General features: G+C 60.2%; 108 protein-coding genes, 1 tRNA gene and 1 pseudogene (1 of these 110 running past the window's edge). 49 read left to right on the plus strand and 61 right to left on the minus strand.

Features of this window, described 5'->3' with window-relative positions; genetic code table 11:
* Nucleotides 1-434 precede the first annotated feature (434 nt).
* Together CMG77_RS12345 and CMG77_RS12350 are read left to right on the plus strand one after the other, a co-directional pair.
* Nucleotides 435-2,090 carry a hypothetical protein gene (locus tag CMG77_RS12345; RefSeq protein ID WP_502691903.1) on the plus strand — a complete coding sequence of 552 codons (1,656 nt, stop codon included), beginning with the start codon at nucleotides 435-437 and terminating at the stop codon, nucleotides 2,088-2,090.
* Nucleotides 2,091-2,212: 122 nt separating this feature from the next.
* Entirely contained in the window at nucleotides 2,213-3,055 is an 843-nt protein-coding gene (locus tag CMG77_RS12350; RefSeq protein WP_286904767.1) for a 6-carboxytetrahydropterin synthase, read from the plus strand.
* A gap of 3 nt (nucleotides 3,056-3,058) precedes the next feature.
* Here the strand turns inward: CMG77_RS12350 and lpxL are convergent, their stop codons facing one another.
* The 3 genes from lpxL to fabV all read right to left on the minus strand — a co-directional run bounded on the left by lpxL (nucleotide 3,059) and on the right by fabV (nucleotide 6,206).
* Nucleotides 3,059-3,976, minus strand: a complete 918-nt coding sequence (gene lpxL / locus CMG77_RS12355) for an LpxL/LpxP family Kdo(2)-lipid IV(A) lauroyl/palmitoleoyl acyltransferase (protein WP_286904672.1) — start codon at nucleotides 3,974-3,976, stop codon at nucleotides 3,059-3,061.
* 17 nt (nucleotides 3,977-3,993) lie between these two features.
* Complete coding sequence (gene yihG, locus CMG77_RS12360) at nucleotides 3,994-4,905, minus strand: 1-acylglycerol-3-phosphate O-acyltransferase, YihG family (RefSeq protein WP_286904674.1); 912 nt, start codon at nucleotides 4,903-4,905, stop codon at nucleotides 3,994-3,996.
* Nucleotides 4,906-5,021: 116 nt separating this feature from the next.
* Entirely contained in the window at nucleotides 5,022-6,206 is a 1,185-nt protein-coding gene (fabV, locus tag CMG77_RS12365; RefSeq protein ID WP_286904676.1) for an enoyl-ACP reductase FabV, read from the minus strand.
* A gap of 380 nt (nucleotides 6,207-6,586) precedes the next feature.
* On the opposite strand from fabV, the gene CMG77_RS12370 reads away from it, so the two are divergent.
* The 8 genes from CMG77_RS12370 to CMG77_RS12405 all read left to right on the plus strand — a co-directional run bounded on the left by CMG77_RS12370 (nucleotide 6,587) and on the right by CMG77_RS12405 (nucleotide 19,191).
* Nucleotides 6,587-6,994, plus strand: a complete 408-nt coding sequence (locus CMG77_RS12370; RefSeq protein ID WP_286805127.1) for an MAPEG family protein — start codon at nucleotides 6,587-6,589, stop codon at nucleotides 6,992-6,994.
* A 454-nt stretch (nucleotides 6,995-7,448) separates the two neighbouring features.
* Nucleotides 7,449-10,496, plus strand: coding sequence for a D-2-hydroxyglutarate dehydrogenase YdiJ (gene ydiJ, locus CMG77_RS12375; protein WP_286805125.1), 3,048 nt, complete (start codon nucleotides 7,449-7,451; stop codon nucleotides 10,494-10,496).
* 355 nt (nucleotides 10,497-10,851) lie between these two features.
* On the plus strand, nucleotides 10,852-11,850 hold the full coding sequence (locus CMG77_RS12380) for an LLM class flavin-dependent oxidoreductase (RefSeq protein WP_286904678.1): 999 nt from the start codon (nucleotides 10,852-10,854) through the stop codon (nucleotides 11,848-11,850).
* A gap of 238 nt (nucleotides 11,851-12,088) precedes the next feature.
* Nucleotides 12,089-13,195 carry a phosphoribosylaminoimidazolesuccinocarboxamide synthase gene (locus CMG77_RS12385; protein WP_286904680.1) on the plus strand — a complete coding sequence of 369 codons (1,107 nt, stop codon included), beginning with the start codon at nucleotides 12,089-12,091 and terminating at the stop codon, nucleotides 13,193-13,195.
* A 1,544-nt stretch (nucleotides 13,196-14,739) separates the two neighbouring features.
* Complete coding sequence (locus CMG77_RS16230; RefSeq protein ID WP_502691904.1) at nucleotides 14,740-16,029, plus strand: DUF349 domain-containing protein; 1,290 nt, start codon at nucleotides 14,740-14,742, stop codon at nucleotides 16,027-16,029.
* A gap of 41 nt (nucleotides 16,030-16,070) precedes the next feature.
* Nucleotides 16,071-17,135, plus strand: a complete 1,065-nt coding sequence (locus CMG77_RS12395) for a DUF5924 family protein (RefSeq protein ID WP_123636924.1) — start codon at nucleotides 16,071-16,073, stop codon at nucleotides 17,133-17,135.
* A 64-nt stretch (nucleotides 17,136-17,199) separates the two neighbouring features.
* Nucleotides 17,200-17,472, plus strand: coding sequence for a DUF4212 domain-containing protein (locus CMG77_RS12400; RefSeq protein WP_024459621.1), 273 nt, complete (start codon nucleotides 17,200-17,202; stop codon nucleotides 17,470-17,472).
* Between the two features lie 3 nt (nucleotides 17,473-17,475).
* Nucleotides 17,476-19,191, plus strand: a complete 1,716-nt coding sequence (locus CMG77_RS12405) for a sodium:solute symporter family protein (RefSeq protein ID WP_286904683.1) — start codon at nucleotides 17,476-17,478, stop codon at nucleotides 19,189-19,191.
* A gap of 70 nt (nucleotides 19,192-19,261) precedes the next feature.
* Here CMG77_RS12405 and CMG77_RS12410 read toward each other — a convergent pair whose 3' ends face one another.
* The 5 genes from CMG77_RS12410 to CMG77_RS12430 all read right to left on the minus strand — a co-directional run bounded on the left by CMG77_RS12410 (nucleotide 19,262) and on the right by CMG77_RS12430 (nucleotide 22,563).
* Nucleotides 19,262-19,663 (minus strand): SMI1/KNR4 family protein, encoded by a 402-nt coding sequence (locus tag CMG77_RS12410; protein ID WP_286875900.1) that lies wholly within the window; start codon nucleotides 19,661-19,663, stop codon nucleotides 19,262-19,264.
* Between the two features lie 75 nt (nucleotides 19,664-19,738).
* The gene (locus tag CMG77_RS12415) at nucleotides 19,739-20,188 is read right to left on the minus strand and encodes a c-type cytochrome (RefSeq protein WP_286807551.1); all 450 of its coding nucleotides are present in this window, start codon (nucleotides 20,186-20,188) and stop codon (nucleotides 19,739-19,741) included.
* Nucleotides 20,189-20,363: 175 nt separating this feature from the next.
* A complete protein-coding gene (locus CMG77_RS12420; protein ID WP_414673723.1) occupies nucleotides 20,364-21,437 on the minus strand; it encodes a DUF2333 family protein in 1,074 nt (357 codons plus the stop codon).
* A gap of 26 nt (nucleotides 21,438-21,463) precedes the next feature.
* Nucleotides 21,464-21,910 carry a copper chaperone PCu(A)C gene (locus tag CMG77_RS12425; protein WP_286807552.1) on the minus strand — a complete coding sequence of 149 codons (447 nt, stop codon included), beginning with the start codon at nucleotides 21,908-21,910 and terminating at the stop codon, nucleotides 21,464-21,466.
* 44 nt (nucleotides 21,911-21,954) lie between these two features.
* Nucleotides 21,955-22,563 (minus strand): hypothetical protein, encoded by a 609-nt coding sequence (locus tag CMG77_RS12430; protein WP_286807553.1) that lies wholly within the window; start codon nucleotides 22,561-22,563, stop codon nucleotides 21,955-21,957.
* Nucleotides 22,564-22,911: 348 nt separating this feature from the next.
* Between CMG77_RS12430 and CMG77_RS12435 the strand changes: the two genes are divergently transcribed.
* From CMG77_RS12435 to purD, 10 genes are all read left to right on the plus strand, one after another.
* Nucleotides 22,912-24,717 (plus strand): protein-disulfide reductase DsbD family protein, encoded by a 1,806-nt coding sequence (locus CMG77_RS12435; RefSeq protein WP_286807554.1) that lies wholly within the window; start codon nucleotides 22,912-22,914, stop codon nucleotides 24,715-24,717.
* A gap of 307 nt (nucleotides 24,718-25,024) precedes the next feature.
* Nucleotides 25,025-25,498 (plus strand): type II 3-dehydroquinate dehydratase, encoded by a 474-nt coding sequence (gene aroQ / locus CMG77_RS12440; protein WP_123636914.1) that lies wholly within the window; start codon nucleotides 25,025-25,027, stop codon nucleotides 25,496-25,498.
* Nucleotides 25,499-25,577: 79 nt separating this feature from the next.
* Nucleotides 25,578-26,042, plus strand: coding sequence for an acetyl-CoA carboxylase biotin carboxyl carrier protein (gene accB, locus CMG77_RS12445; protein WP_286807556.1), 465 nt, complete (start codon nucleotides 25,578-25,580; stop codon nucleotides 26,040-26,042).
* Nucleotides 26,043-26,065: 23 nt separating this feature from the next.
* A complete protein-coding gene (gene accC / locus CMG77_RS12450) occupies nucleotides 26,066-27,409 on the plus strand; it encodes an acetyl-CoA carboxylase biotin carboxylase subunit (protein ID WP_024459610.1) in 1,344 nt (447 codons plus the stop codon).
* 6 nt (nucleotides 27,410-27,415) lie between these two features.
* The gene (prmA, locus tag CMG77_RS12455; RefSeq protein WP_286805633.1) at nucleotides 27,416-28,300 is read left to right on the plus strand and encodes a 50S ribosomal protein L11 methyltransferase; all 885 of its coding nucleotides are present in this window, start codon (nucleotides 27,416-27,418) and stop codon (nucleotides 28,298-28,300) included.
* A gap of 51 nt (nucleotides 28,301-28,351) precedes the next feature.
* Nucleotides 28,352-29,635 (plus strand): DUF3426 domain-containing protein, encoded by a 1,284-nt coding sequence (locus tag CMG77_RS12460; RefSeq protein ID WP_502691905.1) that lies wholly within the window; start codon nucleotides 28,352-28,354, stop codon nucleotides 29,633-29,635.
* Between the two features lie 166 nt (nucleotides 29,636-29,801).
* The gene (gene dusB, locus CMG77_RS12465) at nucleotides 29,802-30,791 is read left to right on the plus strand and encodes a tRNA dihydrouridine synthase DusB (RefSeq protein ID WP_286904688.1); all 990 of its coding nucleotides are present in this window, start codon (nucleotides 29,802-29,804) and stop codon (nucleotides 30,789-30,791) included.
* Nucleotides 30,788-31,081 (plus strand): DNA-binding transcriptional regulator Fis, encoded by a 294-nt coding sequence (fis, locus tag CMG77_RS12470; protein WP_286904690.1) that lies wholly within the window; start codon nucleotides 30,788-30,790, stop codon nucleotides 31,079-31,081. Before dusB ends, fis begins: the two co-directional genes overlap by 4 nt.
* 99 nt (nucleotides 31,082-31,180) lie before the next feature.
* A complete protein-coding gene (gene purH, locus CMG77_RS12475) occupies nucleotides 31,181-32,755 on the plus strand; it encodes a bifunctional phosphoribosylaminoimidazolecarboxamide formyltransferase/IMP cyclohydrolase (protein WP_286805641.1) in 1,575 nt (524 codons plus the stop codon).
* A 136-nt stretch (nucleotides 32,756-32,891) separates the two neighbouring features.
* Entirely contained in the window at nucleotides 32,892-34,184 is a 1,293-nt protein-coding gene (gene purD / locus CMG77_RS12480) for a phosphoribosylamine--glycine ligase (RefSeq protein ID WP_286805643.1), read from the plus strand.
* 42 nt (nucleotides 34,185-34,226) lie between these two features.
* Here the strand turns inward: purD and CMG77_RS12485 are convergent, their stop codons facing one another.
* The 4 genes from CMG77_RS12485 to CMG77_RS12500 form a co-directional block, all read right to left on the minus strand.
* Nucleotides 34,227-35,033 carry a hypothetical protein gene (locus tag CMG77_RS12485; RefSeq protein WP_286805645.1) on the minus strand — a complete coding sequence of 269 codons (807 nt, stop codon included), beginning with the start codon at nucleotides 35,031-35,033 and terminating at the stop codon, nucleotides 34,227-34,229.
* 15 nt (nucleotides 35,034-35,048) lie between these two features.
* Nucleotides 35,049-35,630 (minus strand): hypothetical protein, encoded by a 582-nt coding sequence (locus CMG77_RS12490; protein WP_286805647.1) that lies wholly within the window; start codon nucleotides 35,628-35,630, stop codon nucleotides 35,049-35,051.
* Between the two features lie 158 nt (nucleotides 35,631-35,788).
* Complete coding sequence (locus CMG77_RS12495) at nucleotides 35,789-37,351, minus strand: cellulase family glycosylhydrolase (RefSeq protein WP_286904693.1); 1,563 nt, start codon at nucleotides 37,349-37,351, stop codon at nucleotides 35,789-35,791.
* Between the two features lie 484 nt (nucleotides 37,352-37,835).
* Complete coding sequence (locus tag CMG77_RS12500) at nucleotides 37,836-38,393, minus strand: thioredoxin family protein (RefSeq protein ID WP_286904695.1); 558 nt, start codon at nucleotides 38,391-38,393, stop codon at nucleotides 37,836-37,838.
* Between the two features lie 533 nt (nucleotides 38,394-38,926).
* Here CMG77_RS12500 and uxaC point away from each other — a divergent pair.
* Both uxaC and CMG77_RS12510 read left to right on the plus strand, forming a co-directional pair.
* Entirely contained in the window at nucleotides 38,927-40,342 is a 1,416-nt protein-coding gene (gene uxaC / locus CMG77_RS12505) for a glucuronate isomerase (RefSeq protein ID WP_286904697.1), read from the plus strand.
* Between the two features lie 148 nt (nucleotides 40,343-40,490).
* The gene (locus CMG77_RS12510; RefSeq protein WP_502691906.1) at nucleotides 40,491-41,378 is read left to right on the plus strand and encodes an AEC family transporter; all 888 of its coding nucleotides are present in this window, start codon (nucleotides 40,491-40,493) and stop codon (nucleotides 41,376-41,378) included.
* 3 nt (nucleotides 41,379-41,381) lie between these two features.
* Here CMG77_RS12510 and phoU read toward each other — a convergent pair whose 3' ends face one another.
* From phoU to CMG77_RS12580, 14 genes are all read right to left on the minus strand, one after another.
* Entirely contained in the window at nucleotides 41,382-42,110 is a 729-nt protein-coding gene (phoU, locus tag CMG77_RS12515; RefSeq protein ID WP_502691895.1) for a phosphate signaling complex protein PhoU, read from the minus strand.
* A 14-nt stretch (nucleotides 42,111-42,124) separates the two neighbouring features.
* A complete protein-coding gene (gene pstB, locus CMG77_RS12520) occupies nucleotides 42,125-42,895 on the minus strand; it encodes a phosphate ABC transporter ATP-binding protein PstB (protein WP_286904702.1) in 771 nt (256 codons plus the stop codon).
* 111 nt (nucleotides 42,896-43,006) lie between these two features.
* Nucleotides 43,007-44,671, minus strand: coding sequence for a phosphate ABC transporter permease PstA (gene pstA, locus CMG77_RS12525; protein ID WP_286904704.1), 1,665 nt, complete (start codon nucleotides 44,669-44,671; stop codon nucleotides 43,007-43,009).
* Nucleotides 44,672-44,689: 18 nt separating this feature from the next.
* Nucleotides 44,690-46,975 carry an ABC transporter permease subunit gene (locus tag CMG77_RS16235; RefSeq protein ID WP_502691896.1) on the minus strand — a complete coding sequence of 762 codons (2,286 nt, stop codon included), beginning with the start codon at nucleotides 46,973-46,975 and terminating at the stop codon, nucleotides 44,690-44,692.
* 240 nt (nucleotides 46,976-47,215) lie between these two features.
* Nucleotides 47,216-48,247 carry a PstS family phosphate ABC transporter substrate-binding protein gene (locus tag CMG77_RS12535; protein ID WP_502691898.1) on the minus strand — a complete coding sequence of 344 codons (1,032 nt, stop codon included), beginning with the start codon at nucleotides 48,245-48,247 and terminating at the stop codon, nucleotides 47,216-47,218.
* A gap of 142 nt (nucleotides 48,248-48,389) precedes the next feature.
* A complete protein-coding gene (locus CMG77_RS12540) occupies nucleotides 48,390-49,007 on the minus strand; it encodes a Yip1 family protein (protein ID WP_286904710.1) in 618 nt (205 codons plus the stop codon).
* 137 nt (nucleotides 49,008-49,144) lie between these two features.
* Nucleotides 49,145-49,540 (minus strand): ClpXP protease specificity-enhancing factor, encoded by a 396-nt coding sequence (locus tag CMG77_RS12545; protein ID WP_024459587.1) that lies wholly within the window; start codon nucleotides 49,538-49,540, stop codon nucleotides 49,145-49,147.
* A gap of 71 nt (nucleotides 49,541-49,611) precedes the next feature.
* The gene (locus CMG77_RS12550) at nucleotides 49,612-50,247 is read right to left on the minus strand and encodes a glutathione S-transferase N-terminal domain-containing protein (RefSeq protein WP_286805665.1); all 636 of its coding nucleotides are present in this window, start codon (nucleotides 50,245-50,247) and stop codon (nucleotides 49,612-49,614) included.
* A 68-nt stretch (nucleotides 50,248-50,315) separates the two neighbouring features.
* A complete protein-coding gene (locus CMG77_RS12555) occupies nucleotides 50,316-52,553 on the minus strand; it encodes a ubiquinol-cytochrome c reductase (RefSeq protein WP_286805667.1) in 2,238 nt (745 codons plus the stop codon).
* A 2-nt stretch (nucleotides 52,554-52,555) separates the two neighbouring features.
* The gene (gene petA, locus CMG77_RS12560) at nucleotides 52,556-53,149 is read right to left on the minus strand and encodes a ubiquinol-cytochrome c reductase iron-sulfur subunit (RefSeq protein WP_024459584.1); all 594 of its coding nucleotides are present in this window, start codon (nucleotides 53,147-53,149) and stop codon (nucleotides 52,556-52,558) included.
* 257 nt (nucleotides 53,150-53,406) lie between these two features.
* Nucleotides 53,407-53,799, minus strand: coding sequence for a 30S ribosomal protein S9 (rpsI, locus tag CMG77_RS12565; protein ID WP_024459583.1), 393 nt, complete (start codon nucleotides 53,797-53,799; stop codon nucleotides 53,407-53,409).
* A gap of 14 nt (nucleotides 53,800-53,813) precedes the next feature.
* Nucleotides 53,814-54,242 (minus strand): 50S ribosomal protein L13, encoded by a 429-nt coding sequence (rplM, locus tag CMG77_RS12570; protein WP_024459582.1) that lies wholly within the window; start codon nucleotides 54,240-54,242, stop codon nucleotides 53,814-53,816.
* Between the two features lie 112 nt (nucleotides 54,243-54,354).
* Nucleotides 54,355-55,491 carry a cell division protein ZapE gene (gene zapE, locus CMG77_RS12575; protein ID WP_286805670.1) on the minus strand — a complete coding sequence of 379 codons (1,137 nt, stop codon included), beginning with the start codon at nucleotides 55,489-55,491 and terminating at the stop codon, nucleotides 54,355-54,357.
* Entirely contained in the window at nucleotides 55,488-56,003 is a 516-nt protein-coding gene (locus CMG77_RS12580; RefSeq protein WP_502691907.1) for an alpha/beta hydrolase, read from the minus strand. Before CMG77_RS12580 ends, zapE begins: the two co-directional genes overlap by 4 nt.
* A 317-nt stretch (nucleotides 56,004-56,320) precedes the next feature.
* Here CMG77_RS12580 and CMG77_RS12585 point away from each other — a divergent pair, with 317 nt between their 5' ends.
* A complete protein-coding gene (locus tag CMG77_RS12585) occupies nucleotides 56,321-56,854 on the plus strand; it encodes a Z-ring associated ZapG family protein (protein WP_286904713.1) in 534 nt (177 codons plus the stop codon).
* A gap of 82 nt (nucleotides 56,855-56,936) precedes the next feature.
* Nucleotides 56,937-58,055, plus strand: a complete 1,119-nt coding sequence (locus CMG77_RS12590) for a trypsin-like peptidase domain-containing protein (protein WP_286904715.1) — start codon at nucleotides 56,937-56,939, stop codon at nucleotides 58,053-58,055.
* Between the two features lie 87 nt (nucleotides 58,056-58,142).
* On the opposite strand, the gene hisD is transcribed toward CMG77_RS12590, so the two are convergent.
* The 5 genes from hisD to CMG77_RS12615 form a co-directional block, all read right to left on the minus strand.
* Nucleotides 58,143-59,456, minus strand: coding sequence for a histidinol dehydrogenase (gene hisD / locus CMG77_RS12595; RefSeq protein WP_286904716.1), 1,314 nt, complete (start codon nucleotides 59,454-59,456; stop codon nucleotides 58,143-58,145).
* Between the two features lie 39 nt (nucleotides 59,457-59,495).
* The gene (gene hisG, locus CMG77_RS12600; RefSeq protein ID WP_286904718.1) at nucleotides 59,496-60,140 is read right to left on the minus strand and encodes an ATP phosphoribosyltransferase; all 645 of its coding nucleotides are present in this window, start codon (nucleotides 60,138-60,140) and stop codon (nucleotides 59,496-59,498) included.
* A 77-nt stretch (nucleotides 60,141-60,217) separates the two neighbouring features.
* Nucleotides 60,218-61,480 carry a UDP-N-acetylglucosamine 1-carboxyvinyltransferase gene (murA, locus tag CMG77_RS12605; protein WP_286904720.1) on the minus strand — a complete coding sequence of 421 codons (1,263 nt, stop codon included), beginning with the start codon at nucleotides 61,478-61,480 and terminating at the stop codon, nucleotides 60,218-60,220.
* Between the two features lie 39 nt (nucleotides 61,481-61,519).
* A complete protein-coding gene (locus CMG77_RS12610) occupies nucleotides 61,520-61,759 on the minus strand; it encodes a BolA family protein (protein WP_286904722.1) in 240 nt (79 codons plus the stop codon).
* A 224-nt stretch (nucleotides 61,760-61,983) separates the two neighbouring features.
* Nucleotides 61,984-62,625 (minus strand): MlaC/ttg2D family ABC transporter substrate-binding protein, encoded by a 642-nt coding sequence (locus CMG77_RS12615; protein ID WP_286904724.1) that lies wholly within the window; start codon nucleotides 62,623-62,625, stop codon nucleotides 61,984-61,986.
* A 210-nt stretch (nucleotides 62,626-62,835) separates the two neighbouring features.
* On the opposite strand from CMG77_RS12615, the gene CMG77_RS12620 reads away from it, so the two are divergent.
* The 13 genes from CMG77_RS12620 to yjgA all read left to right on the plus strand — a co-directional run bounded on the left by CMG77_RS12620 (nucleotide 62,836) and on the right by yjgA (nucleotide 73,115).
* A complete protein-coding gene (locus CMG77_RS12620) occupies nucleotides 62,836-63,798 on the plus strand; it encodes a calcium/sodium antiporter (RefSeq protein ID WP_502691908.1) in 963 nt (320 codons plus the stop codon).
* Nucleotides 63,799-63,870: 72 nt separating this feature from the next.
* Nucleotides 63,871-64,842 carry a KpsF/GutQ family sugar-phosphate isomerase gene (locus CMG77_RS12625; RefSeq protein WP_286904728.1) on the plus strand — a complete coding sequence of 324 codons (972 nt, stop codon included), beginning with the start codon at nucleotides 63,871-63,873 and terminating at the stop codon, nucleotides 64,840-64,842.
* 40 nt (nucleotides 64,843-64,882) lie between these two features.
* Complete coding sequence (locus CMG77_RS12630; protein ID WP_286904730.1) at nucleotides 64,883-65,446, plus strand: KdsC family phosphatase; 564 nt, start codon at nucleotides 64,883-64,885, stop codon at nucleotides 65,444-65,446.
* Between the two features lies 1 nt (nucleotide 65,447).
* The gene (gene lptC / locus CMG77_RS12635; protein ID WP_286904732.1) at nucleotides 65,448-66,032 is read left to right on the plus strand and encodes an LPS export ABC transporter periplasmic protein LptC; all 585 of its coding nucleotides are present in this window, start codon (nucleotides 65,448-65,450) and stop codon (nucleotides 66,030-66,032) included.
* Nucleotides 66,010-66,558, plus strand: coding sequence for a lipopolysaccharide transport periplasmic protein LptA (gene lptA, locus CMG77_RS12640; protein ID WP_286904733.1), 549 nt, complete (start codon nucleotides 66,010-66,012; stop codon nucleotides 66,556-66,558). Before lptC ends, lptA begins: the two co-directional genes overlap by 23 nt.
* A 3-nt stretch (nucleotides 66,559-66,561) precedes the next feature.
* Nucleotides 66,562-67,287 (plus strand): LPS export ABC transporter ATP-binding protein, encoded by a 726-nt coding sequence (lptB, locus tag CMG77_RS12645; RefSeq protein WP_286904734.1) that lies wholly within the window; start codon nucleotides 66,562-66,564, stop codon nucleotides 67,285-67,287.
* Between the two features lie 198 nt (nucleotides 67,288-67,485).
* Complete coding sequence (locus tag CMG77_RS12650) at nucleotides 67,486-69,000, plus strand: RNA polymerase factor sigma-54 (RefSeq protein ID WP_286904735.1); 1,515 nt, start codon at nucleotides 67,486-67,488, stop codon at nucleotides 68,998-69,000.
* Nucleotides 69,001-69,166: 166 nt separating this feature from the next.
* Nucleotides 69,167-69,457 carry a ribosome hibernation-promoting factor, HPF/YfiA family gene (gene hpf, locus CMG77_RS12655; RefSeq protein WP_024459565.1) on the plus strand — a complete coding sequence of 97 codons (291 nt, stop codon included), beginning with the start codon at nucleotides 69,167-69,169 and terminating at the stop codon, nucleotides 69,455-69,457.
* A gap of 4 nt (nucleotides 69,458-69,461) precedes the next feature.
* On the plus strand, nucleotides 69,462-69,923 hold the full coding sequence (gene ptsN, locus CMG77_RS12660; RefSeq protein ID WP_123636881.1) for a PTS IIA-like nitrogen regulatory protein PtsN: 462 nt from the start codon (nucleotides 69,462-69,464) through the stop codon (nucleotides 69,921-69,923).
* Nucleotides 69,924-69,979: 56 nt separating this feature from the next.
* The gene (gene rapZ, locus CMG77_RS12665) at nucleotides 69,980-70,852 is read left to right on the plus strand and encodes an RNase adapter RapZ (RefSeq protein ID WP_123636880.1); all 873 of its coding nucleotides are present in this window, start codon (nucleotides 69,980-69,982) and stop codon (nucleotides 70,850-70,852) included.
* 4 nt (nucleotides 70,853-70,856) lie between these two features.
* Nucleotides 70,857-71,132 carry an HPr family phosphocarrier protein gene (locus CMG77_RS12670; RefSeq protein WP_286875915.1) on the plus strand — a complete coding sequence of 92 codons (276 nt, stop codon included), beginning with the start codon at nucleotides 70,857-70,859 and terminating at the stop codon, nucleotides 71,130-71,132.
* A 45-nt stretch (nucleotides 71,133-71,177) separates the two neighbouring features.
* Complete coding sequence (locus CMG77_RS12675; RefSeq protein ID WP_286875916.1) at nucleotides 71,178-72,551, plus strand: hypothetical protein; 1,374 nt, start codon at nucleotides 71,178-71,180, stop codon at nucleotides 72,549-72,551.
* 30 nt (nucleotides 72,552-72,581) lie between these two features.
* A complete protein-coding gene (yjgA, locus tag CMG77_RS12680) occupies nucleotides 72,582-73,115 on the plus strand; it encodes a ribosome biogenesis factor YjgA (protein WP_024459560.1) in 534 nt (177 codons plus the stop codon).
* Between the two features lie 22 nt (nucleotides 73,116-73,137).
* Here the strand turns inward: yjgA and CMG77_RS12685 are convergent, their stop codons facing one another.
* From CMG77_RS12685 to corA, 3 genes are all read right to left on the minus strand, one after another.
* The gene (locus CMG77_RS12685; RefSeq protein WP_286805690.1) at nucleotides 73,138-73,671 is read right to left on the minus strand and encodes a Rossmann-fold NAD(P)-binding domain-containing protein; all 534 of its coding nucleotides are present in this window, start codon (nucleotides 73,669-73,671) and stop codon (nucleotides 73,138-73,140) included.
* Between the two features lie 52 nt (nucleotides 73,672-73,723).
* Nucleotides 73,724-74,374, minus strand: a complete 651-nt coding sequence (locus CMG77_RS12690; RefSeq protein ID WP_286805691.1) for an HAD family hydrolase — start codon at nucleotides 74,372-74,374, stop codon at nucleotides 73,724-73,726.
* 338 nt (nucleotides 74,375-74,712) lie between these two features.
* A complete protein-coding gene (corA, locus tag CMG77_RS12695) occupies nucleotides 74,713-75,666 on the minus strand; it encodes a magnesium/cobalt transporter CorA (RefSeq protein ID WP_024459557.1) in 954 nt (317 codons plus the stop codon).
* 168 nt (nucleotides 75,667-75,834) lie between these two features.
* Between corA and CMG77_RS12700 the strand changes: the two genes are divergently transcribed.
* Entirely contained in the window at nucleotides 75,835-76,161 is a 327-nt protein-coding gene (locus tag CMG77_RS12700) for a hypothetical protein (RefSeq protein ID WP_286875922.1), read from the plus strand.
* Between the two features lie 69 nt (nucleotides 76,162-76,230).
* On the opposite strand, the gene grxD is transcribed toward CMG77_RS12700, so the two are convergent.
* From grxD to CMG77_RS12715, 3 genes are all read right to left on the minus strand, one after another.
* Nucleotides 76,231-76,554, minus strand: a complete 324-nt coding sequence (gene grxD, locus CMG77_RS12705) for a Grx4 family monothiol glutaredoxin (RefSeq protein WP_286804286.1) — start codon at nucleotides 76,552-76,554, stop codon at nucleotides 76,231-76,233.
* Nucleotides 76,555-76,678: 124 nt separating this feature from the next.
* A complete protein-coding gene (gene hrpB, locus CMG77_RS12710) occupies nucleotides 76,679-79,111 on the minus strand; it encodes an ATP-dependent helicase HrpB (RefSeq protein ID WP_286804285.1) in 2,433 nt (810 codons plus the stop codon).
* 262 nt (nucleotides 79,112-79,373) lie between these two features.
* The gene (locus CMG77_RS12715; RefSeq protein WP_286804284.1) at nucleotides 79,374-81,461 is read right to left on the minus strand and encodes a TonB-dependent receptor family protein; all 2,088 of its coding nucleotides are present in this window, start codon (nucleotides 81,459-81,461) and stop codon (nucleotides 79,374-79,376) included.
* Between the two features lie 375 nt (nucleotides 81,462-81,836).
* Here CMG77_RS12715 and CMG77_RS12720 point away from each other — a divergent pair, with 375 nt between their 5' ends.
* Genes CMG77_RS12720 through CMG77_RS12730 form a run of 3 tightly spaced genes read left to right on the plus strand, consistent with a single transcriptional unit; the run spans nucleotide 81,837 to nucleotide 85,059 of the window.
* Complete coding sequence (locus tag CMG77_RS12720; RefSeq protein ID WP_286875926.1) at nucleotides 81,837-83,000, plus strand: aspartate aminotransferase family protein; 1,164 nt, start codon at nucleotides 81,837-81,839, stop codon at nucleotides 82,998-83,000.
* 46 nt (nucleotides 83,001-83,046) lie between these two features.
* Complete coding sequence (argF, locus tag CMG77_RS12725; RefSeq protein ID WP_024459551.1) at nucleotides 83,047-83,961, plus strand: ornithine carbamoyltransferase; 915 nt, start codon at nucleotides 83,047-83,049, stop codon at nucleotides 83,959-83,961.
* A gap of 3 nt (nucleotides 83,962-83,964) precedes the next feature.
* A complete protein-coding gene (locus tag CMG77_RS12730; protein ID WP_286804281.1) occupies nucleotides 83,965-85,059 on the plus strand; it encodes an ABC transporter ATP-binding protein in 1,095 nt (364 codons plus the stop codon).
* Nucleotides 85,060-85,158: 99 nt separating this feature from the next.
* Here CMG77_RS12730 and CMG77_RS12735 read toward each other — a convergent pair whose 3' ends face one another.
* A complete protein-coding gene (locus tag CMG77_RS12735) occupies nucleotides 85,159-85,938 on the minus strand; it encodes a PhzF family phenazine biosynthesis protein (protein ID WP_286804280.1) in 780 nt (259 codons plus the stop codon).
* 157 nt (nucleotides 85,939-86,095) lie between these two features.
* Complete coding sequence (locus CMG77_RS12740) at nucleotides 86,096-87,616, minus strand: fumarate hydratase (protein ID WP_286904739.1); 1,521 nt, start codon at nucleotides 87,614-87,616, stop codon at nucleotides 86,096-86,098.
* 331 nt (nucleotides 87,617-87,947) lie between these two features.
* On the opposite strand from CMG77_RS12740, the gene CMG77_RS15985 reads away from it, so the two are divergent.
* On the plus strand, nucleotides 87,948-88,205 hold the full coding sequence (locus CMG77_RS15985) for a Lar family restriction alleviation protein (protein WP_353743494.1): 258 nt from the start codon (nucleotides 87,948-87,950) through the stop codon (nucleotides 88,203-88,205).
* A gap of 967 nt (nucleotides 88,206-89,172) precedes the next feature.
* Here CMG77_RS15985 and CMG77_RS12745 read toward each other — a convergent pair.
* The 9 genes from CMG77_RS12745 to CMG77_RS12785 form a co-directional block, all read right to left on the minus strand.
* Nucleotides 89,173-89,757, minus strand: a complete 585-nt coding sequence (locus CMG77_RS12745; protein WP_286904740.1) for a superoxide dismutase — start codon at nucleotides 89,755-89,757, stop codon at nucleotides 89,173-89,175.
* 229 nt (nucleotides 89,758-89,986) lie between these two features.
* A complete protein-coding gene (gene groL / locus CMG77_RS12750; RefSeq protein WP_286904742.1) occupies nucleotides 89,987-91,636 on the minus strand; it encodes a chaperonin GroEL in 1,650 nt (549 codons plus the stop codon).
* Between the two features lie 59 nt (nucleotides 91,637-91,695).
* Nucleotides 91,696-91,986 (minus strand): co-chaperone GroES, encoded by a 291-nt coding sequence (groES, locus tag CMG77_RS12755; protein WP_286904744.1) that lies wholly within the window; start codon nucleotides 91,984-91,986, stop codon nucleotides 91,696-91,698.
* 202 nt (nucleotides 91,987-92,188) lie between these two features.
* Complete coding sequence (locus CMG77_RS12760; RefSeq protein ID WP_286904745.1) at nucleotides 92,189-93,238, minus strand: DUF481 domain-containing protein; 1,050 nt, start codon at nucleotides 93,236-93,238, stop codon at nucleotides 92,189-92,191.
* Nucleotides 93,239-93,294: 56 nt separating this feature from the next.
* Entirely contained in the window at nucleotides 93,295-94,650 is a 1,356-nt protein-coding gene (locus tag CMG77_RS12765) for an AmpG family muropeptide MFS transporter (protein ID WP_123636859.1), read from the minus strand.
* A gap of 108 nt (nucleotides 94,651-94,758) precedes the next feature.
* The gene (locus tag CMG77_RS12770; RefSeq protein ID WP_024459540.1) at nucleotides 94,759-95,244 is read right to left on the minus strand and encodes a YajQ family cyclic di-GMP-binding protein; all 486 of its coding nucleotides are present in this window, start codon (nucleotides 95,242-95,244) and stop codon (nucleotides 94,759-94,761) included.
* A 29-nt stretch (nucleotides 95,245-95,273) separates the two neighbouring features.
* On the minus strand, nucleotides 95,274-96,116 hold the full coding sequence (gene ampE, locus CMG77_RS12775) for a regulatory signaling modulator protein AmpE (protein ID WP_286904747.1): 843 nt from the start codon (nucleotides 96,114-96,116) through the stop codon (nucleotides 95,274-95,276).
* On the minus strand, nucleotides 96,113-96,670 hold the full coding sequence (ampD, locus tag CMG77_RS12780; RefSeq protein WP_286804277.1) for a 1,6-anhydro-N-acetylmuramyl-L-alanine amidase AmpD: 558 nt from the start codon (nucleotides 96,668-96,670) through the stop codon (nucleotides 96,113-96,115). The genes ampE and ampD overlap by 4 nt, the downstream gene beginning before the upstream one ends.
* 68 nt (nucleotides 96,671-96,738) lie before the next feature.
* Nucleotides 96,739-99,174, minus strand: a complete 2,436-nt coding sequence (locus CMG77_RS12785; protein WP_286804276.1) for a DUF1631 domain-containing protein — start codon at nucleotides 99,172-99,174, stop codon at nucleotides 96,739-96,741.
* A 237-nt stretch (nucleotides 99,175-99,411) separates the two neighbouring features.
* Between CMG77_RS12785 and CMG77_RS12790 the strand changes: the two genes are divergently transcribed.
* A complete protein-coding gene (locus tag CMG77_RS12790; protein ID WP_286804275.1) occupies nucleotides 99,412-99,936 on the plus strand; it encodes a retropepsin-like aspartic protease family protein in 525 nt (174 codons plus the stop codon).
* Between the two features lie 4 nt (nucleotides 99,937-99,940).
* Nucleotides 99,941-100,796, plus strand: a pseudogene (nadC, locus tag CMG77_RS12795) (carboxylating nicotinate-nucleotide diphosphorylase).
* A 26-nt stretch (nucleotides 100,797-100,822) separates the two neighbouring features.
* Here nadC and CMG77_RS12800 read toward each other — a convergent pair.
* Together CMG77_RS12800 and CMG77_RS12805 are read right to left on the minus strand one after the other, a co-directional pair.
* The gene (locus CMG77_RS12800; RefSeq protein WP_123636854.1) at nucleotides 100,823-101,668 is read right to left on the minus strand and encodes a class I SAM-dependent methyltransferase; all 846 of its coding nucleotides are present in this window, start codon (nucleotides 101,666-101,668) and stop codon (nucleotides 100,823-100,825) included.
* Nucleotides 101,669-101,776: 108 nt separating this feature from the next.
* Nucleotides 101,777-102,427 (minus strand): YiaD family glycine zipper/OmpA-like lipoprotein, encoded by a 651-nt coding sequence (locus CMG77_RS12805; protein ID WP_123636853.1) that lies wholly within the window; start codon nucleotides 102,425-102,427, stop codon nucleotides 101,777-101,779.
* A gap of 193 nt (nucleotides 102,428-102,620) precedes the next feature.
* On the opposite strand from CMG77_RS12805, the gene CMG77_RS12810 reads away from it, so the two are divergent.
* Complete coding sequence (locus tag CMG77_RS12810) at nucleotides 102,621-103,103, plus strand: leucine-rich repeat domain-containing protein (RefSeq protein WP_286804273.1); 483 nt, start codon at nucleotides 102,621-102,623, stop codon at nucleotides 103,101-103,103.
* Nucleotides 103,104-103,116: 13 nt separating this feature from the next.
* On the opposite strand, the gene CMG77_RS12815 is transcribed toward CMG77_RS12810, so the two are convergent.
* From CMG77_RS12815 to queE, 7 genes are all read right to left on the minus strand, one after another.
* Nucleotides 103,117-103,389 (minus strand): PilZ domain-containing protein, encoded by a 273-nt coding sequence (locus tag CMG77_RS12815; protein ID WP_123636852.1) that lies wholly within the window; start codon nucleotides 103,387-103,389, stop codon nucleotides 103,117-103,119.
* Nucleotides 103,390-103,642: 253 nt separating this feature from the next.
* Nucleotides 103,643-104,809 carry an NlpB/DapX family lipoprotein gene (locus tag CMG77_RS12820; RefSeq protein ID WP_286804272.1) on the minus strand — a complete coding sequence of 389 codons (1,167 nt, stop codon included), beginning with the start codon at nucleotides 104,807-104,809 and terminating at the stop codon, nucleotides 103,643-103,645.
* Nucleotides 104,810-104,868: 59 nt separating this feature from the next.
* The gene (dapA, locus tag CMG77_RS12825) at nucleotides 104,869-105,744 is read right to left on the minus strand and encodes a 4-hydroxy-tetrahydrodipicolinate synthase (protein WP_123636850.1); all 876 of its coding nucleotides are present in this window, start codon (nucleotides 105,742-105,744) and stop codon (nucleotides 104,869-104,871) included.
* A 175-nt stretch (nucleotides 105,745-105,919) separates the two neighbouring features.
* The gene (gene nadA, locus CMG77_RS12830; RefSeq protein ID WP_123636849.1) at nucleotides 105,920-106,981 is read right to left on the minus strand and encodes a quinolinate synthase NadA; all 1,062 of its coding nucleotides are present in this window, start codon (nucleotides 106,979-106,981) and stop codon (nucleotides 105,920-105,922) included.
* 495 nt (nucleotides 106,982-107,476) lie between these two features.
* Nucleotides 107,477-107,552, minus strand: a tRNA-Lys gene (locus CMG77_RS12835).
* Between the two features lie 105 nt (nucleotides 107,553-107,657).
* Nucleotides 107,658-108,338, minus strand: coding sequence for a 7-cyano-7-deazaguanine synthase QueC (queC, locus tag CMG77_RS12840; RefSeq protein WP_286804271.1), 681 nt, complete (start codon nucleotides 108,336-108,338; stop codon nucleotides 107,658-107,660).
* Nucleotides 108,339-108,354: 16 nt separating this feature from the next.
* Nucleotides 108,355-109,005 carry a 7-carboxy-7-deazaguanine synthase QueE gene (gene queE, locus CMG77_RS12845; RefSeq protein WP_286804270.1) on the minus strand — a complete coding sequence of 217 codons (651 nt, stop codon included), beginning with the start codon at nucleotides 109,003-109,005 and terminating at the stop codon, nucleotides 108,355-108,357.
* 147 nt (nucleotides 109,006-109,152) lie between these two features.
* Between queE and CMG77_RS12850 the strand changes: the two genes are divergently transcribed.
* Entirely contained in the window at nucleotides 109,153-109,482 is a 330-nt protein-coding gene (locus CMG77_RS12850) for a hypothetical protein (protein ID WP_286804269.1), read from the plus strand.
* A 46-nt stretch (nucleotides 109,483-109,528) separates the two neighbouring features.
* On the opposite strand, the gene CMG77_RS12855 is transcribed toward CMG77_RS12850, so the two are convergent.
* Nucleotides 109,529-110,713, minus strand: coding sequence for a helix-turn-helix transcriptional regulator (locus tag CMG77_RS12855; protein WP_286804268.1), 1,185 nt, complete (start codon nucleotides 110,711-110,713; stop codon nucleotides 109,529-109,531).
* Between the two features lie 341 nt (nucleotides 110,714-111,054).
* Here CMG77_RS12855 and CMG77_RS12860 point away from each other — a divergent pair, with 341 nt between their 5' ends.
* Nucleotides 111,055-112,380 carry a glycoside hydrolase family 2 TIM barrel-domain containing protein gene (locus tag CMG77_RS12860; protein ID WP_286875930.1) on the plus strand — a complete coding sequence of 442 codons (1,326 nt, stop codon included), beginning with the start codon at nucleotides 111,055-111,057 and terminating at the stop codon, nucleotides 112,378-112,380.
* Nucleotides 112,381-112,435: 55 nt separating this feature from the next.
* On the opposite strand, the gene CMG77_RS12865 is transcribed toward CMG77_RS12860, so the two are convergent.
* Nucleotides 112,436-113,545: a helix-turn-helix transcriptional regulator gene (locus CMG77_RS12865; protein ID WP_286804265.1), complete on the minus strand. Its 1,110-nt coding sequence runs from the start codon at nucleotides 113,543-113,545 to the stop codon at nucleotides 112,436-112,438.
* 76 nt (nucleotides 113,546-113,621) lie between these two features.
* On the minus strand, nucleotides 113,622-114,476 hold the full coding sequence (locus CMG77_RS12870) for a DMT family transporter (protein WP_286875932.1): 855 nt from the start codon (nucleotides 114,474-114,476) through the stop codon (nucleotides 113,622-113,624).
* A 169-nt stretch (nucleotides 114,477-114,645) separates the two neighbouring features.
* Between CMG77_RS12870 and CMG77_RS12875 the strand changes: the two genes are divergently transcribed.
* Together CMG77_RS12875 and vapC are read left to right on the plus strand one after the other, a co-directional pair.
* Nucleotides 114,646-114,840 carry a type II toxin-antitoxin system VapB family antitoxin gene (locus tag CMG77_RS12875; protein ID WP_265367421.1) on the plus strand — a complete coding sequence of 65 codons (195 nt, stop codon included), beginning with the start codon at nucleotides 114,646-114,648 and terminating at the stop codon, nucleotides 114,838-114,840.
* A complete protein-coding gene (vapC, locus tag CMG77_RS12880; protein ID WP_286804263.1) occupies nucleotides 114,837-115,235 on the plus strand; it encodes a type II toxin-antitoxin system VapC family toxin in 399 nt (132 codons plus the stop codon). The genes CMG77_RS12875 and vapC overlap by 4 nt, the downstream gene beginning before the upstream one ends.
* Nucleotides 115,236-115,311: 76 nt before the next feature.
* Here the strand turns inward: vapC and CMG77_RS12885 are convergent, their stop codons facing one another.
* On the minus strand, nucleotides 115,312-115,343 hold the final stretch of the coding sequence (locus CMG77_RS12885; RefSeq protein ID WP_286904750.1) for a PD-(D/E)XK family putative nuclease. It continues 424 nt past the right edge of the window; only the last 32 of its 456 coding nucleotides appear in the window; its start codon lies off the right edge, out of view; its stop codon occupies nucleotides 115,312-115,314.

A 115,343-nucleotide genomic window follows, 5' to 3' on the forward strand; every position in this document is an offset into this window, starting at 1 on the left:
CCCGCTTCGGCCTGCCCCTGCTGCTCGCCCTGACTCTGGGCGCCTGTGGCAGTGACAGCGACAATAACCAGAACACCTCATCCAGCTCCAGCTCAAGCTCCAGCAGCTTCAGCGGGGGTATTGATAACGCGGGCAATACCGGAGGCGTAAGCGACGCCGAGTGGCCGGAAATCAATGTCGAATCAGTAGAGCCCAAGGAGATCCGTTTTTCCTGGACCGCCGTTGAAGGTGCTGAGTATTACCAGCTGCAGAAGAAACCAGGCGACGGCAGTGGCTACGAGGTGGTAGCTGACAACCTGACCGAAACAGAGGCCAGCGACACCGTCGCGGTGCACCAGCATGACTGGCACAACGCCCTTTATACCGTCACCGCCTGTTTGAACGCCGACTGCTCCGAATACGACGATTCCAACGAGCAACTGACCCTGAACGTCATGCTCGACACCATCGGCTTTGTCAAAGCCGACAGCAACGAAGCCGCCGACTGGTTTGGCTGGGCGGTCGCCCTCTCGGCCGATGGCCAGACCCTGGCGGTCAGCGCGCCCCGCGAAGCCAGTCAGGCACGGGGCGTCAACGGTGATGCCTCCGACAACTCCGTATTCGGTGCCGGCGCCGTTTACGTGTTCCGCCTGGTGGACGGCCTGTGGCAGCAGGAGGCCTATCTGAAAGCCTCCAACACTGAAGCGCCCAGCGAAAACGACGACGGTGACAATACCACCCGATACAACGACCGCTTCGGCTTCGCCCTGTCCCTGTCGGACGGCGGCGATGTGCTCGCGGTCAGTGCGACCCTGGAAGACAGCGACGGAACCGGCGTGAATCCGGAACAGGACAATAATGGCGCCCCCGGAACCGGCGCGGTGTATGTCTTCAAACGCGGGGAGGAAGGCTGGGCGCAGGACGCCTTTCTCAAGGCCTCCAATGCCGAACCCCCGGAAGAAGAGGAAGAAGAAACCGACGAGACGGCCGAAGACGATGGCACCGATGACCCGGCAGCGGACGACGAAACAGAAGACGGCGAAGNCACCATCCCGACCAACGTCAACGACCGTTTTGGCCACCGCGTCGCCCTCTCCGGTGACGGCCAGACGCTGGNGGTCAGCGCCCTGTTCGAATCGAGCGACGCCACTGGCATCAACGGCGACGAGAACAACAATGATGCACCCAACGCCGGTGCCGTCTATGTATTCACCGACTCGGACAGCGGCTGGGCACAGCAGGCCTATGTAAAGGCCTCGAACACCTTCTCTGCCATCACCGCGACCGGCACTCCGCTGTACCACCTGTTTGGCAGCAGCCTGGCCATCTCCACCGACGGCAATACCCTGGCGGTGGGCGCGACCGGTGACGCCAGTCGCTCCACCGGGATCAACGGTGAGGACGACAACCGNACCATCATTAACGCCGGCGCGGTCTACTTGTTCGTTCGCNACGATAATAACTGGTCACAGTCGACCTATATCAAGCCAAGCCACACCTACACCGAGCAGGAACTGACCGGCTACGCTCAAAGTTTCGGAGCCAGTGTTGCCTTATCCGGCGACGGTACCCGCCTGGCAGTGGGCAGCACCGGTGACCTGACGGCCGAGCCCGGGATCAACTCCAGTCCGGACAATTACGACCTTGAGGACGTCACCACAGTCGCCACCAACAGTGGTGCGGTCTACCTGTTCCGCCAAGTGGATGGTGAGTGGGAACAGACCTCATTCCTGAAGGCCTCCAACAACCTTCAGGGGCTGCGCTTCGGCGAAACACTGGCCTTNGCCCGCAACGGGCGTCATCTGGTGGTAGGCAGCACGCGCGAGCCCAGCGCCGAGACCGGTATNGACGGNGTCAGTGATGACAACTCGGCCCCTCGTGCCGGTGGTGCNTACNTCTTNTCAATCATTGACGGTCGCTGGCGCGAAGCCTCTTACATCAAGGCCGCCAACACCGAAGCGCGGGACGGTTTCGCCATTGGCCTGGCGCTGTCGGCCGAAGGCGACACCCTTGCCATCGGCGCCTACCGCGAAGACAGCGATGCCCAGGGCATCAACGGCGACCGGGACAACAACGAAGGCACCGATTCCGGCGCGGTTTACCTCTACTGACACCTTTGCTCCCTGGGCCTGCCGAGTGGCCCCGGGAGCTCCCCCCTCCCCTCAAGCCTGCACAGCTCCCCCTCCAACTGGTATCATGGCGACATCGTTCATTACCCATGGCCCCAGAACTTATGCTGCTTTTTGTCGACAACCTCGCCACCGTGGATTTCAGCTTTCTCGATGCCCGCCGCGGCCTGCTGGGTGAAACCTGGCTGGCTGATGTGCAACTGGAGGGCGCATTGGATGAACAGGGTATGGTCTGTGATTTCAGTACGGTCAAGAAGACGCTGAAAGCGTGGCTGGACAACGAGCTTGATCACCGCCTTCTGGTGCCCCGCCACTCCCACCAACTGGAGCTTGAAGACGAAGGCGACGTTCTGTCNCTGCGCTGGCACTTNGGNGACCGCAGCGAGACGATTGATCTTCGCTGCCCCAAAGAGGCGGTGGCGCTGGTGGATGCCGAGGAGCTGACCCGTGAAAGCGTCGCCGAGTGGTGCATTCAACGCCTTAACGAAGAGCAGCTGTTCCCCGAAGGCACGCGCCTGCACCTGAGCTTTTCCACCGAATACATTGAGAGTGTGTTTTATCACTATAGCCACGGCCTGAAGAAGCACGATGGCAATTGTCAGCGAATCGCCCACGGTCACCGTTCGAAGATTGCAATCTGGGCGGACGATATTCCCTCTCCGGCCCTNGAGGGNGAGTGGGCNAGTCGGTTCCGNGATATTTATCTNGCGACGCGTGAGGANNTGGTGGCGGAGGAAGGGGATTATTTCCGCTTTGCCTATACGGCGCCCCAGGGGGATTTTGAGATTACCCTGCCCCAGCGTTGTTGTTACCTNATGGACACGGATACTACGGTGGAGTTGATTGCCGACCACATCGCCAAAACCACCAAGTCCGAGTACCCGACCAGTACCATTCGTGTGCAGGCCTATGAAGGTATGAATAAAGGTGCAATCGCCGAGGCGTAAACCTCAATACACCGATGNTTCACCTTCAGGACGGGTTTTGAAGCGTGGCTGTGCCCAAAAATATTGATGTGGGCACTCTTCGATGGCTTCTTCCATGTAGCGGTTGACCCGCACTGTGTCGGCATAGTCGTCGCCGCTGGGGAAATCTNCCANTGCCGGCCGGATGACCAGTTCGTAACCGCGCCCGCCGGGTAGGCGGTACTGGGTAAACGGAATCACCCGTCCCTTGCCCATGCTGACCAGTTTGCCTGTGGCACTGACGGTGGCGGCCTGCACGCCGAAGAAGGGGGCGAAGAGGCTGTTTTTTGAGCCCAGATCCCGGTCCGGGGCGTACCAGATGAAGCGGCCTTTGCGCAGGCGGCTGATCATGGCGCGTACGTTGTCGCGGGGGATGGTCATGGCGCCGGGGGAGTAGGCGCTGCGGCGTTTCATTTGCAGGTAGTCGTACACCGGGTTGCTGTGGGGCCGGTACATGCCGTCGAAGTTGACCACCTGACCCAACATGGCGCTGCCAATGTCCAGGGTCGTCATGTGCAGGCTGAGCAGCAGCGCGCCCTGCCCCGCCTCTTCAGCGGCTTTCAGATGTTCCAGGCCGGTGACGGTAAACAGTCGGCGCAGTCGCCAGCCCGGCCAGAACCAGGCGATGCCGGTTTCGAACACGGTCATGGCGGTGGAGGTGAGGTTCTGTTTCAGCAGGCGCTCGCGTTCGACCTCTGACAGATTCGGAAAACAGAGCTCAATATTGCGTCGGGCAAAGTTCAGCCGTTTTTTATTCAGCCTCAGCAAAGGCGCCAGCGCTTTGGCCAGCCACCACTGCAACCGGTAAGGCAGTTGGGCGATCAGAAACCATAGCCCGGCACCCAACCAGGAGGGCCAGTGACGGGGGGCNAGCAGTTGTTTGGGGAAGGATGTTTCAGCCATAGGCTATCGTNTTTACCTCANTGCGTATCGGCNGCGTTCTGGGCCATGGCCTCCAGNCGGGCGTCTTTTTCCTGCCANAGNTCGTTGACGCGGGCCTGAAACCGGGCTCGAAACGCCTCATCGTTCGGATAGTCGCCCACCATGTCGTTGGTGATGGGGCGCTGCTGGATGTGCATGTCCACCCGGCGNACTCGCCCACAGGCGTATTCCCAGAACGTGGGGCGGCCGTGGGGGTAGTAAAGGGTCACATCCAGCATCTGTCGAAGCTGNCCGTTCATGGCNGACAGGGTGAAGGCCAGGCCACCGGCTTTGGGCTTGAGCAGGTGCCTGAACTCCGGCGNGCCGTCGTCGCNGGCTTGCGCCNGCTGCTTGGCNGGNGTAAAGCGGGTGCCTTCCAGAAAGTTGATGATGGTGACCGGGCTGTGTTGNTACATTTCGCAGGCCCGGCGGGTACGCTCCAGGTCATCGTTGNCCAGCGCCGGATTGCGGGNGATGTCTTTTTTGCTNCGCCNGCGCATCACCGGAAAGTCCATCGCCCACAGTGCCTGCCCGAGCAGGGGCACCCAGAGAAGCTCGCGCTTGAAGAANAATTTCACGTAGGGNATNCGNCCGTTCAANACNCGNACCAGGATCATGATATCGACCCAGGACTGNTGGTTGGCAATCAGCATGTACCACTCGTTGCGACTGAGTTGGTCGATATCTCCGCTGACGCGNATGTCGGTGCGGGTCAACAGCTTTTGATGCCAGCCATTNAGCGTAATCCAGCCGCTCGCCAGTTTGTCGAGCACGGCATTACAGGGGCGTCGCAGAGCGGGNATGATCAGTTTGACCAGCGCCACGGGCATGATCAACAGGAACACGCCCGCGATGGTGATCACGTACAGCGACAGGCTGAGGANGCCCACGAGGGGNTAGATTATTGGCATACAAGCTCTCACGTAGGTCGGATTAGCGCAAAGCGCGTAATCCGACACAGAGGTGCCGCATGNCACNNGNNGNTCGGGGCTTTAACTCAACGGCACCGTCACACATCGTTGAACGCTTANAACGGCGCCTTCACCAACGGACTGACATCCGCCTCGTAGTCCACACCGTCGACGCCAAAGCCGAACAANTTCAGGAANCCTTCGTTGTAGCCCTTGTAGTCGGTCAGTTCAAANAGGTTNTCNTCGGTCACTTGCGGCCAGATTTCTTCCACCTTGGCCTGTACTTTGGNGTCCANCTCCAACTCGTCTACGCGGAAACGGTCTTCGTCGTCGAGACGCGGGTTGGCGCTNTACAGGCATTCCACGAACAGNCGCTGCAGNTGGTGAATGCAGTCTTCATGGGTGCCCTGCTCTTTCATNACTTTGAACAGGATGGACATGTACAACGGCATCACNGGAATGGCGGAGCTGGCCTGGGTGACCACNGCNTTGAGTACCGCGACGTGGGCCGTGCCGTTGAGGTCATCCAGTTTCTGGTCGATGGCCAGGGAGGCGCGATCCAGGTCTTCTTTGGCCTTGCCGATGGTGGCCTTGCCGTAGATCGGCCAGGTCAGCTTGTCGCCCAGGTAGGTGTAGGCGGTGGTCTGGCAGTTCTGCTCCAGCACGTCGGCGTCTTTCAGGGCGTCGATCCACAGTTCCCAGTCTTCGCCGCCCATCACTTTGACGGTGTTGGCAATTTCTTCGTCGTTGGCCGGCTCGACGGTGGTNTCGGTGATTTTCAGGGTATCGGTGTTCAGGCCNTTGGAGGTGTAGGCCTGACCAATNGGCTTGAGCACGGAGGTGTAGGTTTCACCGGTCTTGGGGTCGGTGCGTCGGGGCGAGGCCAGGCTGTAGACCACCAGGTCGATTTTGCCCAGGTCTTTTTTGATCTGCTCGATGGTCTGGGCCTTGATCTCGTCGGAGAAGGCGTCCCCATTGATGGTGTGGGCGTAGAGGCCATCNGCTTCGGCNAATTCGTGGAAGGCGGCGGTGTTGTAGTAGCCGGCGGAGGCGGTACGCTTCTCGGTGGGCGGTTTTTCGAAGCAGACCCCGAGGGTTTTGGCGCCAGAGCCGTAGGCGGCGGTGATGCGTGAGGCCAGGCCATAGCCGGTGGAGCAGCCGATGACCAGTACGTTTTTCGGGCCACCGTTGATGGGCCCCTGGGCCTTGGTGTAGTCGATCTGCTCGCGCACGTTGGCGGCNCAGCCCTGTGGGTGGGCGTTGGTGCAGATGAATCCGCGTACTTTTGGCTTGATAATCATGTAAAGTCCTACTCTTGTCTGGTCTGTTTGGTCGCTGCCCTGACCGTCGTTACGTGCTGTCAACGGCCGTTCAACCGCCCCAGTACTCAGATTCGGGGCGAAAAACGGGCATTGTACCAGCAGATGGGCTTTTTCGGCGAAATCTGTGGTTTTTGGAGATACTTCCAAGGTGCCACTAAGAGGGCCCGGCCCCGGCATCGGGTGGGTTCTTCTCAAAACGCGATAAATACGGTCCCTGTAGCTCCCTCTCTTCATCCCTGAAGAGAGGGTTTGAGAAGAACCCACCCGATGCCGCGACCTCTGAGGTAAACGGAACCCAATAGCTACTAGCGAAGCTTGGCTCAATATCCGGGACTCTGCCTCATTTAAAAGGAGAAATCATGCTGAAACCCATGCTCGCCCTGATGTTCTGGACGCTCTGCGTCGCTCTCTATTTGCTGACCCTGCGGATCTTGGCGGTGCGTAAGGGCACGGTGTCGATCGGCTATTTTCGGCTTTATCCGCCGGATCAGGCCGCTCCGGCACGGGCGCTGGCGGCGGCGCGTCATTATGACAACCTGTTTCAGGTGCCGATCCTGTTCTACCTCGCCTGTGTCACCAGTCTGGCCATGGGGCTCAATGGTCCGGCGGCGCTGGCCTGGGGGTTTGTGGCGCTGCGGGTGGTGCACGGTCTCATCCATATGGGCTACAACAACGTAATGCATAGGTTCATAGCATTTATGGCGAGCAACCTGTTGTTGGTGGCCATTTGGGTGGTGATTGCGTTGCAGCTGGGGAGTCGGGTTTAGCAGCGGATAAGTTGTTGGCGGCAAATCCTGACAACAGGCCCAAACTGGCATAACGTCCGGACCGTGAAGGGGATCTTCTTTCAAGACACGCCGTAAACCCATCCCTGGGGGCTCGAATCGCGGGTCCCCCGCTCCACGGTCTTGAAAGAAGATCCCCTTCACGGCCCTCAGCATCACAAACAACCTCGGGCGTTCGCCGGCAATTTAACCGTTAGGTGCTATTTCCCTGAACGAGAAGTTGGCACTGCGGAGGCTGGGTATACCCTCACGAGACCGTCACCCGCCTGGACGGCGGGTGACGAGCCTACATGGATGTATTTACGGCGTGTCTCACACCGGTATACCCAGCCGGAGCATCACATGCGAAGCGCCTGTAATAGGAGACACACATTGGAGAAACCCACCCCAAACCCGTAGAATATTGCACCCACTGTCGAGAGCTGTAACGACCCAGATGATACCGAGCATACGCCACACCTCCCCCGTCCAGAGCCGCTACCTCGCGTTTATTGAGGCCCTGCGCCAATCCGACTTTCAGGGCGATCTGAACCCGGACTACGCCAACCGCACCGTGCTGGCGACCGACAACTCCATCTACCAGGTCCTGCCCCAGGGCGTCATCTACCCCAAAAACGTGGACGACCTGGTGATCCTGGCCCGGCTCAGCGACCAGCCCGATTATCAGGACATCGTCTTGAGCCCCCGCGGCGGCGGCACCGGCACCAATGGCCAGTCCCTCACCGACGGACTGGTGGTGGACACCTCCAAATACATGAACCAGATCCTCGAAATCAACGTCGAGGAGCGCTGGGCGCGGGTCCAATGCGGCGTGGTGAAAGACCAGTTGAACGCGGCCCTCAAGCCCCACGGACTGTTCTTCGCCCCGGATCTGTCCACCAGCAACCGGGCCACCATCGGCGGCATGATCAACACCGACGCCTCCGGCCAGGGCTCCTGCCGCTACGGCAAAACCCGGGACCACGTGCTGGAGCTGCGCACCGTATTGCTCGACGGCAGCGACTGGACCTCCCGCCCCATGGACGACGCCGAGCTGACCGAGGTCAGCCAGCGCGAGGATCGCGTGGGCGAGGTACACAAGGCACTCAATCAGATTCACACCGACCACGCCGAGCTGATCGACGCCAAATTTCCCAAGCTCAATCGCTGCCTGACCGGCTACGATTTTGCCCATGTGCGCACACCCGAAGGTCGCTTTGATCTGAACAGCGTGCTGTGCGGCAGCGAAGGCACCCTGGGCTTTATCGCCGAGGCCAAGCTCAACCTGCTGCCCATCCCCAAGGTCTCCGCGTTGGTGAATGTTAACTACCGGGACTTTAACGCGGCGCTGCGCGATGCCACCGAGCTGATGAAAGCCGAACCCACCGCCATCGAAACCGTGGACTCGAAGGTGCTCAATCTGGCGATGAACGACATCGTCTGGCACAGCGTGTCCGAGTTCTTTCCGCCAGCGGAGAGCGGCGAGCCGATTCAGGGCATCAACCTGGTGGAGTACACCGCCGACAGCGAGGAAGAACTGGAAGCCGCGGTCAAAGCGCTGACCGATCAACTGGATGCCGACACCGATGTCAGTAAAGGCCGCTTGGGTTACAGCCTCGCATGGGGTTCGGCGTCGGTCGCAAAAATCTGGGCCATGCGCAAAAAATCCGTGGGCCTGTTGGGCAATGCCGAAGGTGAAGCCCGTCCCATTCCCTTCGTGGAAGATACCGCTGTGCCGCCGGAAAACCTGGCCGACTTCATCATGGAGTTCCGTCAGGTACTGGATGAGCGAGGCATGACCTACGGCATGTTCGGCCATGTGGACGCGGGAGTACTCCACGTGCGCCCCGCCATCGACATGAAAGATCCGGAACAGGAAGCCCTGATCCGCCCGATCACCGACCAAGTGGTTGAGCTGGTCAAAAAATACAAAGGCCTGCTCTGGGGCGAACACGGCAAGGGCGTGCGCGCCGAATACGCGCCGGAATTTTTCGGCGAACTCTACCCGCAGTTGCAACGACTGAAAGCCGCCTTCGATCCGCGCAATCAGTTGAATCCGGGCAAAATTGCCACGCCCGCGCCGGAGTTGGAACTGCTCAAAATTGACGGCGTCACCACCCGCGGTCAGCAGGACCGGAAAATTCCGGTGCAGGTCTGGGAAGGTTACAGCGAGGGCATGCACTGCAACGGCAATGGTCAGTGCCACAACTGGAACCCCAACGACGCCATGTGCCCCTCCTGGAAAGGCACGCGCCTGCGCACCCACACCCCCAAAGGTCGGGCCTCATTGGTGCGCGAGTGGCTCAAGCAGTTGAGCGAGCGGGACGTGAACGCGATCGAGGAATCCGAAGCGACGCGCCAGCAGTCGTTCCTGTTGAACCTGCCGACGCGCATCAAAAACACCATTGGCAAAAAGCGCGGCGAATACGACTTTTCCCACGAAGTCCACGAGTCCATGATGGGCTGTCTGGCCTGTAAGTCCTGCACCGGTCAGTGCCCCATCAAGGTGGACGTACCCAGCTTCCGCAGCAAGTTTCTGGAGCTGTATTACGGTCGCTACCTGCGCCCATTGAAAGATTATTTTATCGGCGGGCTGGAATTTATGGTGCCCACCTTGTCCAAAGTGCCCTGGCTGTACAACGGCCTGATGAAGCCCCGGTTTATGCAGGCCCTCATGGCCAAAGTGGCCGGCATGGTGGACAGCCCGCTGCTTACCGGCGTCTCCCTGGACAACGAACTGCAGACACGCAAAATCCGTTACGCCAGCGCCCAGAATATTGCGGCGCTCACTCAAGAGCAGCGGGATAAAGCGGTAATTCTGGTGCAGGACGCCTTCACCAGCTATTTTGAAACCCAGTTGGTATTGGACAGCCTCGACCTGCTGACCAAGCTGGGCTTCACGCCGCTGGTGGCTCCTTTCAAACCCAACGGCAAACCACTCCACGTCCACGGTTTCCTCGGCCCCTTCGCCAAGGCGGCGGTGAAAAACGCCGAGCACCTGAACGATCTCGCCCGCAGTGGTATTCCTCTGGTGGGACTGGAGCCGTCCATGACCCTCGCTTATCGCAGCGAGTACCAGAAGGTGTTGGGCAAAGAGGCGCCTGAGGTGGCCCTGTTGCAGGAGTGGCTGGCAGAGCAGAAAGCGCAGCTCGAAACGCGCGCGGATTTGTTGCAGCCGGGGGATTATTCCCTGTTGGCCCACTGCACGGAAAAAACCAACGCGGCCGGATCGATCAAGGATTGGCAGGCAGTGTTCGGTGCCTTGGGGCAGACACTGACGGTAATCGACACGGGTTGCTGCGGCATGGCGGGCACTTACGGGCACGAGGCCAGTAACGTTGAAACGTCGAAGAGAATTTACGGTCTATCATGGGCAGAGGTCTTGGCAAATCCGGAACACGAGGGAAAACTGACTGCCACCGGTTACTCCTGCCGTTCTCAGGTGAAACGCATTGACGATGTGGCCATTCCTCATCCTGTGCAGGTGTTGTTGGCGCAGATGTGAAGTAGAAGGTGCATAACGCCCGGCCCAAGGAGGGGAAAGCCTTTCAAGACACGCCGTTAACCCATCCCTGGGGGCTCGGATCGCGGGTCCCCCGCTCTACGGTCTTGAAAGGCTTTCCCCTCCTCGGGCCTCAGTGCCAGTACTAGCTTGGGCGCTATTTCCCGAAACGATACGCTTGCACCGCGGAGGCTGGGTATACCCTTCCGAGACCGTCACCCGCCTGGATGGCGGGTGATGAGCCTACAAGGATGTATTCACGGCGTGTCTCGGAAGGGTATACCCAGCCGCAGCCCCTCACCGCGAAGCTCCCTTTCTACACATCACAGAACATCACGACAAAACTGGAGACCGATGTATGCTGCTCCAAGAAAAGACATTCTCGCTACTCGAACTCGCTTCGGTCAGAGAAGACGGCTCCATCACGGAAACACTGCGGGACACGCTTCGCTACGCCCAAAAAGCGGACCAACTCGGCTTCGAACGCTTCTGGCTGGCCGAACACCACAACATGGAAGGCATCGCCAGCTCCGCGACCTCCGTGTTGATCGGCCACATCGCCGGGGGCACTGAACGCATCAAGGTCGGCTCCGGCGGCATCATGCTGCCCAACCACCCGCCGCTGGTAATCGCCGAACAATTTGGCACCCTCGCCAGCCTCTACCCGGGGCGCATTGAACTGGGTCTGGGCCGCGCGCCCGGCACCGACGCCATCACCATGCGAGCGCTGCGCCGGGATATGCGTTCCGCCGACGACTTCCCACAGGACGTCGGGTTACTACAGCAACTGCTCGCGCCCCTGAAACCCGGCCAGAAACTCAAAGCCATTCCCGGCGCCGGCACCGAAGTGCCCATCTGGCTGCTGGGNTCCAGTCTGTTCAGCGCACAGCTTGCCGCGCAGAAAGGCCTNCCCTACGCCTTCGCCGGCCACTTCGCNCCGCGCCTGGTCCGTGAAGCCCTGCATGTCTACCGGGAAAATTTTCAGCCTTCCGANGTATTGGACAAACCTTACGCCATTCTGGGGATTCCACTGATTGCGGCGGACACCGATGCCGANGCGCGTTACCTGGCNACNACCAGCCATCAGCGNATTCTGGCCCTGCTGCGCGGNCAGCCGCTGTGGTTNAAGCCNCCNGTNGANGANATGACACCNCTGTGGTCGCCCGAGGAAGAGGCCGCCGTAAAAGACTTTCTCGGCCTGGCGGTGGTCGGTGGCCCCGANACCGTGCGGGANGGTCTGGAAGCTCTGTGCCGGGAGCTGCCCNTTGATGAGTTTATGTTCACCATTGATNTGTACGACCCGGCNGCGCGGGTTCACGCGTTGGATCTTTTGGCCAATATTCGAAACGTTGAGTGACGGTTACGGCGGATGCGCCTTCGGCTTATCCGCCCTACGNNNANTNCNGNANTNNNCGTAGGGCGGATCGGTCCGACGCCTCGGAGCCGAAGGCGCATCCGCCGTCACCACCATNCCCAAGGCCACCTGCCTATACCCCGTAAATCTGCTATCATCCNGCGTTTGGCGCGGCCCGGCGCCCTGGACTATTTCAGCGCACGCAGCCTGACGTGTGCGGCGGACTTTCGGATCTTCGACTATGCGGCTTGCGGACTCAGTACTGGCAGTAAATAACGACCTNCCCATCCGGACCGACCGGCCCGTGCACAGCGGCAAGGTCCGCTCGGTTTACTGGCTGACCACCGCCGACAGCGAGCGCCTGATCCGGGAAAAAGGCTACCCCGTCGCCCCGGACACCCCCCTGGCGATCATGGTCATCAGCGACCGGATTTCTGCCTTCGAATGCCTCTGGAAAGGCGAAGGCGGCATGAACGGCGTACCCGGCAAGGGCGCGGCGCTGAACGCCATTTCCAATCACTGGTTCCAGCGCTTTCGCGAAGAGGGGCTGGCCGACAGCCACATTCTGGATATTCCCCACCCTCTGGTNTGGATTGTGCAGAAAGCCCAACCGGTGATGATCGAGGCCATCTGCCGCCAGTACATCACCGGCTCCATGTGGCGCGCCTACGCCAAGGGTGAGCGCACCTTCTGCGGTATCACTCTGCCCGACGGGCTGGAGCGGGACCAGAAACTGCCCGAGCTGCTGATCACCCCCTCCACCAAAGGCATTCTCAANGGTCTGGATGGTGTGCCGGAGGCGGATGACGTCAACATCAGCCGCGCCGATCTGGAGCGGCACTATCAGGCCTTCAACTTCCGCTCACCCAGCGATATCGACGCCTACGAGCGCTTGCTCAAAGAGGGCTTTGGGGTAATCAGCGACGATCTGGCCAAGATCGACCAGATTTTCGTCGACACCAAGTTCGAGTTTGGCTATGTCCGCAATGCCGAGGGTCAGGAAAAGCTGATCTATATGGACGAAGTCGGTACGCCGGACTCATCCCGTATCTGGGACGGCGCCCAATACCGGGAGGGCAAAGTTGTCGAGCAGTCCAAAGAAGCCTTCCGGCAGGAGTTGCTACACTACTTTGATGACCCGGATGTGCTGCTGGATAAAAGCCGTATGGACGAACGCACCGCGCTGGCCGAACAGACCGAACTGCCCCGGNAGGTGATGATGCGCGTGTCCGATACCTATGTGGGTATTGNGGAGAAAATCATTGGCCGCCCGCTGGCGCTGTCGGATAACCCGCGGGCGGAGATTATCGACACCCTGCGCAGCCAGTACGGGTTGATTCAGGACTGACGACACGCCCGACGGCGTACAATAACCAAGAACTTCCCAGACGAGCCTGTACTCTTATGTCACCACTGAAGCGACTATTTGGTTCCCGTAACAAGCAACCTTCTCTGGACGAGCAGATCAAGGCGCTGGAAGACCGCCCCGAGTCGGAGTTGCTGGCGCTGGTACAGAGCGACACCCAGGAAGCGCTGCGCGAGGCGGCCCTGAACCACCTGAGCTACAACCAGACCCTGCTCAACCTCTCGCTCGGTGATGGCAATGGCCGCCTTCAGCAGGCCGCGCGCAAGCGCATCGGCCAATTACTGGAAGAAGAGCACCTGAGTCTGGAAGAACTGTCCAAAGCGGTGTCCGATGAAGCCCAGTTACTGGCCCTGAGCAGCTACTCGTCCCGGGCCGGCCAGGCAGTACTCGAACAGATCAACGAGCCCGAACTGCTGCTGGAGCTGGCGGTGAACGGGGCCAGCATCCAGATCCGTCGGGCGGCGGCCGAGAAAATCACCACCCGCCCGGAGCTGGAAAAACTGCACAAAGCCGCCCAGGGTCGGGACAAAACCGTATACAAGCTCGCCAAACAGCGTCTGGAGGCCTTCAAGGCGGAGGACGCCCGGCGTGCCGAGGCCGAAGCCCACGCGCTGGTGATCTGTGAGAAACTCGAGCAACTGCTGCGCAGCGAACAGGACCCGCTGTTCGACGCCAAGCTCGACAAGCTGCACCAGGACTGGACCGCCCTGCCCATTACCCCACCGCAGGAACTCGCCCAACGCTACCAGCAGGCACTGGATCAGTATCGCGACAAACAGACCGAACGGGCCGAGCTGGAGGCACAACTGGCGGCTCGGGAAGAAGCCGAGCAGGCCCGCCAGAGCGAGGCGCAAAACCGACTGACCGAGCTTCACACCCAACTCAAGCAGTTCGGTAGCGAACTGTACAGCGCTGACNGGGAGACACTGCTCGGTGACCAGTGGCCCGAACAGCTCAATAGCGCCGGCGAATCGCTGAAAGCCCTGGAAACCGATGCCTTACCCAAGCGCGAGCGCGAATCGTTGGAGCGCCAGATTCACCAGTTGAACGAGCTGTTGGCGCTTCTGCGCGAGCACGGCCCTCTGGAGCAGTGGACACCCCAACTGAATCAGCCGGAGCAGAGCGCGCAGGCCCGCAAGGTCCTCAAACAACTGGTGAAAACCGCCCGCCAGTGGCCGGAGAACGATCGCCCCGCCCCCGTTCAGGACGCGATAAACGCCCTGAATGCGCTGGAGCAACAGGAAAAGGCCAAAGAGCAATCCCAGCGCAAGCACATTCGTGAGGTCGAAGGCCTGGTGCGCCAGGGGCTGAGTGCCGCGCAGCGCGGCCAGGTACGGCGGGCGCGGGGTTTACATCGCGCCAGCCAGGAGAAGCGGGAAACCCTGGAGCACATTCCGGCCCACCTGGCGAGCAAGCTGGAAGAGCTGGATCAGGCGATTGAACGCCTGAGCGACTGGCATGAATTTGCGGTCACCCCCAAGAAAGAAGCACTCATTCGTTCCATGCAGGCCCTGGAACACAGCACCATGAACCCGGAAGAGCTGGCCCGCAAGATTCATCACCTCCAGGATGACTGGCGGGAAGTCAGCAAGGGCGTGCCCCATCACGACGAGGACCTGTGGCACCAGTTTCAGGAGGCCTCGCATCGCGCCTTCGAGCCCTGCAAGGAGTTCTTCGAAGCCCAGGCCAGAGAGCGCGAAGCCAACCAGGCCAAGCGGGAGGAATTGATCGAGCAGGTGCAGCTCTACCTGAACGGCTATCACTGGGACAGCCCAGTGTGGAAAGACGTCGAGCACACCCTCAAGCAGGCACGGCGCGAGTGGCGCGATGCCTGGCCGGTGCCGCGCCAGGCGGTCAAAGCCCAGGAAGAGCGGTTTGAGCCTCTGATGGATCAACTGCACGCCAAGCTGGGGGAAGCCTACGATGCGCACCGGGCTGAAAAAGAATTACTGGTACAACGGGCCGAGCAATTGCGCGAGCAGAGCGATCTGCATCAGGCCATTGAAGGCGCCAAAGACCTTCAGGTCCAGTGGAAACAGGTCGGCCAGTGCCGCCCCCGAGAAGATCAGGCCCTGTGGAAGCAGTTCCGCGAACACTGCGACGCCATTTTCGCCCGCCGCCAAGCCCAGTTTGAGGCGGCCGATCAGGCGCGCCAGGCCCAGGCCGAGGAAGCGGAGTCCCTGATCAAGGCACTCAAGACGCTGCAACAGCAACCACTGGATACCCCCGGGGCACAGCGGGCGCGGATCGATGAACTCAAGAGCCAGTTCCAGGCTCTGAAAGAGCTTCCCCGCCAGCAGGCGCAGCCCCTCAATGACGCCTTCTACCAGACGCTCAAAGCCCTGGATGAGCAGCACAAAAACGCTCGCCGCCAGGCTAAAGAACGCCAGCGCCAGCAGCTGTTCAACGCCGCCGAAGCGGTGCGCGCGCTTGAATTGGCCAGCCTTGAAGGCGGCGATACCACCGCAGCCCAGGAAGAGGCGAGCATCGCGCTGGAGGCCGTGGAGTACTGGCCCGGCGACAGCCAGGCCATTTTGAATCAACGCCTGGAACGGGCGGCCAGCCTGACATCCGCGGTCCAGACGGAGAACCTGGAGGCCCTGCGTCTGCTGTGTATCCGCAAGGAAATCGCGACCGGTCAGGAATCCCCCGAGTCCGACAAGGCGCGCCGAATGGCCTATCAGATGGAACAATTACAGCAGGGCCTGGGTCAACGGTCTGACACAGCGGAATCACTGCTGCTGGAATGGTTGACCCTGGGGGGTGTCCCCGATCCGGAATACACCCAACTGCTGACACGATTCCAGCCGCACTGATCTCCGTCTCACCCAGACGTTAGCGGTCCCATCGGATACTTATGGAACAACCCGGCGAAACACCCGCACAGACCATTGAACGCCCTGCCTGGTCTCGCCGGGCGCTGAACAGGCTGATTGCCACCTTCAAGCGCTACCCCAAAGTGCTGGCGCTGGCGGGTTTTCTGTTCGGCCTTGGCAGCTTCGTTCTGGTCGAGCGCAAACCCGCACTCGCCCAGGTGGTCGCGGTGTTGATGATGGCCAGCTGGCTCTGGCTGATGTTCGAGAACACCCTGCGGCGCAACGCGCTGCGCCTGCTGAAGCTGAAAGTCCCACGCCCCGCTCTGCACTTCATCACCCAGATGGTGCACCAGGAGAGTCTGTTTTTCGTCCTGCCGTTTTTCTTTTTCACGGTCACCTGGAACAGCGGGCAGACGCTGTTTATGGGGCTGCTGTGCGCCGCAGCGCTGGTCTCGGTCATTGACCCGCTCTATTACAACCATCTGGCCAAGCGACGCTGGCTGTTTCTCGGCTTTCACGCCCTGGCCTTGTTCGCGGTCATGCTCACCGCACTGCCGATCATCCTGCATCTGAGTACCGCCCAGAGCTACCCTCTGGCGCTCGGCATCGCCGTGCTGCTGGCCATTCCCAGTGTCATCAGTGCGCTGCCGCCCCGGCGCTGGTGGCGCAGCCTGGCCCTGATCGGGGTGGTTGCCGCCCTCGGCCTCGCGGGCTGGTACGGACGCCTCTGGGTGCCCCCGGCCACCCTCTGGCTGACTCAGGTGGCGGTGAGCACCGATATCGATATTCAGGACAAAGCACCGGGAAACCGCCTGACGCAACTGAGCGAAACCAAGCTACACCAGGAAGGGCTCTATGCCTACACGGCGATCCGCGCGCCGCGCGGGCTGAACGAGCGGATTTACCATGTCTGGCGCCTGAACGGCGAAATCGTCGACACCATTGCCCTGGATATTCAGGGCGGGCGCAAAGAGGGATACCGGGCCTGGACCCACAAGCAGCACTTCCCGAAACAGGCGGTGGGCCATTGGCAAGTCCAGGTGGTGACTGAAGCGCGCCAGATGATTGGCGTGCTGCGCTTTGAGGTTACCGATATCGGGAATTGACAGACCCCTTATTTTCCTTTTCACTTGAAGACTTACCGATAAGCATAATAACCGGAGTTCTACTATGGCTTTTGCGTCCAAGGAAGCCGCCAGAGAGTATTGGCGGGCGAATATCAAGTTGCTGGCGGTGCTGCTCAGCATCTGGTTCATTGTCTCGTTTGGTGCGGGCATCCTGCTGGTGGACTGGCTCAATCAATTTCGCATGGGTGGCTTCAAACTGGGCTTCTGGTTTGCCCAGCAGGGTTCCATCTACACCTTTCTGGTCCTGATTTTTGTCTACGTGTACAAGATGAATCAGCTGGACCGCCGCTTTGGTGTCCGGGAAGACGAGGAGTAGTTCATGGAAGCCCAAACGCTCATCTACCTGGTGGTTGGCGCCACCTTCGCGCTCTATATTGGCATCGCGGTCTGGTCCCGGGCCGGCAGCACTGGGGACTTCTACATTGCTGGCGGTGGCGTCCATCCCGTGGCTAATGGCATGGCCATGGCCGCCGACTGGATGTCCGCCGCATCCTTCATTTCCATGGCCGGCCTGATCGCCTTTCTCGGTTATGACGGTAGCGTCTACCTCATGGGCTGGACCGGCGGTTATGTGCTGCTCGCCTTATGCCTGGCCCCCTACCTGCGCAAATTTGGCAAGTTCACCGTGCCGGATTTCATTGGCGATCGCTACTACTCCCAGATGGCCCGCACCGTTGCCGTGGTGTGCGCCATTTTTGTGTCGTTCACCTATGTGGCCGGACAGATGCGCGGGGTCGGGGTGGTGTTCTCCCGCTTTCTGGAAGTGGATGTGACCACCGGCGTGCTGATCGGTATGGGCGTGGTGTTCTTTTACGCGGTGCTCGGCGGTATGAAGGGCATTACCTACACCCAGGTGGCCCAGTACTGCGTGATGATTTTTGCCTACACGGTACCGGCGATTTACATCAGCCTGATGATCACCGGCAACCCGATTCCACAGCTGGGCTTTGGCGATACCCTGGCCGACGGCTCGGGCACCCACCTGCTCGACAAGCTCGACGGGTTATCCCGGGAGCTCGGCTTTACCGCCTTCACCGAGGGGAAAAAGTCCACCATCGACATGTTCTGCATTACCGCCGCGCTGATGGTGGGCACGGCGGGCCTGCCCCACGTCATCGTGCGCTTTTTCACCGTCCCCAAAGTGCGCGACGCCCGCAAGAGCGCCGGCTGGGCCCTGCTGTTTATCGCCGTGCTCTACACCACCGCCCCGGCCGTGGGCGCCTTTGCACGCACCAACATGATCGAGACCATCAATGGCCCCGAGGGCCAGGGGGTAGCCCGGGAAAACATGCCCTCCTGGGTGGACACCTGGGAAACCACGGGGCTGATCCAGTGGCAGGATGAAAACGGCGATGGGCGGCTGTTTTACAGCAATGACAGCCGCAATGAAATGACCATCGACCCGGATATTCTGGTACTGGCCAACCCGGAAATCGCCGAGCTGCCCAACTGGGTGATCGCCCTGGTGGCCGCCGGTGGCCTGGCCGCCGCGCTGTCGACCGCCGCCGGGCTGTTACTGGTGATTTCCACCTCAATCTCCCACGATTTGCTCAAACGCAACCTCATGCCCCGGATCACCGAGAAGCAGGAGCTGATGGCGGCGCGCCTGGCCGCCGCCGGGGCAATCGGGGTGGCGGGCTACCTGGGCATCAATCCGCCGGGCTTTGTCGCCGAGGTGGTCGCCTTCGCCTTTGGCCTGGCGGCGGCGAGCTTCTTCCCGGCGATCATCATGGGGATTTTCTTCAAACCCATGAACCAGTGGGGCGCCGTCGCGGGCATGCTCACCGGGCTGGTGTTCACCGCCAGCTATATCCTGGTATTCAAGGGGGTATTCTTCGAACCCTTGCTGCCCAATACCGCCGAATACTGGCTGCTGGGTATCTCACCGGAGGGCATCGGGTTTGTCGGCATGCTGCTGAATCTGGCCGTGGCTCTGACCGTACGCCACTTTACCCCGGATGCGCCGCCGCATGTCCAGGATCTGGTGGAAAGCATCCGCTTCCCTCAGGGCTCAAGCGGCCCCAGCGCCCACTGACCCGCCCACACCGGTATTAAACCCGGCATTAAAAAAGGGAGCACCTGCTCCCTTTTTTAATGCCCTGCTTTCAGCTCTCGAGCCAGACCTCATCAATCCAGCGCCAGACATCATCCCAGCTCTCATCGCTCAGATCGCCATCGCGCCAGAACAGGACTTCACCCTCGGGCTCAACGCAGTAATAGTTGCCATTGGTCTCACACAGCGGCAACAGGTAACGGGGCAGGCCCATCGACCAGGCCACCGCCGCCACCTCCGGCAGGTAGGTATGGGCATGAGGGTCAGCAGCGGTCACAGGCTCCAACGAACCGGTCACCACGTCGCTGGCCAGAAGCAGGAAACGGCGCATCTCCCGCGGGATAGGCAGAAGCACCTCCTCCTCCACATCCACCAGGTCTTCGTGACTGGGCAGCTCCAGGGGTACCGGCACCGGCTGGTGCGCCGCCCTCAGTCGTTCCAGGGTCTCTTCCATTGTGGGCTCTTGCATTGCGAAAGGACCGTCAATGCTAGCGCCCCATCTGGCATATGACAAGCCGGGACGCCCCTGTCAGGGGTAGTACATGTGGTAGTGACTCTGCGCGTAGGGGTTGAGCTCGTAATACGACTCCAGAAACGCCACCAGATCAATCAGCTCACTGACGGTCATGACATCGTTGTAGTTGCGCATCAATGACTGCCCGGCGTCATCTGTGATCTGCTCATCCTGATAGCCGCTGGCCAGCCGATGGGAGGGATTGATGACGGAAGTCAGAAGTTCGGCGTAGGTTTTGACCTTGGTGACGGTGCCACCGAGAATGATCGGCGTGTCCAGTTCGCGTTCCGTCACCACTGCATCATAGCCCTGCAGCCGATGGCAGGACAGACAATCATACTGGACAAACACCTGCTCGCCCCGCTCAAGATCCCCTTCGGGCAGACTGAACCCCCGGGGCGATTCCGGTCCCTGACTGCACGCCGTCAGAAAAAACACGAACGCAAAGAGTATTGAGTATTTCATGGTGACCACCTCTAACCGACATCGAACGAAGTCTGAATCCTTACAACCCGATTCGAGATCTATTAAGTGTTGTCGACGGTGGTGTTTTCGCAACCCAGTAAACGGGATTTATCTCCTGTATTAAGACTACCTTTGCGCTGAATCAAAAATGACGCCAATTCTTGATCGGATAGAATCACCCCCGATCCAACAAACTCCGCAAATCAATCAACGCCGCATTGGCGCGGGAGATATAGGAGGCCATTACCAGAGAGTGGTTGGCCAGCGGACCGAAACCGCTGCCGTTAAGGATCATCGGGCTCATCAGCGAGCGCTGGGTGGCTTCCAGCTCACGAATGATCTGCCCCAGGCTGACCCGGGCATTTTTGTCATCGAGCACGTCGGCGAATTCGATTTCCGCCGCCTTCAGTAGATGGATCAGGGCCCAGGCCGAGCCTCGGGCTTCGTAATAGACATTATCCAGCTCGGTCCAGGGCGTCTTGACGATCACCTCTCCCGGGGCCACTTCCCGAGGTTCACCCATGCTTACCGGCAAGTCCGTATTCAGTCGACGCTGACCGACGCTGGCGCTGAGGCGCTGCGACAGGCTGCCCAGGCGGGTTTCCACAGTGCTCAACCAATAGCGAAGATTATCGGCGCGGGTGTAGAACTCGGCATTCTGTTCACTGATGCCGGTCAATCGATCAAGGTAGCGACGGGTGTACTGAATGCCTTCGCGATACTGTCCCTCGGTGGCCGGCATGATCCAACTGTCAGTATTGAAGTTGAAGCGGGACTCGGCCAGGGCCAGGTCCTGATCCTCGCGGGATTGAGACTGGGAGCGGCTGAACGCTTCACGCATGGCTTTGCTGGCGTCGCGCACCTGAATGACCACGCCGTACTCCCAGCTTGGCATGTTATCCAGCCAGAGGCCGGGCGGCGTGATGTCATTGGTCAGGTAGCCGCCGGGTTTTTCCAGCAGGGTTTCCGCCACGCCAATCAGCGCCGAGGTCATAACAGCGCCGCGCTCACGGGTCCCGCCGCGCTCCTCCACCTGCGTCGTCACATAGTCTTCCACGGTGAAGAAACCGGGGGTCATGCTCCAGTAAATGCCCACTACCAGCGCCAACAACAAGTAGAGACCCAATACGGCTATACCGATTTTCACCCGCATTCCCAATCGGGAGACATCGTCACGGGTATCGGCAAAGGTGTCCCGAAGCTTGCGCTGCAGGTGAACCCAGAACTGCTTGGCTTTGGACATGGGCATAGCGACTTCCTGATCGGTGAAATGCGTTAGTGGTCGTGATGGGGCCGGTCAAACACGCTGACCGCATAGGCCTTCACGGTCTGCTCACTGCCATCATCAAACGTCAATATCAATTGTAGCGGATCTCCGGTGCGGGGGCGTCGCTCAAGCCCAAAGAGCATTACGTGGTAGCCCCCCGAGGCAAAGCGCACCTTCTCGCCGGGGGGAATCTCCACCGCATCCACCTGACGCATGCGCATCATGCCATCCTCCGTGCGGTGCTCGTGCAGCTCCGCCCGCTCGGCGAACTCGGCGGACACCGCCACCAACGACCGCGCCTCCTCACCCATGTTATGCAGTAGAAAGTAGGCCGAGGTGAGATCTTTACCCGGCAAGGGCACACGCACGGTTGCGTCGGTAACGGTGACGGTGGGCGCCTCCGCCCAGACCGGCGCTACCCCCAACGCCAGTATAAAAAGTATGGCTCGCAACATGACAGGTTTCTCCAGAGCATTGATTGTGCCGCCGCACAACCCGGTTACAACGGCGGCTGTAGTTCGATTCGCGGGGGCGACCCCAGGTGAATATCTCCGCGCAACAAATAATTGGGTGTGCCATCACGCATTTGCTGATAAATCCACCGGCCCTCGGCGTCCGTGCGCGCCACGATCAGCAGAAACTCACCGGTGTCTTTTACGCGCCGGGCCAGCTGTTGCAGATCAACCACCAGCTCGTCTGCCCGCTGACGAAGCAGCTCTCCATTGAGCTGTACCACTTGCCCATCCTGAGTCAGGGGGGAGGCACTTTGCAAACGCGCCCGCTGGTCGCTGACCTTCTCGCTGAACTCGGCCACCAGCGGATTCCCCGGATCCACGGACGCTGCCAGGTCCAGATAGCCCTGGGCCTGAGAGAGCGCGCTACGCGCGGCGGCGGAGCGGGCCAGATCGAGATAGCGCAAGGCAATGGCCTGGAGCCCGGAAATGGCGCGGGTGTTATCGGGGTCATAAATCAGCACCGCCCGATAGCGATCATGGGCATTGTCGCCCAACGGTGACAGCAATCGATCGGCAGACAGGGCCCGATCGCCCTCCTCCAGCCAGCGCTCAAGCCGCTGCTCTCGCGTCAGCGCCGGCTCGGGCTCGGGCATGGTATCAACCGCCGGCGGCGATGCCTGTGTCGAAGAGGGTGTCGGCGCGGGGCTGCTGCACCCGACCAACAGGGCAAGCCCCAGCATACCGCCCAGCATCCACCCTCGGGATCTCGTCCGATCGGTTGCGGGATGACCCAACTCATGCATGACGATAACCTTACTCACAGCGACTCCAGGAGAGCCAGTTGGCAGTTTTTGCGGTCCAAGTCCGGTACACTAGCGCCCCGGATTGATCCGAATTATTGTGGTTTGCCGCAGTCCGAGAAATGAGACTGCTTTGGCATTTAGCGGCCATGATACCCTCTCGCCGCAGAAAACGTCACCCAACACGGAATAGAACGACCTATGTTGACCCTGCAATTATCGCCATCCCGACACAATTTCCTGTCATTCTGGCGTCTGCTACTCTGGAGCACCCTACTCTGCGTTTTCAGCCAAGGCGCCGCCGCTCAGGACCTACTAAGCGGCCAATCCCAGAATTCGAGCCTACTGGGGGGCGGTGATGACTTTCTGCCGGTCACCGAGGCATTTCAACTGGAAACCCGGCTGTACGATGGCGAGCTGGTACTTCACTGGGAAGTGGCCCCGGACTACTACCTGTATCAAGAGCGGTTCCGGTTGAGCGCCGATCCCGAGCCGGAGGCGTTTGCCCCCCGATTCAGCGACAACACGGTCGACAAGTACGACGAGTACTTTGAAAAGGACATGGCGGTCTATTACGGCAGCGCCACTGTCCGCCTTGCCGTGGCCGACAACGCCCAGCCCTTCACCCTGCGAGTAGAGTCTCAGGGGTGCGCGGACGCGGGGCTGTGCTATCCGCCCCATGTTGATTACGTCAAGGTGGACCCCGCCAACCAGAGCGCCAGCATCGCCTCTGCGCCTCCCGCAAACACACCCGCAAATACCGACGACGGCGGCGCCACCTCCGAGGCCACGACCACTTGGCTCCCTTATATTCTGGTGTTGGCACTGCTCGGTGGCATCATTCTGAACCTGATGCCCTGTGTCTTCCCCGTGCTGTCGATCAAGGTCATGAGCCTGGCTCGAGCCGACCGCCAGCGGTTGCCGCTCCACGGCTGGGCTTACACCGCGGGCATTGTGGTCAGCTTTGTCGCCTTTGCCGGCGTACTGTTGGCCGCACGCGCCGGTGGAGAGGCGATTGGCTGGGGCTTCCAGTTACAGTCTCCCCTGCTCATTGCCGCACTGGTGTACTTGTTTTTTATTCTCGGGCTGAGCCTGTCCGGCCTGCTGACCATTGGCACGCGCTGGATGGGGGTAGGACAGAAGCTGACCCAGAGTGGCGGCCTGAGCGGCTCCTTCTTTACCGGCGTGCTCGCTGCTATTGTCGCCAGTCCTTGCACCGCCCCCTTTATGGGTGCGGCGCTTGGCTTTGCCCTGACCCAGCCCACGCTGGTGAGCCTGAGCGTGTTTGTGGCGCTGGGTCTGGGGATGGCGTTGCCACTGCTAGCGCTGTGCTACCTGCCATCGCTGGTGAACCATCTGCCAAAACCCGGCCCCTGGATGGACAGCCTGAAGCAGTTTCTGGCCTTTCCTTTATACCTGACCGCCATCTGGCTGATTTGGGTGCTCGGGCGCCAGGCCGGGCCCAATGCCGTGGCAGCGGTTGGCGTGGGGGCCGTCGCGATTGCCTTCGCGGGATGGTTACTGACCCGGCAGCCCCGTTCGACTCCGGCCCGATTCAGCCAGAAGGCGCTGGTATTACTCGCCTGGGTCGCCGCCCTGGCTCTGCCCTGGCAAACGCTGAACGCCCCAGTCGAGGACTCCCGCTGGGAGCCCTACTCCGCCGCCCGCCTGGACACCCTGCGCCGCGAAGGAACTCCGGTATTTATCAATCTGACCGCCGACTGGTGCCTGACCTGCCTGGCCAACGAGCGCGTGACCCTGAGTACTGACGACGTTGAACGCGCTTTCGACGCCCACGGCGTAGCGACCCTCAAAGGAGACTGGACCCACCGCGACCCAGCCATCACCCAGCTGCTGGAGGCGTACAACCGCAGCGGGGTGCCGCTCTACCTCTGGTTTCCCGCCGACCATCAGGGCCCAGGCATCGTGTTACCGCAAATTCTTCGCAAAAAAGCCCTGCTAGAGCGACTCGGGGATGGCACGGAAACACAATTGAGCCAAAATTGACGACGTTAGCAGCAATATTGCCGACTTTTTGCCATCCTCTGTTATCTTGCCTGTATTGCGCCGGGTTTGTCGCTCAAAATGACTGTTAACGGGTTTTGCCAACCCACTCAAACACGGCTTTATGCGCCACAACAGACCGAACGTCTGGCATCTTGTCGCCATTTGAGGACAATTTAGCAAAAACCCGAATAGACCGTGGACACTGTTGCTTTTTTGCGGCAAACTCGCCCCCATAACGTGCAAACGCCGATTTTCGCGCGTTAACACAACACCCGGTCAAGAAAACCACGGTCACACAGGATTTTTCATGGCAACCATTCTGGTTCTACATGGCCCCAACCTGAATCTGCTGGGACAACGCGAGCCCGGCATTTATGGTGCCCAGACCCTGGACACCATAAACCGGACCTTGACCGAACAGGGCCACGCCGCTGGCCACCATGTGTTGACCCTGCAGAGCAATGCGGAATACGAACTCGTTGAACGCATTCACGATGCGCGCCAGGAAGGGGTGGACTTTATTGTCATCAACCCTGCTGCGTTCACCCACACCAGCGTCGCCCTGCGCGATGCACTGCTGGGCGTTGCCATTCCTTTTATCGAAGTGCACCTGTCCAATGTGCACGCCCGCGAGCCGTTCCGCCAACACTCGTATTTTTCCGATGTCGCCCAGGGCGTCATCTGTGGTTTCGGCGCCCAGAGCTATGAGCTGGCCCTGACCGCGGCACTGCGCCACCTGGAGCGCGCCGCGCAGACAGGCAAGGCATCGACATCCGAATAGAAGTATCTACACCCTGACATCGAACCCGGTGCGCCGGGATCAATTCATCATTCATCCGTTGCTTTAAAGAGAGGCCCCAATGGATATTCGCAAAATTAAAAAACTGATTGAGCTGCTGGAAGAATCCGACATCGGCGAGCTGGAAATCAAAGAGGGCGAGGAATCCGTCCGCATCAGCCGCAATAACCCGAACGCTCAATACTTCACCGCCGCACCGGCCCAGGCGCCCGCGCAAGCACCGGCCGCCGCCCCCGCCGCACCGGCTCCGGCCGCCGACAGCAGCGAGGCAGCCCCCGCCGCGCAGCACAACGGCCACGTGGTGAAATCACCCATGGTAGGCACCTTCTACCGCTCCCCGAGCCCCGGCTCCCCGGCGTTTGTGGAAGTGGGCCAGCACGTTAAGGTCGGCGATGTGATCTGCATCGTTGAGGCCATGAAGATGATGAACCAAATCGAAGCGGACAAAGCCGGCGTGGTCGAAGCCATTCTGGTCGACGACGGCGAGCCGGTTGAATTCGACCAACCCCTGGTCACGATTGTATAAATCCAGCACCGAGGATTTGGTTTATGTTTGATAAAGTTTTGATCGCCAACCGCGGCGAGATTGCCCTGCGCATTCTGCGCGCCTGTAAAGAGATGGGCATTAAAACCGTCGCGGTTCACTCTGTCATCGACCGCGACCTGAAGCACGTTCGCCTGGCGGACGAGTCGGTATGCATCGGGCCCAACCCGTCGCCCCAGAGCTACCTGAACATCCCGGCCATCATCAGTGCGATGGAAGTGACCGACTCGGTAGCGGTACACCCCGGCTACGGCTTTCTGGCCGAAAACGCCGATTTCGCCGAGCAGGTGCAGAAAAGCGGTTTCGTATTCATCGGCCCGGATCCGGATACCATTCGCATGATGGGTGACAAGGTCGCCGCCATTGCCGCCATGAAAAAGGCCGGCGTGCCGACCGTACCCGGCTCCGATGGCCCACTGCCCGCCAACGATCGCGAGAAATGCCTGGCCATGGGCAAGCAGATTGGCTACCCGGTCATCATCAAGGCTGCCGCCGGCGGCGGTGGTCGCGGGATGCGCGTGGTACACACCGAAGCCTCGCTGATGAACTCCATCCACATCACCCAGAACGAAGCCAAGTCCGCCTTCGGCGACGATACGGTGTATATGGAAAAGTTCCTGCAGAACCCGCGTCATGTGGAAATCCAGGTGCTGTCCGACGGCCAGGGCAATGCCATTCACCTGGGCGACCGCGACTGCTCGCTGCAGCGCCGCCACCAGAAGGTGATCGAAGAGGCGCCGGCCCCCGGTATCCCGGAAGACGTTCGCCAGTCAACCGCACAGGCCTGTGTCAACGCCTGCATCAAGATGGGCTACAAAGGTGCCGGTACCTTCGAGTTCCTGTACGAAGACGGCAACTTCTACTTCATCGAGATGAACACCCGCATTCAGGTGGAGCACCCGGTCTCGGAAATGGTGACCGGTATCGACATCATCAAAGAGCAGATTCGCGTCTGTGCGGGCGAGAAGCTGTCCATCAAGCAGGAAGACGTGGTGATTCGCGGTCACTCCTTCGAGTGCCGCATCAATGCCGAAGATCCCAAAACCTTCATGCCCTGCCCGGGCAAGGTCAAGAATTTCCATCCGCCGGGCGGTCTGGGTGTGCGGGTGGACTCGCACCTGTACAGTGGCTACACGGTACCGCCGAACTACGACTCGATGATCGCCAAGATCATCACCTACGGCGAGACCCGGGAAGAGGCATTGAACCGAATGCGTCACGCCCTGGATGAGACCATCATCGACGGCATCCGTACCAATATTTCGCTGCAACAGTGGCTGGTCCGGGACGACGAGTTCCGCAAAGGTGGCGTCAACATCCATTACCTGGAGAAAAAGCTTTCCAGCTGACGCCCTATGCCCTGGTTGCAACTGAAACTGACCACGGACCGGAATAGCGCCGAGGCGCTGGAAGATCTTCTTCTGGCCAGCGGCGCTGTGTCGGTTACGCTGGAAGACAACGCCGATCAGCCCATTCTGGAGCCCGCACTGGGGGAAACCCCGCTGTGGGACCAGGTGCGCCTGACCGGCCTGTACGATGCCGACATCGACACGCGTGCGGTCAGCGAGCGGCTGGCTTCCGCCTGGAACCGGCCGCTGCCCGAGCACCGCTGGGAACAGCTCGAAGATAAGGACTGGGAGCGGGAGTGGATGAGCCACTACCAGGCCATTCGCTGTGGCGAACGCCTGTGGATCTGCCCCAGCTGGCAGGAACCCCCGGAGCCCGACAAGGTCAACCTGATGCTCGACCCGGGCCTCGCGTTCGGCACCGGCACCCATCCCACCACGTTTTTGTGCCTGCAGTGGCTCGACCAACAGCAGCTCGACGGTCTGGACCTTGTGGACTTCGGTTGTGGCTCGGGCATTCTGGGAATTGCGGCGCTGCTGCTCGGTGCCGACCGGGTGACGGGAGTGGATATTGATCCCCAGGCGCTTACCGCCACGCGGGACAATGCGGCACGCAACGCGCTGCCAGAAAATGCCATGCCGGTCTATCTGCCCGGACGATGCCCCGAGGTGACGGCCGATATCATGTTGGCCAACATTCTTGCCGGCCCTCTGGTTGAACTTGCGCCACAACTGCAGCGCATGACCCGGGTTGACGGCAAGATCTGCCTTTCTGGCATTCTGGCCAATCAAGCCGAAACCGTGATGGCGGCTTATCGCCCCTGGTTTGACTTTGACCCGGTGGCCGAACAAGACGGCTGGGTGAGACTGACCGGCACCAAAATACGCCCGTAACGACCCCGTTTCGGGTGAGGAGAACACTGAACAATCATGGCCCCGACTAACATGGTGACCCGCTGCCCGCAATGCGGGACGTCGTTCCGGATCACCCCGGCGCAGCTACAGTCAGCGCGCGGGGCCGTGCGCTGTGGGGCCTGCCTGCATATCTTCAAGGCACGGGACCATCTGGTGGGGGCNCAGGCGCCNGCGGCCGAGCCGGCNCTGGTGCGCCGCTCNCCCCAAAAACCCACCCAGAACAGNCCNACCACCACCAAAGCGGAGCGCAAACCCGCCGCCCCCAAGGCGCCGTCCCCTACGCCGAAAGAGGCGCGTCCGCGCGCTGAGCAAAAGCCCAAGGAGACCGGGCTGCGCTTTGACCAGTCGCGAATCGACCAGGAGTCGAGCGCGCTGGATGACGATGACTTTCTGATCAGTGATGATATGGATCAGTCNCGCCCCGAGAGCGAAGACGATCCGTTNGGTGTCGGCGAACAATCCCGCTCGCACAGCACGCACTCNCTGTTCGAGCGAACCCCTCGTCCNGAGGAAGAGGNGGCCTCGGAGTCTGNTGACGACACCGACGANTCCTGGGCCATGAGCCTGCTCGAAGAAGAGGAAGAGCAGACCGCCAGNGTTCGGGTCGAACCGGCCCCNGAGCCCGCCTCGGACGTACCNTCNGACTTTGAANTGATGGACGAGCCGGAACCTCCNCCCCCNGGAGAACACATCAAGTTCCACCTCGCCAGCAGCGATGCCGAGCAGGNCGACGACTACCAGGGCGGTGAGCGCATGCGCGCCCACGATCCCGAACGCTCGGCNCTGCTGATGAANATCGACCCCGAGCCGGTCGAGATGAACTGGACTCACCGACAGACCCGCCGNCGGCGCTGGCTCTGGCCATCGCTGGTTGCGCTCGCGGCGGTCGNCCTGCTCNTTCAGGTNGCCTGGCTACAATTTGACCGCTGGAGCCGNNTGGANCCCTACCGCACCGTNTATGNNACCGTNTGCCCCCTGATTGGCTGCCANNTGCCCGAACTGGTCGATCGCCGCCAGATCCGCGCCTACAACCTGGTGGTCCGCAATCACCCGGAGCGTGAGGGCGCCTTNATGGTNGATGCGATACTGCTCAACACCGCCCGNTTTGACCAACCNTTTCCCGGCCTGGTGCTGGAGTTCAGTGACCTCAATGGCGAGGTGGTGGCGGCGCGTCAATTCACCCCCGAAGAGTACCTCTCNGGCGAGCTGGCAGGNCGCACCNTCATGCCCAGNAACCAGCCCGTCCACCTGACACTGGAGCTGGTGGACCCCGGCCCGAGCGCCGTCAACTACCGNGCCTACATCCCCCACTGACCGGCCCTCCTCCCGGCCCCGCCTGTNGGGGCGANNCAAAACCGATCAAAAAAACATCAATTCGGCGGTTTTGCTCGTTCCCAANCCGGGGCCAAACGGGTATCATAGCCAACCTTTTCCGGGGCTGTCGGTNACGGCCATTGAGNCCCTCGAACAGGTGAGTCGCGTGTTTCGGATCGGTACCCATCAAATAGACAGCCGGGTGATTCTCGCGCCCATGGCGGGTGTGACGGATCGTCCTTTTCGGCAGCTGTGCCGGAAACTGGGNGCCGGNCTGGTGGTCTCGGAAATGGTGACGTCGGATGCAAGCCTNTGGAACAGNCGCAAAAGTCGGCTGCGCCTGGACCACGCCGGCGANGCGGAACCGATTTCAGTACAGATNGCNGGAGGCGACCCGGNCATGATGGCCGANGCCGCCCGACTCAACGCGNACAACGGCGCCCAGATCATCGACATCAATATGGGCTGCCCCGCCAAGAAAGTGTGCAAAAAGGCCGCCGGCTCCGCTCTACTCAGAGATGAGCCTCTGGTGGCCGANATACTGCAGGCAGTGGTAGNGGCGACCNACCTGCCGGTCACCCTGAAAATACGCACCGGCTGGGACCGGGATAATCGCAATGCGGTGCGCGTGGCACGGATGGCGGAGNATATCGGCATTCAGGCCCTGGCCGTACACGGCCGGACGCGGGCCGATCGCTATCAGGGCCAAGCGGAATACGACACCATAGCCGCCGTGGTGGATGCGGTAACCATCCCGGTATTTGCCAATGGTGATATCGACAGTCCGTACAAGGCNCAACAGGTACTCGACCAGACCGGCGCTNACGCCGTCATGATCGGTCGNGCCGCCCAGGGGCGCCCCTGGATTTTTCGGGAAATCGATCACTACCTGCGTTTTGGTAGANCGGTNCCCGAACCGNCACTGACTGAAGTCAGGGACATTCTCAGCAGTCATTTGCGTGACCTCTACGGATTTTATGGCGACTATTTGGGCCCGCGCATCGCTCGCAAGCACCTGGGCTGGTACTTGCAGACGGTACCCGGTAGCGACCCGTTTCGTCAGGCGTTTAACCGTATGGACAACGCACAAGAACAACTGGACAGCGTTCTGAAGTACTTTGAACAGCTGATAGAACAAGAGGATCAAGCGGCATGAACACAGCAGAAAACTTTTTGGCTCCCNTGGGCGATACGGGCCANACCCANACGCTCACNCACGGACAGTCCCTGCGNGGCTGCGTGGAACAGGCCATGGAGAANTACTTTCAAAACCTCGACGGCCAGCCCGTCAGCGACGTGTACAACATGGTGATGGCCGAAGTGGAAGCGCCCATGNTGGAGATNGTCCTCAAGTACACCCGTCACAACCAGACCCGNGCCGCCCAGGTGCTGGGGCTGAACCGTGGCACGCTGCGCAAGAAGCTCAAGCAGTACGACCTGCTCTGAGCGCGACAACCCGAATTCCGAGGGGGTGGCATAAAACCACCCCCTCTGCTTTTGTAACTCACCTGAATTGACACCGGCATTGGGGGAAACTCACCGACCATGACCACCGACCTAGCACCCGTAAATCGTGCGCTGATCAGCGTCTCTGACAAAACCGGCATTGTGGAATTTGCCCAGGCACTGCACCAGCGCGGTGTGGAGATCCTGTCCACCGGCGGCACCTTCCGCCTGCTCAAGGAAAACGGCATTCCCGCCGTGGAAGTCTCTGACTACACCGGCTTCCCTGAGATGATGGACGGACGGGTCAAAACCCTGCACCCGAAAGTGCACGGTGGCATTCTCGGCCGGCGCGGGCAGGATGACGCGGTCATGGGCGAACACGGCATTAATGCCATCGACATGGTGGTGGTCAACCTCTACCCCTTCGAGCAGACCGTGGCCAAGCCCGGCTGCACCCTGGAAGATGCCGTAGAGAACATCGACATCGGTGGCCCCACCATGGTCCGCGCCGCCGCCAAGAACCATGCCCACGTCAACATCGTGGTCAACGCCAGCGACTATGCGCGCATTCTGGCCGAGCTGGATGCCAACAACGGCAAAACCAGCCTGAACCTGCGTTTTGACTTGGCCATCAAGGCCTACGAGCACACCGCCGCCTACGACGGCGCCATTGCCAACTACTTCGGCCGCAAGGTCGAGGGTGGCAGCGAGCACTTCCCGCGCACCTTCAACAGTCAGTTCCAGAAAACCCAGGAAATGCGCTACGGGGAAAACCCGCACCAGAAGGCGGCCTTCTACGTGGAGCAGAACCCCGCTGAAGCCGGCATCGCCACCGCCAAGCAGTTGCAGGGCAAAGAACTGTCCTACAACAACGTGGCGGACACCGACGCCGCCCTGGAGTGTGTGAAAAGTTTTGAGCAGCCCGCCTGTGTGATCGTCAAGCACGCCAACCCCTGTGGCGTGGCGACCGCGGCCAACCTGAAAGACGCTTACGACCTAGCCTTTGCCACCGATCCGGAATCNGCCTTTGGTGGCATCATCGCCTTCAACCGCGAGCTGGACGGTGCCACCGCCCAAGCCATTGTCGAGCGTCAGTTTGTAGAAGTGATCATCGCCCCCACCGTGTCCGATGAGGCCGTACAGGTCGTGGCCGCCAAGAAAAACGTCCGTCTGCTGGCCTGCGGCCAGTGGGGCATCGAGCGCATCGGCGGGCTGGATTACAAGCGCGTCAACGGCGGCCTGCTGGTGCAGGATCGCGACAACGGCATGGTAGCCGAGTCGGACCTGAAAGTGGTCACCAAGCGCGCCCCTAACGAGCAGGAAATCCGCGATCTGCTGTTTGCCTGGAAGGTCGCCAAGTTTGTGAAATCCAACGCAATCGTCTACGCCAAAAACAACCAGACCATCGGTGTCGGTGCCGGCCAGATGAGCCGCGTCAACTCCGCGCGCATCGCCGGCATCAAGGCCGAGCACGCCGGCCTGGAAGTGAAGGGCTCGGTGATGGCTTCAGACGCCTTCTTCCCGTTCCGCGACGGCCTGGACAACGCCGGTGCCGCCGGCATTGCCGCGGTGATTCAGCCCGGCGGCTCCATGCGCGACGAGGAAGTGATCGCCGCCGCCGACGAGCACAACATCGCCATGGTATTCACCGGCATGCGCCATTTCCGGCATTAATCGGCAACGGCGGATGCGCCTTCGGCTTATCCGCCCTACGCGGATTTATACCGCTGCGCTCGGCCGTAGGGCGGATAAGGCCAAAGGCCGCATCCGCCGTAACTCAAGTCAATCCAAACCACGAAAGGTCTAAAGCATGAACCTACTGGTCATCGGCGGCGGCGGACGTGAACACGCCCTCGCCTGGAAGGCGGCCCAGAGCCCCAAGGTCAACAAAGTGTTTGTGGCCCCCGGCAACGCCGGCACGGCCCTGGAGAAAAACCTGGTCAACGTGGATATCGACGTGCTGGATTTTCCGGCTCTGGCAGAGTTCGCCCAGCACAATGACGTGGCGCTGACCATCGTCGGCCCGGAAGCGCCGCTGGTCGAAGGCGTGGTGGACTACTTCGCCGAGCGCGATCTGCCCTGCTTCGGCCCCACCAAGGGCGCCGCCCAGTTGGAAGGCTCCAAGGCCTTTACCAAAGACTTCCTGGCCCGGCACCAGATCCCCTCCGCGGATTACCAGACCTTCACCGAGGTGGAGCCCGCCCTGGCCTACCTGGAAGAGAAAGGTGCGCCCATCGTGGTCAAAGCCGACGGCCTGGCCGCCGGTAAAGGCGTGATCGTGGCGGAAACCCTGGATCAGGCCCAGGACGCCGTGCGTGACATGCTCTCCGGCAATGCCTTTGGGGACGCCGGTTGCCGCGTGGTGATCGAAGAATTTCTCACCGGTGAAGAAGCCAGCTTTATCGTCATGGTGGACGGCAAACATATTCTGCCCATGGCCACCAGCCAGGACCACAAGCGTGTGGGTGAAGGCGATACCGGCCCCAACACCGGCGGCATGGGCGCCTACTCCCCGGCCCCGGTGGTCACCCCCGAGGTGCACGAGCGCATCATGCAGCAGGTGATTGTACCGACCGTGGAGGGCATGGCCGCCGAAGGCAACCCCTACACCGGCTTCCTGTACGCCGGCCTGATGATCACCCCGGACGGCCAGCCGAAAGTGATCGAATACAACTGCCGGTTCGGCGACCCCGAAACCCAACCGATCATGCTGCGCCTCAAATCCGACCTGGCCGAGCTGTGCCAGATCGCACTGGACGGCAAACTCGATCAGGCCCACACCGACTGGGACGAGCGCGCCGCGGTCGGCGTCGTGCTCGCCGCCGGTGGTTACCCGGGCAGCTATAACAAGGGCGACGAAATCAGCGGTCTCCCTACCGAAGAGACCCCCGGTGAGCGCGTATTCCACGCCGGCACCAAGACCGCCTCCGGTAAAGTCGTCACCAGCGGCGGCCGGGTGTTGTGTGCCACCGCCCTGGGCAATACTGTCAGCGAAGCGCAGCAGCGCGCCTACGCCCTGGCCGATCGCATCCAGTGGGACGGGGTTTTCTACCGTAAGGATATCGCCTATCGGGCGATTGAGCGGGAGAAGAAAGGCGAGTAGTTACTTGCAACGTTAAGGGGGGCGCTCAACCGCGAGCGCCCTTCAGGGCAACACCTCGTAGTCCCGCTGCGCGATGAGGGGCAGCGAAGGCTCGGCACCATAAATCTCGACCCGATAGGTGCCGGGCTCCCATCCCTGCCGGGGACGCACCCAGGCCTCCTGTCGCAACCCGGTATGGTCCGTCAACGGATGGTAGTCAAAGTGGGACAGGCCCGGCTGGTCCTCTCGCGCCCACCGAATGATCACCGACGCCTGCTGGTACTCAGTCGGCACCTGGTAGTGCAGATAGACCGTCCGGTCTTGCACGCTGAAGCGGTTCTGGGCTCGGAAGGGGCTGCCGTCCTGACCCGAGCGATAACGGCTGAATATCAGCGCCCCCGGGTTATCCGGGGCGAGTTCTGGAGGGGTTCCCGCCGCCCAGCGGGCGTAAAGTTCGCGCAGATGCTCAACACCCAGTCCCTGCCGATTCAGCCAGTCAGCGGTAATATGAGAGCGCTGTGAAAAGAAGGCCTCAAGCTGTTCCAGGTCGGTCTGTTGAATCAGCGCCAGCGCCTCTTCGCGCGTGAACCCCAGCGCGATTCCCAAACTCAGATCGTCGTGGAGGCGCCGACGCTCTTCCGGCACCGCATCTGACCGGCTCGCCTGCGCGTCCTCCCTGGGTGCCTCGACCGGAGCGGTTGCGCTCCGCGCCGAGGTCCCGCGACCCGGTCGTTCCGATAGTGATTCAACCGGGACCTTGAGCAGCGGCGTCCCTGCGCGCTCGTCACCTCCCTGATACAAGGCTCGCACCACGCTGAAAGCGCTCACACCAATAAATACAACGGTAACCAGCGTAACCAGGCGTTTCATTGGAGATGGTCCGGGCTAGAAGTTTCGTAGGTAGTCATCCCGCTCGTTAATGCACTCTGATCGGGAGTCATACTTGGTCAGGTAGCTGTAGGAGACACCGTCAGTGTTCGGGCCGCAGTCATTATCGCCGTACTGAACCGGTCCATAACAACTCGCATAGATGGTATCGGTGGTCTGTCCGACACAGAGGTTGTAGTAAATCTGTTCGCTGGGGTCTTCAACGCTTACGCCACCGCCACCGCCACCGGTGGAGCCGCTGCCGCAATCAAATCCGGCCGCTACGTCACGAGCATAGCTCACCTGAATTTCATAGTTACCATAGACCTCCTCGGCCTCACTTTGGTAACCCTCAGCACAGAGCTCCAGTGCCTGCTGATAGTAGGCATCCGCCGCCAGAAACTGGGTCGATACCTGTGTCCCACAAGCGTTGGCCGCATCCCGGTCAGAGGCTGTCACCAACTCCTGGAACGAACAGCTACCACCGCCGGAACTATCCAGCTCACGGGTATCTTCTCCTTCATCATCCTCGGCCACACAGCCGGACAGCGCCAGCAGGCTGAGAAGGCTTACTGCTTTGATATATCCCCAAGTCGTCATCTTTGATGCTCCGCATTGTGTCGGTTTTGTAGACAATTTTATGCGTCACAGCTTCAAACCGCATACCCCATTTGGGTGAAATTTGCCCCTCAACAACAAAAAAAGCCGAACGCATTGCCTGCGCTCGGCTTTTCGGTGCGGGTTTACTGACGATGCGGTCAGTCGGAAGCCCCTACCAGCACCTCCACCAGCTCCGGCTCAATGACGCTGCCACTGTAGCGATCAAACAGTGCGAAACCGCCGTTTCCTGCATAGCCATTGTCCCAATAGACTGGCACCATNNCGTGATCAAGCGCTGACTGGGTAATGTATTCATTCCAATAGCGCCGNTAGGTATCGTGACCTTCGACATTCTGCCGTGANATNACNCCNTANTCACCCAGAATGACCCCGANACCCTGGTCGANGAAGTTCGTCTGCATCCGCTGGAACTGGTTATCCACGTANGACTCATTGGCCCAGGTTTCGGTGACATTNGGNTCGGTTGCGATCGANCCCCACTGGGTAATNTTGCTGCTTTCGTTCAACGTAAAGTTGTAGGGGTCNTAGTAATGCACCTCCATCAACAGCCGATCACTGACCGTATCCTCGGGAATCTCGGCGAAGTTCACGGTGTGATCAATGTTGGTATTGAACCCCTGAACCACCAGATAACGATCCGCGTTGTTGCCGCCGGTCGCGCGCACGGTATCGACAAAGGTCTGGTTGAAGCTGTTCTGGACGGTGTAGTACTCCTCGGTTGGTGTTCCGTAATCGCCTTCGACCATTACCTCATTGGTACCGGCAAACAGCAGTCGATGATCGTAGGCCTCAAAGTGCTCGGCGATCTGGGTCCACATGATGGCCAGACGATTGTTGACATACTCCTGATCCGCGTAGGTCGGCTGCATCCAGCCACCGTCCCAGTGGATGTTCATGATCACATACAGGTCCGCGTCCAGCGCGTAGTTGACCACTTCCTCTACCCGATTTTTCCAGCTTTCCTCGATGATGAAATTCTCGGCATCGGAAAACTGACTCCAGGCTACCGGCACCCGAAGCGTGTCGAAACCTGCGGCTTTTACCCTATCGATCAGCTCCCGGGTAATTTCGGGATTCCCCCAGGCGGTTTCACCGCCAATGGCGTCCAGGGAGTTGCCGACATTCCAGCCAACGCCCATTTGCTCGGTCAGCTCCACGGCCGTCAGCCCCCCGGGGTCGCTCACAGAGGAACTGGACGAACTGGAAGCGCTCGACGAAACGGAGGAGCTACTGCTGGATGAGCTAATGACCGAACTACTCGATGAGGACTGCGAGCTACTGGAACTCGACGAAACCGACGAGCTGCTGGACGAGCTCGCCCCACCACAGAGAGCACCCGACAGCTCCGGCACTTCCGCGTCGCCGTTCTGACTCACCTGAAAACCAAATTCAATCGACTGCCCCGGCAGGATCGACTGATTCCAGCTCAGGTTGGTCGCACTGTAGGGATTGGAGCCCTCCAGTTCGGCATTCCAAAGGTTGGTAATGGTGCTGTGCTCATACTCCCAACTCACCTGCCAACCATTGATCGCCGAGGTGTCGTTATTGGTAATCTGGATGCTCGCAATGGCGCCAGCGCCCCAATCACTTTGAACCAGATAATCGCATTGAACGGATTGAGCCTGGGTGATCGGGGCCACCATTAATCCGGCGGCCAACAAAAAAGCGCCACTGATTGTTTTTATCTTTGAAAACGTCATGGGAAATTATCTCCTTTCCGGGTTTTTATGCGAGAAAAATATCAAGGAATAGCGCACCGCATACCGGACCTGAAATACCCACCAGTCCCTACCGAATACCACTGTGTATGCAGCGTCAGTCTTATACTTCTTCGAGTTTCCGGCTCTGGCCGAGGCCAAAGCGTCCACTCACCAAAAAGTATATCGACAGCGCTTCAGGGAAAAATGCAGAAGGGCTTGCGGGACGAGAGGGAGATCACAAATTGCAAAGAAGAAAAAGTCGCTAAGGTAAGAAGTGAAAAGTCAGGCGACATTTGCCACTGATGGCGTAAAAACAGGCGAGATCAATCTTCAGTTTCAGAGGGCGCGCACTTGGCGCATAAAACAAAGCCGGTTTGGGCAAGCGGCGAATCAGACCGCACCTTGGGGACGGAGAAAGAGGGACGACGAATTCGTCCCTCCTGACACGGAATTTAACATACGGATTTATTTTCTTATTTGAAAATCAGGATTTCCACTTGATATTGCAACCCAGGCTGGGACGCTGCTGATCTTCGGGGGGCTGCTCGCCTCTGGCGACCAACTCCGCCGCCGCCAGCAGGTCTTCCCCGGTCACCGGAATATCATTGCCCGGACGGCTGTCGTCGAGTTGGCCCCGGTATACCAGCCGCTTGTTCCGGTCAAACAGGTAGAAATCCGGGGTACAGGCCGCATCAAAGGATTTGGCCACCCGTTGGGTTTCGTCGTAGAGGTACGGGAACGCCAGTTTGTACTCCTTGGCAAATTGAGCCATTTTTTCCGGAGAATCCGCCGGGTACTCCTTGACATCGTTGGAGCTGATGGCGATACAGCGGATGCCCATTTCATTGAGCCGGTCGTTGAGTGTTTCCAGGAACGGCGCAATATGCAGGACAAACGGGCAGTGGTTACAGATGAACATCACCACCAGCCCCTTATCGCCCATGCGCTGGCTCAGTTTCCAGGTCTCCCCGGCGGGATCGGGCAAAGTGGTATCGGGCAGCTCAGTGCCCAGAGGAAGCATATTGGAAGGCGTGCGGGCCATAATTGACTCTCCTGTTAAGCGCCAGCCCCACCCGGGGCCACAGACACTTGGATGGTTAGCCCTGAATTGTATACCCCCGGGCGGCCCCTGTTAAAGCCAGCAACAGACGCCACTCCCCCGGGGCTAAAGGCCCAGAGACCGGGGGAGCCGCGCAAGAATTTCACTATTGGTGAAATAGCACCCCTTTATTTCATGATGACCACAACATTGATATAATTGGGCTTCGATGTTAGCAAGCACTTACAGCCGTACACCACCCCGAACAATGACTGTTTATATTTGCTCACTCAGGAGGTAAACTGACCCTGATCCGCATCATAAGCGGCGCCGGGCCCACTGAGTGATCCCGGGACAAAACGCGGTGGACACCATCGCACAATAAATCAACCCTGGCAGTATGCAAGCAGTACAGCGCGTTTTGGGGCCGGACTCCGGTTCTCGCTGTGGGCGCTGCCTAAACCAGCTGCACAACCGACATTGGGGTCTGCCCGGCNNCCGGTGACGGCTTTTGTGTGTTGAGAGGAATTGTGAGAATGACTTTTATNCACGACGATTTTTTGCTCGACACCGAGCAGGCCAAGGCGTTGTACCACGATTACGCCAAAGACATGCCGATCATTGACTACCACTGNCACCTCCCCCCGGATCAGATCGGCGAAAANAAACAGTTCAAGAATCTGTCCGAGGTCTGGCTGGCNGGTGACCATTACAAATGGCGAGCGATGCGCTCCAATGGTGTCAGNGAAAAGTACTGCACCGGNGATGCCAGCGACTGGGAGAAATTTCAGGCNTGGGCCGAAACCGTACCGAATACCCTGCGCAACCCGCTGTATCACTGGACCCACCTGGAACTGAAGAAGCCTTTCGGCATCACCGACAAGCTNCTCAGCGGCGANAATGCCCGCGAGGTGTGGGACCAGTGCAACGAACTGCTGGCGACGCCGGAATTCAGCGCCAAGGGCCTGATCACCCAGGCCAATGTGAAGGTCATNTGCACCACCGATGACCCGACCCACGACCTGCGCCATCACCAGTCCATCGCCGCGGACAGCAATTTCAACACCAATGTGCTGCCCACCTGGCGCCCGGACAAGGCCATGGCCGCCGAAGATACCCAGGGTTACAACACCTACCTGGATCGGCTCGGGGAAGTGGCTGACGTACAGATCAGCACTTACGACGACCTGATGAGCGCCCTGCAGAAGCGTCACGACTTCTTCCATGAGCAGGGTTGCCGCCTGTCGGATCACGGGTTGGAAACCGTCCACGCCGAAGACTATACCGACGCTGAAATCAAGGCGATTTTCGCCAAAGTGCGCGGCGGCAAGGACCTCGACCAGACCGAGCTGGACAAGTTCTACTCGGCGATGCTGGTGGAGTTCGCCCGTCAGGACCACGAGAAAGGCTGGGTCCAGCAGTACCACATTGGCGCCATCCGCAACAACAACCCGCGGCTGTTCCGCGATCTGGGCCCGGATACCGGTTTCGACTCCATTGGCGACCACAACTACGCCAAGCCNCTGTCGAAATTCCTCGGCCGTCTGGACAACGACGACCGCCTGGCCAAAACCATTCTGTACAATCTGAACCCGCGCGATAATGAGATGATCGCCACCATGATCGGCAACTTCCAGGATGGCTCGGCCGCCGGCAAGATGCAGTTNGGTAGCGGTTGGTGGTTCCTGGATCAGTTGGACGGNATGAAGCGCCAGATCGAAGCCCTGAGCCAGTTGGGNCTGTTGAGCCGGTTTGTGGGGATGCTGACCGACAGCCGCAGCTTCCTGAGNTACTCCCGCCACGAGTACTTCCGGCGNCTGCTGTGCCGNATCCTCGGCCATGATATGGCCGCCGGTACGGTNCCCAATGACCTGAAAATGGTCGGCAGCATGATTCAGGACATCAGCTTCAACAACGCGAAAGACTACTTCCCGTTTGACGTCCCGAANTAAGCGGGTCGATTAGNTAGCGTGGTAGTCTGTAGAGCCCGGCAGTCATGTCGGGCTTTTTTCGTTCTCAACCCGGAGAGCGCTCTTGGACAGCACCAATTTGCTATCGACATTCCTGTTCTCACTCTCGGTCACCACACCGATTTTCCTGATGGTGATTCTTGGTGCGGTGTTACGCCGCATCGGGATGATTGATGAGACCTTCATCAACACNGCATCGCGCCTGGTATTTGCGGTGGGCTTGCCGGTANTGTTGTTTTTCAGCAGCGCCACCACCGACTTTGGTGCCGCCGCCGACGGCCGCATCCTGTTCGCGGTAGTAGCCGGAGCGATCGCCATTTTTCTGTTGAGTCTGCTCACGGCGGACGGTTTTGTGCGCGACCGGCGGGACCGGGGCGTCCTGGCCCAGGCGGCGTTCCGGGGCAACCTGGTGATCATCGGTCTGGCCTACTGCGCCAATGCCTACGGAGAAAGCGGCGTGGCCATGGCCGCCCTACCCATCGCCATCACCATCGTGCTCTATAACGTACTGTCGGTCATTGCGCTCAACCGGGACCTGGACAGCCGGCGAGGCATGCGGGGCGTGTTCTCGGGTGTGGTGNGCAACCCATTGATCATCGGCATTGTCGCCGGACTGTTCTACGGTTGGATTGAAGGCCCCATGCCCGAGCCCGTTCAACGGGCGGGTAACTATCTGGGTGAGATGAGCCTGCCACTGGCCCTGCTGTGTGTGGGCGGCGCGCTGGATCTGAAGTCATTACGGCAAGTGGGCGGTGGCGCCCTGGCGGCCACCACCTGGAAGCTGATTGTTTCGCCCCTGGTCGGTGTCCTGATCGCCTTGGCTCTGGGGCTGGAGGGTCAGGCGCTGGCGGTGGTCTTTCTGCTGGCCGCGTCGCCCACGGCTACCGCCAGTTTTGTCATGGTGCGGGCCATGGGCGGTAATGCCTCCCTGGCGGCCACCATGATCGTCCAGTCCACGGTTTTCGGGTTGGTGACGGTCACGCTGGGCCTGTGGATACTGCAGGCCCTGGCGAGCTGAACACTACTCGTTGTCGTCCTGGATCTGCTCCTGAATCTCGTCATAGGATTCGTGGCGCACATCTTCACCCTTCACCAGATACACCACGTACTGGGCCAGGTTTCGGGCGTGATCACCGATCCGCTCCAGGGCGCGCAGACTCCACATGATGTTCAGGGCACGGGAAATATTGCGAGGGTCCTCCATCATGAAGGTCAGCATTTCCCGCATGGCGGAGTTGTACTCCATATCCACNGTGTTNTCCGTNTCCACCACNCGNAGNGCCAGNTCGANATCNAGNCGNGCAAACGCATCCAGNGCGTCNCTCAACATGCGCGAGACNTGGCCACCGATGTGGCGCACTTCAACGTANCCGCGCGGNGTGGAGCCGTCACCGCTNAGGGCGATNGCNTGCCGGGCNATTTTNCTCGCCTCATCACCCACCCGCTCCAGNTCNGTGATGGCTTTGGTNACCGCNATNACNAGACGNANNTCNCTGGCNGCNGGCTGGCGACGCGCCAGAATGCGNACGCAGTCTTCGTCAATATCCAGNTCCATGTCATTGACGTGATCATCTTCCCGAACCACCCGCTCGGCGGTCTCGGCATCGGCATCAATCAGCGCCTGTATGGCATCATTAACCTGACGTTGAGCCAGTCCACCCATCTCGGACAGCTTGGTCTTGATTTCATCCAGCTCAAGATTGTACTGCTGAGAAATATGATGCGTATGGGATTTGATATCCATGACCATNATGAGTGCTCCTCTTAGCCGTACCGGCCGGTAATATAATCTTCGGTTTGCTTATTGGTCGGGTTGGTAAACAGCGAATCGGTGTCACCAAACTCGATCAGATCGCCCATGTACATGAACGCAGTATAGTCCGAAACCCGGGCCGCCTGCTGCATATTGTGGGTCACAATCACAATGGTGTATTGATCTTTGAGCTCGTAGATCAGCTCTTCAATTTTCAGTGTTGAAATCGGGTCCAATGCCGACGCCGGCTCATCCAGCAAAATCACTTCCGGCTCAATGGCAATGGCGCGGGCNATGACCAGACGCTGCTGCTGACCACCGGACAGACCAAAGGCGTTNTCGTGCANNCGGTCTTTGACNTCNTCCCACANNGCNGCGCCNCGCAGGGACTTNTCCACCACTTCNTCCANNACCCGNCGGGACTTNACGCCCTGCANNCGCAGGCCNTANGCNACATTTTCATAAATGGATTTCGGNAANGGGTTNGGCTTCTGGAANACCATACCCACCTGACGNCGCAGCTCGGCCACGTCGACTTTCTTGTCGTACATATTGCTGCCATCCATCAGGATCTCGCCTTCGATGCGGCAGATATCCACCAGGTCATTCATCCGGTTGAAACAGCGCAGCAGCGTCGACTTACCGCAGCCGGAAGGTCCGATAAAGGCGGTTACCTTCTTTTCGGGAATCTTCAGGTTGATGTCTTTCAGGGCACGATTATCCCCGTAGTACAAATTCAGNTTATTGACCTCNAGCTTGATGGTCTCGTCTTCNAATGCCATGGCATTACCCTGTGTCTGAGGGCGGGGCGCGCCCACGTGTGCTTGGTGNTCGGGTGCCGTTGATGACCCGCTTTGCTTGGTAGTGTCTTCTAACATGCTAGGCTCCCGCGATCAATCAGAGGCGCTGCGATACTTCTCGCGCAGCGTGTTACGAATTTTGATGGCTGTAAGGTTCAGAATAATGATCAACAACACCAGCGTCAGCGCCGTCGCGTAAACCAGGGGGCGAGCGGCTTCAACGTTCGGACTCTGGAAGCCGACGTCATAAATATGGAACCCGAGGTGCATGATCTTCTGATCCAGATGAATGTACGGGTAGTTGCCATCAATGGGCAGGCTCGGTGCCAGCTTGACCACACCGACGAGCATCAATGGTGCCACTTCACCGGCGGCACGGGCGATGGCCAGAATCAGGCCGGTCATCATGCCAGGCGTGGCCAGAGGCACCACCACCTTCCACAGGGTCTCCGACTTGGTCGCCCCCAGGGCCAGACTGCCCTGACGGATGGTGCTGGGAATACGCGCCAGGCCTTCTTCGGTGGAAACAATCACCACCGGCAGGGTCAACAGGGCCAGAGTCAGAGACGCCCAGAACAAACCCGGCGTACCAAAGGTCGGGGCCGGTAAGGACGCGGGGAAAAACAGCTCATCAATGCTGCCCCCCAGGAAGTACACNAAGAAACCCAGACCAAACACCCCGTATACAATTGAAGGCACACCGGCCAGGTTGTACACCGAAATGCGGATCAGCTTCAGTACCGTGCCCTGACGGGCGTACTCGCGCAGGTAAATGGCGGCCAGCACGCCCAGCGGGGTNACCATGATCGACATCACAATCACCATGGTGACGGTGCCGAAGATGGCCGGGAAAATCCCGCCNTCGGTATTGGCNTCNCGNGGCTCTTCGGTCAGGAACTCCCAGAACCGNTCCATGTAGTGTGCCAGNTTGCCAAACACACCCAGGTGGTTGGAGCGGGTAACCCGCACGATGTTATGCAGGTGAATGGTTTTTTCCATTCCGTTGACNGTTTCAACATCAAAGCTGTCCCGCTCGATCTGCTCATAAATCGCGTCGCGCTCCGCCTTGATNCGGCGGTACTCTTCGTTCAATGCCTCTCGCTCGACCGCAAACTGCTCTTCGGCCTGCGCCATTTCTTCCGGCGAAACACCCTGCAGCTCAAGGCGGCGACGCTCCAGNCGCAGCCGTTCCAGCTTGTGGTTGATGCTGCCAATCTCCACCTTTTCCTTGCGACGGATTTCGTTGTGCAGATCCACGCTGCGCTCGACCCGGGCTTCCACCTCTGGCCAGAAATCCTCATCGCCCAGGCGGCTGATCACTTCGCCGTGTTCTTTCAACGCCACCGGGAAACCGTAAAAGTTACCCCACTCGCGACGTTCAACCACAATGGCATTTTCCGGGTAGTGCCACTCACCCATGCCCACATCCAGGTACCACTGNAAATCGCTACCGAGATCCCGATTACCCTGNTTGATCAGNTAGCGGGTCACCAGAGGGACATCCTCGCCCACGGTGTAGCCATTGGTACGCGCCACNCGNGCGGGAATGACTTCCTTACGGANCAGTTCNCCCAATACTTCCTGTCGGTCGCCATCGCGATCCAGCACCGACATCTGCACCAGATCAGCGGGCCAGAAATGGCCAAAACCGCGAACGGCAATCAGCCCCAACAGGCCCACAACCATAATCATACACAGCGCCACGGCACCGCCGTTCAGCCATACCCAGGGGGCACCACTTTTAAACCAGGCTTTCATCAATCAGGCTCCCAATGGTTACAGGTTGCTGTAGCGTTTACGCAAACGCTGGCGAACGACTTCGGCCAGAGTGTTGACCACAAATGTCAGGGCCAACAGCACCAGAGCGGCGAGGAACAACACCCGGAANTGCGTGCTGCCAATGGCGGTTTCCGGCAGNTCCACNGCCACGTTGGCNGACAGGGTGCGCATACCTTCGAATATATTGAAGTTCAGCACCGGGCTGTTGCCGGTGGCCATCAACACAATCATGGTTTCACCCACTGCACGACCAAAGCCCATCATCACCGCCGAGAAGATACCCGGGCTGGCGGTGGGCAGAATCACACCTATTACGGTNTGCCAGCGGGTTGCCCCGAGGGCCAGAGACCCCTGGGTCAAATGGCGNGGNACNTTGAACACCGCGTCTTCGGCGATCGAGAAAATGGTGGGAATCACCGCAAAGCCCATGGCAATACCCACGACCAGNGCNTTGCGCTGATCNTAGTCAATNTTGTTGTTGGTCAGCCANTGGCGCATGCTGCCATCAAAGAACCACACTTCGACNTGNGGNCTGANCGCGATACAGGCCCATCCGGTCANCAGNATGGGNACNATCAGAATGGCGGCCTCCCAACCTTCCGGGACNTTNCTGCGAATCGCCGATGGCAACCGGCTCCACAACAACCCTACGGCCAACATGGTGACCGGCAGGAAAATCAGAATACTGAANACCGCNGGCAGGTGATTTTCCAGNAANGGNGCCANCCANAGACCNGCNAGAAAACCCAAAATGACCGTCGGCAGGGCTTCCATGATCTCAATGGTGGGTTTGACCACGCCNCGCAGCTTGGGGGTCATGAAGTAGGCGGTGTAAATGGCNCCCATCACACCCAGAGGNATGGCAAACAGCATCGCGTAGAAAGCGGCTTTGAGCGTACCGATNGACAACGGCACCAGGCTCATTTTCGCCTCGGAGTCATCCGCGCCAGAGGAAGCCTGCCAGACGTACTCGGGCTGCTGTCGGCCTTCATACCAGACCTTCTGCCAGAGTGAGCTCATGGAGATTTCCGGATGCTCATTCCAGACCGAGGCTATATGCAACCGCTGGTCNTTATCCAGCGCCANCAAGCGGCCGTTAATGGGCGACAATGCCAGTTGCGAAATGGGCTGATCCGTGACCGACTCNATCACCAGGGTGCTCGACGANGTCCCGTAGAAAAGGCCGACATTGCCTTGGTCGTCACCGGCCGCNAAACCTTTTCGGGTATATTCCGGTGCGATNGTGGTCACCGANCCCGGCANGGAGCCNAAGTCCCGCACCGGCGTCAGNTGGAANTGATTGTTATCNTCCCGAATGATAAACCACTGGCTGACCGACCCCTGGTCCGTNCCGATGATCACCGACAGCGTACCNACCAGAAACTCCAGAGCGTTCACCTGGCCACGCTCGGTGGGNAGCGTCTCGATCANCCGGGCATCTTCAGCGCGCTCGACATGGTAAAAATGCAGTTGTTCCCGATCGTCCGCGACCACCANAAAACGNCCNGTGGCATCGACGATCAAGTGNTCCACCNGNGCACCACCGGGTAGTGAGGGCACGGAATAGCTATCACCGGATACGCTACCGCCGTTGCCGAACAGNCCCTGGTTCATCCGGTAACGCCCCACAAGGATCTGATTGTCNTCAGTGACNCCNGCAACCATCATGCCGGCATCCGTGCTNTGCACGGCGACTTCGCGCAAGGCNCGGCCCTGCTCGTCCAGCGTGANGGGTTCNTNACCCAGNGGNTAATCCAGCCCCGGGGTCACCAGNCGCTGGTCATTGGGNTAGCTGAGGCTATAGGTCTCCTGGACGACAGATACCGAGCCATCGGAGAAACCGTANGCCACCAGCTGCTGNTTCGGCACACTGGTATCAACCGCCGTGGCCGTGNCACCCTGNTTGCGAGGAACCTCAAAGGTTTTGAGGGCGAGCCCNGAATCNACGTTAAAGAAGTGCACCTGCCCGGCCTCGCTGAACGANGCCCCCATNTCCTCGTANCGCTCGAGCACNAGNTGGGCGGACGGATCGGCCTCGCTGGTCAGNGCGAAGGGGTAGTCGGCNGTCGGCTCGATACTGCTGCTGCGCAGTAACGGCGCCACTTCCGAGAACAGGTANATGAANATCAGCGCCAGGGCGCCAACCACCATCATACCGGCGGTGCCAACTCCGTAGCGGGACAAGCCGTCCTTGAATTTGCGTACCTTGCGCAGACGAGCACGTTGCTCCGCATTCGGCATCAAGCTTCCCCGGGCATCCGGGGTGGAAGGTCGCTCTGACATAGTGCATCAATCCTGAGCTGGAGAATCTCGGTCGAACCCCCAATCAGAGGACTTCGACGAAAGCGCGTGCATGCTAACAGCGCTAGATGACAGTTTTGTTACAGCTACATGACAAAAGGGACCCTCCGCCCCGCGGCGGTGTCCCTTTTGATTGTCCCTAAACCAGTTGACGGATCATAAACCCAGGGTCCCTTTCCGGGTCGATCGGGGCGGCAAGTGCCACCCCGGCGGAGTCTGTGTTTACAGACCCAGCTCTTCGGTCACCCGCTTGGACACTGAGGCCGGCAGCGGAATGTAACCGTCACGCACTACCACTTCCTGACCCTGCTTGGAGATTACCATTTTCAGGAACTCAGCCTGCATGGGATCCAGGGGGCGGTTCGGGTGCTTGTTGACGTACACATACAGGAAGCGGGCCAGCGGGTAGCTGCCATTCGAGGCGTTTTCGGCGTTAGGAGCGGCGAACTCTTCGCCTTCGGCACGGGCCAGCGGTACTGCACGCACGCCAGAGGTCTGGTAACCAATGCCGGAATAGCCGATGCCGTTACGCGACTCGCTCACACCCTGAACGACCGAGGCAGAACCGGGCTGCTCGTTAATGCCGGGCTTGTAGTCGCCCCCGCACAGGGCATTATCCTTGAAGTAACCGTAGGTACCGGACACCGCGTTACGGCTGTACAGGCCCAGGTCACGATTTTCCCACTCACCGTCCAGGCCCAGTTGGCCCCAACGGGTAATGTCNTCTGAATAGCCACAGCGACGGGTCACCGAGAACATGGCGTCTACCTGAGGAATCGTGAGACCTTCAATGGGGTTGTCTTTGTTGACGTAGACCGCCAGAACGTCCACCGCTACCGGAACNGCAGTCGGCTTGTAACCGTGAGCTTGCTCAAANGCACGAATCTCGGAGGCCTTCATTTCGCGGCTCATGGGACCAAAGTTGGCAGTATTCTGAGTCAGCGCCGGCGGAGCGGTCGAAGAACCGGCACCCTGGATCTGGATATTGACGTTGGGATAGAACTTGGCGAACTCCTCGGCCCAGAGGGTCATGAGGTTNTTCAGGGTATCGGAACCGATGCTGTTCACATTACCGGANACGCCTGAAACCGCCTCGTAATCCGGCAGATTGGGATCGACGTCCGCTTGCGCCATGGCGCAGGTCATTGAGCCGGCCAGAGCCAGGCCTTTAAAGAATTTGATGGCGTTCATAGAGCGCTCCTCTGAAACAGTGATTTGTCGTTCAGTGACATGAAATGCCCTTATCTGGGTCATTTCCACCTGAGANGCACTCTACCCACCCAATATGACAGTCCTGTGACAGGCTGCCATAAATTTGTCAAATTACTGCAACAAACGCANAAGGCAGCCCNGAGGCTGCCTTCTGTCGGATAAGCGAATCAGTCTCGCCGGAAAATCAGCTGATGTAGACCGGTCCCGCCCCTGAACTCCAGACGATCACGGTNCTNACCATCACCACGACCGCGAGCACCANGCCTACGGTGATCACCGAACTGGCGTAAATGAAGCCCCGTTCTTTCGGGATATTCATCAGGATGGGAATACCTTCATAAATCAGATAGACGGAGTAGCACGCCGCCAGAATGTACACCGATACCACCAGCCACAGCTGTGGGTANACCAGCGCAACNCCNGCGAGCATCATNGGAATGGCCGAATAGACCGCCAGCGCCGTCCCTTCATAGTGGCGACGATTGGCTTCGTCGGCCACACCAAAACTGCGCGACATCCANTTGATGTANTCGCCCAGGACATAAATGGCAATAAGCTGAGCGAAATAGGCNGCTNCGGCCATGAGCAAGGCACTNTGGCTGGTCAATTTCACCACACCGCCGCTACCCACNCTCCAGCCCACTTCGGTCACTCCGAAATAGCCCGCGATACAGGGTATCAGTGCCATCAANGGAACGTGACGTAGATAAACCCGCAGGAACGATTCGTTGTCGCTGCGTATCCGCTGCCACTCGCGATCGGGGTTGGTGAAGATACCCAGGGTGTGCTGCAACATAGCCATATTTACGTACTCCTGCTACTGCTTGTTATTAGAGAGTACGTACAGTATCCAGCTTTGGGACGAGTGCCGCAAAGAAGTATTCGCGATAAACGAATACTGTTAATCAACTTAGGTTATATAAAAGGGGCCGTCGCCCCTTATTTGACGACCTTGAGGTTGGGCCGTTTTTGCGCGTCTTTCTTCGGTTCGGAATCCGGCTTGGGAGGCTCGGGATTGGGCTCATGCTCGAATACCATGCCCTGGCCATTCTCCCGGGCATAAATACCCAGTACTGAGCCACAGGGGATCACCAGATCCGTCGGTATGCCGCCAAAGCGGGCATTGAAGTTGATCTGCTCCAGACCGATGAACAGGTCTTTGACTGCCGTCGGATTGATATTGAGTACAATCTGCCCGTCTTTATTGACGTGCTGCTGAGGCACTTCAACGCCTTGCCCCTGGGCATCCACCAGGATATAGGGGGTGCAGCCGTTATCCACGATCCACTCATAGAGCGCTCGAATCATGTAAGGACGGCTTGAGGTCATGGCCATAGAACGTCTCCCGATAGGGTATCGAAGGGCATGAAAGCCCCTTTTGGGGGCTGGACAACACGCAATGGAGGCTAGTGAGCCCCCATGTCGCGCTCGACTTCCGTGAGGCTCTTACGAAATCCCTCACGTTCGAACAGTCGCTTCTGGTACGTCAGCAANGGCTGGGCCTGGCGCCCCTTGCCAAGGTCAATATCCAGCATCGGCAAGCGCCAGAGGATCGGTGCCAGGCAGCAGTCCACGATGGTGAACTCATCGCTCATGAAAAACGGCATTTCGGCAAAGATCGGCGAGATGGCCAGCAGACTGTCGCGCAGGGCCTTACGCGCCTTTAGCACGGTGTCCTTACTCTTGCTGGTGAGAATGGTGTCTACCAGCGGCGCCCAATCACGCTCCAGCCGGTACATCCACAGCCGGCTCTGAGCCCGGGCAACCGGGTACACCGGCAGGAGCGGAGGATGCGGGAAACGCTCATCCAGGTACTCCATGATCACTTTGGACTCGTACAGGGCCAAGTCCCGGTCCACCAGCGTGGGCAGACTGTCATAGGGGTTGAGGTCCGCCAGTTCCTGCGGCTTGTTTTTGGGATCGACATCAATAATATCCGACGATACCCCTTTCTCCGACAACACAATTCTAACCCGATGGCTGTAATGATCAGAACCATCGGAAAACAGCGTCATGGATGAGCGTTTGGTCACCACACCCATTGTGTATTACCTCAAATTACCCAGTGATCAAGCCGGGGCGCCCACAGGCGCCCCACCGTTATTCGAATTTAGTGAATTCCCTTCCAGTACTCGCGGTTGAGCAGGTAAGCAAACACAAACAGGACGGACAGGAACAACAGCACGAAGATACCCACCCGTTCACGGTCCATGGCTGCGGGCTCACCCAGATACTCCAGGAAATTCACCAGGTCGTAGATCACCTGGTCAAACTCTTCCTGCGACAGGCTGCCTTCAATGTCACCTTCCACCAGGCTACCACACTCCTCATCCATGACTGGATTGCCCGCGCTATCGCGCACAATGTGTCCATGGCTGTCCAGCTGGGGACCGGCGGAACACTCCAGCAGGCCTTGAAGGTCCAGCATGACGTGGGGCATACCAACGTTTTCAAACACCCGATTATTCACACCGAAGGGACGGCTCTCATCCTTATAGAAGTTACGAAGGTAAGTGTACAGCCACTCCGGGTTGCGAGACCGGGCCACCAGAGTCAGATCCGGCGGCTGAACCCCAAACCACTGCTTACCCTGCTCCTTCGTCATGGAGGTGGTCATCAGACTACCGATCTCCTGATCGCCGAAAATCAGGTTGTTGCGCGCCACATCGTGGGGAATACCGAGATCGTCCGCCACCCGCTCATAGCGTGAAAACTTGGCGGAGTGGCAGCCCATACAGTAGTTCACGAAGTACTTGGCACCACGCTGCAGGGACTCTTTATTGTCCAGGTCCGGTTCCATGATATCGCAGGGAATGGAACCACATCCGCCAGCACCCGCGCCCACAGCCTTGATCGGAACCACCACGAGTACTGCGAACAGCGCCAGACCACCCAGCACCAAGCGCAGCGGCAAGCCTTTCATCTGTACACGCTCTGGCACGGGGTGCTCACTATCGCGATCCGCCAACCAGGGGAGCACCGCGAACACGGCGGCCAGAACCAGACCAAACAGGCGCAGGAAGACCGGCACATCGCTGTCCCCTGTGATTCCATTCAGAGCCATTACCAGGAAGATCAGGGCAAAACCCCAGCAAATGGCGAACGACAGGACTCGCGCGATCTGCGAGCGCTGCTCCGGCGGGCGGTTGCTGGTCCAGATCGGCATGGTGATGAAATAGGCAAAGTAGAACACCGTCGCCAACTGGGACAATACGGTGCGCCCAGTGGTCGGTGATTTGACGCCCAGGTAACCCAGCACCACAAACATGGCGGCGAATACCATCAACATGACCCGCGGGATATGCCCCTTGTAGCGCATGGAGCGGGCCTTGGCCCGATCCAACCAGGGCAGCACGAACAGGATGGCAATCGCCGCGCCCATGGCAATCAGACCGAGGAACTTGGCGCTCAAGGGGCCAATTTCAATGGTCACCGCCCGCAAGATGGCGTAGAAAGGCGTGAAGTACCACACCGGGGCAATGTGCTCCGGGGTCTTCAGGTTGTTCGCCTCTTCAAAGTTAGCGTATTCCAGGAAGAAACCGCCCATTTCCGGCATGAAAAACATGACGAAACAGAAAGCGAACAGGAAGACAGTAATACCCACCAGGTCGTGAACCGTGTAGTACGGATGGAACTGCACGCCATCTTTGGGGATACCGTTCTCATCTTTGTTCTTCTTGATGTCCACGCCATCGGGGTTGTTGGAACCGACTTCGTGCAGCGCCAGGATATGCAGTACCACCAACCCGAGTAGGACAATCGGCAGGGCCACGACGTGCAGGGCGAAGAAGCGGTTCAGGGTAATGCCGGAAATCAGGTAATCACCGCGAATCCACTGCACAAGATCTTCGCCGATCACCGGAATGGCCCCGAACAGGGACACAATCACCTGAGCGCCCCAGTAGGACATCTGCCCCCAGGGCAACACGTAGCCCATGAAGGCTTCCGCCATGAGCACCAGATAGATGGTCATGCCGAAAATCCATACCAGCTCGCGCGGCGCCTTGTAGGAGCCGTACATCAAGCCGCGGAACATGTGCAGGTATACCACCACGAAAAACGCGGAAGCACCGGTAGAGTGCATGTAGCGCAGAATCCAGCCGTACTCCACATCACGCATAATGTATTCGACGGAGGCGAAGGCGCCCTCGGCGGTCGGGGTGTAGTTCATCGTCAGCCAGATACCGGTCACCAACTGGTTGACCAGCACCAGCAGGGACAGAACGCCGAAGAAATACCAGAAGTTAAAGTTTTTGGGCGCGTAGTAGTTGCCCATATGGGTGTCCCAGGCGCGCTGTACCGGGAGACGCTGGTCGACCCACTGCCACAATCCAGTTAACCAATTCATTCTTATGCCTCCTGATCCTCGCCCACGATGAGCAGGTTATCGCCCTCGTAACGGTGTGGGGGAACTTCCAGGTTTAACGGAGCGGGTACGCCTGTATACACGCGGCCAGCCATATCGAACTTGGAACCATGACAAGGGCAGAAGAAGCCGCCCTGCCAGTTTTCGCCACCGAGGTCAGCAACGCCCACTTCCGGGCGAAACAACGGTGCGCAGCCCAGATGGGTGCACAGACCGAGCAGCACCAGGAACTCTTCGCGAATGGAGCGAGTCTGATTTTGAGCGTATTCGGGCTGTTGGGGTTGCTCCGAGTTGGGGTCGCGCAGCACGTCCTCAACTTTTTCCAGCCCCGCGATGGACTCTTGTGTACGACGCACAATGTAGACCGGCTTACCCCGCCACTCGACGGTGATCATTTGCCCGGGCTCCATCTTGCCGATGTTGGCCCGAACCGGTGCCCCGGCGGCTTTTGCCTTGGCGCTGGGGTTCCAGGAACCCACAAAAGGTACCGCTGCACCCACTACGCCCACAGCCCCTACTACCGAGGTAGCAGCGGTCAGCACACGGCGGCGCGTTTTATTGACAACGTCATCGGTCATGACGATCTTCTCCCCTAACAGCTTCCGACGGCCAGTAAATCACTGAATTTCAACGATTTAGAATGATGTTATTGAGACGTAAAAAATGGCCAATCTTAAAGAAATTGCGCGCCGCTTACAAGAATAAGCTGCGCCCCGTGCCCTCGGCCAATGGGTTATACGGCGGGCGGACATAAAAAAACGCCCAGGCCAGCGAAGGGCCTGGGCGTTTTTTGCTCGGAGGTACCGCCGCCCCACACCGTGGGGCGAGCTCCAGCTTAACGCTTGGAGAACTGCGGACGCTTACGGGCTTTACGCAGACCCACTTTCTTACGCTCAACAGCGCGAGAATCGCGAGTTACGTAACCTGCTTCACGCAGAGAGCCACGCAGCGCTTCGTCGTATTCCATCAGAGCACGGGTCAGACCGTGGCGGATGGCGCCGGCCTGACCAAAGCTACCACCGCCTTTCACGGTGACTTTTACGTCGAACTTGTCAGCCATTTCCACATTTTCCAGCGGCTGACGCACGATCATGCGTGCCACTTCACGGCCAAAGTACTCGTCCAGAGGACGGTCGTTGACGGTGATGTTGCCGCTACCCTGGGCGATGAACACCCGGGCGGTGGAGGTCTTGCGGCGACCCGTACCGTAATATTGAGTAACTGCCATAATCAGCTTCCCGGTTAGATAGTCAGTTCTTGAGGCTGCTGCGCAGTGTGCGGATGCTCGTTACCTGCGTAGACCTTGAGTTTTTTGAACATGGCGCGACCCAGGGGTCCGCGGGGCAGCATGCCCTTGACGGCGTTCTGGATGGTGCGCTCGGGGGCCTTCTGGATCAGCTTTTCAAAGCTGATCGACTTGATGCCGCCGATATAACCGGTGTGATGGTAGTAAATCTTGTCGCTGGCCTTCTTACCGGTCACACGAACTTTTTCAGCGTTGATCACGACAATGTAATCACCCGTGTCCACATGAGGTGTGTACTCGGGCTTGTGCTTGCCGCGCAGACGACGGGCAATCTCTGTAGCCATACGGCCCAGAGTCTTGCCTTCGGCATCAACGACGAACCAGTCGCGAGAGACCGTTTCAGGTTTAGCACTATAAGTCTTCATGTTATTTCCTGCCTCAGGAGGTGCTTCCCACAAAAGAGCGCGAATACTATAGAAATCGTCGCCGGTTTTCAAGGGGGAAACTGATGATTTTTCCACCAACCCGGCCGCCCCGTCAGGGCTTGTGGGGCTGGGCCAGGTAGTCGCGGCTCTGCATTTCCAGCAGGCGGCTGACGGTGCGCTCGAATTCGAAGCTTAGGCGCCCCTCGTCGTAGATCTGCGTCAACGGCCGGGCGGCGGATAGTACCAGCTTGACCCGCCGATCGTAAAACTCGTCCACCAGATTGATGAAGCGCCGGGCCTGATCGTCGTTGCCCCGACCCAGCGGTGGCACATCGCTCACCACCACCGCATGGAACTCCCGGGCCAGCTCGATATAGTCATTCTGGGAGCGGGGCCCATCGCACAGGGCCATAAAGTCAAACCAGGCCACGTCTTCCCCCAGATAGCGGGCTCGAATCGGGCGCCCCTCCACCTCCAGCACCTGGTCGGCGCATATTTCATCTTCTGCCGGCACCAGGCTGCGGAAGCTCGCCATCAGGCTCTCGTCCGCCCGCGCATCGAGCGGGCTGTGGTACAACTCGGCCTGCTCCAGTGCTCGCAATCGGTAGTCGTTCTGGCTATCGAGCTGCAATACCCGGGTGTGACGCTTGATCTGCTCAATGGCGGGCAGGAACCGGGCTCGTTGCAATCCATCCTTATATAGGTTGTCCGGCGGAATATTGGAGGTGGCCACCAGCGTCACGCCGCGGCGGAACAGGGCCTGCATCAGAGTGCCCAAAATCATCGCATCGGTGATGTCCGAGACGAAGAATTCGTCAAAGCAGATGACCCGGGCCTCCCGGGCGATGCGGTCTGCCACCTGCTCAAGGGGATTTTTCTGGCCATCGAGCTGCTTGAGGTCCCCGTGCACCCGGCGCATAAAGCGGTGGAAATGGGCGCGCATTTTCTGCTCAAACGGCAGGCTCTCGTAAAAATTGTCCATCAGATAGGTTTTGCCCCGCCCGACGCCGCCCCACAGGTACAACCCGGTGACCGGTGTGATCGGCGCCTTTGAAACCCGCCGCCGCAACCGTTCCCACAGCCCCGGCAGCCCGGTTTTTGGAGCGCCCTGCTCGACCAGCGCTTCAAACAGCGCCTGCAACTGATCCACCACCTGCGCCTGGGCCGGGTCCCGGCTGAACCCGGGCTGCTCCAGATCACGCTGATAGCGATTGTAGGGCGTGTCGTACTTCAACTCTGGCCGGTTCATGAGTCGACACCCAGTTGCCGCTCCAGGGTGCGCGCCAGATCCGCTTTAAGCTCGGTCAACTGACCGTGAAAGAAGTGCCCGGCCTCCGGGTAGCGCAGCAAGGCATGGGGCGATTGCAGCCGGGTTTCGCTCCAGCGGATCACGCCCTCCGGCACCACCACGTCATCCCGCTCGCCCTGGGCAATACAGACGGGACACGGGAAGCGTCCATCGCGATCGTAGGTGTAGCGCTCAACCGGCGGTGCGACCAGCGTCAGATGTTCGACCGATCCCACCCGATAAACCGCTCCAGCGGCCACCGCCGAGCCAAAAGAAAATCCGGCCAAAAGCACACCATCGTCCGGTCGCCGCTCCGAGAGCCAGGAGTACACCGCCAGCAGGTCATCCACCTCCCCGACCGCGTGATCGAACTCGCCCTCACTGGCCCCAACACCCCGGAAATTGAACCGCACGGTNGCAACGCCGAGGTCACGATAGGCCCTCACCAGGGTGGTGACCACCTTGTTGCTCATGGTGCCGCCGTGCTGCGGATGCGGATGGCAGACGATCGCCGCCAGCCCCCGCTCGGCGAGNGAGCCGGATTCGGAGCCGGCCTGGATGCGGGCTTCCAGCCCGCCGACGGGCCCGTCGATGGTAATTGCGGTCTCGGTTTGCGAAAATACTGTCACGATCACCTCAATGGCCTGCCCCGCCCTCTGGGCGCGGCGGTGGTTCACACCCGAAACGGATCAAGGGAATTCCNCCCGGGTCGAATAAAAGGCCGTATAATACCGCGAGCGACCGCAGTTTTGCAGGCCACAAACCGGCTTCATACCGAGAGGAGAAATTTGTGTTTTCATTCGGAACCCTCATTATTACCGCGCTGATCTGTCTGTTGGGCGGTGGTGCCCTGGGCGCGGTACTTTACAAACTGACCGATTCGGGCTCCCGCAGCAAGGAACTCGAAGAGCGGGTTCTGCGCGCTGAAGATGAGCTCAAGCGGTACCAGCAGGATGTGTCCGAGCATTTTGCGAAGACCTCCGAGCTGGTAAACAACCTGACCCAGAGCTATCGCGACGTTTACGAGCACCTGGCAAACAGCGCACTCAAGCTGACCACTCCGGCCCTGAGCCGGCAGATTCTGGACTCGGCCAATACCCAGTTGCTGGGCTCGGAAAAAACCTACCTGAGTGAGGAGCATATCGAAGCTCCCCGGGATTGGGCTCCCAAGAACGGCAAGGGGCAGCTCAGTGAAGAGTACGGTCTGCACGACGAGGGCGAGTACGAATCGCCCTATCAGTACGGTTCTTCGGACACNTACACCGAAGAAACCCAGNATGACAAGCCAGACACCCCAACCGAGCCGCCTCGGGGAGCCATCTGATTTCCCGCTCATGTCACCGTGGTTACACCTACCGGCGGGCATGTCCCGCTGGNCCTTTATCTTCCAACACCGGAGACTGTAGATGAGCGCACGAGGTCTGCTTCAGTCCCTCGGCTGGCCCGTCGCCACCGGACTGCTCATTGCACTACTNNCGCTGCTCGCGTTCCCCGAGCTTCGGGGGCCGAACGGTGCACCCGACCCGACGCGCCCGGCCATCACGTCCTACGCGGACGCCGTCGATCGGGCCGCCCCCGCGGTGGTCAGCATTTACACCCGTAAAATTCAGGAACAGCAGCGCCACCCCTTGGCGGANCANCCTTTTTATCGNCGCTTCTTTCCTGAGCGCCCGCAGCAGCAACGCGCGCAATCCGCGCTGGGCTCCGGCGTCATTGTCGACCCCCGCGGCTACCTGCTGACCAANGAGCATGTGATCAACGGCGCCGACGAGATTCAGGTTCTACTGTATGACGGCCGCGAAACCCGCGCGCGATTGGTCGGCACAGACCCAGAGAGCGATCTGGCGGTACTGAAGATTGACCTGGAAGACCTCACCGTCATCGATGTTCCCGAGCCTACCCAGGCGCGCGTAGGGGATATTGTGCTCGCCATTGGCAATCCCTTTGGTGTGGGCCAGACCGTCACCCAGGGTATTCTGAGTGCCACCGGCCGCTACAACCTGAACCTCAGCGAGTACGAGAACTTCCTCCAGACCGATGCCGCGGTGAATGTGGGCAACTCCGGCGGAGCCCTGGTGGACATCCATGGACANCTCCTGGGCATCAACACCGCCATTCTCGGCGAGGGCAACACNTCCGTGGGAGTCAGCTTCGCCATTCCGGCGGACTCCGCCATGCGGGCACTGCGCGAGATCATCGAGCATGGCCGGGTGGTGCGCGGCTGGCTCGGCCTGGAGGTTCGCCCCCTGAGCCAGGATCAGGCCAGCGCCCTCGCCATGAACTCGACCCAGGGCGTGGTGGTCACCGCCGTGTACAGCGGNAGCCCGGCCGAACAGGCGGGCCTGACGCCGGGCGACATTCTGACCCACATTGACGACGAGTCCGTTGGCAACGGTCGGCGCGGCATGAACCAGATCGCCGCCACCGCCCCGGGCAGNGAGGTGACCCTGCGCATTCTGCGCAACGGCGAGCCGATTGAGNTGGAAACGGTCATCGGTGAGCGTCCCCTGCCGGCCAGCACCTGAGCACCCCGGCCGGGACAGCCCCTCACGCCACAAAAAAAGGCCGACCCCGATACCGGGTGTCGGCCTTTTTTGTGGACGCTGAATCGGCTATACCTTGATTCGGTACTCCGCCGAGCGAGCATGCGCTTCCAGCGCTTCACCGCGCGCCAATACCGAGGCGGTTTTGGCCAGCTCCGAGGCACCTTCAGCTGAACAGTGAATGATGGAGCTGCGCTTCTGGAAATCATACACCCCCAGNGGTGAGGAAAACCGCGCAGTGCCCGAGGTCGGCAGAACGTGGTTCGGACCTGCGCAGTAATCGCCCAGTGCCTCCGGCGTATAACGACCCATGAAAATGGCGCCAGCATGGGCCACCTTGGGCAACAGGGCATCCGGATCGGCCACGGACAGCTCCAGGTGCTCCGGAGCAATCCGGTTGCTGACTGCCAGCGCCTGGTCCATATCCTGCACCAGAATCAGNGCACCGCGATTGGCCAACGAGGTCCGGGCAATCGCCTCCCGGCTCANGGTCGGCAACAGACGCTCCATGGCCGCNTCTACCCGATCGAGAAANGCCGCATCCGGGCTCACCAGTATCGACTGNGCCTGCTCATCGTGCTCAGCCTGNCTGAACAGATCCATNGCGATCCAGTCCGGATCCGTCTGGCCATCGCAGATCACCAGAATCTCCGAGGGACCGGCNATCATGTCAATNTCCACCATNCCGAACACGGCGCGCTTGGCGGNGGCNACATANATGTTTCCCGGNCCGACNATNTTGTCCACTTTCGGCAGGCTCTCTGTGCCGTAAGCCAAGGCCGCCACCGCCTGAGCACCACCCACCGTCACCACCTTGTCCACGCCGGCCACCGCCGCTGCCGCAAGCACCATGGCATTGAGTTCGCCACCCGGNGCCGGCACGACCATCACCAGCTCCGCCACGCCGGCGACTTTGGCCGGAATCGCATTCATCAGGACCGATGAGGGGTANGANGCCTTGCCNCCGGGCACATAGAGCCCGACCCGCGCCATGGGTGTCACCTTCTGNCCCAGCCGGGTGCCATCNTCCTCGGTGTAATCCCAGGACGGTTGCCGCTGATGCTCGTGGTAACGCCNAATCCGCTCCGCCGCCACTTCCAGCGCCTGGCGCTGCTCGGCGGGCAGNGACNCGAGCGCNTCATGCAACTTGCTCTCNGGCACAATCAGATCCGCCAGCGAGCTGACCTCACGACGATCCAGGCGGTTGGTGTACTCCACCANCGCCGCATCACCGCGNGTTTTGACGGCCTGAAGAATCTCGTCCACCACCTCGNCGACCCCGGCATCGGACACACTGTCCCAGGCCAGCAGGGCATCGAGACGCGCACTGAAATCCGCAGCGGAGGCATCCAGGCGAGCGATCAGAGGTTGCTTNTCAGTCATGGAAAAATCTCGTCATTACGGCCAGAGCCGGTCTACANGTCAGGCCGGACGCTTGGCGTCAACGGCNTCACCAATGGCGTCAATCACGGATTGAATCAGCACATGCTTCATCTTCATGGACGCCTTGTTTACGATCANCCGCGAGCTGATATCGGCGATGTGCTCCCGGGGCTCCAGCCCATTGGCAAGCAGCGTATTGCCGGTATCGACNATATCCACAATTTCGTCCGCCAGNTGCATGATCGGCGCCAGCTCCATCGCACCGTACAGCTTGATGATGTCGGTCTGCCGACCNCAACTGGCNTAGTATTGCTTGGCCACATTCACATACTTGGTGGCCACCCGCAGACGGCCCTGGCNCGGCGGCGCNCCNTTGATGGCNGCGGTCATCAGNCGACACCGGGCAATGTCCAGATCCAGCGGCTCATANAGGCCCTCGGCGCCATTNTCCATCAGGGTATCCTTGCCGGAAATCCCCATGTCNGCGGCCCCGAACTGCACGTAGGTGGGCACATCCGCGCCGCGCAACACCAGCAGGCGCACGTCGGGCCGNGTGGTCTCAAACACCAGCTTGCGGCTCTTGTCGATGTCTTCCGCCGGNTCGATACCGGCCGCNGCCAACAGCGGCAGAGTCTCTTTCAGAATACGGCCCTTGGTCAGGGCAATGGTCANTGTCTGGGTCATGGGTCTCATCTGGAGGTCAGGGGACGCGNCCGGTCGCCCGCTCANGCGNGAGCGTNCCGGCCTCAGTACTCGGTCCGTCAGNTTGGAACCCGACGAATNTTCGCGCCCAACATTTGCAGTTTTTCTTCAATACANTCGTAACCGCGATCNATATGGTAAATGCGGTCCACCANNGTGGTGCCATCCGCTACCAGACCGGCGATCACCAGGCTGGCNGAGGCCCGCAGGTCCGTTGCCATCACGGGGGCNCCNTTGAGCCGGTCCACGCCCTGGATCANGGCGGTNTTGCCTTCGAGGGTAATCTTCGCGCCCATCCGGTTCAGCTCGTGCACCTGAATCAGGCGGTTCTCAAANATGGTCTCGGTCACGGAGCTGGCGCCCTCGGCCACCGCNTTCATCGCGGTAAACTGGGCCTGCATGTCCGTGGGAAAGGCCGGATAGGGCGCCGTGCGCAAGCTGACGCCCCGGGGCCGCTTACCTTTCATGTCCAGCTCTATCCAGGTATCCCCGATGGTGATTTCCGCTCCGGCCTCTTCCAGCTTGAGCAGCACCGCCTCGAGAATATCGGCCCGGGTGTCTTTCAGGCGCACCCGACCNCGGGTCGCNGCNGCGGCCACCANGTAAGTGCCGGTTTCAATCCGGTCCGGCATTACACTGTAGGTGCACGAGTGCAGACGCTCGACGCCGTGAACCGTGAGCGTCTGGGTACCAATGCCTTCGATCCGGGCNCCCATGGCTTCCAGACAATAGGCCAGATCCACCACTTCGGGCTCCCGNGCGGCATTTTCCAGCACCGTGGTGCCTTCGGCCAATACCGCCGCCATCAGCAGGTTTTCGGTGCCGCCGACGGTCACCGTATCCATCAGNATGTGCGCCCCTTTCAGGCGGCCCTTGCTNCGGGCACGAATGTAACCTTCGTCCACATCAATTTCCGCCCCCATGGCCTCCAGGCCNCGCAGGTGAATATCCACCGGACGACTGCCAATGGCGCANCCCCCGGGAAAGGACACGTTGGCCTCNCCGAAGCGGGCCANCAGCGGGCCCNNCACCAGGATCGAGGCNCGCATGGTTTTNACCAGCTCGTAAGGGGCGGTGAGATCATTGATGCTGGTGGGGTCGANCTCGACGCACATTTTCTCGTCGATGGTGACGCCCACCCCCATGCAGCGCAGCAGCGCCAGCATGGTGGTNATGTCNTTCAGATGCGGCATNTTGCACACATGCACCGGACCATCGGCCAGCAGCGTCGCCGCCAGAATCGGCAGGGCCGAGTTNTTCGAGCCGGAAATCCGAATCTCGCCATTGAGCGGCGGCCCGCTNTGAATTTGCAATTTATCCATAGAAAATCACTTGTCGGTCATCGCGCGNTCGCGATGCAATTACTGCTGTTGCTGCCACTGTTCCGGCGTGAAGGTTTTCATGTGCACTGCGTGGATGGTGCCCTGGGCAATGCTGTCGGTCAGCGCCGAGTACACCANCTGCTGTTTCTTGACCGGCGTCATGCCCTCNAACGCGGGGCTGACGACAACGAGATTGATNTGGCTGCCATCAATTCCCACCTGTACGGTGCTATCGGGAACTTTGGCTTCTACCAGTGCTTTGATCTGTTCGGGTTGCATAGACTATCCAGTAATTGACTACCTGGGCCAGACGTTTAGTGCCCAGGCCAGAGGTCTGCGGGCCAGAGGTTTATGGGCCAAAGCGGAATCTTACCTGAATGCGTCGTTCACCGCATCCCGAAAGCCGTCCGCCGCCNCCAGAAACAACCGTTCCNCCAACCCCCAGAAACAACAATGCCGCCGCCCGGGAGGCGACGGCATGAGAGTGGGTGCCGAGACGGCGTTTACATCTCATCCAGCCAGTTGTCGATCACCTTGTCCAGATCACCGTCATACTTCTTGGCGGCCTGACCGAATTGGCTGCGGAAAGAGCGTCCAAGGTTCACGCCGTCCAGCACCAGATTGATCAGCTTCCACTCGCCGGAGCGGTTTTTGGCCATGGTGTAAGACAGCCGATAGGTGGAGCCATCGTGCTTCACCTCCTGATCAACACTGACCCGGCGCTTGTCTGCCACATCTTCAGAGGGCGGGCGGATGCTGATTTCGCTATCCACGTAGTTGGCAATCCCCTTNGCATAGGTGGTCACCAGGCCCCGCTTGAACTCCTGAACAAAGGTTTCCACCTGCTCATCGCTGGCATCGGAGCGGTGCGAGCCCATGACCGCCTTGGCAATGAATTCGAAATCCACCACGGGCTCCAGAATGTCCTGGATTTCGTCGTAGTACTGCTCAGCGTTGTCGCTGCCGCCGTTGTATTTCTGCACCACATCGAACAGGACTTCGGTCACCTCTTCAATCAGCTCGTGAGGCGTTTCCTGNTTGGGGTCTACCGGCTCTGCGGCCCAAACGTTTGCCGCCAACAGCCAGGAGGCCATCAGGGCTACGACCGAACGGAAAGTGATGCTTGCAATGTTGGGTTGGGTCATAGGGGGTTCCTTACAGATTCCAGCTTCCGGGTGATGGGCCTTCCAGCCCGGGAGCCCGGNCCATGCCGGGCTGCGCCATAAAGGCTATATCATAACATTGACTCGGCCTCGCTACCTACGCTCTGACCGTAAAAGAATGTTAGTGTTCCCTNTCAAACNCTACGCCACAAACCACGAGATTGATCAATGACAACCTGGGGTTGGTCCGTTATGGCTCTGCTGGCCGGTTTCGTCGGCCTGATCTGGAGCGCTGATCGCTTTGTCGANGGCAGCGCCGCCCTCGCCCGCCGCNTGGGCGTGTCGAAACTCGTCATCGGTCTGACCATTGTCGCCTTTGGCACCTCGGCACCCGAAATCATGGTCTCGTTAAGCGCCTCNCTGCGCGAAGCGGGAGANTTGGCNGTGGGCAACGCGCTCGGCTCCAACCTGGCCAANATGGGACTGGTACTGGCCATCACGGCNTTGTTGGTNGCCCTGCCCATCCAGCATCACCTGCTGACCCGNGANCTGCCCGCTCTACTGATCATCACCCTGCTGGCCGGTTATACCCTCTATGACGGCCAACTGACACGCCCCGAGGGCGTTCTGTTGGTGGCGGCGCTGACCATCACCTTAGGGGCTCTGGCCTTGACCCGNCGCGCCCACCCGGAAGAGGTGGACGACGAGATCCCGAATTACACCGGTATGGCGGCAACCCTCTGGTTTCTGATCGGGTTGATTNCCCTGGTNATCAGCGCCGAACTTCTGGTCTGGGGCGCNCAGAACCTGGCCCTGGCNGCNGGCGTNTCNCCGCTGGTGGTGGGNCTGACCGTCATCGCCGTGGGCACCAGCCTGCCCGAGCTGGCNGCNTCGGTNGGCAGCGCCCTGAANGGCCACCAGGATATGGCGCTGGGCAATATCATCGGCTCCAACCTGTTCAACCTGCTGGCGGTCATGGCCTTACCGGGNCTGATTCAGGAGCCGGTCATGGACCGGCAGGTGTTCNANCGGGATTATCTGGCCATGGCCGCNATGACNTTCNCCCTGGCGATNGCCATCGGNGTGGATTACCGCNTGCGNCGCAACGCTCACACNGGNNCGGGGGAGGCTCGCGGGCACNTGGGTCGGCTNATTGCNNTGGTGCTACTGGCGGCCTATATCGGTTATTACGTTTGGCTGTTCAACACTCTGTAGTCCGGCATTCGTCATCCCCGGTCCAAGGCCGTATAATGNGCCGCTTTACCANGCCGAGTATNTGCACCGTCCATGACTGACTTCGACTTTATCCACTCCGGACAGCGCACCATCGATATTGAACAGCAGGCNGTNGCGGCCTTGCGCGAGCGAATCGATGCCCGTTTTACCCGGGCCTGCGAGCTGATGCTTGGGGTCTCNGGACGGGTGATNGTCACCGGCATGGGCAAATCCGGGCACATTGCCAAAAAAATTGCGGCCACGCTGGCCAGCACCGGCACCCCCGCCTTCTTTGTCCACCCCGGTGAGGCGAGCCACGGCGACCTGGGCATGATCACCCGGGAAGACGCGGTCATCGCCATCTCCTACTCCGGCAACTCCGATGAAATCATCACCCTGCTTCCGCTGCTCAAGCGCCTCGGGGTGCCCATCATCAGCATGACCGGCAACCCCCGCTCGCCGCTGGCCGAAGAAGCGGCCGTCGACCTGGACATCAGTGTCACCACCGAGGCCTGTCCGCTGGCACTGGCACCGACGGCAAGTACCACCGCGACCCTGGTCATTGGCGATGCCCTGGCCATTGCCCTGCTGGAGGCCCGCGGTTTTACCGCCGAGGACTTCGCCTTCTCCCACCCCGGAGGCACGCTTGGGCGCAAGCTGCTGTTGCGCGCCGAAGACATCATGCACCGCGGCGCGGCCATTCCACGGGTGAGCGTTCACACCAGTCTGTCCCAGGCATTGCTGGAGATGACCCGCAAGGGCTTCGGCATGACCACCATTGTGGATGAGCATGACCAACTGCTGGGCATTTACACCGACGGCGACCTGCGCCGCAGCATCGACCGGGGCGCCGACCTCAAGGATGCCGAAATCGGCCAACTGATGAACGCCAACCCCAAAACCATCGACGCCCACACGCTGGCGGCCGAGGCGCTGAAAATCATGGAAGACAAAAAAATTACCGCCCTGATTGTTCTCGACGAACAAAGACGGCCCCAGGGGGTCGTACATATGCACGATATTCTTCGCGCGGGCATCATCTGATGCCTGAACTCCAAACCTCAAAACCTGCGTACCGCTTCCAATGACCGACCCGAAGGCCCCACACAAAGATTTTGCGCAACGCGCTCAGGCCATTTCACTGCTGTTGCTGGACGTGGACGGCGTGCTCACCGACGGCAACCTCTACTTCACCGAAACCGGCGACGAACTCAAAGCGTTCTGCACCCTGGACGGCCTCGGCATCAAACTGCTGCGGCGCAGCGGCATAGAGGTGGGCATCATCAGCGGCCGCAAAACCGACCTCGTGGCCCGACGCGCACGCAGCCTGGGTCTGGACCTGGTCATTCAGGGACGCGAGGACAAATGGGACGCCCTGAGCGAATGGCGCGAACAACACCCCGTATCCCTGAGCCAGATTGCGTTCATGGGCGATGACTGGCCGGACCTCACCATCATGACCCGGGTCGGCCTGGCCCTGACCGTGGCCAATGCCCATCCGGCGGTCGCCGAGCGCTCCCACTGGCAGAGCGAGCTCCGGGGCGGCCAGGGTGCCGTCCGGGCCGCCTGCGATGCCCTGCTGAAAGCCCGGGGCGACTACGAGCGGCTATTGGCCGACTACCTCGCCCCCGACCAGGAGGCACACTGACATGTGGAAACACCCACTGACCTGGATTGGCCTGTTTCTGCTGATCGCTCTGGTGGCGGTGTGGGACTACTCACCGGAAGACCTGCTGCGCGCNCCNCCAGAGGCGCANACNCGNTTTCCCCAGGCGTTCATGGTGGCTTCCGAAACCCGGCGCTATGACCCGGAAGGCCAGCTGCAATACCGGATGCTGAGCGAGCGGGCCGATCACTTCCAACACCTGCCCAATCGCTCGAGCCCCAGGGACTACTCGCTGATTCAGGCACCCGATGTAACTGTGTTCGGCGAGGATACCCCGCCCTGGCAACTGACCGCCCGGCTCGGCCGCAGCGACGCGACGGGCGAGACTCTGGTGTTCACCGGCGAGGTCCGGGCCTGGCAGCAGAGCGCCAATGGGGCGATGGAAATCACCACCCCCGAACTCCAGGTAGAGCCCAACCGGCAATTCGCGCAGACCGACAAAGCTGTTACCATGCGCTCCCCTCAGGGCCGACACGACGCCGTTGGTATGCGCGCCGACCTGGCCGAAGATCAAATTGAATTACTATCGGAGGTGCGCGGCACCTATGAACCACCCCAAGGGAACTGACATCGTCCGGCGCGCGCGCCACCTTGCGCTGTTCGCGCTACTGGGTGCCCTGCTGGCCCCCGGCGCCGCCGCCCTGCCCGATGACCAGCAACAGCCGATTTACATCGAATCCGACCGCGCCGAGCGAGACGGGCAGAAAGGCATCATGCGGTATGAAGGCGATGTGCGTCTGCGCCAGGGCAGCCTGAACATTCGCGCCGAGAGCCTGGTGGTACACACCGACNCCAACCGGCAAGTGGAGCGGGTGGTGGCCGAAGGCACCCCGGCCCACTTTGAGCAGCAACCCGATGTGGACGACCAGCCCGTTGCCGCCCAGGCCAACACCATCCGCTACGATGTGACCAGCGAGCGCCTGGAGCTGCAGACCAACGCCCGGATCGTGCAGGGCAACGCCACCATGAGCGGCAACCGGATCGACTACGACATGGCCAGTGAAATCCTCAAGGCCGAGGGCGATACGGAATCCGATAGCCCGCGTATCGAAATGGTATTGCCACCGCAAAGCGACCGCGCTGAACAGGACTGACTCATGCCCAGCTTGCACGCCCTGAACCTGGCCAAAAGTTACAAAACCCGCAAAGTGGTGCTCGATGTCTCCCTGTCGGTATCTACCGGACAGATCGTGGGGCTGCTCGGTCCCAACGGGGCGGGCAAAACCACCTGCTTTTACATGATCGCCGGTCTGATTGGCGCCGACAACGGCCGGGTACTGATCGACCAGAAGGACATCACCCACCTGCCCATTCACGGGCGGGCGCGCGCCGGCATCGGTTATCTGCCCCAGGAAGCCTCGGTGTTCCGCAAACTCACGGTCTCCGACAACATCATGGCGATCCTGGAAACCCGCAAGGAGCTGAACCGCAAACAGCGCCTGGCCAAGCTCGACGCCCTGCTGCGAGAATTCCACATCACCCACATCAAGGACAGCCTGGGCATGTCACTGTCCGGGGGCGAACGTCGCCGGGTGGAAATNGCCAGAGCCCTGGCCACCGAACCCCAGTTCATTCTGCTGGATGAGCCTTTCGCCGGCGTGGATCCGATNTCCGTCTCGGACATCAAACAGATTGTCCGGCANCTGAAAGAGCGCGGCATCGGCGTGNTGATCACCGATCACAACGTNCGGGAGACACTGGATATCTGCGAAAAAGCCTACATTGTCAGCGAAGGCCACATTATNGCCGAGGGCANCGCCGCCGATGTNCTGGCCAATGAGCGGGTCCGGGAAGTNTACCTGGGCGANCACTTNCANCTCTAGCGCAATGNGGGCACCCTCTAGCGCACCGGACAGCNNTAACGCNGCGGGNTTAACCGGCCCGNTCNGCTCTTGACAAATNCTGNTTCTTGCGNNTTGGGCACAAAGATTGCTTATCCTTGTTGCCAGTGGCCTTCCGTCTGACTAAACTCTGGGTAATTCGNCACATTTCGTTTCGACCGGGGTCCCAGCAGCATACCCATGAAACAATCCCTACAGCTCAAACTCGGCCAACAGCTGACCATGACACCTCAGNTGCAGCAGGCGATTCGCCTGTTGCAACTGTCCACCCTGGACCTCCAGCAGGAAATCCAGGAGGCGCTCGACTCCAACCCCATGCTGGAGGTGGAGGAGACCCATGACAGCCCCGAGGAAAAAAGTAACGACGACCGGGAATCCGACGCCCGCAACGGCAAAGACACCCGGGACGGNGAGAGCCAACCCAGCGCGGACAGTGATGGCGCCGATCTNGGCCAGACCGACAGTGACTGGAACGATGAAATCCCCAACGACCTGCCCGTCGACACCAGTTGGGACGATGTGTACCAGTCCACTCCCGCCGCCTCCAGCCCCTACGAGGGCGATGAAAACAGCGATTATGACAGCCGACGGGGCACCACCGACTCGCTCTACGATCACCTGATGTGGCAACTGAACCTGACCCCCATGTCCGACCGGGACCGGATCATTGCCATGACGCTGATCGACGCCGTCGAACCCAGCGGCATGCTCTCCATCTCGCTGGACGAAATTNTCGAGGGTCTGCAAAACGACTGGGAAGAGCTCGAGTACGATGAAATTGTCGCGGTCCAGCACCGCGTTCAGCAGTTTGACCCCTGCGGCGTCGCCAGCCAGAACCTGTCCGAATGCCTGCTCGTCCAATTGCAGCAGCTGCCGGCGGATACGCCGCTGTTGGAAGCGGCCAAGACCATTGTCCGCCAGTACCTGCCGCAGCTGGCCAGTCGCGACTACCGTCAGTTGATGCGNCGCACCCGGCTGAAAGAGCANGAGCTGCGCGACGCNATTGTCCTGATCCAGAGCCTCAATCCGCGCCCCGGTGACCAGATTGCCAGCGGTGACGTGGAGTATGTGGTACCGGACGTCTTTGTCGAGAAACGCGAAGGCCGTTGGATGGTCGAGCTCAACCCCGACATTGCACCGCGCCTNCGGATCAACCCGGGCTATGCCTCCATGGTAAAGCGGGCCGACTCCAGCACCGACAACACCTTCCTCAAAGACAACCTGCAGGAAGCCCGCTGGTTTCTGAAAAGCCTGCAAAGCCGCAACGAAACCCTGCTCAAGGTGGCCACCTGCATCGTCGAGAAGCAGCGCGGCTTTCTGGATCATGGCGCCGAGGCCATGCGCCCCNTGGTCCTGCACGACATCGCCGAACTGGTGGATATGCATGAATCGACCATCTCCCGGGTGACCACACAGAAATACATGCACACCCCCCAGGGTATCTTCGAGCTCAAATACTTTTTCTCGAGCCATGTCAGCACGGAATCCGGCGGCGAGTGCTCTTCCACCGCAATCCGGGCTATCATTAAGAAGCTGGTGGCCTCCGAGTCACCCCAGAAGCCACTGAGTGACAGTAAGATTACCGCNCTGNTGGCCGAACAGGGCATCAAGGTAGCCCGGCGAACCATTGCCAAATACCGGGAGTCGCTGGGCATTCCCCCATCGAACGAACGAAAAACCCTGGGNCCGGCCTGAGGCCCCGGNGGAAGGTGACGCCGCGTGGCTGGCACTGCTATGCTAGGCGGCAGGAGACCAGACGCCAGCATTTNCAGGATGGGCCCGGCTGTCGACCCGGACGTTGAAGCAGTCGGTTGCGGGTCCGTAACCATCACGTGATCGCCACGCCAAAGAGGATGTTGCTATGCAAATCAATATCAGCGGCCACCACCTGGATCTGACTGACGCTTTGAAAGACTATGTCTCCAACAAGCTTGAACGCCTGACCCACCACCACGACAAAATCACCAGCACCGACGTCATCCTGTCGGTGGAAAAGCTGGAACAGAAGGCCGAGGCACGCGTTCACGTCAGCGGGAAAGACCTGTTCGCCGACGCCGTCGATCAGGATATGTACGCCGCTATTGACCAGTTGACTGACAAACTGGACCGGCAACTCATCAAACATAAAGAGAAGCTACGAAGCCATCGTTGAACCTATGGATATCAAAACCATCATCACTCCGGGCCGCACACTGTGCGGCATTGAGGGCGTCAGCAAAAAGCGGGCGCTGGAAATTCTGGCCAACACCATTGCCGAGGACGTACCGACGATTGACGCCGACGACCTGTTTCGGCGCCTGATCGGCCGGGAGCGTCTGGGGTCGACCGGCATCGGCCACGGCATCGCCATTCCCCACTGCCGGGTGAGCAACTGTGAGGGCACCATCGGTGCCCTCATTACGCTCAAAGAACCCATCGATTTCGACGCCATCGACGGTGAGCCGGTGGATGTGCTGTTTGCCATGCTGGTACCGGAAAACGCGCACAGCGAGCACCTGCAGACCCTGGCCTCGCTGGCCAGCATGCTCAATGACGCCGAGTTCCGGGCTCGCCTGCGGGCCGCCGACAGCAATGAGTCGCTCTACGATGTGGCCATTGGAGAGCCGGCCGCGAGCTGAACCGCAGCCCCAAACCCCGATCGCCATCCGCACCGATTACCAGGACAGTCTGCCCCATGCACTTGATCATTGTCAGTGGCCTCTCCGGCTCCGGAAAAAGTACGGCGCTGCACGTACTCGAAGACGTCGGCTATAACTGCATCGACAACCTGCCGGTGAGCCTGTTGCCCGCACTGGTCGCCCAAATCCAGATTCACCGGGACAGCGACGACCAGAACTTCGCCATCGGTATCGATGTGCGCAACGCCTGGCAGGACCTGAACATCTTTCCGGACATGATCAAAACCCTGAAAGATGCCCATATCCCGATTTACGTCCTGTTCCTGGACACCGGTGTCCCCGTGCTCATGCAGCGCTTCAGCGAAACCCGCCGCAAGCACCCATTGAGTGATCGGGATACCAACCTGCAGGAATCGATTCGCGAGGAGCAACACCTGCTGGAGCCGATCCGGGACACCGCAGACCAGGTACTGGACACCAGCCATCTCAACCTGCACGAACTGCGCGACCTGGTCAAAGACCGGGTGGTGGGCTCCCAGGAGACCACCATGGCCATCCAGTTCGAGTCCTTCGGCTTCAAACACGGCGTTCCGGTGAATGCCGATCTGGTGTTCGATGCCCGCTGCCTGCCTAACCCCCACTGGAAGCCCAACCTGCGGCCGTTGACCGGAAAGGACGCTGAGGTGGCGGCCTTTCTCGAGGGCGAGGAAAAAGTGCAGGCCATGTACCAGGATATCGAGGACTACCTGACCCGCTGGCTGCCCCACTACCAGGCCAACAGCCGCAGCTATATCACCATCGCCATCGGCTGCACCGGCGGGCAGCACCGCTCGGTCTACCTGGCCGAACGGCTGCAGAAGCATTTTGCCCAACAATACGATAACGTTCTGGTTCGTCACCGGGAACTCAACACTGCGGACAGACACTGACCCCATGCCGTCATCCATCATCACGTTGATCAATCAAAAAGGCCTGCATGCCCGGGCCGCCGCCAAGCTGGCCACGACCGCCGGTCAGTTTGATTGTGACGTGCGTGTCCGGTGCGACGGCAGCGACACTTGGGTTGACGGCAAAAGCGTCATGTCCCTGATGCTTCTGGCGGCGGCCTGCGGCACCGACCTGGAGCTGGCGGCCGACGGCCACGACGCAGATAACGCATTGGACGCCCTATGCGCCCTGATCAATGACCGATTTGACGAAGGCGAGTAGCTCAGGAGCCCCATGACTGAGCGTATGAAACGGAGAGCAAGGACCATGAAACATTTCAGCCAGACCCTCACCATCGCACTGATGGCCCTCACCGCCACCCTGCTGTCAGGATGCGGCGGCGACAGTGCCGGCGGCGGCCGTCTTGACCTGCGCGCACCCATTGATGGCACACCGACAGGCGACCTCACCCTCAGCCCGGCGCGGGCCGACAGCGAGTACGCCTCCGTCCTGGCCGATTGCGCGCGCCCATTCAATCGCGGTGGCGACAATGAGTTCGACGCCTGCCGTCTCGGGCAGCTACCCCTGCTGGGCCAGGAGCACGATCAGGTCACCGTCGATGATGTACTCGAACGCACCCTGGTCAGTCACGACTGGATGGCCAACCGCTTTGAGCAGGCCCTGACCGCCTTGCCGGACGATCTGCTGCAACTGTTCAGCGGTGTGACCGCAGTGGTAATCGGCGCCGATATTCGCCCCTCCTATTACTGGCTGGCCACCGGGTCCATATACCTTGACCCCGCCTATCTCTGGCTGACCATTGAGGAGCGCGATACCATCTCCCGGGAACCCGACTTCCGCAGCGGTTTTGATCGGGAGCTGAACTTTGAAAGCCTGGCCCGCTTTGTCAAAGGCGGCGACTACGCCTGGAGCAGCGCGCCCCTGAGCGGCCCCGGTGACGACCGGACCCTCGAACAGATTCTCGCGCCCATGTCGGCGCTGCTGTTTCACGAACTGGCACACGCCAACGATTACATTCCCCCCGCTGAGCACGCCAATCTCAACAGTGAGTGGACCGTGGCCGAGGCGGCCATTCAGCTCGAATCCGACAGCGTGTCGGCTACCCTCGCGAGCACTTATCCACTCAGCTCGACACTGATGATGGACCTGGCCGAAGTGAGCTTTCAGGGCCGGGATGCTACCGAGGCGGAGAAACAGCTGACACCCCAGGAGGTCGGCCTGGAGTTCGCAGGCGATATCGCCACGGATGCTTACGCCTACGTCAGCAGTGGCGAGCGGGAACTGTTTTTTGAAGATACCGCCATGCTGTTCGAGGAGGCGATGATGCAACACTATTTTGGCATCACGCGCGAGGTGGCCTTTACCGACCGGCCCGAGGGCGACGAGGTTTTCTGCGATGATTACATTGTCCGCTGGGGCGAACGCGGCCGGGCTGGCAACGAACAGATTCGGCCCCGCCTGGCGCTGATCCTGCCCCTGTTGCTGGACCACAGTGACACCGAGCCCTATCTGGCGTCGCTGCCGGAATCCGAACCGATGACCAACAACCTGGGTTGGTGTGCCAACCTGAGCCCAAGTGCCATGGGCCTGCACACCGAGCGCGACGGCCAGTGGCGCGAACCTCTTCCGGTACAGGACCAGCGCCATGGCCCCGGCCATCCGCATTCTTCTATTCACTAGAGCACATCGCTCAGTACAGGCTTTGATGTTATGACCGACCGCAAATTTTTCGATGACGACAGCGAACAGGATGATGACTTCGTCAGTAAAACCCAGCGCAAGAGAGAAATGCACGCGCTGCAGGAGCTGGGTAAACAGCTCGTCGAGCTTAACGACGAGCAACTGGCCCGCATGCCCCTCGAGCCCAAGCTCGAGGCCGCGGTGGTCGAAATGCGTCGCATCCGGCACCGCGAGGCGCGGCGCCGGCAACTACAGTTTATCGGCCGGTTGATGCGCGACGCGGATCAGGACGGCATCCAGGCGGCACTGGATCAGTTCAACCACCAGAGCCGGGCCAGCATTCAGATTCATCACCAGGCCGAGCAGTGGCGCGACCGCTTACTGACCGAGCCGGACGCGCTGCAAGAATTCATCGATCAACACCCCGGCGTGGATATCCAACACCTGCGCCAACTGCTGCGTCAGGCGCAGAAAGAAGCCAGCCAGAACAAGGCACCGAGCAGCGCCCGCAAACTGTTTAAGGAAATTCGGGACACGCTGTCCGAGGCCGCGCTGAACGGCTGAGCCCGCCGTTCAGCGTCCGCTACTACCAAGGCAGATCGCTACCGTCCCAGTGTATAAAGCGCCCGGTGTCCTCGGGCGTCAACGCCTGAATCACCGACCACAACCGCTCGGCGGTCAGCTCGGGGCTGAACAGCTTGTCAGGCCCCAGGGAGCTGGTGAAGGGTTTGGACAGGGGCGTATCGGTGGTACCGGGGTGCAACGCGATCAGACACAGCTTGCGGTGCGACCGGGCCAATTCCACTGAAGCGGTTTTCACCAGCATGTTGAGCTCGGCCAATTTCTTTTCCGGGTAGCGGTGCTCCCCCTCCGCCGTGCCATGCAACACCCCCACCGCACAGAACAGTGCGGTCACCGGCCCACCGTTTTCTTTGATCTGTTCAGCCAGCTCCGCCAGCGCGGCTTCACTGTAGTCACAGGTAAAGTGCCGAACCCCTTCGGGCAGTTGGGCAGGTGCCTGTCGGCTGATGGCAAGCACCTGATACTCGCTCAGCAGATGCGGCATCAGGGCTTGGGCGATGGCGCTGTTGGCGCCGAACACTAGGGCATAGGGTTTCATGGGGACTCCTCGGTCGTCTCCCTCTGAAGTACGACCGGGAGCCTCGCCGGGATCAGGCTTGGGCGTGGGGAACCGAGAATTCGAACCAGTCGTGGAAGACCCGATCGACCCCGAAGTCCTTGAGCTGTTGTTCGCTGGCGTGGGGGCGATAGGCCCATACGGTGGCTCCGGCGCCGGTGGCGGCGGTCAGGCCGGGCACGCTGTCTTCGATGACGAGGCAGCGGGTGATGTCGACGCCGAGGTGTTCAGCCGCCTTCCGGTAGATGGCGGGGTCGGGTTTGGCGACGTCGAATTTCTGGCAGTCGATGCGCCGCTCGACGGGGAAGAAGTCTTCAAGGCCGGTGACTTTGAGTTTGAGCTGTAGTTCAAAGGTGCGCGAGTTGGTGACGACGGCGAAGGGGTGTTCGAGCCGTTCGAGGGCGTCTTTGATACCGGGCATGGTTTCGAGCTGGGTGCGCATGAGTTGCTCGGAGTGTTCGCGGTTTTGGTCGAGGAAGCGTTGCATGTCGGGGATGGGTTTGCCGAGGCGTTGTTCGACCATTTTGACGCAGTCGGGCCAGCTGTGGCCGGTGAATTCCTGGTGGACCTGGGCTTCGGTGTAGTTCATGCCCAGGCTTTGAATCGAGCGATGCAAGGCGCGGGTGGACAGGACTTCGGAGTCGACCAGGACGCCGTCACAATCGAATAGTACTGCTTCAAACAAAATGATTTCCTCGGTTCTCTTTCAGTAAAAATACGTTTAACCAAACCTGCGTGCATCACGACCGGTCCGTCATGAGGAGTTCCTTTTCAAGACACGCCGTAAACCCGTCCATGGGGGCTCGACGCGCGGAGTCCCTCCGCTTACGGTCTTGAAAAGGAACTCCTCATGCCGGCCCTCTGCACATTGTAGCGAGTTTGTACTGCCGTGCTTTCCGCGGTGTGGGGTGTAGGGTTCCCAGACCGTAGAGCGGGGGACCCGCGATCCGAGCCCCCATGGATGGGTTTACGGCGTGTCTGGGAACCCTACACCCCACACCGCCCGCACCCACTGCTAAAAAATTACAACCAATCCTTGTGCTTGAAATACCAATAGGGTGCGATGCCCGATAGCACCATGATGACCAGGGCCCAGACGTAGCCGAATTGCCAGTCGAGCTCGGGCATCATCTCAAAGTTCATGCCGTACACGCTGGCGACCACGGTCGGGGGCAGGAAGACCACGGCGGCGATGGAGAAGGTTTTGATGATCTGGCTCTGTTCGATGTTGATGAAGCCCTGGGTGGAGTCCATCAGGAAGTTGATTTTGTCGAACAGGAAGGCGGTGTGGGACATCAGTGTGTCCACGTCGCGTTTGATTTCCCGGGCGGTTTCCTGCAGTTCGAAGTGCTCTCGCAGGTGGCGCTGCAGGAAGGAGATGGACCGCTGGGTGTCCATCAGACAGAGGCGGATTTTGCCGTTGCTGTCTTCGAGTTTGGCGAGCCGGTCGATGGCTTCTTCGAGTTCGGCGTCGTCGTCTTCCAGGACCATGTGGCTGACGTCTTCGAGTTTGCGGTGGATGTCTTCGAGGACGTCGGCGAGGTTTTCGACTTTCTGCTCGAACATGGTGATCATCAGGTCCTGGGGCGAGCTGGCCTGGACCTGGCCGCGCCGGGCGCGCATGCGCAGCAGGCGGAAGTCCGCGAGGTCGCCGTCGCGCAGGGTGATGAGGCGTTTGTCCTGAAGGATGAACGCGACGGTCACGGTGCTGTGGCGGCCTTCTCCCGGGGAAAGAAACAGGGAGTGAACGTGCAGGCCGGCGGCGTCCTGGAAGTAGCGGGCGGAGAATTCGATTTCTTCCACGTCGTCGGATTCGGGCAGTTCGGCCCGCAGGAAGGTGTTGAGCAGTTCGCGTTCTTCTTCGGAGGGTTCGTGAGCGTCGATCCAGACCGCATCATCCAGTGCGGTTTTGAGGTTGTTTTCATCCACGGGTTGGTCGCGCAGGGTTGCGCCCCGGATATTAAACATTCTCAGCATGGATCGTTCTCCTCGTCTCGTCCTTTGGGTGGATCACCCACCGTTTGCCACCCACAATAGCACAGTGATCTGAACGCTGTGTTATGCACAGTATACAACAGACGCCCATGGCCCGAATCTGCTATGGTGGTGGTTTGTGACCTATAAAACCCTAAAGATCCGTGCCCCATGAAAATTAATGAAGTCTCCGCCAATATCGATGACAAAATGCTGCGCCTGGAGCAACAGCTCGCCAACTTGCGGGCCGCTCGTCAACGGGTCGAAGGTGATGCCGGTGCGGTTGCGGTGATCGACCGGGATATTCAGGTGTTGATGGAGACCCGGGCCAAGCTGGAGCGTTCCCGGGAGCTGGTGTGGCAGGTTCACGACATCGGGGAACAAACCCGGCAACAGCATAAGCGGGATCGTTTTTACCAGAAGCTCGGTGTGGCGTTGATTGCGCTCAGCGGGCTGGCTCTGCTGGGGATTCTGCTGGTTTATCTCGCCTGGTTTTGAGTCTTACGGACTTTTAGCGGGGGAATTCCGGCGATCTGACTGACCGCCGGAATGCAGGGCGTGCCAGATTTACTCTTTGGCGGCAGCGCCTTCCAGCAGCGACTTGAGCTCGCCACTTTCGGACATTTCCATCACGATATCGCAGCCGCCGATCAATTCCCCCTTGACCCACAGCTGCGGGAAGGTCGGCCAGTTGCCGTACAGGGGCAGACCGGAGCGGATTTCGGGGTTGGCCAGCACATCGACGTAGGCAAACCGCTGACCGCAGGCCATCACCGCCTGGGAGGTGCGCTGGGAAAAACCGCACTGAGGTGCGTTGGGCGAGCCCTTCATGTAGAGAATCACCGGGTTTTCTTCGATCTGCTGCTTGATGGTTGCCTGTACTTCGTCCATAGGACTGCCTGACCTCTCTTGTGCCAATAAGGTGAACAAAATTCGTGGGTTACCCTCGCCCGGGAAAGACCTAGCAGGCGAGTCAAGTATTCGCATTCTAACGCAGCCGGCGCGCGGAAACCAGTCAGGAGGCGCCCAGTCGCTTCTTGGTCAGCCGGGTAGGCGGATGGCTGGCCGGGTCTTCCGGCCAGGGGTGTTTGGGATAGCGGCCCCGCATCTGTTTGCGCACCTCCCCATAGGCCCCCTGCCAGAATGACCCCAGCTCGCCGGTAATCGCCAGCGGGCTGCCGTTGGGCGAGGCCAGGTGCAGCCGCAGTGGCACCCGCCCGTCGGCGAGTTCAAAACGGTCACACCCGAAAAACTCCTGCAGTTTGCCGCTCACCGTCGGCGTCCCGTTTTCGGGGTAGTCCACCGACACCGAGCGGCCGCTGGGCAACGCCACTTGGAGCGGGAGCAACTGGTCCAGCGCCTGCACGGCATCGTGCCCGAGATAAAACGCCAGTGCCTCGCGCCAGGGCAACCGGTCGGGGTGAAGGCTATCGGTCACGAAGGGGGCAAACCATTGATCGAGCGTCGATAACAACACCGACTCATCCAGCGTCGGAAGGTCCAGCACCCCCGACTCATTGGCCAGCTGGGCCCGTCGGTACAGTCCTGTGGCCGCCTCCGGCCAGGGGTAGGCACTGAGCCCGCGTTCGCGCAGATCCGCCACCAGTGCCTCGGCCAACGCCTCGCCGGTGACCGGGTGTCGGTCCTCGGCGGTCACCGAGCCCCCCATCCGCCAAGTGGTGTGCATCACCCAGCCCTTGCCGCGATGACTCAGTCGGGATTCACACTGACTGAGGGCGCGCCGCTGCTCGGCGTTCAACGTCAACGGCCAGCCGACGCCGCTATGCCCTTTACCCCGGGCCTGCACATCGGCAAATACCGCCCACTCGCTGTCCAGGGGCCGATCCGGCGCGACGCTGATGCCGCTGTTGAGCCGGTACCGGCCCGAATCCTGACGATGACCAATCCGGTCCCGGAAGGCATCGGCGAGGCAGGCCGGGTCCAGCTCGGCCCGACTTTCCCCGGCGCTCAACGCCTTGAGCCAGCGCTGCGCCTGCCGCTGCCAGGTGCGCTGACCGGCGCGCTGGGCCCGGGCCGCCGCCTGCCACTGATTCGACGTTTCCAGGACGTCAAAATGCACGGCCAGCGCCAACAGTAAAGCGCCTTCCGGCAGGGTCTTCTGCGCCCCGGTCTGAAGCGACGATTCATCAAGCGCCTTTTCATAAAGAGCCGTTTGCAGAAAACGGGCCAGGCGCGGATGGGTCCCCAGCGCCGCCACCTGCCGTCCGGCGTCGGTCACCCAGCCCGCTTCATCCAGTAACCGCCAATCCTGCAACTGCCGGCGGGCTCGTTCCAGCGCCAGCCCGTTGGGCGCTTCCAGCCACGGCAACTCCTCCACCGGGGAACCCCAGTGCGCCAACCGCAGAGCCAAAGGCACATAATCGGTGGAGCGCACCTCCGGCGGCTCCGCTGGCGCCAACGCCTCCTCCTGGGACCAGAGCCGGATACAGTGCCCCGCCTGCACCCGCCCCGCCCGGCCGCGACGCTGCTCGGCGCTGGCCTGACTGATCCGCCGGGTCTGCAGACGGCTCACGCCGGTGCCCTGCTCAAACACCGAACGGCGCACCTGCCCGGAGTCAATCACCAGGGTGACATCGGCGATGGTCAGCGAGGTTTCGGCGATATTGGTGGCGAGAATCACCCGCGGGCCACTGGCCGGATCCAATGCCTCCTGCTGCTCTTTATCCGGTACCCGACTGTGCAGGCGAGCCAGCCGGGCGGACGGCTCCCGGCGCGCGAGCGCCGAGGCGCAGTCTTCAATCGCCCGCCAGCCGGGCAGAAACACCAACACGGTCTGCGACCGCCAGTCGGCCACCTCGGACAGCGCCCGTAACAAATGCTCATCCAGGCGCTCCGCGGCCCCGCGGGTATCCCGCCGGGGCGCAAGATACTGCACCGATACCGGGAAACATCGCCCCGGCGCCGACAGCCGCTGGGCCACCTGCTGTTGTAGCGCCGGATCGGGCGTGGCGGACATCAACACCAGCGCAATATCCTCCCGCAGCACCGCCACCTCCTGCAGCCAGGCCCAGGCCGTATCCTGATCCAGTGCCCGCTCATGCACCTCATCCAGCATCACCGCCGCCACCCCGGCCAACTCCGGGTCGGCCAGCAGACGCTGCAGGGCAATCCCCGGCGTCATCACCACCAGCCGGGTCGCCTCGGACACCTGCCGGTCAAACGGCACCTGATAACCCACCGTCTGGCCCACCGACTCCCCATACAGCGAAGCCAGCCGCCGCGCCACCCCCCGCGCCGCCAGAATGCGCGGCTGCACCAACCAGACTTGCTGCCCGTCCGGTGCCGCCTCCAGCGCCCAAAGCGGCGCCAGGGTGGATTTCCCCGCACCCGGCTCGGCTTCCAGCAGGAGCGGGCCCCGGCCAAGCGCGTTGATGAAATCGGCGTGGTAGTCACTTAGGGGGAGGTTTGGGAGAGAGGTTGGTTTCATTGGTTTTTACGGTTTAGTAGCGTCGAAGAGTGGGGCATTAATTTACCTGTCTGCGCGGATTTTGGGGGTATTTACGGCGGATGCGCGCTTTGCGCTCCGAAACGTCGGACCGATCCGCCCTACGCGACCGATGGCACGGAGGGCGCGGGCGGGGTAAACCCTTACGGGACCGTGGAGCGGGGGACCCGCGATTCGAGCCTACAGGGATGTATTCACGGCGTGTCCCGTAAGGGTTTACCCCGCTCGCGCCCGGACGCTCCGGTTACCACCGGTATTCGAGGTTCAATCCGGCACTCACCTGCCGACCGGGGGCGGGCTCGAACGAGCGGCCGTTGCCCTGATTGACGATTACCGCACCCACATACTGCTCATCGGTCAGATTCTCCAGCTTCAGCCAACCCGAGGCCAACCAATCACCCCACTGATGGGCCGAATCCACACTCCAATCCCAGGTGACCGCCGAAGGCGCAAACACCGCATTGTCATCGCCGGTCGCCACCTCACCGCGATAGCGGGCCACCAGCGCCGTGCCCAGGCGATCATCCTGCAGCGGCTCCCAGCGCAACTGGGTATAGAGGTTGATATCCGCAATGCCCGGTAGCTGATTGCCCGCCTCGGGCCCGGACGCATACTCCGCGTCCAGGTAACTGGCACTGAAACGCGCCCACCAGCCCGGCGTCAGATGCAGCTCACCGAAGGCTTCCAGCCCCCAGCGCTCGGTCTCAGCGGCGTTGCGGTAGGTGGTACGGCCACCTTCGGATTGATCCACCACCAGCTCATCGTCACTGTCGATCTGGAACAGGCTCAGCGTCACCCGATGCGGCGACGCCAGACCCCAGCGCAGGCCCGCCTCAATCTGCCGGTTTTCCGCCGGCGACAGCGCGGTATTCAAGCCGGAGCCCTCGTTGCGGTAGGCCATCTCGGTCAGGGTCGCGGTTTCGTAGCCCCGACCGGCCCCGGCGAACGCCTCCCACTGGGTGTTCAGACGAACGGTTGTACCCAACGCCAGCGCGACGAAATCATCGTCCCGGCCACCGCTGTCGTCCGGATTGCCCGGGTTATCGCCATCCGCCGGCACCACAAAATAATCATCCACCGCAAAGGACAGGTCGCTGTGGCGGGCCCCGCCGGTGATTTCCCACCGATCGGTGGGCTGCCAGGTCAGCACCCCATACAGATCCCGACTGTCGACTTCACCCAGCTCGTCACGGCGCAGGGCTCCGGTTTCGCCCTGATCATTGACGTAGCCACGGCGCCGATCCTCCTGGCGCTCGACACTCGCCCCCAGGGTCGCCTCCAGCGGGCGATCGAGCAGGGAAAGATCGCGGGTGTAGCTGGCCCGGAGGCCCGAAAAATCCCGGGTCAGATCAATTACCGCGCCAGAGCTGGTCACGTCGTCCCCGGCAAATGGCAGCCACTGGTCTACCTCGCGCAGGCCCTGCCAGATCGCCGCCTGCCAGCGGTGCTTACCCTCCGCCTGGCGCAAGGTGACCGAACCCTGCTGATGGCGAATACGCTTGCGGGTGTTGAACAGCTCCGCGCGCTCGTTGCCCGCACGGGGGTCCTCCCGCCAGCGCTCCGGCGACAGGCCGAGCGGATCCTGCAAGAGCGGATCGTGGCTGGTGTCCAGGCGCACCACCGTTTCTATGCCGCTGTCGGCCTGATAATACAGCTGGGCCCCGGCCTGGCGCCGCTCGGCTTCCGCGTGGGGCCGCTCGCCATCGCTGGTAAAGCGCGAACCGTGGACCCGAGCGCCCCAGGCGCCCTCGCGCCATTCGCCGGTCACTGCCTGACGCTGCCGATCGCCCTCCCCGGCCAAAACCCGCCCGCTGAGACGGTTCTGCTCGGGCGCGGCGCTGTCAAACTGGATCACCCCGCCGGCGCCATTGCCATACAACGCCGCCAGCGGGCCGCGCAGGACCTGTACTCGATCCACTTCATCCACCGGCACACTGGAGAGCTGCCCCTGGCCGTCCGGCGTACTCAGGGGAATACCGTCCAGCTGCAGGTCAATGCCGCGCACACCGAACGCCGAGCGGGCGCCAAAACCGCGCAGGGTCACCCGGGTATCCTGGGCGTAATTGGAACGGCTGTCGGCCTGCACGCCGGGCAACCCCTGTAGCAGCTCGCCACTGTCGATGCGCATCCCCGGCTGTTGGCGATCCATCGCCAGGGACGCCGCCCCGGGTAAGGCATCTCCCTCGCGCGCCTCGCCGGTCACCACCAGGGTTTCCAGCCCCTCGGCCTGAGCGCCGGCGCCAATCAGGGCGGCAATGGACAACGGAGCCGCACGGACGAGGAGCGCCGAGCGCAATGCTCGGACTGAAACAGAGGCGAAATGTCGAGCCATGAACTACCACCTTGGGGATCGTTGTCAGAATTCGGCCCCGAACCGGGGCGCGGCCATGATACCGGGTTCGGCCTCCGGCCTGTAGGCCAGAACCGTACACAAAACGGCCATGAGTACGGCCAGGCAACGCGAATGGATGCCATTTGCCAACGCCGTAAAATGGCTATAGTATTGCTTTTTTGCCATTTACGGGTTCATGCCGTCCGCCCAACGAGGCCACACACGGCGAGCTCAAGGCCGACTCGGAGCGTTCCGAACCCCCTGTTTGATCCCCGCCTTATCGAGATCTGGCTGCCTGTTCACGACAACGGGCTTTTGGCGGTTTTATTGATTCTGTTTTCCGGCTCTCTGGAGCGGATGGCTGTGGAGTAAACCATGGACACATTGATGAACACTTACGGTACTCGCACTCTGACCCTGGTTCGGGGCGAAGGCAGCCGTGTGTGGGACGATCAGGGCAATAGCTATATCGACGCCATCAGTGGCATCGCAGTCTGCGGGCTGGGCCATTCCCACCCGGCGGTGACCCGCGCCCTGTGCGATCAGGCCGGCACCCTGCTGCACGTCTCCAACCTGTACAACATTCCGCCACAGCGCCAACTGGCGGACCTGTTGTGCGAGCAGACCGGTATGGAGCGGGTGTTTTTCTCCAACTCCGGGGCAGAAGCCAACGAAGCGGCGATCAAGCTCGCCCGTAAGTACGGCGCCGCTCAGGGCATTGAGCGCCCGGCCATTCTGGTGATGGAAAACAGCTTTCACGGCCGGACCCTGGCGACACTCAGCGCCACCGGGAATAAAAAGGCGCAAGAGGGCTTCGCGCCCCTGGTGGAAGGTTTCATTCGGGTGCCGTACAACGACCCGGAAGCCGTCCGCGCCGCTGCCGCTCAACACGCCAACATCGTCGCCATCCTGGTCGAACCGGTGCAGGGTGAAGGGGGTGTGCGAGTGCCCGCACTTGGCTACCTGAACCAGTTGCGGGAAATCTGCGATCAGAACCAGTGGCTGCTGATGCTGGACGAAATTCAGACTGGCAATGGTCGTACCGGTCGCTACTTTGCGTTTCAACACAACGGCATTCAGCCGGATGTGCTGACCACGGCCAAGGGCCTGGGCAATGGTGTCCCCATTGGCGCCTGCCTGGCGCGCGGACAGGCGGCCGAGATATTTCAACCGGGCAGCCACGGCTCCACCTTTGGTGGCAATCCGCTCGCCTGCCGGGCCGGCATTGCCGTGGTGGAAACCCTGTTCAACGAGGGGCTCATCGCCCGTGCCGCCCAGATGGGCGACTGGCTGCTGGAGCAGTTCCGCGAGCGCCTGAAGGACGATGCCAAGGTGGTGGACATTCGGGGTAAAGGACTGATGATCGGCCTGGAACTCGATCGCCCCTGCGCCGAACTGGTGGCACAGGCCCGCGAGCGCGAGCTGCTGATCAACGTCACCGCCGGCAATACCCTGCGTCTGCTGCCGCCCTTTATTTTGACGGAAGCGGAAGCCGAGCAGTTGGTCACCGGTGTGGTGGAATTGATTCGCGCCTTTTAATTCACAGGCCGGGAACCGGCCCCAAGCAATACAACGAGTTGCCGTTATGGCCCAACCAAGACACTTTCTGACCCTGATGGATCTCGAGCCCGCCGAACTGAATGCGGTGCTGGATCGCGCCATTGAACTCAAGGCCATTCAGGCCCGGGGCGAATCCGAAGAGCTGTTCAAGAACAAGGTGCTGGGGATGATTTTTGAAAAATCCTCCACCCGTACCCGCGTTTCATTTGAAGCCGGCATGGCGCAGATGGGCGGCCACGCCCTGTTCCTCTCGCCCCGCGATACCCAACTGGGGCGCGGTGAGCCGATTGAGGACTCCGCCCGGGTACTGTCGCGCATGGTGGATATCGTGATGATCCGCACCTTCGAGCACGCCAATGTGGAGCGCTTCGCGGAATACTCAAAGGTGCCGGTGATCAACGCCCTGACCGATGATTTCCACCCCTGCCAATTGCTGGCGGACATGCAGACCTTCCTCGAGCACCGCGGCCCCATCCAGGGCAAGACGGTGGCCTGGGTGGGTGATGGCAACAACATGTGTCAGTCCTACATCAACGCCGCCCAGCAGTGGGACTTCGAGCTGCGCATTGCCTGTCCGGAAGGCTTCGAGCCCCGCCAGGACCTGCTCGATGCCGCGCGCGATCGGGTGAGCATTTTCCGCACGCCGGAAGAAGCGGTGAAAGACAGCGACCTGGTGGTCACCGACACCTGGGCCTCCATGGGCCAGGAAGATGAGAAAAAACTGCGCGAACAGGCCTTCGCCGGCTATCAGGTCGATGCCGAGCTGATGAGTCACGCCCACGACCGCGCCCTTTTCATGCACTGTCTGCCCGCCTATCGCGGCAAGGAAATCAGCGCCGAGCTGCTGGACTCTCCGGAGTCGGTGGTCTGGGAAGAGGCCGAGAATCGCCTGCACGCCCAGAAGGCCCTGATCGAATTCCTGTTCAACCACTCACGGTAACTTATGTCGGCACTGCTGGAACTCGACAACATCGGTTGTGGCTACGACGGCGAGCGGGTCGTTGAAGATCTGTCACTGTCGTTAACCGAAGGCGACATCTGTTGCCTGCTCGGCCCCAGCGGTTGCGGTAAAACCACCGTACTGCGCGCCATCGCCGGTTTTCTGCAACCCTCGGCGGGTCGCATTGAGCTGGCCGGACAGTTGCTGGCCTCGGCCGAGCAGTCCCTGGCGCCAGAGCAACGCCGGGTGGGGATGGTGTTTCAGGATTACGCGCTCTTCCCGCACCTGAATGTGCGCGACAACCTGACCTTTGGCCTGAAAAACCAGAGCGCCCGGGAGAAGGCCCGGATCTGTGACGAGCTGTTGCAGCTGGTCAAGCTCGAGGACCTGGGCCACCGCTATCCCCACGAGCTCTCCGGCGGTCAACAACAGCGCATCGCCCTGGCCCGTGCCCTTGCGCCCGAGCCCAAACTGCTGCTGATGGACGAGCCCTTCTCCAGTCTGGATGTGGAACTGCGCCGGGCCCTGGCACTCGAGGTGCGGGCGATTCTGAAAGAGCGCGGCATCACCGCGATCATGGTCACCCACGACCAGTCCGAAGCCTTTGCCATGGCGGATCGGATCGGTGTGCTGAATGCCGGACAGTTACAACAGTGGGATACCCCGTTCAACCTTTACCATGAACCCGCCACGCGCTTTGTCGCCAACTTTGTCGGGCAGGGCGTGTTTCTCGCGGGTTATCTGTTGGACCGACATACGGTGCGCACAGAACTGGGCGATATCGAAGGTAACCGCTGTTACGAGTGGCTGGAAAATACCCCGGTGGATATTCTGCTGCGCCCGGACGATGTCATTCACGATGACAGCAGCGATAAACGCGCCGAAGTGGTCGCCAAGGTATTTGCCGGCACCGCCACGCTGTATACGTTACAGCTGCCCACCGGCAGCCGCATTCAGTCCGCGTTCCCCAGTCACCATGATTACGCCATCGGCGATCATGTGGGCATTCGTATTGAAGCGGATCATCTGATTGTCTTCCGGCGGGAAGAGCAAGCGGTTGGTGGGAGTCATTACGGTTTAGAGACCACCGAGACGTAGAGCGCGACGTTAGCACCGCAGCTCGCGTAGGGCGGATAAGCGCAAAGCGCGCATCCGCCGTCCCGAAACACAACGCATCCGCCGTTACCTAACCCACTGTCACACCAACAACTCGGCCTTGATGACCGTAACCGCCGACCCCACCAGCGTCACCCTATCGCCTTTTAGCTCGCAATCCACATCGCCGCCGCGTTTGGAAATCTGTCGGGCAGCCAAAGTGTTTTTGGACAATCTTTTGGCCCAATAGGGAGCGAGCTGGCAGTGTGCCGATCCGGTCACTGGGTCTTCGGCGATTCCTACCGACGGAGCAAAAAAGCGGCTGACAAAGTCTTTGGTGTCCCCCTGCGCGGTAGCCATGATGCCCCGGCAGTCGAGCTTTTTCAGCTCGGCCAGATCCGGCGCTAAAGCTCGCACTTGAGCCTCAGTTTCCAGTACTGCCAGATAATCTACTCTCTTTTCCACGGCAACCGGCGTGACTCCCAATCCCCTCACCAGCTCATCAGGACAGTCGCAGGGCTGGGTAGGTTGCGCGGGGAAATCCATGGCCAACCGGTCACCCCTTCGCTCAACCACCAGGTCGCCGCTGCGGGTGCCGAAGCGGATGCTCGGGTGAGGGTAGTTCATATGTTCGAACAGGACGTGGGCGGAAGCCAGCGTAGCGTGACCACAGAGGTCGACTTCGGCTTCGGGGGTAAACCAGCGCAGCGCGAAGCCATCGTCTTCGGACACAAAGAAGGCGGTTTCCGAGAGGTTGTTTTCGTTGGCGATGGTCTGCATCAGGGCGTCGTCGAGCCATTGTTCCAGAGGCACGACGGCGGCGGGATTGCCTTCGAAAGGACGCTGGGTGAAGGCATCGACTTGGTATTGGGTTAGATTCATAAGCGCCCTATTAACCTTGCGATCGTTTGTTGCGTCATGCCTGGGTGACGGCGGATGCGCTGCCCTTATCCGCCCTACGCAGACTGCCGTGGTATCCGTAGGGCGGATAAGCAAAGCGCATCCGCCGTTACCATTACCAATCAAATGGCGAAATACGTTACACCACCTTGATCGCTTCGTCTTTGATCTTGGCCTGCCAGATTTTCGGGCCGGTCTGGTGAACGGATTCGCCTTTGCTGTCTACCGCCACGGTGACCGGCATATCCTTCACCTCAAACTCGTAAATCGCCTCCATGCCCAGCTCCGGAAAGCCCAGCACCTTCGACGACTTGATCGCCTGGGACACCAGATAGGCCGCGCCGCCTACCGCCATCAGGTAGACCGACTCATTATCGCGAATCGCCTCGATCGCCGCCGGGCCGCGTTCCGCTTTGCCGATCATGCCCAGCAGGCCGGTCTGCTCCAGCATCGTGCGGGTAAACTTGTCCATGCGGGTGGCGGTGGTCGGGCCGGCGGGGCCCACCACTTCATCGCGCACCGGATCGACCGGTCCCACGTAGTAGATGAAACGGCCGGTCAGGTCCACCGGCAGTTCTTCACCCTTGGCGATCAGGTCCACCATTTTCTTGTGGGCGGCGTCTCGGCCGGTCAGCATTTTGCCGGAGAGCAGGATGGTGTCGCCGGGTTGCCAGGATTTCACATCCTCTTTGGTGACGGTATCCAGGTTCACTCGACGGACATTGTCGCCGGCTTCCCAGGCCACTTCCGGCCAGTCGTCCAGGTTAGGGGGCGTCTGCAGGGCCGGGCCCTCTCCGGTGAGGGTGAAGTGGGCGTGACGGGTGGCGGCGCAATTGGGGATGATGGCCACCGCTTTGTTCGCCGCGTGGGTCGGGTAGTCCTTCACTTTCACGTCCAGCACCGTGGTCAAACCACCCAGGCCCTGGGCGCCAATGCCCAACTGATTCACTTTTTCGTACAGCTCCAGGCGCAGCTCTTCGCTGCGGTTGCTGGCACCGCGCTCCTGCAGCTCCTGAATGTCGACCGGATCCAGCAGCGACTCTTTGGCGATCTGCATGGCTTTTTCGGCCGTGCCACCAATGCCGATGCCGAGCATGCCGGGCGGGCACCAGCCCGCGCCCATTTTGGGCACCATGTCCAGCACCCAATCCACCACGGAATCCGAGGGGTTGAGCATGGCAAATTTGGTTTTGGCTTCACTGCCGCCGCCCTTGGCCGCCACGTGAACGTCGACGGTATTGCCGGGAACGATATTNTAGTGAATGACGGCCGGGGTGTTATCACCGGTATTCTTCCGGGCGCCGTCCGGGTCATCCAGAATGGACGCGCGCAACACATTGTCGGGGTGNTTATAGGCCCGACGCACGCCTTCGTTGACCATATCGGTGAGNCTCATATCCGCCTCCCACTGGACGTCCATACCAACGGTGACAAAGACGGTCACAATNCCGGTATCCTGACAGATCGGGCGGTGGCCGGTAGCGCACATGCGCGAGTTGATCAGAATCTGGGCCATNGCNTCCTTGGCNGCCGGGTTGGCTTCGCGCTCGTAGGCGCGGTGNACGGCCTGGATGAANTCCACGGGATGGTAGTAGGAGATGAACTGCAGCGCGTCGGCGACGCTGTCGATCAGGTCGTTCTGGCGAATCACGGTGGTCATGGAAGTCTCTCTACAGCTTGTCAGTGTGGCGGCAATTTTACATGAATTGCCGGAGACTTGCCCGGAGAGGACCGGCGNACTGCGCCAACTTTACGCTGCAACCGTTTGCATTCGGGCGGCGCTGCGCTACACTCTGAATATGGTCCTCTGGAGTTTAAGTGATCATGTTGGATGCCCATCAGCCGTTCGGGCAATCGCGGTTTTACCGTCCTGACCGGTTCACAATCTGCGCCCTGCGAACCGCGCAACCACCGCTGAGCGCCCTGCCCGGCAAGAGTCCCCTCCCCCCTCAAAACCTCTCAAGTGAGTCACGCACTGGAGCGTATGCCTTATGGCCACGGCCCTAGAACCTTGTCCGTTTTGCCGCAGCAACCACTTGCACTTGGCGCACAGTGGGCTGGATTATTGTGTGGTTTGTCAGAGCTGCAAATCAAAAGGCCCTCACCAGGAAACCCTGGAGAGGGCCATCAGTCGCTGGAATGAGACGTCGGTCCGCCTTGGCGTCCAGCCACTACCGGAAACGGCAACNNGCGAATCGCTCGCCGATCGCACTCAACCAGAGCCCCGCTATTTCGTCGCGCGGGGCTGAGCNGGCGATCAGGGTGAGGACAACTGCTCCTTGATGGTCAATATGTCGCGGTTGATGCTNCGACGATAGGAGTCGATGGCCTCGATCGCTTCCTCGTTGGTACCGACCCGGTCNGCNAGCCCCCGCAAACGCCCAAGCCCCTCTTCCAGTTGATCCACTTCTTCCGANAGATTCTGCAGGCGCTGGCCCTGGGCTTCCACCGAGTCGGCCGCTGCCTGCAANCGCTCGATCGCCGAGCNGACCTCACTGACCTGCTGNTCGGTTTTNTCAAAGGCCGAGCGCAGACTGCTCAGCCCCTGNCTGGCNCTGGAGGCGGACTCCTTCACACTGGCCANTTCCCGCTTCAGGGACTCCAGCCCCTCCTGGTTGGAGGCGATCCGCTTGCGGTTGGTATCGTAGGANACGCCCCACAGCTTGCGAATTTCNGAATCCGCCCACTCCAGTTTTTCCTGNATTTCCTCGACGTATTCGCTGGACTCNCTGGAGGTGATCGCGATGCGTTTCTCCAGGGTTTCCAGCCGCTCATTGGCCTGGGCGAGGTTCTGTTCGGCGCCGGTCCACTTCCAGGCCAGAAAACCNCTGGCGCCCACGCCGGCNACGGCAATGATNAGCGCCGCAATCGCCANCCCCTGGCCACCGGAAGAGGCACCGGCCGGNCGCTGAGGCGGCGGAGGTGTACCGCCCCCGCCCCCAGGACGTTTAGGNCCTNTCGCNTTGCCACCGGGAGGNGCCGCCGCAGCTCGACCCTGGCGGGCCGCCACTTCGTCTTTCTCGGGTTTGATCGTGCCGGAGATCGTCGGCTCTTTGCGTTCCATAAAAACACCTGAGTTCACTACACTTCGTGGTTGCGTTTATAGCAGTTCTGGGCCCGAAAAAGAAGGGAACGGGTCTGATACCGGGCAATTTTGCCNGGCATAAAAAAACCCCGCACCGGCTGGGCCGGGCGGGGTTTTCACGTCAATAAAACTTACTTGGCGAAGTTTTCGTTGACGAACTCCCANTTGACCAGGTTCCAGAAGGCTTCCANGTACTTGGGACGGGCATTGCGATANTCGATGTAGTAGGCGTGCTCCCACACATCCACAGTCAGCAGNACGGTGACGCTCTCGTCAGTCAGCGGCGTTTCCGCATTGCTGGTATTGACGATGGCGACGGAACCGTCGGACTTCTTCACCAGCCAGGTCCAGCCGGAGCCGAAGTTGTTGGCGGCGTTGGTGGAGAACTCTTCTTTGAACTTGTCAAAGGAGCCNAAGGCCTTGTTGATGGCCTCGCCTACCGCACCAGTGGCTTCACCGCCACCGTTGGGGCTCAGGCAGTGCCAGTAGAAAGTGTGGTTCCACACCTGAGCGGCGTTATTGAACAGAGGCCCTTTGGCGCTCTTGATAACGTCTTCCAGGCTCTTGTCCGCTTCGGGCTTGCCTTCAACGGCCGCATTCAGCTTGTCTACGTAGGTCTGGTGGTGTTTACCGTAATGGTATTCCAGGGTTTCCTGGGAGATATGAGGTTCCAACGCATCTTTTGCGTAAGGCAGCTGGGGTAATTCAAAAGCCATAGTCGTTCTCCTGAACACGGTTGAAAAAATGAGTAGCGGCGGGGTTAACCCACTGAAATAGCCGCTCAATCCTAGCACAGCCGGATGGGTCGAACGGATCGCCCTGCTCCAGACCGGGAAACGCCAGTTAGCNCTGGCTGTTGGTATGGTGTTACGAAAGTAAGCGATCAGTATATCACTGAAAGCAAAAGGGCGNGCCAAAGCCCGCCCTTTCAGGGCTTGAGACGACTTACATCATGCCGCCCATGCCACCCATTCCGCCCATGCCGCCCATATCCGGGGCGCCACCGGCCTTCTCGTCTTCCGGCTCATCGGCCACCATCGCTTCGGTGGTGATCATCAGGCCAGCGACAGAGCCGGCAGCCTGCAGAGCGGTACGGGTCACTTTGGCCGGGTCCAGGATACCCATTTCCAGCATGTCGCCGTACTCACNGGTCGCGGCGTTGTAGCCATAGGCGCCTTCGCCTTTCTTGACCCGATCCACGACCACAGAGGCCTCTTCACCGGCGTTGGTGACNATCTGACGCAGCGGTGCTTCCATGGCGCGACGGGCCAGCGCGATACCGGCGTTCTGNTCTTCGTTCTCGCCTTTCAGCTCGGCAATGGCGGCCACAGCGCGTACCAGAGCGGTACCACCACCGGCAACCACACCTTCNTCAACGGCGGCGCGAGTGGCGTGCAGCGCATCTTCAACNCGAGCCTTCTTCTCTTTCATTTCCATCTCGGTGGCAGCACCCACCTTGATCACGGCCACACCGCCGGCCAGCTTGGCCACGCGCTCTTGCAGCTTCTCGCGATCGTAGTCAGAGGAAGTGTCTTCCATCTGGGTGCGGATCTGGTTCACACGCGCTTCGATGTCAGCGTTGTTACCGGCGCCGTCAACGATCACGGTGTTCTCCTTGGACATGGTCACGCGCTTGGNGCGGCCCAGGTGCTCCAGAGTNACGTTTTCCAGGTCCAGACCCACTTCTTCAGAAATCACAGTGCCACCGGTCAGGATGGCGATATCCTGCAGCATGGCCTTGCGACGATCGCCGAAGCCCGGTGCCTTACAGGCGGCGACTTTCACAATACCGCGCATNTTGTTGACCACCANGGTCGCCAGGGCTTCGCCTTCCACGTCTTCGGCAACGATAACCAGCGGCTTGTTGGCCTTGGCTACGGCTTCCAGGGTCGGCAGCAGCTCGCGGATGTTGGAGATCTTCTTGTCCACCAGCAGGATGTAGGGGTCGTCCTGCTCGACGGCCATGTTGTCCTGGTTGGTGATGAAGTAAGGAGACAGGTAACCGCGGTCGAACTGCATACCTTCAACCACGTCCAGTTCGTTCTCCAGGCTGGAGCCTTCCTCAACGGTGATCACACCTTCTTTACCGACCTTCTCCATCGCCTTGGCGATCAGCTCNCCCACGTCGCGATCGGAGTTGGCGGAGATGGTGCCCACCTGNGAGATGGCCTTGCTGTCTTCACAGGGCTTGGCCANCTTGCGGATTTCTTCAACCGCAGCGGTAACGGCTTTGTCGATACCNCGCTTGAGNTCCATGGGGTTCATGCCGGCAGCCACGGANTTGAGGCCTTCGGTCACGATGGACTGGGCCAGAACGGTNGCGGTGGTGGTACCGTCACCNGCTTCGTCAGAAGCGCGTGAGGCCACTTCTTTGACCATCTGGGCGCCCATGTTCTCGAATTTGTCTTTCAGGGTGATTTCCTTGGCCACGGACACACCGTCTTTGGTCACNGTGGGGGCNCCGAAGGACTTCTCCAGAACCACGTTGCGACCNTTGGGGCCCANAGTGGCTTTTACNGCGTCGGCCAGTACGTTGACGCCCTTGAGCATGCGCTGACGGGCGCTGTCGCCAAACTTAACTTCTTTTGCAGACATAGTGCTTTCCTTCCAGTAACTTGTTCAGACAATAGTCGGTTAAAGATTCCGTGCCGGGCTTAGGCCAGCACAGCCTTGATGTCGCTTTCGCTCAGGATGACCAGCTCTTCGCCATCGACCTCNATGGTGTCGCTGCCGGCGTATTTGCCGAANACAACCACATCGCCAACCTTGACGTCGACCGGGCGAACATCGCCATTGTCCAGTACGCGGCCATTACCGACAGCCACCACTTCACCCTGGTTGGGCTTCTCTTTGGCGGAACCCGGCAGGACGATACCGCCCGCGGTTTTTTCCTCTTCTTCCTTGCGGCGAACCACAACGCGATCGTGTAAAGGACGAATTTTCATGGACTCTTATCTCCAACTAGCGTGTTAAACACTGAAAATGAGCCGGGTTGCCCCGGATGACGTTAGTGTGCGGCCGAAGCCGCGTGCCCGGCCGGCCAGAGGCCAGACAGGCGTAATGCGTGTGTCACAGGTAATTGGGGATGCCGGGGAGGAATTTCAACAGTCTGACGAGGATTTTTTTGCTTATTTTGGCGAGGGGGCGCTACCACTCGTAGGTCAGCCCCACCACGAGCCGGATATCCTCGCGCTCGGTGCCGGGCTGAGGGTCGTTGTCCACCTCGTAATCGAGTTTGACCTCTGAATACACCGTAGAGACCAGCATCGAGCTGAAACCGGTGGTGGAGTTGAGCTGCCAGTCCCGGTCTTGCTCAAAGGAGCGCACGTATTCGTTGCGATGGAAAAACGAGACCCCCAGGGGCAGCTTGTAGCGNAAGTCCGTACCCAGACGCCAGGCGATCCGGTCTTCTTTGCGGACAAAGTCCGGGGCGGGGTTCTCGGGCACCTGNTACTGCTCGGTGACCGACACCAGACCACCGGTCATCGCCAGCGCCGTCCGGTTGTTTTCCCAGAATTGGTAACCGGTACCAGCACCGATGTTGTAGTAGCGATCGATCGACCGGGTTTCATCGTGCCCGTAGCGCACATCACTGTTGAGGAACCAGCGCTCCCGGAAGAACCAGTCCAGCACGTAACGACCACCCCANCGGACGTCGGGTTCGGACTTGCTGCGCGAATAACTGGCATACTCAAAATTGCCNCTGTGGCGCCAGTCCACCAGCCGGTACTCCACGCCGCCNCTGATTTTCCAGTCATCCTTGATTTCGTTGCCCCGGGCGTAGGTCCCCGAGACATTGACCCGCCCNTTCAGGGTGCTGCTGTCACCGCTGATATAGGTTTCGTAGGGAATGATCATGGCNAGGGAAACCAGCGGCACCCGGCGCGNCACNACATCGTCGCCACACAGATAAACCAGGTGCTCGAACTCCATCCCCTCCACCATACAGGGCTCCCCCACCCCGTTGATTTTCAAGGGTTTGGTGGTCTGCAGGTCATAGATTTTGTTTTTTTCGATGGTCAGCCGCCCCAGCGACTCGGACTGCCAGACGACGCTGTCTTCACTGGCCGACACGAAATCACCGGCGATGCGATCACCGTTGCGCAGCTCCAGCATTCCCGCAGATACGGGGGCTGACAGCGCCAGGTACGCCGCCAGGGCCAAGCGCCACTGTTGAGTCGTCAGGTATACCGGCATGCATCGTCGGGAGTTGATCCAAAGGAGGCGCACTTTACCACACTTGGTCGGTCCGACTACAGCGAACCGGTTCTCGTACGGAGCATCAACCAGAGCACCAGCAGAATTGCCGGGACTCCCAGCCCCCCCGCATAAATGAAAAACCAGAAAAACCCGACCTGTTCCACCACGATTCCGCTGAAGCCGCCGATGACTTTGCCCGGCAGGGTCATCAGTGAACTGAACAGGGCGTATTGAGTCGCGGTGTAGTCGCTGCTGACCAGGCTGGACATCCAGGCGATGAGCGACGCCATGGCCAAGCCGCCGCAGAAGTTCTCACCGCTGATGGTCAGGACCAGCATCCAGAGCTCCGCNCCCACCAGCGCATTGATCGAATACAGCAGATTGGTCGCCGCCGCCAGCACGGCCCCGGCCAGCAGGACGCGCAACAGGCCAAAACGGGGCACCAGCACTCCGCCAACGATGCCTCCCAGCACGGTCATCGCCGCACCATACAGGCCGCTGATGTTGGCCACATCGGCTCGGGTATAGCCGGTTTCCAGATAGAAAGGCATGGCCATCGACGCCATGCTGATATCGGTAATGCGAAACGCGCCCACGATCAGCAGCAAAAGTACGGCCTGGGCGCCATAGCGCTGAAGAAAATCCACAAAGGGACATACCACTGCACCGATGAACCAGGCAACGGCATTGCGCACCGGGCGGGCCACATGAGCACTACGCTCGAGGTAATCCTGTGCCCGCTGCTCCAGAAAGGCCGCGTCCGAATGTCCGGTCACTGTGGGCTCGCTGGACAGCAGTACGGTCACCATGCCCACCCCCATGAGCAGGGCCATGATCAGATAAACCCCGGGCCAGGTGGCAAATGACACCATATGCAGCGCGCCGGCACTGGCCATCAATACCGCCAGCCGATAGCTGAATACGTAGGTGGCGGACATGGCCGCCTGGCGCTCCAGAGACACCGCCTCAATCCGCCAGGCATCAATCGCCACGTCCTGGGTTGCCGAGCCAAAGGCGACCACCAGCGCGAATATGGCAATCCACTCGAGCTCCCCCACAGGGTCGGTGACCGACATGCCAATCAATCCGCCGGCAATGAGCAGTTGAGCGAAGAGCATCCAACTGCGTCTGCGCCCCAGCAGGCGCCCCAACAACGGGAGCTGAAATCGGTCCACGACCGGTGCCCAGAACACTTTGACTGAATAGGTAATGCCGATCCAACTGAAAAACCCGATGCTCGCCTTGGTGACCCCCGCCTCGGTCAGCCAGGCAGTCAGGGTAGAAAAGACCAACATATAAGGCAGGCCCGCCGAAAAGCCCAGAAAGGCCATGGACGCGACCCGGGGGTGCAGATAAATCAACAGCGAGTCCCGCCAGGAGCGGGACGGGGATTCAGGGGTATCGGTCATGAAACGCTCGGTTGGTCGCGGTACATTCAATCAGGGACAACGTTTGGCGATCAGGAACAGCGTCTGGCGATCAGATACAGCCTCTGGGCAGCCAGTGACGCCTGCTCATCAATCTCGAAAGTTGGTGAATTGCAGCGGCATATCAACGCCCTCGGCACTGCGTAGCAACGCCATGACCTGTTGCAGGTCATCGCGCTTCTTGCCGGTAACCCGCAGCTGGTCGCCCTGGATCTGGGCCTGCACTTTGAGCTTGCTGTCTTTGATCAGCTTGACCATCTTCTTGCTCAGCTCGGTTTCCAACCCGGTGCGCACGATCACTTCCTGACGTGCCTGCTTGCCGACGGTGGTCGGGTCTTTGATCTCCAGGCAGGCGATATCAATATTGTTCTTCACCATGGTGCCCTGCAGAATGTCCAGCATCTGTTGCAGCTGGAAATCTGCTTCAGCGGTGAGCGTCACCACGAAGTCCTTGCGCTCAAACTGGGCATCCACACCCTTGAAGTCGTAGCGATTGCCCACCACGCGGTTGGCCTGGTCCACCGTATTGGTCAATACGTGCTTATCGACCTCGGACACCACATCAAAAGACGGCATAGAACTACCTCACTCTCATCAATTCAGGATCAGGCCAGCAGCGTAATCAACGCCAGCACGCAGACCCACAACAGCAGGGAACGGGAATACAGGGGCTGGCTGGCGCGAATCATATCCAGGTCCACCGCCGAGTCGGCGGGCTCCGGCTCGGTCCTGCCCAAAGCACCCAGCATCTGATCGTACAGCAGGACCGACGTTCCCTGACGGGTATCGCCAAGATCGCGCTGACAACGGAAAAAACAACTGTCGAAATTGCCCGCCATGGCCCAGGTAAAGCCCATGACACGAACCACCGGCCACTCCATCAGCCAGAGCCAGCGGTGCACCTGGGCCGATTCGGAGCGCTCCCGGTAGAGCACNCTCAGGCGGTACATCAAAGCGCCCGCCGGGCCCAATACCAGAAACCAGAACAGCACCGCGAACATCCGCTCGCNCCCGCGATAGGCAATGGTTTTGAGCGCCTGACGATGCATGCTGGCCCAGTCCTCGGGGTCGGCGTCTTCCACCGCATTGCCCTGAAGGGCCGCCAGATGGCGGGCCGCACTCACCGAGTCCTCCCGTTCGCTGGCCTCCACATAGGCCTGCACCTCGGCCGAAAAGTCACCTCGGCCAAGGCTGTACAGCAGTACCGGGACGGCAATAAAAATCAGCCAGCCCTGCGAAAGGCCCTCGGCCACGGCCCAGGTCAGTAACCATAGCACCAGGGCCGGCACCACCACCGCCAGCAACAACTGCAACTTGGGCCACGCACGGCTGGGGCGCTGCTCGAGCCAGTGCAGATAACGATCAAACCACCCGTCTTTTTGCAGGGGCGCACCAGAGCCCCACCACTGCACCAGGACGAGAACCAGAAAGACACTGAGGAAGGTCATAAGCGTTCCGAGAGCTGTGAGCGAAAGTGGCGCCAGTCGAAGGCCGGGCCCGGATCGGTTTTCCGTCCGGGGGCGATATCCGAATGGCCGGTAATGCGCTCCGGCGTCAGCGCCGGATAACAGGATAATAACAGACGGGTGACCTCGGCCAAACGCCGGTATTGCGGCTTGGTGTAGGGAAGGTCGTCACACCCTTCCAGTTCAATGCCGATGCTGAAATCGTTGCACTCGGTTCGACCGTCAAACTCGGAGGCGCCCGCATGCCAGGCGCGCCGATCCAGAGGCACAAACTGCACCAACTCACCGTCCCGGGTAATGAACAGGTGCGCCGACACCCGAAGATCCCGGATCTGCTCAAAATAGGGGTCGCGATTGATGTCGAGTTGATTGCAGAAGAAGTCTTCCACACACCCGGTTCCAAACTGCCCGGGCGGGAGACTGATGTTGTGAACCACCAGCAGGCTGATGGCCTCGCCCGGCGGACGCTCGTTATAGTTGGGAGACGGACAGCGGCGGGCCGAAGTCAGCCAGCCGTCCTGAATGGATACGCTCACGGGCCCCTCCAGTCATTCATGGCGTGAATGATACAGGGGCCGGGAGCCTTTGTCGCTGTTGCTGGGGGTTACCGGGCGCGGGAGCTGCGCAGGTTACCGATCACCGCTTCGAGCGCGCGATCGAACAACATGCCATCGTCGAGGATTCGCATCCGGCCGGATTTGAGCGCTCGCGCCAGTCCTTCGCGGGTCTCTTCCGCCACCTTCATACCGGAGCGATTTACAAAAATGTATTTGCCGGTGGGCTTGATCATCGCCGCCAGGCGGCAGCGGAACGCCTGCCCCTGCTCATCCTGGCGCTCGAACCAGCTCCCCTGGGTCAGATTGGACACCAACGCCATATGAGGGTCCGACGCGGGCAGCGGCCCATCGTCAGAGACACCAACCTCACCGGTCACCACAGAAGATGGGGTGGATTCGGTAGAAGAGCCTTCGGCGCTTGAAACTGAGCCTTCAGCGCTCGAAACCAAGCCTTCCGCGATGGGAGTTGAATCCTCAGCCCCGGAAGCCGAGCTGTCAGCCTGACTGGAAGCCTCATCAGAAGCCGCGCTCGGTTCTTCAACCACCTGAAGCACGGGGGCCTGAGCGGCTTCATCGGCCACCGCTTCAGCATTCGCCTCAGGGACAGGTTCTGGCTCGGCGGCTACCGTCTCGGTCGCGACCGGATCAGCGCCCCGCTGAGACGGCTCGGCGGCCGGCGCCGGCTGACTGGCTTCCCGCAACCGGGACAGGTGAAGCTGCTCCAACTGTTTGAACAGCTGGTTCATTTCGTACGGATTGTAAGCGATGGATTCCAGACCCGCCCGCAACTGCGGCAACAGTTCGGGCACCAGCTTGAGCAGCTTCTGACGATTGTCGCGATCCATGGGAGCCGTGGCGCTCCAGACCAACTGCTCGGCGGATTCCAGGGCTTCCCGCCAGTCGTCACTGTCAGTGCCCTGCTTCAGGCAGATGATAAACAGCACCTTGGACCAGGCTTCATACAGCAGGGTATTGGCCGCTACCGCCAGAGTCTGCCCCTGGGTCAGACGCTTGAGTGCCGCATCCACTTCGGCCCGGGCACGCTCAGAGCGCGCCTTGCCATCTTCCGCGTCCAACGTGCGCTGCTCCAGAATGCGGGCCCGGCGCCGTTCTTTTTCCTGGTAGGCGCGGAAGTCCAGCAGCATGCGGTCGAAGATGCCGACATCGCTCTCAAATTCCGCCAGAATGGTCTGAACGATCTGATCCACCTTCTGGTAAAAGGTGTCTTTGCGCCGCCCCTCTTCTCCTGTGTCCTGCCAGCCCAACGCGGCCATGGCCAGTTCATTGAGCAGGCGACGGGCGGGATGCCCGCCTTTGCTGAAAAAACTTTTATCCGCAATCGCGACCTTGATCAGCGGAATCTGTAACCGCCCCAGCAAGGCCTTCATGGGCGAAGCCAGATTGCGGTCGTCGAGAATGAACTCGAACATCATGCTGACCAGATTGATGACATCCTCATCCACCTGGTTCAGCGACTGCCGGCGGGTATTTTTGACCAGACCGCGAACCAGCTGCGGCACATTGACCGCATCGGCGCCCTGATCCAGGCTGGCCCAGTCTTGCTGCTGTGCCTGGGAGAGCAGATGCACCAGATCCTGGGTGTCCAGCGACTCGCCGGCACCGGAATCTTGACTCTGACTCGCCCCGCCCTGGTTGGACAGGAGGTCCCGCAGCGTGTGCAGCACCTGATTGGATTCATCCTCTCGCTGAGCACGCTCGGCCCGGGCGGCTCGCGAGGGCTGCGCTCCGGCCCTTTGCCGGCGGGCAGCGGGCGCGCCCGCTTTCAGGGACGGCAGGATGTTGGCATCAATCAGCTGCTGGTTGACGCTTTCATACATCGACCCCAATCGCGAGACCACCCACTTGTCAAATAGCTTGAACAGTACCAGCTTCGCCTTGACGTCGATCTTCAGCGCCTTGGCGGCCTCGGTGAATCCGGTGCAGATGGCGTCGGCCCCCAGGGGATTGTTCTTCTGGTACACCTTCACCGGCACCAGTTGATCCATCCGCAACGTCAGATGTTGGACGGCCTCGGCGAACTGCTCGTTGGCTTTGTTGACCATGCTTTCGGTCGCCACCATCTGCTCCAGCTCATCGTTCTGAACCAGGCTCAGTTCCTCAAGGGAAGCCTCCTCTCGCTGTTGCCGGTTTGACTCGCCGGGTTCCAGCAGTGCCGCAAAGCCCCGGTCCAGCCCCAGAAAAAACGTATGCTCCAAGGTGCGCCGCTGCAACCGGACCTCACGCATGGAGTCAAAGTACAGGTTCTGTTCCTGATTGCTGGTAGCCTGGTCGGCCAGTTCGAACAGGGAATCATCCGCCTTGTCGAACAGATCCCGCAGCAGCCCCTGAAGGGTTTGCCGTGCCCGGTCGCGCACGCTGTGCATGGCCGCCGGCAGGCGCGCCAACGACACGGTCGCTGGCTGACGTCGCTCGGGGTTGAGCGGGACGACATTTTCACGCTGGGGTTGCACGGAATCGTTCATGGTGATGTTCCTGAGGGTGGTCACTGTCGGGACAATTTACAGTTACGATCATTAGTATAACGAGGATCAGGACACATCCCAGCGACAAATGATAAGATCGAGACCCCTATCACAATTTCGGCTAACAGCTTCATTTGCTTAGAAAAATTTGGCTGACAAACGAGAAAAACAGGGCCCTGCGGGTATAAAAACCCGTGACANTTTGATGACCACCGAAACGCTCACCACGGGGCAGTTATGACACAGGAGCAAATGCCCGGCCAGCAGGCCGGACGCGGCATGCTGGTTGCAGCCTGGATCATCGGGCTCGCACTGCTCACCTGGGCCTTCGGCGTCTGGGAAGACCGCAAGGACAACCCCAATCGCTCGATCCAGGGCCAGGTCGTCAATGGCGTTCAGGAGGTCGTGTTGCGTCGCAACCGCTCGGGACACTATGTGGTTCCCGGACAGATCAACGGAGAGGACGCCACCTTCCTGCTCGATACCGGCGCCACGGACGTGGTCGTCAGCCAGGACCTGGCCGAACGCGCGGGTCTTCGGGCCGGAGCCCGGCAGTGGGCCATGACCGCCAACGGCCGAATTGAAGTGCGCGCCACCCGACTCGAACGCCTGGAGCTCGGCACCATCCAACTGCGCGACGTCAGCGCCAGCATCAACCCCGCCATGGGCGGTGACCAGGTACTGCTGGGCATGAGCGCCCTCGGACAGGTAGAATTCCGCCAGCAAGGCGACCGCCTCACTCTGCGTTACCAAGGTGACTGACTCCATGACCGAACTCAATCCGGACCTGCAACGGGCCATCGAGGCCAANGTCCGTGCCGCGCTGGCCGAGGACATTGGCAGNGGCGATATCAATGCCCTTCTGATTCCCGCNGAGCGGGTCGCCCACGCCCGGGTCATCACCCGCGAGGCGGGCTGCTTTTGCGGTCGCCCCTGGGTGGAGGAAGTNTTCCGGCANCTCGACCCGGACACCCGGATCACCTGGCACNTTCAGGACGGGGATTCGGTAAAGCCGGACCAGNTNCTGTTCGAGTTAAGCGGGAATGCCCGNGCACTGCTCACGGGAGAGCGCACCGCNCTGAACTTCGTGCAGACGTTATCCGGCACCGCCAGCGTCAGTGCCGCTTACGCACANAAGGTCAAGGACGCACCGGTCACNCTGCTGGATACCCGCAAAACCCTGCCCGGACTNCGCCTGGCCCAGAAGTACGCNGTGGNCTGTGGGGGCTGTGCGAATCACCGNGTCGGTTTATTCGATGCGTTCCTGATCAAAGAGAACCACATCGCCGCCTGNGGCGGTATCGCCGAGGCNGTCAGTAAAGCGCGGGAAATNGCCCCNGAGACNCCGGTGGANGTGGAAGTGGAAGTCACTGAAGCAGTTGGAACAGGCTCTGACGGCCGGCGCCGACATTGTCATGCTCGACAATTTCTCGCCCGAGGACCTGACCGTCGCGGTATCCCGCAACCGTGGACGGGCCAAACTGGAAGCGTCGGGCAATGTGACCGACGCGACGCTGGCCACCCTGGCCAATACCGGCGTGGATTACATATCCATCGGGGCCCTGACCAAACACTGCAGAGCGCTGGACCTGTCGATGCGGCTGTCGGTGGAAGAGGCCTAGCGACCGGTCACCCCGGCGCGCTCTGACTATTCATCATTAAGGCGCTCTGGCAGTTTGTGCAGCGCATAGACGTCAAACCGGCTGCTCTTGCCCTCAATCCGGTGCCCGGGCGCCCGTCCGGCCAGATCCGGCGCCTTGCGGGGCCGCTTGACCACGACCCGGTAGCGCGCCTTTGCCAACGCCGGCGCCAACAGATCATCGGCATCGGCATCCGCCCCCACCAGGGTATGAAACGCCCGCATTTCTTTTTTCACATCGGCTGATTTTTGGCGCTCGGGAAACATTGGGTCCAGATAGATGACATCGGGACGCACCGGGTCGCCCTCAGCGAGTGATGCAAGGTAACTTGCGCCGTCACCCAATTGCAGAGACATGCGCCCGAGAATCTCCATCAGGTCGCCGTCACCGCTCTGCTCGGCGCCCCGCCTGGCGCGCGCCAGACCGTCCGCCAACAACCGATAGACCACCGGCGAACGTTCCCACAGTTGCACACGGCAACCCAGCGAGGCGAGCACAAACGCATCCCGCCCCAGCCCCGCGGTCAGGTCCAGCACGTGTGGGAATACATGCGGCTTTAATCCCACCGCCTTGGCGATCATCTGCCCTTTGCCGCCCCCAAAGCGGCGCCGATGATCCACCGCCCCGCCCAGGAAGTCCACCTGAACCGGCCCGGGGACCTTGCGTCCGGTGTGGTGTAAGGCCAGGCCGTGGTCGTCATACACCAGGGCAAAGGTTGGCTCGGAGAGCTGCTCCGGCTCGGCATTGATCAGCAGAGGGACATCCAGTTCGCGGGCCGTCGCCGCCGCTTCCGCTCGGGAGTCGGAAGACTGGGCAATAACAACCAGCGGCCAGGTCGCCGATAAGGTGTTCATAGCAGTCGCTTCATCAGGGCAGAAAACTGGGCGGGACTGTGCCGGGAAAGGCACACATCATCAATCAAGAGGGAATGCGGAGCGCGTCCCTGCGCTCGTCAAACTCGCTTACTGCATAGGCAGCAATTCGAGCTCTACCCGACGGTTGGCGGCACGGCCTTCGGCGGTGCTGTTGCTGGCCACCGGATAGCGCGGACCATAGCCATAGGCCTGGATACGACCGGCGGCCACATCGCGGCGGATCAGGTAATCGCGCACACTGGCGGCGCGCTGCTCACTCAGGGTCTGGTTGAGCTGATCACCACCGGTAGAGTCGGTATGACCACTGACCTTGATGGCGGTCTGATCAAACTCGGCCAGTACTTTGGCTACCGAATCCAGCACGCTGTAGAAATCCGAGCGGATTTCGTAGCGGCCAGTGGCGAAGGTAATGTTGCCGGGCATGATCAGGTACAGACGATCGCCTTCACGACGAACCTGCACACCGGAACCCTGAAGCTCATCGCGCAGCTTGGCTTCCTGACGATCCATGTAGTTACCAACACCACCCCCAATCGCCGCACCGGCGGCGGCACCGGTCAGGGCGCCTTTTTTACGATCGCTCTTACTGGCGGAAGCCGCGCCAATAATGGCACCCGCTACGGCACCAATGCCAGCCCCCTTGGCGGTATTACTGGTTTTTTCTTCCCCGGTGTAGGGATCGGTTGTGGTACAAGCTGCGAGAGTGAAGATTGCACACAAAGCCAGCAAACGTTTCATTGCTATTCCTCTATCATTAAATTCCAAAAACGTAAAAGCCCGCCCTAGCGGAAGACTCAAACCGACGGGAACCCGGTAGCTTTTCCCGCCTCCAACTGCCATCATTGATTGCAGTTCAGGTTTCGACACTATAGGCAGAGCCATGGTTCACAGCAACAGTCTAGCGCACACTTTTCGCATTTGGATGATTTTAATGACAGCGACGGCACTGACCGCTTGCACCGGCTATGCGGTGAGCATCAACGACAACCCGGTGTACAACCCGCCGACACTGTTAACCGACTTCCGCCTGCCCGACGCTGCGCTGCACGATTGCGTGCAACAGACCATCGAAGATCAGCAGGTGACCGAGGCCACTCAACTGACCCAACTGAACTGCAGCAGTGCCGGCATCGAATCACTGGCGGGCCTGTCCACCTTTACCGCCCTGCGGGCCATCAGCCTGAATGACAATCCGCTTGAGGACGTCGCTGAACTGAGAACGCTGTCGAGACTGGAAGTGCTGTTGCTGGAAAACAATCAGATCAGATCCGCCGAGCCACTATTGTCGCTGTTACGCCTGAAAGAAGTGGATTTGCGGGGGAATACGGCGCTTGAGTGCAGGGATGCCCGGCAACTGGCCGACAATGCAGAGGGAAAGGTTCACCTGCCTGAGCACTGCACCGAGGCAAGCTGACGGGTCGGACGGCTCAACTGCCGGAATCAAACATCAGGCCCACGGTGTTGCGCAGCTGATGCATCACCCGCATCTGTACCGGCTCATCGTTAATCGGCCCCACCATCTTGCGAAACCGGACCATCACCAGGGTTCCCACCGGTGGCTTGGGCTGGTTTTCAATCAATACCCGGGCCCCACCATCGGAAATATCCTGGGTAAAACCCACGATGGTGCCAAAGCTGGGGTGGGTCATCTCCACACGTATGCTGGCGGAGGTCCGCTCATATTGCCGACGATCAATCACGGTGAGCTCCTTTTCCTGTCAATGTCGGGGCGGGTCTCCGCCCCGAGCCATTCCGGCGGCTGAATAGCCAGTCCCCGAAGGTTCACGCTGGGTAACGGCCGAACGCCATTATGCCCAAATAATCAATAATTCTGTTTTACGGCTTTCTTTCAGAATAAGCAAGCCCCAGCAAAAACGCCAGCGAAACCGGTTCGCTGGCGTTTTTGAAGACCCACAAGCCGCCAATGCCAGCGGCTCTTGAATCGATCGTCCTTTAAATCAGATTCTTACGCAGTACCGAGAGCATTTCCCGGGTCTTACGCGCCGACATCCGCTCCCCATAGGCGGTGCGCAATCGCACGTGATACAGGCCATCGGACTGCTCAGTAAAGATCAACAGGTGTCCCGGAGCCTTGGGAGCCCGCTCCCGGGCGGCTTCCGCCTGCGCGGGCATGGTCAACAGGTTGTCCGGCAAGACCTCCCGCAGATCGGCCAGGCTGTAAGGCGTTTCCGGCGGCTGGGGGTTCTCTTCCGCCCCGAACAGACGGGCCAACCAGCCCGGCGGGCTCTCCGGCGGTTCGCGATACCCCAGATAGAACACGCCCGAGGCCGGGTCACTGTCATAAATGGTAAAGCCTTCCTGTTCGGCCGAGTGGGTCAGGGTGGCCAACGCCCGGCTTCGGGCCAGCTCGAGCTCGAGCACCGGCTCGCTGTCAACGCTGGTGATGCGGGCTTTGACCGCACCACCGATATTCCGGGCAATCAGCGAGGTACCACCGGCCGCGCCGAGATCTTCGGCGGCCAGATTTGCGGCCAACTCATCAACCATCCAGGTTTCACGCTCCTTGCTGCTGGAGGCGGCCGGCCATTGGCTGAGCTGCGCCTGGGTGGCTTCATCGCGATCCAGGCTCATGTGCAGCACGTGAATCTCACTGGTGTCCGGCTGAACCCCGCGATCAATGCGGATACGATAGCGGTCGATACGATCCGGGTCATCTTTGAACGACAGCCAGCTGGTTTCCATCAACCCCAGGTCGGTATCCGTGGACGCCACCTGCAGGTTATTGTCGGCCAGGAAGGCCCGAATACGAGGCCAGAGTTCCGCCGGATCGACGTTGACCAGAATCCAGCGGTCGTCATCCAGCCGCTGGATTTTCACCCGCTCCACCAGCGCGGTGGCCGACAGGGCTTCCGGGCGCGGTGCCTCGAACGCTTCGGTGTCCTGAGCGTAGGCGACGTCTTCCTGGGTCAGCTCTGGCACTTCATACAGCTTCCCCACGGTCTCAGCGTTCAGATGATCGGGAACCTTCAGGGGATCCAGACTCGCGGCTTTAAGATAGTCATCCTCGCGGTTCCGGAAATAGCCCTCTTCTCCAAACAGGGCACTACAGCCGGACAGCGTGAAGCTGAGCCCGACCAACAACCAATACACAATGCGCATAAAATTCCAAACTCTCCAGTGAGTTGTGCGAACCTCTGTTATCTATTTCTGGCAACCACTCAGACCAGGCCCGCCTCCCGGAGCGCCTCGGTCACCTGCTCATGGAACCGCTCGGACAGTGGCGTCATGGGCAGACGGATGCCGGACTGAATCCGCCCCATCTGCATCAACGCCCACTTCACCGGAATCGGGTTGGCCTCCAGGAACATGGCCTGGTGCAGCGGCATCAGCCGTTCGTTCAGTGCCCGGGCTTCCTCCGCCCGGCCTTCAATCGCCAGCGCGCAGAGTTCCGCAATAGCCTGGGGTACGACATTCGCCGTAACGGAAATATCCCCTTTGCCACCCAAAATCATCAATTCCACGGCCGTCGCATCGTCCCCGGAGATGATAATGAAGTCCTCCGGCGACTGCTCTATCAGGGTTTTCGCCCGCACCATATCGCCCGTGGCTTCCTTGATGCCTTTGATATTGGAGATCGCGGCCAGTCGCAACACCGTCTCCGGCAACATGTCCACGCCGGTGCGGCCGGGCACATTGTAGAGGTACTGGGGAATATCCACCGCCTCGGCGATGGTTTTATGGAACAGGTACAGGCCTTCCTGGGTCGGCTTGTTGTAGTAGGGAGTCACCAGCAGGCAGGCATCGGCTCCGGCAGCTTTTGCGCCGTGGGTCAGCTCCAGCGCTTCTGTCAGGGAGTTGGCGCCAGTGCCGGCAATAACCGGAATACGCCCGGCCACCTGCTCCACCACGGCCTTGATGACCGCCAGGTGCTCGTCGATATCCAGCGTGGCCGACTCACCGGTGGTACCTACCGCCACCAGCGCATTGGTGCCCTGCTCCAAATGCCAGTCCACCAATTTGCGCAGGGCGGGCCAGTCCAGGGAATTGTCGGGGGTCATGGGAGTGACCAGGGCGACCATGCTGCCTTGTATCATGCGCGGGAGCTCCAATAGCTTGACTATAACGTGTAGGTTCTGACTTCATCGCCTGCCGAGGGTTCGCACGGCGCGCCGGTGACCGTGGCATGGGCGGGAAACACAAAGGCGCAATGGTACTGAGGGGCGCTCCACGACACAAGCGGCGCGCCCGGATTCCGGCCCTTTCCGGGGTTTATTTGCGGAAATCGAGCATCCGCTGGAGCGGAATCATGGCCTTGCGGGCCAATTCCGGGTCCACATGAATCTCGTTATCGTCCTGTTCGAAGACACTCGCCAGGTTTTCCAGCACGTTCATCGCCATCCAGGGGCAGTTCGCACAACTGCGACAGGTCGCGCCGCTGCCGGCAGTGGGCGCCACATGAAACGTCTTGTCCGGACACAGCTGCTGCATCTTGTAAAAAATGCCCTGGTCCGTCGCCACGATGAACTCCTGATTGGGCAGTTCCTGGGCAGCCTTGATCAGCTGCGAGGTGGAGCCCACCACATCGGCCAGCGCCACCACCGGCTCCGGCGACTCCGGGTGCACCAGCACCGCCGCCTCGGGATAGAGCGCCTTGAGGTCTTCCAGGCCACGGGCCTTGAACTCTTCATGCACAATGCAGGCACCGTCCCAGAGCAACACATCGGCCCCGGTCTCGCGCTGCACGTAATCGCCCAGATGCTTGTCCGGCGCCCAGAGAATCTTCTCGCCCTTCTGATCGAGATAGTCGACCACATCCTTCGCGATGCTGGAGGTCACCACCCAGTCAGCCCGGGCTTTTACCGCCGCAGAGGTATTGGCGTACACCACCACGGTGCGATCCGGGTGTTGATCACAGAATTCGGAAAACTGATCGGCGGGACAACCCAGATCCAGGGAGCAGGTGGCTTCCAGCGTGGGCATGAGCACACGCTTTTCCGGGGTGAGGATTTTGGCGGTCTCACCCATGAACTTCACTCCGGCCACAATCAGGGTCTGGGCGGGATGTTCTTTACCGAACCGGGCCATTTCCAGAGAATCCGCCACGCAGCCCCCGGTCTCTTCGGCGAGCGCCTGGATCATGGGGTCGGTGTAGTAGTGGGCCACCAGCACGGCGTTGTGTTTCTGTAACAACGCTTTAATACGCTCGCGGTATTCTGCTTCTTGTTCGGGGGTATACCGGGGGGCACTCCAGGCGCGGTCCAGGTGTTCCCGAACCAGTTCTTCCGGGGTTTTCCGGGCGGTTTCGGTCACGATTACATTGTCCGCGGTCATAGAATCACCTCACAAGTACCCCTGTAGCGGGTTGGGGCGACATAATACCACAGGGATGAAAAGTGCCCCAAAGCTACTTCTTTTGACACTCTTCCACTCTCTGCATTCCTTCTTGATCTGCTCTCACTTCGCATTAAAGTGCTACGGGTGTGTATACCATTGTGAGACACGCCGTAAACCCATCCCTGGGGGCTCATCACCCGCCGTCCAGGCGGGTGACGGTCTCACAATGGTATACACACCCTCCGCAGCAGTAAGCGGAACGCTGCTTGGAGATAGCACGCTCGCCTACATCTGATCTCGGAGAACACTGAAAAGGTGTTCATGCCTCGGAGGCCTGAGGTGAGGTATACCGTTTGTAGACTCTCGGAGGCATGGATGCCGACGAGAAGCCCCCATGGATGGGTTCACGGCGGGTCTACAAACGGTATACCTCACCTTAGGCCGGACGTAATACCGCCTATGCACTTGATCAAATATAGGTCTGGGAGAAAATGGTGGGTCGTGCTGGATTCGAACCAGCGACCAATTGGTTAAAAGCCAACTGCTCTACCAACTGAGCTAACGACCCAAAGAGGCGCGTATGATAAAGATTCAGACAAAAAAAACAAGCGCTTTTGAAAGAAAAAGGCAAAAAAACGCCAAACAAACCAACAGCTTAACCCGGCCTCCCGGCTTAGCCTGCCCGGTAGCGGGTCGGATCCGGAACCCCGGCCTCTTCAAATCCGGCGCGCCGCAACCGGCAACTGTCGCAGCGGCCGCAGGCTTCGCCGGCCTCGTTGGCCTGATAACAGGACACCGTCAGCGCGTAATCCACGCCCAACGACTGGCCCTGGCGGATGATCTCGCCCTTTGACCAGCGCATCAACGGCGCCCGGATATGCAACTTCTGCCCTTCTACGCCGGACTTGGTAGCCAGGTTCGCCATGGTTTCGTAGGCCGCCACATACTCCGGTCGGCAGTCCGGGTAACCCGAATAATCCACCGCATTGACGCCAATAAAAATGTCATTGGCGCCCAGCACCTCGGCCCAGCCGAGCGCAATGGACAGGAAAATGGTGTTGCGTGCCGGCACGTAGGTGACCGGAATGCCCTCGCCTTCGGTTTCCGGTACTGCGATGGAGTCATCGGTCAGCGCGGAGCCACCGATGCTCTGCAGATCCAGTTTCACGACCTTATGCTCAATCGCGCCCCCGGCTCGCGCCGTGAGCTCAGCCGCGTGCAACTCGGCCCGGTGACGCTGGCCATAGTCGAAGCTGATGGTGTAACAGTCGTAGCCCTCGCTGCGGGCGATGGCCAGAGCCGTGGTGGAGTCGAGACCACCGGAGACCAGAATGACCGCTTTCGGGTTCGCCATGATGGCTGCTCCTCAATCAGTACCCCGGGGCGTCGCCCCAGAGCAGCTTGTGAATCTGGATCTGGAAGCGCACCGGCAGGTTGTCCTCGACAATCCAGTCGGCCAACTGGCGCGGTTCGAGCTGCCCGAAGCTCGGGGAGAACAGGACATCATCGACCCGCTCGGCCAGGCGGTACTCATCCAACTTGAACTTGGCCCATTCATAATCGCCCCGGCTGCACAGCACGAACTTCACCTGGTCGTGGGGCTGCAGCAGGGGGATGTTTTCCCAGCGGTTTTTGTCGAGTTCCCCGGAGTCCGGCGTTTTCAGGTCCATCACCCGACTGACCCGGGTGTCCACCTCATCCAGGGGCATGGCGCCACTGGTTTCCAGGGATACCGAGTAACCGGCATCACACAGCTGTGTGAGCAGCGGGAGGCAGTTCGGCTGGGCCAGAGGTTCGCCGCCGGTCACACAGATGTATTGGGGCTGATAGCCGGCCACCTGCTCCAGGATACTCGCCAGCGTCATACGCTCGCCGCCGTGAAAGGCGTACTCGGAATCGCAGTAATGACAGCGCAGGGGGCAACCGGTCAGGCGCACAAACACCGTCGGGCGCCCCAAGGTCCGGGCCTCGCCCTGCAGGGAGTAAAAGATTTCGGTAATACGGAGACTGTCGTCGGTCATGAACTTCCGGGCCGGTGGCGCTGACGGGGGCTTTAACAGCGGGCAGTTTACCCAAAGGCCGCAGCAGATGCGAGCCCGCCGGGTTTGCCGCCCCGGCGGCAGGCTGGTATTCTTGTTGATTGGCCCGATTTTCCTGCCGCGAGTGTTATGAAACCCACCAAGACCAAACGTGAAATCCGCGCCGAGCTCGACCAACAGCTGGAAGAGTATTTGCGCTCCGGCGGCAAGGTGAAGGAAGTACCCCGCGGCCTGAGTGGTCGCATCGACCCCAAGGGGCCTCTTACCCCCCTGTTCACGCCCCGCGCCAGCGAAACCCCCCTCGCCGGACGGACCCCCATGACCGAAGTGGTCGCCCGGGTGGAATCCCGCAAGCACCCCATCCCCGCGCCCAAGCGCCCCAAACCCAAGCGCCCCCGGAAGAAAATGATTCTGGATGATTTCGGGCAGCCGGTTCGCTGGGAATGGGTCGAAGAGTAGCCACTACCGCTACACGCCCCCAAAACAAGGCTGAAAGACAGTCGAATCAGCCGAGCGCCCGCACCAACATTGAGACCAGCTCAGTCTGCTTTCGATAGCCATTCTTGGCCAGCAGACTCTTGATATGCTGGCGGGCGGTATGAATGGATATATGTCGCTCCTCGGCAATATCGTTAGTGCTGAGCCCCCTCATCAAACCGCCGGCGACCGCAGCCTCTGCCGGTGAACATTGAAACAGAGACTGTAACTTGTCGAGGTCGGGGGACAGAGTGGTGTCGAAACTGAACAGCTCTGCCAGCACACCATTGTTTTCCGGGTGTTCGGTGACCAGAGGTGTCAGACAGACGGACACACGCGCTTGGCCGTTTTGGATAAACAGAGTCTGCGACTCCAGAACGCCTTTATGGGAGAGCACAATACATGTGGTTATGGCGTCATGCAGCTTACGGGTCATGCGTCTGTCACGACTATGCAGCCGCCGGTCCTCACCAACAAACAGATTACCTGTGCTGTCCAGCAAGGCTCTGGCGGCGTTGTTGGCTTCGGCCACATTACCCAAGGCATTGAATACCATCAGAGGCTTATGCACATGGTTGAGCGCCATGGCCAGGTTCTCGTTATCGCTGCTGGATTGATACAGTTTCAAGTGAAGGGCAACGGCATTTTCGATGTGCGGTGCCAACAGATTCATTTGCAACAGCTCACTGTCGGTGTAGGGACCGTGGTCTTGATGGCGGTTGGCCATGAACACCACATTGACGCCATCTTCCCGGGTCACCAACATACCCGTGCTATCACCCATGCCTACCGATTCGGCCCAGGCTCGGCTTTCCGGCCCCAGAATATCAAGGATGGTACGACTGACATCGCCCCTTAAAAATGAATCGAACTGGCGTGGCGGCAACTGAACATAGCGCGTCAGCGCTTCATCCCGCTCGGGCAGGTCACTGTTGATGTACCACTCCTCAAACCCATCCGGGTAACCAAAGGTCCAGCCGTACAAGATGCGTTGCGGGTTGGCAGTGACACCCAGAATGCCACCTTGCAGCGCCTTGAAATGCTTCTGGAAAGCATCAAAAAAATGCTGAAAACCGGCGTTATTGTGCAGGCTGCGATAGAGCGTGCTGACCAGCTCGTTATAAGCATGGAGCTCCTCGCCTTTCAAGGCAGGAAAGGGCAAGCTGGCCTGCTGATCAGTCTGAGGGTTTGCGGGAGAGAAGTGATCGTTCAAGGAAAAGGCTCCTTAACCGGCATGACACCGGGCACCAGGGACCGCCTGTTGCGATAACTTCCGGGCACGCAAAAACTGGCGAGATTATTATTGAACCCAAATCTGGGCTTTATTTTCCAATGAGGGAATAACCAAAATATAACCAAATCGTCTTAAAAAAGAAAGCTGAGTGCCAGCAGTCGCACCATATCTGCGGGAAATGCCTAAACCCTCGCGTCCCACTTCCCACCTTGCGGTTTTCAGGTCCCACTTTACGCCCATCTCTTGTCACTCTGACCATCTGCCATAACAATTGCCCGACGGAAACCGATCCGGTCATGCCATAACAAGAGAGATACCGAATGAATACAAAAATGCTTCTGCTGCTGAGCGGCCTTTTGGCGTTAAGCGCCTGCGGTCCAACCGACACGGCCGAGCAGCCATCCACCGACTCCCAGGCCGTTCCGGCGACCCTCAAGCAGGACGACAATGGCCACTACTCGATTTATCGGGAAGGCGATCCCTACTTCATCAGAGGCGCGGGCGGCACCAGTCGCCTGGAGCAACTGGCCGAGGCGGGCGCGAACTCGGTGCGCACCTGGGACACCGATAACGCCGAACGCATTCTCGACGAAGCCCAGGCGCACGGCCTGACGGTCATGCTGGGGCTGCGCATGGGCAAAGAGCGCCACGGCTTTGATTACAGTGACGAAGAGGCGGTAAAAGCACAGAAAGCGCAAATCCGGGAGCAGGTACTGCGCTACAAAGACCATCCCGCCCTGCTCACCTGGGGCATCGGCAACGAGCTGGACCTGTTCTACACCGACACCAACGTCTGGTACGCGGTGGAAGACATCGCCCGGATGATTCGGGAGCTTGACCCGCACCACCTGATCACCACCGTGACCGCCGGCATTGATCAGGAAAAGTCCGACCTGATCCAGGAGCGGGTGCCCAGCATTGATTACCTGAGCATAAACACCTACGGCGAACTCGACACCCTACCCCAGAAGGTGCGGGACGTCGGCTGGCCAGGCGCCTACGCCGTCACCGAATGGGGCCCAACCGGGCACTGGGAAATTGCCAACACCGCCTGGGGTGTCCCCATCGAGCAGACCAGCACCGAAAAAGCCGCCGCCTACCGACAGCGCTATGAATCCGCCATCCTCGCCGACGAGGAAAAAGGGCTGGGTTCCTACGCCTTCCTGTGGGGGCAAAAACAGGAAACCACACCCACCTGGTACGGCCTGTTCCTGGAATCCGGCCACGCCACCGAAGTGGTCGACACCATGCACCACCTGTGGAGCGGCGAATGGCCCGAACACCGCGCGCCGAGCATCCAATCCTTCCGGATCGACGATCAGACGGCCTATGACAGCATTTATCTTCAGCCGGGCGAAACCTACGAGGTCACCCTGAGCGTGACGCATCCGGACAACGAGCCTTTCAACATTCGTTGGGAGTTCCTGCCGGAGAGCACCGACATCAAATCCGGCGGCGACCGGGAGGACCGGCCGGAGAGCGTTCCGGGCCTGATCGTGGAAGACCAGGGCAACGGCACCATGCGCTTCACCGCTCCGGACGCAACTGGTCCCTACCGGCTGTTTGCCTATGTGACCACGGAGCACAACCGGGCCGCCGCCGCCAACGTGCCCTTCTTTGTCGGTAGCGCCGAAGACCACGAGTAACAGACGTTACAGAAGGGTCAATAGGCAGGTATCCGTCCCCGGGCCGGATACCTGCCTACCTTAACAGCGCCGCCAGCACCCGACTGATCAACTCTCCCTGTCGCGAACAACCCGTTTTCTGGAAAATATGCTTGAGATGAGAGCGCACGGTTTCAACACTGCGCCCAAGCTCATCGGCTATTGCCTGCACTTCACGCCCCGCCACCAACCTCTCGCAAACCTGAGCCTCCGCACTGCTCAGATCAAAGTAGCTGGCGATGTGTACCGCGCGGGGAAGAGGCCTGCTATCCGGCTCATAGACCGTTACCAGAGCCCCACCGGCCAATAGCTCGCCACTCTCAATGGGACGTATCACAAAAATCAAAGGGCTTCGCCCCGCCCGTTTGAGAAACAGCGTCTCACTACAATAGTCTTCCTTGCCCATGCTGGATCGGACGACCATCGCCGATGCCCGGAAGAAGGCTCGGTGTACATCCTGTTCGGCAAAGTTAAAACGTTGGTCGCGCACCACCAGGCACCGCTCGCGGTCTATCAGGTCTTTGGCCGCTTTATTGGAGTGCAGCACTGTCGCCAGGCTATCCAGCAAAAAGGTGGCATCCGGAAGAACGTCAATCACCGCGGCCAGAGTGGCATCATCCTGAGTGCGTGCTTCCAGTTGCCGATACAACTGAACCGCCTGCCGGATATGCGGCACCAACCGATCGAGTGAGTCGAGCTCAGACTGCTGATAAGGCCCTTGGGCCACGGTTCGTTGAATGGTCAGTACAATACTATGGGTAGGGGTAGTGTCGACCACCAGCCAGGCCGAGTCGAGCATATCCTGATCATTTTCCCACCGGGAATAATCCTGGTCGGGCCGGAAGTCCGGCAACAGGGGCAAAGCGGACTGAAATAGGCCCGGGGACTGTTTGACCGCCTGATTGGTCACCACATCCTGAGCAATCATGTTGTTTTCCAGATACCAGTCCAGAAACTCCCGGGTCAGGCCGTGATACCAAAGGTGCTCCATACGCAACGGCTGACGCTGAATCACCAGCAACTGCGCCGCACAACCGCCAATGGCGAGAGTCAGCTTTTCGAGAAAAGCATGAAAACCTTCCCGGTCAGTAAGAGAATGATAAAGCGCCTGCAACAGTTCAGGCTCATTTTGCAGCATCACTGCCATGTTATTTACCCTGAAATCACATTTTTATTATTGAACTTGATCCTGACAAACGCTCATCTTACCTTTTTTTCGTCGATCATTGGCTACCAGCTGTGCCACGCTTGCTGGCAATAAACAGCCCCACCCCGCCCAGGATGGCGATAGAGCACACGGCCAACCTCAGCGTCACCGGCTCCGATAAAACGATCACGCCGCCGACCGCCGCCAAAGCGGGGACACTCAACTGGATCGTGGCCGCCGTCGTGGCCCTTAGATGGGGCAGTGCCATATACCAGATCGCATACCCCAGGCCGGAGGCCAACGCGCCCGACGCCACCGCGTAAAGCGCCCCAAGGGGCGCGATCTCCACGCTTGAGTAAAACAACACACTCAATACCACGGCCATCGGCACCGCACGAATGAAGTTTCCCGCCGTTTCATGGGTGGGATCACCGAGGCCGCGCCCGCGCAGGGAGTACACACCCCAGGCAACACCAGCCCCGAGCATCAATAGCGCCCCAGACAGCGGCGGCGCTTCCACCCCCGGCAGCAACAGTGCCGCCAGACCAGCCACCGCCGCCAGAACACCGAGGATCTGACGGCCATTAAGGCGCTCGCCGGACCACACCCCGACACCAATCATGGTCGCCTGAACCGCACCGAACAACACTAACGCGCCCGTGGCGGCGGACAGATCAAGGTAGGCAAATGAAAAGCCCGCCGCATAGGCAAACAGCGCAAACGCCGACAGCCAGCTTCCCCCAACTGCACGTGGCTTACGCCGATAGCTCACCAGGGCAGCAAGGATGGCCGCCCCCGATACAAGGCGTATGGTTGTGAAACTGGCCGCATCGATTTCGCCAGCGGCCAGGGCAACCCGGCAGAGCAGCGAATTGCCCGCGAAGGCCACCATGGCGAGCAGGGAAATGAAGAAAAGTCGAGTGTTGGGCATAGAGCACGCTTACCGGCAGTCAATCTGTGTCGATCAAGGTTACCACCAAAACGTTGCAGCACCTCGCATAAGGGGCGGGCTTGGAGCGTCAACCGCCACCCCGTCTGGATTGACGCAACTGCCATGTGTACCTATACTAAAAAATATACACATTGTGGAGATTAAAATCATGCGAACCAATATTGAAATTGACGACAAACTGATGAGCGATGCGCTTAAAGTCACGGGCTTGAAAACCAAGAAAGAGGCCGTAGAGCAAGGACTTAAGGCCTTGATTAAACTGAAAAAACAGGAAGGCATCAAGCGCTTCAGAGGCAAGCTGGAATGGTCGGGCGATCTGGACGACATGAGGCACGCTTCGTGATCCTTGTGGATTCCAGCGTCTGGATTGACTACTTCATCGGTAACGACTCCGCAGAAGCCGATTTTCTCGACCGCACGTTGGGCAATCGTGCCGTTGCCATCGGCGACTTGATTCTCACGGAAATACTTCAAGGGTTTCGGCACGAAAAGGACTATAAGGTTGCCAAGAAGCTGTTGGAGGAACTTACGGTATTTGATCTTCTCGGAAAAAAGATGGCGATAAAGAGTGCGGATAATTTCCGAAAGCTCCGCAAGAAAGGTATAACGATACGGAAAACCGCGGACGTCATCATTGCGTCGTACTGTATTGAGCACAACCTCCCTTTATTGTTCTCAGATAAGGATTTCCTACCCTTCGTAGAGCACCTGGGATTGCGCAACGCGGCATACACATGACGATTGCAGCTTGCGCGCCCATGGAATTGGGGGGAGGAGCTCCCCGGCGGCCACCCGCCGCGTACTGAAGCGCTCGTTAAATGGCCCTCGGCACACGATCCGAATTAG

The sequence above is a fragment of the Marinimicrobium sp. genome, from assembly GCF_002695945.1.
Lineage (GTDB): Bacteria > Pseudomonadota > Gammaproteobacteria > Pseudomonadales > Cellvibrionaceae > Marinimicrobium > Marinimicrobium koreense.

Bases quoted from the DNA above. Each gene is read 5' to 3' on its own strand.
- rpsI (WP_024459583.1), bottom strand. From the start codon at position 53,799: ATGGCAGTTACTCAATATTACGGTACGGGTCGCCGCAAGACCTCCACC.
- CMG77_RS12500 (WP_286904695.1), bottom strand. From the start codon at position 38,393: ATGGCCCGCACGCCTTCCAATATGCTTCCTCTGGGCACTGAGCTGCCC.
- petA (WP_024459584.1), bottom strand. From the start codon at position 53,149: ATGACCGATGACGTTGTCAATAAAACGCGCCGCCGTGTGCTGACCGCT.
- prmA (WP_286805633.1), top strand. From the start codon at position 27,416: ATGCCCTGGTTGCAACTGAAACTGACCACGGACCGGAATAGCGCCGAG.
- CMG77_RS12405 (WP_286904683.1), top strand. From the start codon at position 17,476: ATGGAAGCCCAAACGCTCATCTACCTGGTGGTTGGCGCCACCTTCGCG.
- ydiJ (WP_286805125.1), top strand. From the start codon at position 7,449: ATGATACCGAGCATACGCCACACCTCCCCCGTCCAGAGCCGCTACCTC.
- CMG77_RS12415 (WP_286807551.1), bottom strand. From the start codon at position 20,188: ATGAAATACTCAATACTCTTTGCGTTCGTGTTTTTTCTGACGGCGTGC.
- purD (WP_286805643.1), top strand. From the start codon at position 32,892: ATGAACCTACTGGTCATCGGCGGCGGCGGACGTGAACACGCCCTCGCC.
- queE (WP_286804270.1), bottom strand. From the start codon at position 109,005: ATGACCGACGACAGTCTCCGTATTACCGAAATCTTTTACTCCCTGCAG.
- accB (WP_286807556.1), top strand. From the start codon at position 25,578: ATGGATATTCGCAAAATTAAAAAACTGATTGAGCTGCTGGAAGAATCC.
- yjgA (WP_024459560.1), top strand. From the start codon at position 72,582: ATGACCGACCGCAAATTTTTCGATGACGACAGCGAACAGGATGATGAC.
- CMG77_RS12370 (WP_286805127.1), top strand. From the start codon at position 6,587: ATGCTGAAACCCATGCTCGCCCTGATGTTCTGGACGCTCTGCGTCGCT.
- corA (WP_024459557.1), bottom strand. From the start codon at position 75,666: ATGCTGAGAATGTTTAATATCCGGGGCGCAACCCTGCGCGACCAACCC.
- CMG77_RS12630 (WP_286904730.1), top strand. From the start codon at position 64,883: ATGACCGACCCGAAGGCCCCACACAAAGATTTTGCGCAACGCGCTCAG.
- CMG77_RS16230 (WP_502691904.1), top strand. From the start codon at position 14,740: ATGAACCCGGAAGAGCTGGCCCGCAAGATTCATCACCTCCAGGATGAC.
- CMG77_RS12770 (WP_024459540.1), bottom strand. From the start codon at position 95,244: ATGCCGTCTTTTGATGTGGTGTCCGAGGTCGATAAGCACGTATTGACC.
- CMG77_RS12800 (WP_123636854.1), bottom strand. From the start codon at position 101,668: ATGAACACCTTATCGGCGACCTGGCCGCTGGTTGTTATTGCCCAGTCT.
- CMG77_RS12425 (WP_286807552.1), bottom strand. From the start codon at position 21,910: ATGTTGCGAGCCATACTTTTTATACTGGCGTTGGGGGTAGCGCCGGTC.
- hpf (WP_024459565.1), top strand. From the start codon at position 69,167: ATGCAAATCAATATCAGCGGCCACCACCTGGATCTGACTGACGCTTTG.
- dapA (WP_123636850.1), bottom strand. From the start codon at position 105,744: ATGATACAAGGCAGCATGGTCGCCCTGGTCACTCCCATGACCCCCGAC.
- CMG77_RS12790 (WP_286804275.1), top strand. From the start codon at position 99,412: ATGACACAGGAGCAAATGCCCGGCCAGCAGGCCGGACGCGGCATGCTG.
- hrpB (WP_286804285.1), bottom strand. From the start codon at position 79,111: ATGAAACCAACCTCTCTCCCAAACCTCCCCCTAAGTGACTACCACGCC.
- CMG77_RS12430 (WP_286807553.1), bottom strand. From the start codon at position 22,563: ATGCCCGAGCCCGAGCCGGCGCTGACGCGAGAGCAGCGGCTTGAGCGC.
- CMG77_RS12395 (WP_123636924.1), top strand. From the start codon at position 16,071: ATGGAACAACCCGGCGAAACACCCGCACAGACCATTGAACGCCCTGCC.
- CMG77_RS12785 (WP_286804276.1), bottom strand. From the start codon at position 99,174: ATGAACGATTCCGTGCAACCCCAGCGTGAAAATGTCGTCCCGCTCAAC.
- grxD (WP_286804286.1), bottom strand. From the start codon at position 76,554: ATGGACGAAGTACAGGCAACCATCAAGCAGCAGATCGAAGAAAACCCG.
- nadA (WP_123636849.1), bottom strand. From the start codon at position 106,981: ATGACCGCGGACAATGTAATCGTGACCGAAACCGCCCGGAAAACCCCG.
- CMG77_RS12850 (WP_286804269.1), top strand. From the start codon at position 109,153: ATGAAACCCACCAAGACCAAACGTGAAATCCGCGCCGAGCTCGACCAA.
- CMG77_RS12820 (WP_286804272.1), bottom strand. From the start codon at position 104,809: ATGCGCATTGTGTATTGGTTGTTGGTCGGGCTCAGCTTCACGCTGTCC.
- aroQ (WP_123636914.1), top strand. From the start codon at position 25,025: ATGGCAACCATTCTGGTTCTACATGGCCCCAACCTGAATCTGCTGGGA.
- CMG77_RS12720 (WP_286875926.1), top strand. From the start codon at position 81,837: ATGGACACATTGATGAACACTTACGGTACTCGCACTCTGACCCTGGTT.
- CMG77_RS12735 (WP_286804280.1), bottom strand. From the start codon at position 85,938: ATGAATCTAACCCAATACCAAGTCGATGCCTTCACCCAGCGTCCTTTC.
- accC (WP_024459610.1), top strand. From the start codon at position 26,066: ATGTTTGATAAAGTTTTGATCGCCAACCGCGGCGAGATTGCCCTGCGC.
- CMG77_RS12810 (WP_286804273.1), top strand. From the start codon at position 102,621: ATGACAGCGACGGCACTGACCGCTTGCACCGGCTATGCGGTGAGCATC.
- CMG77_RS12545 (WP_024459587.1), bottom strand. From the start codon at position 49,540: ATGGCCATGACCTCAAGCCGTCCTTACATGATTCGAGCGCTCTATGAG.
- CMG77_RS12435 (WP_286807554.1), top strand. From the start codon at position 22,912: ATGTTGACCCTGCAATTATCGCCATCCCGACACAATTTCCTGTCATTC.
- CMG77_RS12700 (WP_286875922.1), top strand. From the start codon at position 75,835: ATGAAAATTAATGAAGTCTCCGCCAATATCGATGACAAAATGCTGCGC.
- CMG77_RS12865 (WP_286804265.1), bottom strand. From the start codon at position 113,545: ATGGCAGTGATGCTGCAAAATGAGCCTGAACTGTTGCAGGCGCTTTAT.
- CMG77_RS12870 (WP_286875932.1), bottom strand. From the start codon at position 114,476: ATGCCCAACACTCGACTTTTCTTCATTTCCCTGCTCGCCATGGTGGCC.
- CMG77_RS12555 (WP_286805667.1), bottom strand. From the start codon at position 52,553: ATGAATTGGTTAACTGGATTGTGGCAGTGGGTCGACCAGCGTCTCCCG.
- zapE (WP_286805670.1), bottom strand. From the start codon at position 55,491: ATGAACCGGCCAGAGTTGAAGTACGACACGCCCTACAATCGCTATCAG.
- CMG77_RS12730 (WP_286804281.1), top strand. From the start codon at position 83,965: ATGTCGGCACTGCTGGAACTCGACAACATCGGTTGTGGCTACGACGGC.
- rapZ (WP_123636880.1), top strand. From the start codon at position 69,980: ATGCACTTGATCATTGTCAGTGGCCTCTCCGGCTCCGGAAAAAGTACG.
- CMG77_RS12400 (WP_024459621.1), top strand. From the start codon at position 17,200: ATGGCTTTTGCGTCCAAGGAAGCCGCCAGAGAGTATTGGCGGGCGAAT.
- CMG77_RS12805 (WP_123636853.1), bottom strand. From the start codon at position 102,427: ATGAAACGTTTGCTGGCTTTGTGTGCAATCTTCACTCTCGCAGCTTGT.
- CMG77_RS12490 (WP_286805647.1), bottom strand. From the start codon at position 35,630: ATGACGACTTGGGGATATATCAAAGCAGTAAGCCTTCTCAGCCTGCTG.
- CMG77_RS12685 (WP_286805690.1), bottom strand. From the start codon at position 73,671: ATGAAACCCTATGCCCTAGTGTTCGGCGCCAACAGCGCCATCGCCCAA.
- queC (WP_286804271.1), bottom strand. From the start codon at position 108,338: ATGGCGAACCCGAAAGCGGTCATTCTGGTCTCCGGTGGTCTCGACTCC.
- ptsN (WP_123636881.1), top strand. From the start codon at position 69,462: ATGGATATCAAAACCATCATCACTCCGGGCCGCACACTGTGCGGCATT.
- CMG77_RS12675 (WP_286875916.1), top strand. From the start codon at position 71,178: ATGAAACATTTCAGCCAGACCCTCACCATCGCACTGATGGCCCTCACC.
- rplM (WP_024459582.1), bottom strand. From the start codon at position 54,242: ATGAAGACTTATAGTGCTAAACCTGAAACGGTCTCTCGCGACTGGTTC.
- CMG77_RS12715 (WP_286804284.1), bottom strand. From the start codon at position 81,461: ATGGCTCGACATTTCGCCTCTGTTTCAGTCCGAGCATTGCGCTCGGCG.
- CMG77_RS12485 (WP_286805645.1), bottom strand. From the start codon at position 35,033: ATGAAACGCCTGGTTACGCTGGTTACCGTTGTATTTATTGGTGTGAGC.
- argF (WP_024459551.1), top strand. From the start codon at position 83,047: ATGGCCCAACCAAGACACTTTCTGACCCTGATGGATCTCGAGCCCGCC.
- CMG77_RS12410 (WP_286875900.1), bottom strand. From the start codon at position 19,663: ATGGAAGAGACCCTGGAACGACTGAGGGCGGCGCACCAGCCGGTGCCG.
- CMG77_RS12670 (WP_286875915.1), top strand. From the start codon at position 70,857: ATGCCGTCATCCATCATCACGTTGATCAATCAAAAAGGCCTGCATGCC.
- CMG77_RS12875 (WP_265367421.1), top strand. From the start codon at position 114,646: ATGCGAACCAATATTGAAATTGACGACAAACTGATGAGCGATGCGCTT.
- CMG77_RS12860 (WP_286875930.1), top strand. From the start codon at position 111,055: ATGAATACAAAAATGCTTCTGCTGCTGAGCGGCCTTTTGGCGTTAAGC.
- CMG77_RS12420 (WP_414673723.1), bottom strand. From the start codon at position 21,437: ATGCCCATGTCCAAAGCCAAGCAGTTCTGGGTTCACCTGCAGCGCAAG.